Source organism: Sphingobium aromaticiconvertens (assembly GCF_037154075.1).
Taxonomy (GTDB): Bacteria; Pseudomonadota; Alphaproteobacteria; order Sphingomonadales; family Sphingomonadaceae; genus Sphingobium; species Sphingobium aromaticiconvertens.
On sequence record NZ_JBANRJ010000001.1, the window covers coordinates 3,697,866 to 3,807,765 of the forward strand.

Consider the following 109,900-nt stretch of genomic DNA (forward strand, 5'->3'; position numbering starts at 1 on the left):
ACTGGTCACGAGTGATCGTCGGAGAATCATAGTCGAAAAAGTCGTTCGACACATATTTGAACCGCGCCCAGCTATCGCCGCCCAGATCGGCGTGAATCTGCCCTTCCCAATGTTCGCGATCGATCGTGCCGGGACCGCGCCACAGGTCGCTGTTCAGCTTGGTGCGGCTGACATAGGCCTTGAACGGGCCGACCTTGCCGGTGCTGAAACGGATGAAGGTACGCTTCAGGTCATCGCTACCAAAGCTCTGCGAGACGAACAGGCCAAGATCGTCCTGCGGCGCGATGGAATTATACTGGATGAGCGGACCGAGTGTCGAATAGCTGGGCAGGCTGACATCGCCCGCGCCCACCGACGCCTCCACCACGCCCAGATTTTCATTGTCGACATAGCGAAAGACCGGGCTGCCACCAAAAGCATCGCTGCGCCCGGTGGGAATGCCGTCGATCAGGAAGCCGATCTGGTCGAGGTTGAAGGCGCGGGTCTGAACGCTGTTGCCAAATTCATAGAGGCCCAGCGCACCGTCTGTCTGAACGTTGAAACCGGGTAGCTGCTCCAGCATCTTGAGGCCCGAAACGCCCGAGGGCGCGGACAGCAGCGCCTCTCGCGTAATCGCCACCGTATTCGTGATCTTGCCTTCGCCGATCGCTTCGGCCGACTGCGACACGCGGCGACCGGTGACGGTGATGCTTGCCTCTTCATCGTCGGCGACAGGAGCGCTGTCCTGTGCCCAGGCCGGCATGGCGAGCGCGCTGGCGCAGGTCATCAACAAAGCGACGGCATGGGTCATGCCGCGATGGCGGCGCATGGTGACAGGATGCATGGAGTGAGGTTTTCCCTGTTATACCCCCTTCAAGGGGGCTTGATCGGGCCTTTTCAGGATGATCGGAGCCGCACACGCAGCACCCGACCACACCTCTCCATCGTTCGTTTCTCAGTTGTCTTCTGAAACGAACATAACCAGCAACTCCACCATCCCCTTATGACTTCTCATCGTCATAATTGAACCGGACCAATAGGTCCGATCCCATTTCTATACCCTCAGCGGCCCTTCCAGACACCGGGACGCTTTTCGACAAAGGCGGTCATGCCTTCCGTCTTGTCCTCAGTCGCCGTGAGTATCTGGAACAGGCGGCGTTCGGACAATATGCCCTGTGTCAGACCGCTTTCGAACGCCAGATTGACCATCTCCTTGTTGATAACCGCGGCCATCGGCGCCATCGACGCGATCGACGCTGCGGTCTTGAGCGCCTCATCAAGCAGGTCGGCGGCAGGCACGATACGGGAAACGAGACCCGCGCGCTCCGCTTCGGCGGCATCCATCATCCGGCCGGTAAGGCACATGTCCATCGCCTTCGCCTTGCCCACTGCGCGGGTCAGGCGCTGCGATCCGCCCATGCCGGGGGCGACGGCCAGCTTGATTTCCGGCTGGCCAAATTTGGCGGTGTCGGCGGCCAGGATGAAGTCGGCCATCATCGCCAGTTCGCAACCGCCGCCCAGCGCAAAGCCCGCGACCGCAGCGATCCATGGCTTACGGGTGGCGACGACATCACGCTGCCATCCGGCGAAAAAATCCTCGTTAAAGAAATCGGCGCCGGCCTTGTCCACCATCTCCTTGATGTCCGCGCCCGCCGCGAAAGCCTTCTCGCTGCCAGTCAGGACCGCGCATTTCTGCGACGGGTCCGCGTCATAGGCGGCAAAGGCGGCGGTGAGATCAGCCAACACCTGAGTATTGAGCGCGTTCAGTGCCTGCGGACGGTTAAGCGTGAGGAGCGTAACCGCATCGCGCTGTTCCACCAGGATCGTTTCAAAAGCCATCGTCATCTCCCTAATCTGTTGCCCGCCGCTGTAGCCCCCGCACGATAACCGCGCCATTAGGCAAAGCGGCAGCTAGTCCCTGCAAATATGCATGAAATCGCGATCATAGCCCTGCATATGCGCGCCCCCGTCAACATAAAGCGTCTGGCCGGTGACGGCCGTGCCGTTAACGAGATAGAGTACCGCCTCCGCGATCTGCTCGGGTTGCGGCAGGCAGGCGAGCGGCATCATCTGCTCCAGCCGCTCGATCTGCGCCGCGTCATAATCGGCGGTCGCGATGGTGAGCCCCGGCGCGACGGCGTTGACGCGCACCTGCGGCGCCAGTGAGCGGGCGGAGAGTTTCGTCAGCCCGGCCAGCGCCATCTTCGACAGCGTATAGGCTAGCTGATCGGCATGCGGATGGTCGATCCGCTGGTCGAGAATATTGACGATGCAGCGGTCGACAAGGCCCGCGGGCACGGTCGCGAAGGCCTTGGTCAGCAAAGTGGGGGCCGCACAGTTCACCGCATAGTGCCGCATCAGGTCGTCGGCGGTCACGTTGTCCAGCCGGTCCTGCCCGAACATCGCTGCGCTGTTCACCAATATGTCGGGCGCGCGGCCGAACCTCTTGGAAATATCGCCGATCAGCTCCTCCGCCCCTTCCGGATCAGCGAAATCGACGGTGAAGCCTTCCCATTCGGTGCCGTTGCGCTCCAGCGCCAGCGCCAGCGTGGAATCAAGCCGTGTGTCATGGCTGCCGTGAATCGCCAGCGAGCAGCCCGCATCGGCCAACGCCGTCGCAATCACCCCGCCCAGCCGTCGGTGCCCGCCGGTGACGAGCGCCAGACGACGCGAAGTTAGCGGCTGTGCGGAGGCAGGCTCAGCCCCTTCGCCCGCGCGACCGAGCGGGCGGAAGGACGGTTCGCGACCGCCCTGCCCTTCGTTCGGATTGATGTTGTCCTGCGCCATTGCCCGGCTTAAAAGCCCATCAATTGCAGCACTTCCTCGCGACTCTTTTCATCATCGCGAAAGACCCCCAACATCCGGCTGGTCTTCATGATGACGTCGGGCGTCCGCACGCCGCGCCCGGTCATGCAACCGTGCGTCGCCTCTATCACCACGGCCACGCCCTGGGGCTTGAGATGCGTCCAGATACAATCGGCAACCTCCGCCGTCAGACGTTCCTGCACCTGAAGGCGGCGGGCATAAGCGTGGAGCACGCGCGCCAGTTTCGATATGCCGACCACATATTCACCCGGCAGATAGGCGATATGCGCCTTGCCGATGATTGGCGCCATATGATGTTCGCAATGCGACTGGAACGGAATATCCTTGAGCAGCACGATATTGTCGTAGCCGCCAACCTCATGGAAAATGCGCGAGAGATGGTAGGCCGGATCTTCGGCGTAGCCCTGGCAATATTCGCGCCACGCTCGCGCCACGCGGTTGGGTGTGTCGATCAGCCCTTCGCGCGATGTGTCGTCACCCGACCAACGGATCAGCGTGCGGATCGCGTCCGCGACCTCAGCAGGCACGATGATCTTGCCCTGTTCGTCACGTTCTTCGGCCTCATCCATGATACGCGTGCTCAATGGCTGCCCCCTCAATCTACTGTCATTTGCGGTCGATATGGGGCGATGCCTGACCAATTGCCAGCCCTTTCGACTGCTCTGGACAGGCTCGCCTGCTGATGGCACAGGCATGATGTGTGGGACGTGCATTCATCGCCACGGCGGAACAACCCTCCTTCAAGGGGAGGCATGGCCCACGCCTGCCTTCAACATATCTGGCTTCATGCGTACTGAAAAAATCGCCGCTGTGCTGCTCGCAGCCGGAATATCCTCGCGTTTCGGCGAGGAGGACAAGCTGATGGCCGACCTGCGCGGCAAGCCTGTCATCCAGCACACGCTGGAGGCTGTCGCCTCGATGGCCTTCGCCGAACTGGTCGCAGTGGTCCGTCCGATAGAGTTTGCGCCAGTGATTCATCGCAAGCTTGATCGACGCGGCTACAGCATCGTCATCAACGACCGGCCCGAAGAAGGGCTGGCGGGCAGCATTGTGCGCGCGGTCGAACATGTCATGCCGCTCCGCAAGTGCCGGGGCATCCTGATCTGCCTGGCCGACATGCCGGATGTGCCGCAGGTTCATTATAATCGCCTGTGCGTGGCGGCCGAAGATATACGATCGGTGGTGGCGAGTACCGACGGCTTCTCCCCCTCTCCCCCCGCCTTCATCGGCCGCAAGCATTTCCCCGAATTGCTGGCCCTGCGCGGCGATCAGGGCGCACGCGCGCTGCTGAGCCATGGCATCCAGATAGAAACGAGCGGTACGGTGCTGCGTGACATCGACACGCCCGAAGACCTGACGGGCGCGTCGTCAGGGCCAGCTTCGCTAGTTTGAGCGGGTCGGATCGGTCATCGCATCAGCCATTTCGCGCGGATCGGGCGCGCGGGTAATCGGCAGCGAGGCGACCTGCCGTTCGATCATCCGGTGAACGACGGGCGGCTTGCCCCCCTGATGCAGGGCATGGATGGCCTCGCTGTTGGCGAGGTCAGCGTGGGTGCGGCGCTGGTTGTGACGGACATAGTCGAGCCAGGTCGACACATGATAGCGCTCGATCCACAATTCAGGGTCGCCCAGATCGCGCATCAGCGTCCAGCCATGCGCACCGTCGCGCCGACGAATGCGCCGCCTTTCACCTATTGCCGACAGAAAGGGCACGACCGATCCTGCCGCTATCCGATATTCGATGGTGACGACCACCGGACCACTGCGCCCCTCCACCGGGACCGCCGTGTCCGGCTCGGTCCAGCGGCCCAGCAGTTCCAGATCTTCATTCCCGCTTTGGGGGAGTGGCATGATGAAACCGAGCAGCGCCACGAGCGTCAGGCCCGCCGCCGCGAGCATCAACGCGGTCGCCACGCCATGATCCTCCGCCAATGTGCCAAACAGCCAGCTTCCAATCGCCATGCCGCCAAAGGCCGACATCTGGTAGAGTGAGAGCGCGCGCGCCACGACCCAGCGCGGCGCGGCCATCTGAACGGTGACATTGAAGCTGGAGAGGGTAAGCACCCAGCCGGCCCCTGCCAGCATCAACGAGAATATGGCGAGTATGAGCCAGCCGCTGATCCCTGCACCCAGCGTGCCGATCGCCATGACCAGGGTCGCGATGCGCACCAGTTGCTCGGTCGAGAGCTGTTTACGCAACCGACCGCTGACAAGTGCGCCACATACCGCACCGATGCCGAAACCGCCCAGAAGCACACCGTAGGTCAGCGCCCCGCCTGTCACCAGATCACGCGCGATCACCGGCATCAATGCGGGAACGGCGCTGGCGACCATGCCGAACAGCGCAGCCCGCGCCAGCACCGCGCGAATATTGGGTGACATGGCGACATAGCGCACGCCCGCGCGCATCGCCATATCGACCCGTTCGCGTGGCAGCGGGTTGGGCACGCGGGCCGGTCGCCAGCGGGCCAGTACGGCAATCAGGCCGACATAACTGACCGCATTGCTAAGGAAGGCCGCCGCCGCGCCAGCCGCTGCGACGATGACACCGCCCAGCGCCGGGCCAACGCTGCGCGCGATATTGAAGCCCATGCTGTTGAGCGCCACCGCGCTGGGCAGTGCTGCGCGCGGCACCATCTCACCCACCGACGCCTGCCAGGCCGGACCATTGAGCGCCGTGCCGCAGCCGATGAGGAAGGTGAAGGTCAGCAGCGCCCAGGGTGAGAGCAGCCCAGCCCAAGCGGCCAGCGATAGCGCAGCGGAAACCAGCAGCATGAAACTTTGTGCCGCCAGCATCACCAGCCGCCGATCATAATTGTCGGCCAGCGCCCCGGCTGCCAGAGACAGCAGCATGATCGGCAGGGTGGTCGATGCCTGCACCAGCGCAACCATCTGTTCCGAGCTGCTGAGCGAGGTCATCATCCACGACGCACCAACCGACTGAATCAGGCCACCGAAATTGGACGCCATGCTGGCAATCCACACGGACCGGAAAATCGGGACCGAAAGCGGCGAGGATGGCGCTGGATCAGGCGCGCGTGACTCGGTCGAGGGCGATTGGGACACATCCGCCATCAAGCGGAAACCGCCACCCTGGTCAATCGCCCAGCGACCTGTGTTCCTCAACCCGCCGCGCGTGAGCCGCCATTTCGACCTCACCGATCAGTAATTGCGCGTCGCTGGCGGTAAAGCCGCTTTCACTGTCGATTATCGCATCCATCCCCAATCGACCAACAAAGGACTGGAAGCGGTCGAGTGCAGCTTGAACATCTTCAGGCATGACGGCTCCTTTCATGGGCGGTTATTTGGGGGCTTTACCTGTCGCCGCGAAAGTGAAGCGCACAGTCACGCTGGGGTCAAGGCCCGATCCGCTTTCGCCCGTGCCGATATTGAACGATGTCCGCGCGATGCTGGCGCTGCCTTCCACCTGCCGGGTCGCGCCGCTACCGGTCAGCGTGAAACGGATCGACTGGGGTCGGCTCACGCCCTTCAGCATCAGGGTGCCGCGCGCCGTATAGCCCTTGCCCGACCGCTTCGCCCCTTTGGCGATGAATGTGGCGCGGGGGTGCGCGGCGACGGCGAAAAATTCGTCATTGGCCAGCATTTCCGTCTGGGTGGGATCACTCACGCTGGCGCTGGCAACGTCGATTTCGACGCGGATGTCAGCCGTCTCGGGCCGCTCCGGGTCCATGACGATGGTCGCGGTCCAGCGCGAAAAGCCGCCATCAACGGTGTAGCCCGCATTACCGACGGAGAAAGTCAGGCGGCCACCGGATTGCACCGTCCATGCGGACGGCGGCGCGGGGGTGGCTTCCTCAGCTATGTTGGCGACTGTCGCCACGGCGTTGTCGGTCGTTGCGGCATTTGTCGCGGTTTCCGGGGTGGCAGTTTCGGATTCGGAAGACGCCACAGCATTAACTGTCGCACCCTCGCCTGCTTCGGGCATGGCGGACGCGGCGGCGGGCGCGCTCGCAGACCGGACGGCAGCCTGACCGATCAGGAATGCGACAGGAACCGACGCCATCAACGCCAGAATAACCAGCGTCGAACGCCCCGGCACCATGCGCCAGATGAGGCCATCGCCGATCAGCCACTGGTGTCGCACCGCGCCCGCGACATGGAGCAGGAGGAGGGCGATAGCGATCCAGGCGAGCAGGCCGTGTGCGCCCTCAAACAAGGGATGCCCCGCCTGCGGGAGCGGAAGATGCGGCAGCGGCACGACGCCGAACAGCAGCGTTGGCACCTTCACCTTTGCGGTCGACACCAGCGCCCAACCCGTGAGCGGCCCACCCAGCATGAAGAGATAAAGACCGGCATGAACGGCCTTGGCCAGCGCACCGGTCACGCCGTCCTCTGCCGGAGCGGGACGCGGTTTCCAATAGCGCACGGCGATCCGCAGCAGCGTCAGCAGCAGGATCGTGATGCCGACGGACTTGTGCAACTGATAGAGCGCGAAGCCCTTGGCAGACAGATGCTCCAGCCCCCATCCTACGCCGATCTGGAAGGCGAGCGCTATCGCTATCAGCCAATGCAACGTCATGGCCGTTCGGCTGTACCGTGTCGTCATCTATACCCCTTGCCCGTTCACCTGCTGCAACGAGCGAAATGTAACCACTCCGCCATGCGCTGGCGATAGGGTGGCTGCGAAACGATGCGTTGCCGATCAGCCTGCCGCTACGGCAGCCTGCGCCGCGACGCACACGAGGGGCCAGTCGCGGTTTTTCACTTGCACTTTACGTAAACGTAAATACATTTACAGCCATCAATCGCGCCCTAGTCGCGCATCCCCGTTGGAGAGGGTCAAAGACCATGGAAGCCTATATCTACGATGCTGTCCGCACGCCCCGGGGCCGGGGCAAGGCCGACGGATCGCTCCACGAAATCACCCCGATCCAGCTTGCCAGCCAGATGCTTGAGGCGCTGCGCGACCGCACGCAGATCGATACCGGCGACGTCGATGACGTGATTCTGGGCTGTGTTAGCCCGGTGGGCGAACAGGGCGCGGACATTGCCCGCGTCGCCGTGTTGAATGCCGACTACGCCGTCACGACGGCGGGGGTTCAGATCAACCGCTTCTGCGCGTCCGGTCTGGAGGCGGTCAACATGGCCGCCGCCAAGGTAATGTCCGGCGAGGCGGAGTTCGCGATCGGCGGCGGCGTGGAGTCGATGAGCCGTATCCCGATGGCATCGGATGGCGGCGCATGGGCGATGGACCCGGCGGTGGCCTACAAGACCTATTTCGCGCCGCAGGGCATCAGCGCAGACGTGATCGCGACCAAATTCGGCTTTTCGCGTGATGATGTGGACGGCTATGCGATCGAGAGTCAGCGGCGCGCCAAGGCCGCCTGGGACGACAGGCGCTTTGCCCGCTCGATCGTGCCGGTCAAGGATGTGATCGGCGCGGTCGTCCTCGACCATGACGAACATATGCGACCCGATGCGACGATGCAGTCGCTTGGGTCACTAAAGCCCAGCTTTGCCGGAATCGGCGAAGACATGCCGGGCTTCGACGCGGTTGCGCTGCTGCGTTACCCGGAACTGGAGCGGGTCAATCATGTCCATCATGCGGGCAATTCAAGCGGCATCGTCGATGGCGCCGCCGCCGTGCTGGTCGGCAGCAAGGCGATGGGCGAGAAATATGGATTGAAGCCCCGCGCCCGCATTCGCGCCATGGCCTCGATCGGGTCGGAACCGCTGATCATGCTGACCGGGCCGGAAGATGTCGCGCACAAGCTGCTCAAGCGATCGGGCATGAGCAAGAGCGACATCGACCTGTGGGAACTGAACGAAGCCTTCGCCAGCGTCGTGCTGCGCTACATGCAGGCGCTGGACCTCGACCACGCAAAGCTGAACGTCAATGGCGGCGCGATCGCGATGGGCCATCCGCTGGGCGCGACCGGGGCGATGGTGCTGGGCACTGTGCTCGACGAACTGGAGCGGTCGGGCAAGGGTACGGCGCTGGTCGACCTGTGCGTCGGCGCGGGCATGGCCACCGGCACCATCATCGAGCGGATATAAAGAGAAAGTTCAGGAGACGATCATGCAGACCATCCGCTTCGACATCGACGCCGACGGCATCGCCACCCTCATCATCGATGTGCCGGGCCAGTCGATGAATGTCATTGGCCAGGAGTTCCTTGACGACCTGTCAGCCAGCATCGACCGCATCGCGTCAGAGGACTCCATCAAGGGCGCGGTGATCGCGTCCGGCAAGGATAGCGGCTTCATGGCCGGTATGGACCTCAAAGCCCTTGGCGCGATGCTGGCGACCGACGATGGCCACCGCCCTGCCCCCGCCGAGATTTTTGACAAGGTGTTCGTGCTGAACGCCCTGTTCCGCCGTCTGGAAACTTGCGGCAAGCCAATCGCCTGTGCGATCGAGGGAACATGCGTGGGCGGCGGATTCGAACTCGCGCTGGCCTGCCATCGCCGGATCGTCGGGGACAGTCCGAAGACGCGCCTTGGCCTGCCCGAAATCCTGATCGGCCTGTTCCCCGGTGGTGGCGGCTCGCAACGCCTGCCGCGCCTGACCGGCGTGCAGCCCGCCTTGCTCTATATGTTGCAGGGCAAGCTGTTCCGCCCCGCCGAGGGTGCGATGCTGAAGGTGGTGGACGAGGTCGTGCCCGCCGGGACCGCGCTCGACGTGGCGAAGGCATGGGTCAAGGTCAACCCCACGGCCAGCGTGCAACCATGGGACCAGAAAGGCTTCAAATTCCCCGATCGCGCGGGCGGCTTCAACCCCGCATTCATCCAGGCCATGGCAGGCGCTGGCGCGATGACCGTGAAGCAGACCCAGCGCAATATGCACGCCCCCCACGCGCTGCTGTCGGCGGTCTATGAGGGCGTGTTGCTGCCCTTCGATCGGGCGATCCGGGTCGAGAGCAAATATTTCGCCAAGGTCGTAGCCGATCCGCAGGCGGGTAATATGATCCGCACCCTGTTCGTCAACAAGCAGGCCGCCGAACGCGGCGCGCGGCGTCCCAAGGACCAGCCCAAGGCCCCCACCAGGAAGCTGGCCATGCTGGGCGCAGGCATGATGGGTGCAGGCATCGCCACCGTCGCCGCGCAGGCGGGGATCGACGTCCTGCTGTTCGACCGCGATCTGAACTATGCTGAGAAGGGCAAGGCGCATGTCGAGGATGTGCTGAAGAAGCGGCTGGGCAAGGGCATGACCCCCGACAAGATGGCCACGATCCTGGCCCGCGTGACGCCGACCACCGACTATGCGGCGCTGGCCGGGTGCGACTTCGTGATCGAAGCGGTGTTTGAGGATGTCGCGATCAAGGCGGAGGTCACGAAACAGGTCGAGGCGGTGCTGGGGGCCGACACGATTTTTGGCTCCAACACATCCACCCTGCCGATCACCAAACTGGCCAAGGCCTGGAGCAAGCCCGCCAATTTCATCGGCGTCCACTTCTTCTCACCGGTTGAGAAGATGCCGCTGGTGGAGATCATCTTGGGTAAGGAAACCGGCCCCGCCGCAATCGCCAAGGCGCTCGATTTCGTGGCGCAGATCGGCAAGACGCCGATCGTCGTCAACGACAGCCGCGGTTTCTACACCTCGCGCTGCTTCGGTACCTATGTGCAGGAGGGCGTGGAGATGGTGGCGGAGGGGATCAACCCGGCGCTGATCGAAAATGCGGGCAAGCAACTGGGCATGCCCACCGGGCCGCTGGCCGTGGGCGATGAAGTGTCGATCGAACTGGGCCACAAGATCGTCATCGCCGCGCAGAAGGAACTGGGTGACGCCTATGTCCCGCAGCGGTCCGACGCGGTGATGGCGAAAATGGTCGAACTGGGCCGCCTTGGCCGCAAGAGCGCCAAGGGTTGGTACGACTATCCTGAGACGGGTAAGAAGGCGCTGTGGACCGGCCTTGGCGACCTGTTCCCGCGCGCCATCGACCAGCCCGATGTAGAGGGCGTGAAGGAGCGGCTGCTATATCGCCAGTTGATCGAGTGCGCCCGCTGCTTCGAGGAAGGCGTGCTGGAAACGCCCGAGGATGGCGATATCGGCGCGATCTTCGGTTGGGGCTTTGCGCCTTATACCGGCGGGCCATTCAGCCATATGGACACGGTGGGGATCGCCCATGTCGTGACCGTGCTCGACCGGCTGGCGGCTGAATATGGCGACCGTTTTGCGCCCACCGACCAGTTACGCGCGTTGGCGGCGGATGGCGCGACCTTCTATCCCGCGCCCGAAACACAGCGCGCCGCTGCCTGACATCTTGTAAAGCGGGTACGCCCTCGTCTAGTCCTGCCCTTCCAAACGGAAGGGCAGGCATGACGGAGCATCGACGCATGAAGGACGGGGACGCATGAGCCTGGAGTCCGTGCGTGTCTTTCTGGCCGAACATGCGCCAGAGCTTGCCATTATCGATCAGGGTGTGAGCACCGCGACGGTGACGGAAGCCGCCGCCGCGCTGGGCGTAGCGCCTGCCCGCATCGCCAAAACCCTGTCTGTTCGCGCTGGGGATCAGGTCGTTCTGATCGTCGCGCGGGGAGACGCGCGGCTGCATAATGGTCGGGCGAAGGCCGCATTGGGGGCCAAGCCCCGGATGCTGGCGCTGGAGGAGGTAGAGGCGCTGACCGGGCATCCGGTGGGCGGCGTCTGCCCCTTTGGCCTTGCCACCCCCCTGCCCGTTTATTGCGACCAGTCGCTGCGGGATTTCGACACCGTGTTTCCGGCCTCAGGCGCGCGCACCGCCTCGGTCGAACTGACCCCTGACAGACTGGCCGAGATCACCGGCGCCATTTGGGTCGATGTCTGCACCCCGCCAATCGAGGAGGCCTGATCCATGCCCACAGAATATCGTTTCGATAATGCCAACGCCTCCGCGCAGGATCTGGCTCGTCACATCGCCGGCACATTATCGGACGCCATCGTGGCGCGTGGGGTGGCGACGATCGCGCTGTCGGGTGGCCGGTCACCCCGCGCGGTGCTGGAAGCGTTGCGTGAAATGCCGGTCGACTGGGCCAGGGTCATCGTCGCGCAGGTGGATGAGCGTTGGGTCGATCCCAGCCACGACGACAGCAATGAACGGCTGATCCGCGAGGCGCTGCTGACCGGACCAGCCGCCGCCGCGCGGTTGGTACCGATGAAGAACGACGCCGAAGATGCCTATAGGGGCCAAGCGGCGTGCGAGGCAGCGATGGCCGCCCTGCCCTGGCCAATCGACATCATGCTTCTGGGTATGGGCGAGGACGGACATACCGCTTCGCTGTTCCCGGAGGCGGACGAATTGCATGACGGGCTGACCACGCAAGCGCTGACGCTGGCCGTCACCCCGCCCGCCGCGCCGCATCAGCGCATGTCATTGAGCCTGCGCGCGATCCTGAATAGCCGCCTCATCATCCTGCAAATCGGGGGTGCGGCGAAGGAAGCGGTCTATCGCGACGCGCTGGATGGCGGGCCAGTTGAGGCCATGCCGATCCGCGCGGCCTTGTTGCAGGACACGGTGCCGGTGGCGGTCTGGATCAGCGCCTAATCGGGTTTGTGCTTGGAGATCAGATAGCGCCAGACGCCGACGAGGTTGATCGCCAGCATTGCGATATTCTGCCATCCTATGCCTTCGCTGTTCGTCTGGAGGAAGCCCCAGCCGATCAATGCAATAGACGAGGTGACGAAGATCACGAACGCCCAGCCAGTCCAGCGCCGCCCGATATTCAGCGACACGATCAACGCCGCCAGCGTCGCGGCGCCCGCGCCATAATATTGGAGGGCGTCGAGCAGGCTCTGGTTCATATCGCGCGCCTCCGAGTGGTTGGGAGATAAATGAACGCACGAGCGTGAAAAGCGCCCCCTAGACAGAGACGGCGCATGATCCGACATAGAGCCAACCCACTTTGAAGGATAGACTATCGTGCAAACAGCCGTCCCATGGGATCAGCCCGCCACCCTTATCGACCTTGCCGGCAAGGCCCCGCTGATCTCGACGATCGCGACCTGTGTCCGGCATTTTGGCGCTCTAAAGGCAGAGCATCAGGTGCAGGCGCGGATATTGCTGACCGCACCGACCGCGCGCGAAGGACAGCGCACGCGGACATGGCTGCTCGATCCGAAAGAAATCGAGGCACTGTTCATCCAGTTGCGGAACGAGGGCTGGTGATGATCTGCTGATCGGCGGACGCCGACACGGATCACAAAGCATAAAAAAAAAGGGGCGTTTCCGCCCCTTTTTCCATATTCCGGTGAACCGAAAATCAGCGCTTCGAGAACTGGAAGCTCTTGCGCGCCTTGGCCTTGCCGTACTTCTTACGCTCGACGGTGCGGCTGTCGCGGGTCAGGAAGCCTTCAGCCTTGACCGCGCTGCGCAGCGCAGGCTCATACTTGGTCAGCGCCTGGGCGATGCCATGCTTGACCGCGCCAGCCTGGCCCGAAAGGCCACCGCCCTTGACGGTTGCGATCACGTCATACTGACCGTTCCGCTCGGTAACACCGAAGGGCTGGTTGATGACGAGGCGCAGCGTAGGACGTGCGAAATAGGTTTCCTGATCGCGGCCATTGACCGTGATCTTGCCGGTGCCGGGCTTGACCCAGACGCGAGCGACGGCGTCCTTACGACGGCCGGTCGCATAGGCGCGGCCCAGGCTGTCGATTTCCTGCGGGCGCAGGGGCATGGTCGAAACCGGCGGCGCGATCGGTGCGGCAGGCGCTTCAACTTCAGCTTCCGACGCAACAGGTGCAGCAGCAACATCACCCAGCGGTGCGGTGGCCGGAGCAGCGGCTGCTTCGGCAGCGATCTGCGCGAGGTCGGACAGGGACTGGCGGTTATCGGACATTATGCACCCACCTTGTTCTTGCGGTTGCGCGATGCGAAATCGAGCACTTCAGGGTTCTGGGCTTCATGAGCATGCTCGGCACCGGCGAAAACGCGCAGGTTGCGCATCTGCTGGCGGCCCAGCGGACCACGGGGGATCATGCGCTCGATGGCCTTTTCAAGCACGCGCTCAGGGAAACGGCCTTCCAGGATCTTCTGGGGCGTGGTTTCCTTGATGCCGCCGGCATAGCCGGTGTGCTTGTAGTAAACCTTGTCGGTCAGCTTCTTGCCGGTGAACTTCACCTTGCCAGCGTTGATGATGATGACATTGTCACCGCAATCGACGTGGGGCGTGAAGCTGGTCTTGTGCTTGCCGCGCAGGATATTCGCCACGGTCGAAGCCAGACGGCCAACAACAAGGCCCTCCGCGTCGATCAGCAGCCATTTCTTTTCGACCGTCGCCGGGGTCGCCGGCTTGGTGGTCTTCATCAGCGCCTTCATGGTGCCAATACTCCATAATGAAACGGGACCGGACCCCTTATTGGGCACCGGAAGATGGGCGCTAATGACGGGTGAGGTCGCTCAAGTCAAGAGATTCGGCGGCTTTGCTGACGGGTAAAATAATACCCTTCAGTCATTCAACCCTTTTACCGTGCGTGTTTCGGTGAGCGATCGCGTGCCCATAACAAGGGTGCGATGCTGCTCTTCTACCAGACCGCTGGACTGGGACAGGCGGTAGTGGACCTCCACCAGCGCACCCTGCCCGGCCAACTTTTCCGTCAGCTCCAGCACCGCACCTTTGCGTTCGACCAGCGCCACCGTGCCTTCGACGGGCACCGGGCGGCCAAGCGGTGACCCGGCGGTTGTGCGGAGCGTGCGCGGCCGTTGGTCGTTGAGGGCGCTGGAGGCGAACAGCAGCAGCGGCTGGATCTCCCCGGCCAATAGCGCCAGCCTGCCCTCATCCGATTGCGCGCCAAAAAGCGTCAGCACATTGGTAGCCGCACGGTGCCGTGCCGACCCTTCGGCGTTGCTCGCCGTCATGGCGCGCAATCTGGCTTCTACTTTCGCCCAGACATCGGTCATATTATCGAGCGCGATAATCCGTCCCATCGCGTCCAGACGAAAATGCAACCCCACGCCCACCAGCGGCGAGAATGCGGCGCGATAGGGTTCGCCGCCGTCTCCAGCCGCATCTGTATCGATCGCGCGCAGGGTTATGTTGAGGGTGTAGCCGCCCTCTCCCTGCCCATCCTTGGCAAAGCGCAGCGTGCGGTCGGCAGTGAAGCGAGCCATCTGTCCGGCGACGGGCCGCTGCTGCTCGATATGATAGGCAAGGTCACGATCGACCGGCGGGGCAAAACCGATCCGTATCTCTTCGGCTTGCGCCAGTGAGGGCAACAGCAGCGCTAAGGCAGATGCCAGCGCAAGACATGCCCTCACGCTCTGCGTCCCGCCCCGACGGCGTGCGCGCCCCAGGCGGCGCTGGCGACGACCAGCGCGCCCACGGCCTGATGCAACACGGCGAGCGGTAAGGCGATGCCGCTCAACACCGTGGCGATGCCTAGCGCGATCTGCGTGCCGAGCGCGGCGGTTATGGCGATGGACGCGCCGCGGCTTCCCGCCTTCTTTGCCTTGCGCGCGAGCAGGATCAGTAGCAGAGCCGCGACCCACGCCCACCAGCGATGGATGAAATGAACGAGATAGGGGTCGCTGGAAAGGGTTGCCCAGAACGAGCCTTGCCCCATCACGCCTTCCGGGAAAAGATGGTCGTTCATCAACGGCCATGTGTTGGACACATAGCCTGCATTCAGCCCAGCGGTGAAGGCACCGAACATCAACTGGATGAACAGCGCGACCAGCGTCAGCGCGGCAAAGGGCGTCAACCGGGCGGGCGTTGCGCGGGTGTGGCGACCAAGCGCCGTCAGATCGAGCGCAGTCCAGACGAGTCCGGCGATGATGAACAGCGCCGTCAGCAGATGAACGGCCAGGCGATAATGGCTGACGTCGGTGCGAACCGACAGGCCCGACTTCACCATCCACCAGCCGATCGCCCCCTGCAAACCGCCCAGCGCCAGCAGCGCGACGAGGCGCAGGCCATAGCCTGACGGGATGGCACGCTTCCATGCGAACCAAAGGAGGGGAAGCGCAAAGGCCAGGCCGATCACGCGGCCGAGCAGACGATGCATCCATTCCCAGAAGAAGATGAACTGAAAATCGCCCAGACTCATGCCCTGCTTCAATTCCCGATATTCCGGAATCTGCTGATAGGCGTGGAAGGCCGCCATCCACTGGTCATGCGTCAGGGGCGGGATGGCGCCGGTAATCGGCTTCCATTCCGTGATCGACAGGCCCGATTCGGTAAGCCGGGTGATGCCCCCCACCACCACCATCGCGAAGACAAGGGCAGCGACAGCAAGCAGCCAGCGCGCGAGGGCCAAGGGGCGAGAGGGTCCAGCGAAGGCGCGATGCGAAGCTATAGCGATCATGGCCGCGATCCATGCGCCGCTGTGCGGCCGCTTTCAAGGGGACGGTTTGTCTCAGGGTGCTTTCGACAGACCAGGGGCTTTTATCGCTCAGTCGATCAGTGAGGGCGGTTTAATTAATTTCTCGTGTGTTGAGCAGAGGCGTAGGATCGCCCCGTTCAAGCCGAGGAGGATGACTATGGCCGACAAGCCGACAATGACAACCAGTGCAGGCGCACCGATACCCGACAATCAGAACAGCCTGTCCGCCGGACCGCGCGGCCCGTTGCTGCTTCAGGATTATCAGCTGATCGAAAAGCTGGCCCACCAGAATCGCGAGCGCATTCCAGAGCGTGTCGTCCACGCCAAGGGATGGGGCGCGCACGGCACGCTGACGATCACCGGTGACATCAGCAAATATACCAAGGCCAAGGTGTTGCAGCCCGGTACCCAGACGCCGATGATCCTGCGCTTTTCAACCGTCGCTGGCGAAGCGGGCGCAGCGGACGCCGAGCGTGATGTGCGCGGTTTTGCCATGAAATTCTACTCAGCCGAGGGTAATTGGGATCTGGTCGGCAACAATACGCCGGTCTTCTTCGTGCGTGATCCACTAAAATTCCCCGACTTCATCCACACACAAAAACGCCACCCGCGCACCAATTTACGTTCGCCCACCGCGATGTGGGACTTCTGGTCGCTCAGCCCCGAATCGCTGCATCAGGTCACGATCCTGATGTCGGACCGCGGCCTGCCGACCGACGTGCGCCATATCAATGGCTATGGCAGCCACACGTTCAGCTTCATCAATGACGCCGATGAGCGTTTTTGGGTGAAGTTCCACTTCAAGACGATGCAGGGCCACAAGCACTGGACCAATGAAGAGGCAGCCGGCGTCGTGGGGCGGACCCGCGAGTCGACGCAGGAAGATTTGTTCGAGGCGATCGAGACCGGCAACTTCCCCAAATGGAAGGTGCAGGTGCAGATCATGCCGGAACTGGACGCCGACAAGACGCCCTATAATCCGTTCGACCTGACCAAAGTGTGGCCCCATGCCGACTATCCGCCGATCGACATCGGCGTGATGGAATTGAACCGCAACGCCGACAATTATTTCGCGGAGATCGAGCAACTGGCAATGTCGCCGTCCAACATCGTGCCGGGCATCGGCTTTTCGCCCGACAAGATGCTACAGGCGCGCATCTTCAGCTATGCCGACGCGCATCGCCACCGGATCGGCACCCATTATGAAGCGCTGCCGGTCAACGCGCCCAAAGTGCCCGTCCATAATTACCACAAGGACGGGGCGATGCGGTTCACGCCGAACAATCCGAACCCCGCGGCCTATTATGAGCCGAACAGCTTTGGCGGACCGGTCGAGGACAACAAGTATCTTGAGCCGTCATTGAAGATTTCGGGCGACGCGGATCGTTGGAATCACCGCGATGGCAATGACGATTTCGCCCAGCCCCGCGCGCTGTTCGAACTGTTCGACGATGCACAGAAACAGCGGCTGTTCGCCAATATCGCAGCGGCCATGGGCGACATACCTGATGAAATACAGGAGCGGCAGTGCAAGCTGTTCGATCAGGTTCATGCCGATTATGGTGCAGGGGTGCGGCAGGCACGGGCGACGATCAAGGATCGCAACCCATCCATCTCCACCCCGACCGACCAGACATTGGCCGACGCTTCGGCCTGATCGTTCTGGCCTGACACTTTTACCGGCGTGGGGCCTCCCCCCGTCCCACGCCGGGGCTTCGCCCGGAAGGATGTACCCTTCATCCTTCCGGGCGTTTCTTTTTCTACACGACCGTCACCAACCGGTGCAGCCGTGAACATATCTTAACCAACGGACGCTACAGCAGCCCGTTCAAACCCATGTTCATTCCGCGCACCCCTTCCCCGATTCTCCAGCCGGTGATCACCAGCCTGGTCTATTTCGCGACCGCGACGCTGGCGCTGCTGACATCGCGGTTCGAGGGTGCTCTTGCCTTTATCTGGGTGGCCAACGCCTTCCTGATGGCGGAACTGCTGACGACGCCCACCAGCTATTGGTGGCGGCCGATTGCGGCCTGCACAATCACCAGCGCGATCGCCACTACCCTGTTCGGCATGGGACCGCAGGCCGCCATACCGATGGCCGTCATCAATATGGCCGAGGCGCTGATCGTAGCATCGCTGCATCGGCATTTCGTGCCGGGCAATGTCGTCGCCGGATCTTTAAAGCCCCTGCTCGTGTTCGTCGCAGCGCTGTGCTGCGTGGCTAATGTCGTGGGCGCCTTCGGATCGGCCTTCATCGCGTCCGCCGTTACGGGCAAAGATTTTTGGACGAATTGGCTGGCCTGGTATACCGGCCATGTTCTGGGTGCGCTGATCTGCGGGCCAAGTCTGGTGGTGCTGCTCCAGGGCGAAGCCAAGCGATGGCTACGCGAAGCCGCATTACCGATGAAGCTGGAAGCGGTTGGGCTGTTGGCGCTGTTCACCACCATCAGTTGGGTGACGTTCCACCAGACAGCCTATCCCATGCTTTTCCTGCCAATGCTGCCACTGGTCCTGATCGCCTTTCGCATCGGCCATCTGGGCGCGTCGGCGGCCATTCTGGTGCTGGTCGGTATCGGCGGTTTCGCTACCCTGACGGGCGCTGGTCCGATCGACATGATCGACGGGCCGATCGGCGAGCGAACGCAATTTTTCCAATTCTATCTCGCGTTCAGCTTCCTCATATCGGTGCCGGTCGCCGCCGAACTGAACGGCCGCAAGCGCCTGTTCCAGATGCTGCGCGACAGCGAGGCACGCTACCGCATCATTGCCGACCATAGCGGCGACGTGGTGCTGAACATCGATGCGGAAGGGATCATTCAATATGCCTCCCCTTCCGTCACCCAGAGGATTGGGCAGACGCCCGAGGCGATGGTCGGACGATCGGCGACCGACTTCGTGGATGCGGGGGACCGGGCGCTGGTGATCGCCACCCATCACAAGACGCTTTCCGAGCCGGGCGCGATCCACATGGTCGAGTTTCGTCGCCGGGAAAGCAGCGGCAACACCATCTGGTACGAGATGGTCGCGCAGGCGATTCTGGATGAACGTGGCGTGCCCACCGGCATCGTCAGCACCCTGCGCGACATGTCGCGCCACAAGGCGGTCGAGCGTGAATTAAAGGCGGTCGCGAACGTCGATGAACTGACCGGAGCCGCAACCCGTCGCGCCTTTCTGGAACGACTCGACAAGATCGTGGCCAATGGCAGCAAAAGCGAGACATCCTGCCTGGCGCTGATCGACGTGGATCATTTCAAGCGGGTCAACGATCAATATGGCCACGCCGTAGGCGACCGCGTGCTCCGCGCTTTTATCGACGAATTGCGGCCAGAAGTGCGTGACGGCGACATGATCGGGCGACTGGGGGGCGAGGAATTCGCCATTCTGCTGACCAATACGGACCTCGCCCATGCAAGCACCGTCTGTGAACGACTTCGGGCAATGGTGGCTTCGATGATCGTGCCTGTGGATGCGCGCCGCAGTCTGTCGATCACTTTCAGCGCGGGTCTCGTCCAGCTCAATGATATGGAGGACGGAACCACCGCGCTGGAGGCAGCCGACAAGGCGCTGTATCAGGCCAAGCATGGCGGGCGGAACTGTATCCGTCTGGCGGCCTAAATCCCCGACAATCGCGCAGCAAGATTATGTGACGCCCATAGTGCATAAAATTGCAATGATATGTTGTATCTTTACCGGCCCACGCCTATGTAGCGGCCACGATGACAAACAGCCTGCGTAATAGCCTGATGAGCGGACGGTTCGACCGGATCGCTATAGCCCTGTCTGGACTGTGCGTCGCCCATTGCTTCGCAACCGCCGTCATCCTGGGGTTGCTGGCCTCAGCGGGCGGCATTTTCGAAAGCCCGATCTTCCATGAAGCGGGCCTGGTGCTGGCGATCCTGCTGGGTGCAATCTCGCTGGGTCATGGCGCGATGGTGCATAAGTTCATGATGCCCGCGGCGATCGGATCGCTGGGCCTTGGCATCATGGCGGGTGCGCTGACGATGGATCATGGCATGCAGGAAAGCTTCTACACGCTACTGGGCGTGGGCATCCTGGCGCTGGGCCACGACCTCAACCACCGCGCCGGGCGCTAGCCAGCTCGAACGGGCAGGACGCGCCCAGTCCCCGCGCGGTCATTTGACGACGCGAGGACATGGAACGGACTGACGATAGGAAGGGGGTGGTTATTCCGCCTCTTCGACGGGGGCGCCGGGGCCGTTCTTCAGGATCGATTCGATCGCGTTCTTCGCGCTCGCCTTGCTGGTATAGCCTTCGGTCCAGAAGATCACTTCTGCATTATATTTGAACTTGGCGACAAACTCGCCGGCCTTGTTTTTCTCGATCACGAACTTGTGCGCCATGAGATCTCTCCTGGTTCATTGTGTTACCGAAACCTCTTTGGGGAATAGACCTCGGCGTCGATGCTGGCAATGGGGGCCGGACGTGCCGTATCGAGGATCAGGTTGCTGCCCAGCAATGCGGCGGCAGGCGCAGTCTGGATGCCAAAGCCCCCCTGCCCTGCGAACCAGAAGAAGCCGGGGCTGTCGGGATCGAAGCCATAGACCGGCGTCCGGTCAGGCGCGAAGCTGCGAAGGCCCGCCCATTTACGTTCTACACCCGCGATCTGCCAGTCAACCGCGCGACTGAAGCGGTCGATCGCCTGCGCCACCGCCAGTTCCTCTGGCGCGGCATCGCAGGGGGTGGACGGCACTTCATCATGTGGGGTGAGCCAGATGCGATCCGCCCCCTCCGGCTTGAAGTAAAAACGCTGCTCCAGATCCATGACCAGTGGCAGGTCGGGCGACGGCAAGGTCGGCACGCGCAGTTGAACGACGGTGCGGCGCAGCGGTGTGATGCCCAGCGGGCGGACACCGCAGATTTGCGCCACAGTGTCGGCCCAGGCGCCCGCAGCGTTGACCAATATGCCGCAGTGGATGACCTCATCACCCGCCTCTGTCCGCCATCCCGCGCCATCACGCCGAGCCGCGCGAAGGGGTACGCCGGTCATCACCCGTCCGCCGCGACGGCGAAACTGCGCGAGACAAGCCTGATGCAGGCCGGTCACGTCGATGTCGCGGCAGCTGGGTTCATAAAGGCCAATGGTCCAGTCGGGCCGCAGGCCGGGGACAAAAGCGGCGGGATCGACCGCAGTCAGGGCCACGCTCCCTTGCCATGTGCGGAGCATCGCGTCGCGCGCCGCTGCGCTGTCGGCTCGCCCAATGTGCAAGGTGCGGCGCGGGGACAGGAAGGATCGGTCCGACAGATCGGGATCTGGCGTTTCCAGCAATGGGCCGGACGCCGTGGTGAGAGGCTGGATTGAGGGACCACCATAGCTTTCCTGCCAGAAAGCGACCGAACGGCCGGTGGCGTGATAACCCGCAACCGGTTCCATCTCCAATATGAGGGTCCGGGCATGAGCGGCAAGCTGCGCGCCCAGGCTCGCGCCCGCCATACCGCCGCCGACAATGACGATATCGACCGATGTCACGGTGCGGATCGGTCCAGAAAGCTGTCGATGCGCGACAGGGCGTCGAGCCGGACGGCATCGCATTCGCGCAGGATTTCGTGCGCCGCCTCCGGGCCGTAGACATGCATCTGTGCGGTAGACAGGCGGGTGGCGATCCGGCGGATGGCGGGTGTTGAAACCAACTGATCCGCATCAGCCGCAAGGATGAGCAGGGGTAGCGCCAGCCGCGCAAGCGCCGGACTAGCCGCAAGCGAGCGCGTCGATTCGAAGGCCTGCTCCACCCAACGCCAACTGGGCGGGCCAAGCGCGATGCCGCGATTATACTCGCGCCACCACAGTTCATCGGCATAGCGTTCGGGGCTGTGCGTCAGCCGCTTCTGACGCAGACGATCGAGACGCTCCGACCCCTCCTGCTGGGTCCAGGCCATGCGCTTGTCCTGTCCCAGACGACACATGATGCGCGCCAGGCCATAGCCGATGGCATCAGGCAGCGCGCCGGTATGCAACCCCAACATCGGTGCAACCAATATGGCGGCATCGGGCGCGGCCACCCCCTCGGCCAAAGCACGCAGCAATAAATGGCCACCCATCGAGTGACCCAGCATGACATGCGGACCATCCCCCTGCCCCCGCCAGTCCACAGCGAGCGCGCCAAAGTCAGCGATCCATTGACCGAAATCCTCGATATGCCCGGTCAGTGGATTATCGGTCAGGCGGCCCGACCCGCCCTGCCCGCGCCAGTCGAAGGTCGTCACCGCCCACCCCAGCGCGGCCCAATGCGCCATCACTTCAAGATATTTCTCGATCACGTCGCCGCGCCCGCCCAACAGCAGCATCTGCCCCCGTGTCCCCGATCCCAATCGGTAGCGACGGAGCGACCAGCCATCGGGCGCAGTCCAATGGTCGAACAGTCCCCCGTCCGGCCAGGCGCGGCGGTCAAAGGCCGCCGGAACGGAGGCGCGCGGGTCAAATGCGTGTGTTGGCGAATCCATCAGGACATGGTTACGATTTGGTAAGCCATTGGGTCTAGACCTCTGGTCCCATGATGGGGGAATATTTCAAACTGGGACTAACAGTCCTGCTGGCGATGCTGCTGATATGGGCTGCGGTCACGGACCTCAAGTCCCGCATCATTTCCAATCGCCTTAATATCGCCATTGCGCTTCTGGCGCCGATCTACTGGATCGCCTGCGACCTGCCTGTCTGGCCGGGCATGGCCGTTCAGTTGATACTGGCGGTCAGCGTCTTCATGGTGTTCGCCTTCCTGTTCGCCCAGGGGTGGATGGGCGGAGGCGATGTCAAACTGCTCGTCGCACTGGCGCTGTGGTTCCCCCCGATGGCCGTCCTGTCGATGCTGACGCTGATGGCGCTGCTGGGCGGCGGCGTCACGATCGCCACTGTCGTCCATCATCGGATGACCCGGCGGCTTGGCCAACCCGAAATACCCTATGGAGTCGCCATAGCATTGGCCGCCCTTTGGTTGGTTGGCGAACGATATATTAACCAATTTGCCTGATGTCTGCACGGTGAGGGGCTGAATACCCCCGGTTGAGGGAGCAAGTTTCGTCATGGACGCAAAGAAGATCGTGCTGCTGGTGGGGGCGCTAGTCATAGCGGTGACCACCGCGTTGCTGGCGCGGAGCATGTTCAACACCTCCGGGTCGCCCCAGGTCAACGCCGCGGCAATGCCGACCGCCGCAGACCAACCGCATGTGCTGGTCGCGACCAAGGCTCTGCCGGTGGGCACCATCCTCGACGCTGAAAGCTTCCGCTATCAGCCCTGGCCCAAGGATCTGGTCGAACAGGTCTATTACCTGAAGGGTCAGGCCGATCCCGCGCAGCTTGCAGGCGCCGTTGTCCGCAACGCCATTACCGCCGGCCAGCCGCTGACGCAGGGTTCCCTCGTCAAGCCCGGCGACCGTGGCTTCCTGGCCGCCGCTCTGGGGGCGGGCATGCGCGCCGTGACGGTGCCTGTATCCGCGCAAAGCTCCGTGGCGGGCTTCATCTTTCCCGGTGACCGCGTCGATCTGGTCCTGACCCAGTCGGTGTCGGGCGGCGGCGACGGCGATCCGCTCAAAGTATCCGAGACCATCCTGCGCAACCTGCGCGTCCTGGCAACCGATCAGCGCACCGACGCGATGGGTGCCGATGGCAAGCCGGTCGTCCAGACCTATTCCAACGTCACCATCGAAGTGACACCCAAGATCGCCGAGAAAATCGCGGTCGCCCAGACCATCGGTTCACTGTCGCTATCGCTCCGTTCGATGGCCGACACCGCATCGGACCTGGATGCGGCGATTGCTGGCGGTGAGATCGACCTGCCCGATGGCACCAATCCGGCGGCCGAGAAAAAGGCGCTGGCCAAGATCGCCGCCCGCCCCATCGACCGGGGTTCAACCTATTCGACCGGTGCGGACGTGTCGCGTTACCAGCGCAGCTCCGTGCCTGCCAAGGCCGACGCCGGTGCAACAACACCGATGGCACCGGGTGGCGCGGCAACGGCCAGCTACAAGGGACCAGTGATCCGCGTCGCACGCGGCACCAATGTGACCGAAGTTCCGGTCGGGGGGAAGTAAGATGAAGGGGATGCATATTCTGGCCCGCAGCGGGTCGACCCGCGCGGCCATCAAGCCGATCGCCGGTCCCGCCATCGCCATCAGCGTCGCGCTGGCTGCCATCGCCACGCCGACCGCCGCACTGAACGCCCAAGCCGCCGCTCAGGACAATGCGATCCTGTTGTCGGTCGGCAGCAGCCGCGTGGTCAACCTGCCCGCGAAGATGAGCGACATCGTGATCGCCGATCCAGAAGTGGTCGACGTGCATGTCCGGTCCAACAACCAGCTCTATCTGCTGGCCAAAAAGCCGGGTGAAACCACAGTGTTTGCGACCTCCAGCACTGGCAAGGTACTGTTTTCCAGCACGGTCCGCGTCGGCAACAACCTGACCAGCATCGACCAGATGCTGAAAGTCGCGATGCCCGAAGCGAACATCGCCGTGAACAAGATGAACGGCATGGTCCTGCTGACCGGCACGATCAAGGCGCCCGAAGACGCAGCGGAAGCCGAACGGCTGACGCAGGCTTTCGTCGGCAAGGATGTGACCGTGGTCAGCCGCCTGCTGATGGCGACGCCCTTGCAGGTGAACCTTCAGGTCAAGATCGCAGAGGTAAGCCGCGATGTCGGGCACAAGATCGGCATGAACTGGGCTTCCGCCGATCGCAGCGGTGGCAAGGTCATCGGCAACATCGGCGGCGGCAGTCGCAATTTCGTCGACTATAGCCCGCCCCCCGGCGTAACCAACGTGCTGCCAAATGGCACCGGTCCCGCCACATGGACATTCAGCAACCCCATCGATGGCAGCTACAGCATCGGCGGAGTCGCCCGCTTGTTCGGCCTGGACGTCGCCGCAGCGCTGGACCTGGCGGAAACGAGCGGCCTCGCCACCACGCTGGCGCAGCCCAACCTGACGTCGCTGTCCGGTGAAACCGCCAGCTTCCTGGCGGGTGGCGAATATCCCTATACCGTCAGCAACGGCACACAGGGCAACAGCATCGAGTTCAAGCAATATGGCGTGCAGTTGGCCTTCACGCCGACTGTGCTCGCCGATGGCCGCATCTCTCTGCGGGTACGCCCGACGGTGTCCAGCCTCGACTTCTCGATCAATTCCAATGTTCCCGCCCTCAAGAGCCGAACGGCGGAAACCACGGTCGAGCTGGGTTCGGGTCAGGCCTTCATGATCGCCGGACTGCTGAGCAACGAAACCGGCAATACGATCAACAAAGTGCCGGGGCTGGGCAATATCCCGATCCTGGGCAGCCTGTTCAAATCGCGCGCCTTCCAGCGCAACGAGACCGAACTGGTGATCGTCGTCACCCCTTATCTGGTGAAACCGGTCAACGCGTCGGACATTCGCCTGCCCACGGACGGTTTCCGCAACGCCAATATCGGCCAGGGCCTGTTCCTGGAACAGGGCGCAGACGGCGTCAGCGGCAAACGCAGCGAAATGCCGAGCCGCGCGCCTATGGCCCCCATTCCCGGCCCGCAGGCGTCGACCGCCCTGCCCGCCGTCGCCAACCGCGACGACTCCAGGCGCGCCGGCAAGGCCAGCGACGCAGCCCCCGGCTTCAGCTTCTAAGGAAGGACGAGAGACATGATGCGCTTTGCCCCAATGACCATCGTCCCGCTCGCGCTGATCGGCGCGCTCGCCCTGCCGGTCGCCGCCCATGCGCGTGATCGCGACAATCGCAGCGTCGAATCGATCCATCAGCCAGTCGTCAGCTATGCCGCCTATGCCTTTGATGTGCAGGCGGGCGCCGATGGTGGCCTGTCCGACACTGAGGCCCAGCGCATGAACGAATGGCTGGTTTCCATCGGCCTTGGCTATGGCGATCAGGTCGCGATCGTCACCGATGCGGGTTATTCCAGCCCCACTCTGCGCGAGGGCATCGCCAATCTTGTCGCGCGTCATGGCCTGTTGGTCGGCGAGGACAGCAGCGCTGCCGATGGCGCTCCGCCCGAAGGAGCCGTGCGGCTGGTCGTGCGGCGTGCGACCGCCTCCGTCCCCGGTTGCCCGGACTGGACGACCAAGGCGGAAACCAACATGAACCTGTCGACCTCGTCCAATTTCGGGTGCGGCATCAACAGCAATCTGGCGGCGATGGTCGCGAACCCGGAAGACCTGGTGCGCGGACAGACGACCGAAAGCGGCCTGCGGACGGCAACGTCGAACCGCGCCATCTCCACCTATCTCGAAAAGAAGCCCACCGGCTCGGGCGACCTCAAGACCCTGACGGGGGGCAACTGACATGAACGCACCTTGGAAACCGGGGATCGCCGGAACGCGTGATCCCTTCCACGCCTTCGTCTGCGACGATCATAGTTTCGACCTGCTCCGCAGCGTAGCCGCCGAACTGGGCTGGGCGCCCGAAAAGGTCGCGAAGGGCGGCATGCGTAACGCTGTCCAGAGCCTGTCGATCAGCGCGTCCCCGCAAATTCTGTTCATCGACATGTCGGAAAGTGGCGATCCGCTGAACGACATCAACAGCCTTGCCGAAGTGTGCGAGCCGGGCACGGTCGTGATCGCGGCAGGCCAAGTGAATGACGTCCGCCTGTATCGCGACCTCATCTCCAGCGGCATTCAGGACTATCTGCTCAAACCCTTTGGCGCGGACCAGTTGCGCGATGCTCTGGTACAGGCACAGGCCGTTTTCCTGTCGCCGCGCGTCGAAGCGAGCACCGAACATCCGCATATGACCACGGCGGTCATCGGCACACGCGGCGGTGCGGGCGCCTCCTCGCTGGCGACCTCGCTGGCCTGGATGCTGAGCGAAAAGAAGAAGCGACCCACCGCCCTCCTCGATCTGGACATCCATTTCGGCACCAATGCGCTGGCGATGGATCTGGAGCCGGGCCGCGGCCTGACTGACGCGATCGAAAACCCAAGCCGCATCGACGGACTGTTCATCGAGCGCGCGATGGTGCGCGCCAGCGACACGTTGGCGATCCTGTCGGCCGAAGCGCCGATCAGCCAGCCGATGTTGACGGATGGCGGGGCCTTCTATCAACTGCTGGAGGAATTCCGCGCCGCCTTTGAATGCAGCGTCGTCGACCTGCCGCGCGGCATGCTGATCCAGCATCCGCATCTGATGGCCGATGTGAACGTCACAGTGGTCGTCACCGAACTGACGCTGGCGGCCGCGCGCGATTCGATCCGCCTTCTCTCCTGGCTCAAGTCCAACGCACCCCAGTCGCGCGTGATCGTGGTCGCCAATCAGGTCCACAGCAATACGGTCGAAATCACCCGCAAGGATTTTGAACAGTCGATCGAACGCAAGATCGATGTCCTGATCCCTTTCGACCAGCGCATTGCCGCGCAGGCCGCAAAACTGGGCAAGACGCTGGCCGACGCCGCCAAGGGCAGCAAGGTTGCCGCTGCCTGCACCCTGATGATGGAGCAGGTACTGGGCGCCGCGGCCGAGGATAGCGACGAGGCGAACGGCAAGAGTACCGGCAAGCGCGGCGATTCCCTGATGGGCAAGATCGGCGGCCTCAAGGGTCTGGTGGCCTCTCGCCGCAAGGACAAGGCCGGTTCGGTCAACGCCTGATGCAAATGCGGCCGGAATATGGGCCAGAACAAGTGACGGGGTTGGGCTGACATGGACGGCAAGATCATCCTGATGGCAATATTGCTGACCACCCTTTTGGGTATGGCAGTCATGGCCTTTGCCGGTCCCTCACCGGACAAGGCGAGCAAGCGGCGTCTGGCGACCATTCGTGGCCGCCACAGCGATTCAGCCGAATCGATTCTGGAAGCGCGGATGCGCAAGGCGATTTCCAATCGCTCGACCACCGCTGACATGAAAATGCTGACGTCGCTGATCCCGAACCCGGAAATGCTGACCAAGCGCCTGAAGATGACAGGCAAGAAATGGACGCTGAACGGCTATATGATCAGCTGTGCGTGCATCGCGCTGGGCTTGACCGCCCTGCTGATGTTGCGCGGCTTTCCGCCGCTGCTGGCCGCCTTTGTTGGACTGGCCGCCGGCCTTGGCCTGCCGCACTGGTGGGTCGGGCGAACGATAGCCAAGCGCGTGCAGAAGTTCACCGCGAAATTCCCCGATGCGCTGGAATTGCTGACGCGCGGCCTGCGCTCTGGCCTGCCCATTGCTGAGACGCTGGGTATCGTATCCTCAGAAATCCCCGGTCCCGTCGGGGAAGAGTTCAAGCTGATTACCGAGCGCATCAAGATTGGCAGGACGATGGATCAGGCGTTGCAGGAAACCGCAGATCGCCTGGGCACAGCGGAATTTCAGTTCTTCGTCATCACACTGTCGATCCAGCGCGAAACGGGCGGCAACCTGGCCGAGACACTTTCAAACCTTGCCACCGTGCTGCGCCAACGCGCGCAGATGAAGCTCAAGATCCGCGCCATGTCGTCGGAATCCAAGGCGTCGGCCTATATTATTGGCGCTCTGCCGCCGTTGGTGTTCGTGATGATCTGCTACATCAATTTCAACTATATGGCTCCGTTCTTCACCCCCGACCCTGCGGGCCTTTTCGGCCTGTCGCTCATGCAGGTGATTGGCATTGGCGGCATGTGCTGGATGGGCATTGGCGCCTTCATCATGGCGCAAATGGTCAACTTCGAAATCTAAGGGGCAGGACAGGACGATGAACGCAGCACCTCACCCCGGATCGACCCTGTTCGGCCTGTCGGCGACCGATGTCGGTACGCTATTGGCCGCACTCGCCACTTTTGCCGTACTCTTCGCACTCTATGCGATCATGACCGTGCGCGATCCGATGGCCAAGCGGGTCAAGGCACTCAATGAGCGCCGCGAACAGCTCAAGGCGGGCATTACAGCCTCTACCGCCAAGCGCCGCGCCAAGCTGGTCAGGAAGAACCAGACCACCGACCAGATGCGATCCTTCCTGTCCAGCCTCAAAATATTGCAGGACGATCAGTTGAAGGACGCACAGATTCGCCTGTCGCAGGCGGGTATCCGGTCGAAGGACTGGGCCGTGGCTGTCATCTTTGGCCGCATGGTCCTGCCGATTGTGGTCGGCGGATTCGCCGCCATCATGCTCTATGGCGTGGGGGCGTTCCCGGAATGGGGCGGCATGAAGCGTTTCATGGCCTTCACCGTTGCGCTGCTGCTGTCCTATAAAGCGCCCGACATATTCATCAACAACAAGGTGCAGAAGCGGTCCGCCGCAATCCGCAAGGGCCTGCCCGATGCGCTCGATCTGCTGGTCATCTGCGCCGAAGCCGGCCTGACGGTCGATGCCGCCTTCAACCGCGTCGCCCGCGAATTGGGGCGCGCCTATCCTGAGCTGGGCGACGAGTTTCAGTTGACGGCGATTGAACTCAGCTTCCTGACCGAGCGCCGCATGGCGTTCGAAAATCTCGCCTCACGCGTCAAGCTGGACGCGGTCCGGGGCGTGGTCACGACCATGATCCAGACGGAGAAATATGGTACGCCGCTGGCTTCCGCCCTGCGCGTGTTGTCGGCCGAATTCCGCCACGAACGCATGATGCGCGCGGAAGAAAAGGCCGCTCGCCTGCCCGCGATCATGACCGTGCCGCTGATTCTCTTCATCCTGCCGACCCTGTTCGTCGTGATCCTGGGTCCGGCGGCCTGCTCGATCAGCACCGCCTTCTGAAAATTTGCGGTCAGGAGGGCGCGCTGCCGTAGCGGCGCATCCTTCCCACCCTTTTCCGCCGCATTTCGTGCTGGCTGCGGCCCGCCCCCTCTCCTATGCTTATGCTATAACAAGGAGAGGACAGCATCTTGCTCAAGCGCATCGGCACTCGTCTTTTCATGGGTAGCGGCCTTTTCCTGAGCGCCCTGATTGCCGCCACCCCATCACATGCGGCGCAGCCGATCAGCGGGCGCTGGCTCACCGTTGAAGGCAAGGCGATCGTCGAGATCGCATCCTGCGGTAACAGCGTGTGCGGGCGTATCGCCAGGATCGTGAAGCCCACGCCCGGCCGTCCCCACACCGATACCAACAATCCTGATCCCAAACTGCGCAACAAGCCGCTGGAAGGGCTGGCCATCCTCAGCAGCTTCAGCGACGCGGGCGCGCATTGGAAAGGGACGATCTACGATCCCGAAAGTGGCAAAAGCTATAACAGCAAGGTCAGCCGCAATGGCGACGGCACACTGAAGGTACAGGGCTGCATCGCCTTCTTCTGCAAGACCCAGACCTGGACCCCGATGAAATAAGGGCGCTCAGCGAGTGGTTGGGAATTGGGCAAAATCGGGACGCGTCCAGCGCCCAAAAGCACAGTCAGACCGACCGGCAGCCATTCTCAAACACTCTTTCACTCGCTCAGGATGAAGGCAGCCCCTGCCTTGGCATGGATGGACGTGCAATCATAGATCGGCAGCACATTCGCCTTCACGTCCACGATCATCTCCAGTTCGGTGCAGGCAAGGACCACCGCCTGGACATCTTCCTTGGCGATATCGGTCATTTCCGATTTCATGAAGCGTTCGGACTCGCGGCTCACCTTGCCCACAGCCAGTTCATCATAAACAATGCGGTCGATCCGATCGGCCAGATCCATGTCGGCAGGCAACAAAGAGATGCCGTGCCCAACCAGCCGCTGGCGGTAGAATTTTTCCTTCATCACATTACCTGTGCCGATAAGGGCGGCTTTCTCAACACCCTCGGCCTTCATCTTCTGCCCCACCAGGTCGGCAATGTGGAGGATAGGAACCTCAACGGCGGCCTGAACCTGTTCGTAGATGCGGTGCATGCTGTTGGCGCAGATCAGCAGGCATTTCGCTCCCGCCTGCTCCAGCCGCTGGGCCGCGCCGATCAGTTGCCCGGATGCGCAATCCCAGTCGTCCTGCGTGGCGCAGCGCGCAACTTCGGCAAAGTTAAGGCTCTCGATCAGCAAAGGCGCGCTGTTCTGCCCACCTTTGGTGCGGTGCACGGTCTGGTTGATGATCTCATAGTAGCGGGCGGTGGACGTCCAGCTAAGACCGCCGATCAGACCAAGTTTATGCATCGAAACCCCTGAAACCTTCACATATGGAAAGGGACGGTCAGGCAGGATGCCCAACCGTCCCTTAAAGAGTTAGGGGAAGCGGCCCCCAAAGGTCAAAGCCTAATGGGCCAGACCCTTGACGATTTCCTCGACCATCTTCTTTGCGTCGGCCAGAAGCATCATGGTGTTGTCCATGTAGAAGACCTCGTTATCGACGCCGGCATAGCCCGCGCCGCCCATGGAGCGCTTCACGAACAGCACCGATTTGGCGTTGGCGACGTCCAGGATCGGCATGCCATAGATGGGCGAGGTCTTGTCGGTCTTCGCCGCCGGATTGGTCACATCGTTGGCCCCGATGACGAAGGCGACGTCGGCCTGACCGAACTCGCCGTTGATGTCCTCCAGCTCGAACACCTCGTCATAGGAGACATTGGCTTCGGCCAGCAGCACGTTCATGTGACCCGGCATACGGCCTGCGACCGGATGGATCGCGTACTTGACCTTGACGCCTTCCTTCTTGAGCAGGTCGCCCATCTCACGCAGCGCGTGCTGCGCCTGGCTGACGGCCATGCCGTAACCCGGCACGATGATGACGCTGTCGGCCTGCTTCATCAGGAACGCGGCGTCCTCGGCAGAGCCACGCTTGTAGGGACGATCGATGACCGGACCGCCTGCACCGGACGGACCGGATTCCGCGCCGAAGCCGCCTGCGATAACGCTGATGAAACTGCGGTTCATCGCCTTGCACATGATGTAGGACAGGATCGCGCCCGACGAACCGACCAGTGCTCCGGTGATGATCATCGCGCTGTTGCCCAGCGTGAAGCCCATCGCCGCAGCCGCCCAGCCCGAATAGCTGTTCAGCATCGACACGACGACCGGCATGTCCGCGCCGCCGATGGGGATGATCAGCAGGAAGCCGATGGCAAAGGACAGGCCGATGACGGTCCAGAACAGCCAGGGCGCGGCCACAGTCGGCGCGGCCATCACATAGAACCAGCCGATGAGAGCCAGAATCGCGACCAGCGTGCCGAGGTTGATGACATGGCGGCCCGGCAGCATGATCGGCTTGCCCGACATGTTGCCGTTGAGCTTCAGGAAGGCGATGACCGAGCCGGAGAAGGTGATCGCGCCGATCGCCACGCCCAGCCCCAGTTCGATGCGGCTGGCATTGTGGATCTCGCCGGTCACACCATCGAGAATGCCGAACGCGCCGGGATTAAGGTACGCGGCAGCACCCACCAACACTGCGGCCATGCCGACGAGCGAGTGGAAAGCCGCCACCAGTTGCGGCATGTCCGTCATCGCGATCTTGCGCGCGGTGATGAAGCCGATCACGCCACCGATGGCGATGGCTCCGACAATCTCCGGCAGGCTCACCACGTCATGGGTGAAGAGCGTCGTTCCGACCGCGATCGCCATGCCGGCCATGCCGAAGCGATTGCCGGTCCGGCTGGACGCTGGGCTGGAAAGGCCCCGCAACGCGAGGATGAAGAGAATGCCCGCAATCAGATAGGCGAGGGCAACGAAGGGCGGAACACCAGCTACTGCGTCATGCATCACTTGCGTTCCTTCTTCTTGTACATGGCCAGCATGCGCTCGGTCACGGCAAAGCCACCGAAGATGTTGACGCTAGCAAAGACCACGGCCAGCAGGCCCAGATATTTGGCCGCCGCGCTCCCCGCCTCCGCCGAAGCGACCAGCGCGCCGACGATGATGACCGAAGAAATGGCGTTGGTGACGGCCATCAAAGGCGTGTGCAGCGCAGGCGTGACCGACCACACCACATAATAGCCGACGAAACACGCCAGCACGAAAACCGATAGGATGGAAATAAAGTCCATCGTTCCTACTCCCCGTTCATCCCGAATTGGCTGCGGGACGTTGGCCTGCCCGTGCATTGCACGAAGCCAAGCATTCCCCTTAGCCGAGCAGCCGCTCGTTCACGACCTTGCCGTCCTGAGTCAGGCGGATGGCGTTACCGATTTCCTCGTCCAGCACCGGCGCATTCTTCTCCTTGTCCCAGAAGGCGGACAGGAAGTTATAGAGGTTGCGCGAGAACAGCGCCGAGGTATCGGCGGCAAGACGCGACGGCACGTTGCGATGGCCGACGATCTTCACGCCATGGCGTTCGACGATCTCGCCCGCGACTGCGCCCTCGACATTGCCGCCCTGCTCGACCGCAAGGTCGACAATGACGCTGCCGGGCTTCATGGACGCGATCTGCGCGTCGCTGATGAGGCGTGGCGCGGGCCGACCGGGGATCAGCGCCGTGGTGATGACGATATCCTGCTTGGCGATATGACTGGAGACGAGTTCGGCCTGCGCGGCCTTATATTCGTCGGACATTTCGGTGGCATAGCCGCCGGTGCCCTCGCCCTCGATGCCTGCGACCTTCTCAACGAAGATTCCCTTGGCGCCGAGCGATTCGATCTGTTCCTTGGTCGCGGCGCGCACATCGGTGGCGGACACCTGCGCGCCCAGACGGCGCGCGGTGGCGATCGCCTGAAGACCCGCGACGCCCACGCCCATGATGAAGACGCGCGCGGCCGAAACCGTGCCAGCCGCTGTCATCATCATCGGAAAAGCGCGGCCATATTCGGACGCGGCGTCCAGCACCGCCTTGTAGCCCGACAGATTCGATTGCGAAGAGAGGATGTCCATCGATTGCGCGCGGGTGATACGCGGCATGAATTCCATCGCCAGCGCCTCAAGACCCGCCGCCGCATAAGCCTCGACGCGTGCGCGCTCTCCGAAGGGATTGAACCCCGCCGCGACCCACGCGCCGGGCTTGGCGCCGGTCAGGCTGGCCGCATCCGGCCCCTGCACGCCCAGCACGATGCCTGCGCCTGCAACGGTCGCCGCGCGGTCGCCCACGGCAGCACCAGCGGCGGCATAGTCCGCGTCGGCGATCGATGCCGCTTGTCCGGCGCCAGCTTCCACAGCGACCTCAGCCCCCAGCGCAATGAACTTCTTCACCGTTTCCGGCGTACCAGCCACCCGCCGCTCACCTGCGGCCTGCTCTTTCATTACTGCTATTTTCATTATCTTTTGCACCCCCTCCGGATCGTCGGCTCAGTTCAGCTGGAGATCAGCAGAACCACCAGCGCGGCAACCGCTATGGAAGCAATGGTGCCCCATTTCATCACCGACGTGAAACCGGCATAGGTCTGGTTCGCGCTCTTCATATTGCCCTCGGACGCCATATCGTCTGTCCCCTTGCATAAATTTCCGCGCCCCTACTATCGTCAAGCGCCCCCCCCCTCAAGCCCGATGAGTGCAAAGAAAATCTTTTAGATTAAGCGCCTCTTTACCTTGCTTCCCTACACCGGGTGGCCTGTCTGTTTTGAGGGGTGCAAGTGGCGCGGGACGGAATATCCTTGCTGATGTTGATCGATGATGAGCCGGCCCAGCGCCGCCTCGTATCGGCATTGGCGGCACGCGCAGGGTGGCGGACGCTGCTGGCGGGCGATAGTGAAACCGCGATTGCAATGCTCGGCACGCAAGACGGGATGCAACTGGATGCGGTGCTGCTGGACCAATGGAGCCCGGATTATGACCCCACGCCGCTGATCCTTGAGATTCGTGAACGCCGCCCATCCCTGCCGATCCTGGTGCTGACGGCGCATAACAGTGTTGCCGTCGCGGTGGCGGCGATGCGGGCCGGAGCGACCGACTATCTGGCCAAGCCCATCGCTCCTGACCGGTTGCTCGCAGCGCTCGCCGCGACTCAGGCCGATGCCGGCGCGACCGGCGAACTGCGCCCCCTGACCGAGAAGATCAGCGCCCCCCTGTCCTTCGAGGATGTGGTGGGGTCCGCGCCCCAGTTCCGCGCGGCGCTCGCCATCGCGGCCAAGGCAGCCCGCGCCCGTGTCCCCGTGCTGGTCGAAGGCGAAAGCGGCGTCGGCAAGGATGTGATCGCCCGCGCCATCCACGCGGCCTCCCCCCGGCACAAACAGCCGATGGTGACGGTCAATTGCGGGGCCATTCCTACAAATCTGGTCGAATCGGAGCTGTTTGGGCATGAACGCGGCGCTTTCACCGGCGCGTTCGACCGGCATGTCGGCAAGTTTGTGGGCGCGGACATGGGCACGATCTTCCTCGACGAAATCAGCGAAATGCCGCTGGACGCGCAGGTCAAGCTGCTGCGGGTGTTGCAGGATGGCGAAGTCCAGCCGGTCGGCGCGCGCGCGCCGGTCCATGTCGATGTGCGGGTGATCGCTGCCACCAATAAGCGATTGCTGGAAGAGGTAGAGGCCGGGCGGTTTCGCGAGGACCTCTATTATCGCCTCAACGTCGTGCAACTGACCGTGCCGCCCCTGCGTGAGCGGATGGGCGACGTGCCCGCCCTCTCCCGCCATCTGCTGGCGCGGATCGCCGCTCAGCCGGGCTTACGCAGCCTGGGCCTGACCGGCGATGCGCTGGCGCTGTTGATGCAGCATGACTGGCCAGGCAATGTCCGCCAACTCCAGAACGCCCTGTTCCGCGCCGCCGTGCTGTGCGACGGCGACGCCCTCACCCCGCTCGACTTTCCACAAATCGCATCTCAGATCGCGTCCCGGCGCGCCATGGGCGCCGCGCGCGCCGATGCGACGCACCCCAATGAGGACGCCGCAGGCATTACCCTGTTCGAAGGCAATGGGCATGTGCGCCAGTTGGCGGAGATTGAAGCGGATGTGATCCGCCTGGCGATCGGCCACTATCGCGGACGCATGACCGAAGTCGCCCGAAGGCTGGGTATCGGCCGCTCGACTCTCTACCGCAAGCTCGCGGAACTGGGCATCGACAATGCAGCATAAGGGTGTGACCGCCTGATACTAGGGGCGGACTATCGTATGTTCATGTGCCTGCCTTGTTGAATATCCCTGCCGCCTATGCTTTGGAGCGGGAATGAGAAAATTGCTCCCCGTCGCCTTTGCCTCCCTTGCACTGCTTGCCGCCTGCGGCCGACAGGAACCGGTAGACGACCTGCCGAGCCAGGACGAGCTGGCAGCGGTCGCCAATGCCGCCGCCGCAAACGCCGCGGCCGCAACAGACGCGCAGAAGACGGAGGACAATCGCAACTACGTCAATCTGGCGCATGGCTTCTCCATCACCTTCCCCGAAGGCTGGACAAAGGACACCGCCGCCAGCACCGCCGAAGGTGCCGTCTATCAGGACCCAGGCGCAGGCGCGGACGTCCGCGCCATCTGGCAACGCAACGCCAACGACCAGGACTTGCAACAGATCGTTGCAGCCGTGAGCAGCGGATCGGACTCGGTCGATGGCGATTTCGTCGGCGACAATGAATATCGCGGCACGGCCACCGATGGCGAGGGCAATGGCGTCGAAGTCCGCCTGCTCAAGCAACCCGATGGGTCGATCGTGACGGCCACCTTCGTTTATCCCGAAATGCTGGGCGAGCAATATAAGCCGATCGCCAAGACCGTACTCGACAGCCTGCGGACCTTCGCGCCGGAGGCAGAGGCCGGCACCCCGACGGCGGCCGTCGCGAACAGCACCGATTGAACGGGGCTTTCCGATCAGAATGGTAGCCCACTAGTCATTCTATATAGACCCTGCGACTTAGTTCCGATGCCCGGAGCAGGTGCGGGTGATATCCATCCTACCATATCGTTTGCGTCACAATGTCCCGGCGCAGAAGTAGTAGGATATGTCACAGATTTCGAGACTTTTTGCGCGCGCCTACCTGGCTTCATGCCTGGGGCTGGCCACACCCGCCCTGTCGCGGTCAACCGCTGATCGCCCCAAGGGCGACCATCCCGAACGCAATTGCAAACCGGAGCGGGAGATTTGCCCGACCGCATTTTGACCAGATAATGCGCATAGCGGGACAGCACAGGCGGCTGTTCCCGCTAACGCCTCATGCTATTGTCAACGCCGCGTCCTTAAGCCCGCGCCAGACCCGCAGCGCCTGCACGGTTTCGGGCACGTCATGCACCCGAACCATCTGCGCGCCAAGGTCGGCGGCACGAACAGCTAGAGTGATCGAGCCGCCCAAACGCTCTGCCGGGGGCGCTTCGTTGGAGAGAGCGCCGATCATCCGCTTGCGGCTGCCCGCAAACAGAAGGGGGACGCCCAATCCCTGGAATATCGCCAATCGGTTGGTAAGCGCCAAATTGTCGGCAAGCGATTTGCCAAAGCCCAGGCCGGGATCAGCCATGATTCTGTCCCGCGCGATTCCGGCAGACAGGCAGGCGGCGATCCGCCCTTCCAGCGCGTCGAACACGTCAGTCACGGCTTCGACATAGCCTGCATCATTCTCATGCGGATCCTCGCCCGAGGATGGCGCGTGCATCAGGATGACCGGGCATCCCGCCGCCGCAACGACATCCAGACTGCGGGGATCATGCTGGAGCGCGCTCACATCGTTGACGATATGGGCGCCCGCGGCGAGCGCGGCCTCCATCACAGCCGCCCTGCGCGTATCGATGGAAACAGGGATGCCAGCGGCAGCGAGCCGCTCGATCACGGGCACAATGCGAACGATTTCGTCGCCCTCCCACACTTTAGCCGCGCGTGGGCGGGTGGATTCGCCGCCCACGTCGATCAGCGCAGCGCCCGCCGCCGCCATCGCAAAGCCTGCATCGGCAGCGGCCTGCGCGTCGCCAACATGCTTGCCGCCATCGGAAAAGCTGTCGGGCGTCATGTTGAGAATGCCCATGACCTGCGGCCCCTCGAACCGGATCGTGCGTTCGCCCAGTTGGAACGGCGCACGCGGGGCCGAGATGGCGGTCGACAGCGCCTGCGCGCGCGCCGCCAGCGGGTCGGATAGCGCGCCGATCGCGGCATCAAAGTCAGCGACAGGGATCGCCTGCCGGGCCACCCGAACACCACCGCGCATAGCCGTTAGTTCATAACCCTGGAACCACAGCAACCCGTTGCCCAGCCGCGCCACCTGCCCGTCGAGGCCGAAGGGCGAATCCACGAACCATATCGGGCGCAGATAGAGGCGGGCATCGGCGGGGAGGTCGGGAATGATCATCCTGGTGTTCCGTTGGGGTCTGGCCGTTCAGGCTTTGCCTGGCCTTCTTACGGCTCGTTGGCCAGCAAATAGGTCTGGCGCAGCGCGTCGATGGATTTCAGCCCCCCATCCACCTCATAATGCCAGAAGGTCCAGCCATTGCAGGATGGCGCACCCTGAAGCGTGGCGCCCATCTTGTGGATCGACCCTTCGCCGCCCTCGCCCTGCAATGATCCATCGGCGCGCACCACCACCTTCCAGCGGCGTTTCGTGTCCATCAGCGCCGTACCGGGAGCCAGATAACCAGTCTCGACCAGCGTGCCGAATGCAACCTTGGGTTGCTGGCGCGCGGTCTGCATGATGGTGAGCGAGGATTCGTCGAGCGGCAACGCCGCCTCGATCCGCTCCAGTGCGACCTCGATATAGCTTTCCTCGCGCTCGATACCGATCCATTTGCGACCAAGGCGCTTGGCCACCGCACCCGTCGTGCCGGTACCGAAAAAGGGGTCGAGGACAATGTCCCCTGGCTTCGTGCAGGCAAGCAGCACGCGATAAAGCAGCGCTTCGGGCTTTTGCGTCGGGTGCGCCTTGGTCCCGTTGCGCTTTAGCCGCTCCTGCCCGCCGCAGATCGGCAGCACCCAGTCGGAGCGCATCTGCAACTCGTCGTTGAGCGTCTTCATCGCCTTATAGTTGAAGGTGTAGCGCGCATCCTCGCCCTGGCTGGCCCAGATCAGCGTTTCATGCGCGTTGGTGAAGCGGGTGCCCTTGAAATTGGGCATCGGGTTCGACTTGCGCCAGATGACATCGTTGAGAATCCAGAAACCCTCATCCTGCAAGGACGCACCAACACGGAAGATATTATGATAGCTGCCGATCACCCAGATGGTGCCGTCGGGCTTCAGGATGCGGCGCGCCTCCTTGAGCCAGGCGGTGGTGAAGCGGTCATAGGCTGCCAGAGTATCGAACTTGTCCCAGTCATTGTCGACCGCATCGACCCGGCCGCCTTCGGGCCGGAAAAGGTCGCCGCCCAGTTGGAGATTATAGGGCGGATCAGCGAAGATCATGTCGATACAACCGTCCGGCAACTTGGCCATTTCCGAAATACAATCGCCACGCAGCAGCCGATCGGCTTCAATGGCTGGCCGTTCGACCGTCTTTGCCCGGCGCGCCGGTGCTCGTCGCGTAGCGACCCGTTCCATGACACCCATGAACTGCATACCCCCATCTTCTTGTCGAAGATCGGGATGAGTCCTCGGGACTCGCCCGTCAAGATCAGGGGGTTAAGGAACGAGCCTCAAACAAAGGTTAACGCGACAAGGCGTGTGCGGCACAACCACGACATGTTGAGTCGGCTTGACGGGGCGGGACTCAATATCGAGTAGGTGTGACATGCAGGACTCACCTCGAGTCGGTGCCGAGATTTTTTTCGTTAACGCGTCTGATGTCGTTCCAAAGGTCCATGGCTTGACCCATTCATAACCATATGGGTATGTCATTATCATAACCGAATAGGCATGGGAATGCGCGAATGACGAGCGATCTGATTTTCAAGGCATTGGGCGATGGCACCCGGCGGTCGCTGTTCGAACGACTGGCGCGTGAGGGCGAGCATAGCGTCCATGCTCTTACCGCCTTGGCAGGTGTGTCACAGCCGATGGTATCGCGCCATCTGGGACAACTGAAGCGTGCCGGTCTTGTTACCAGTCGCCGTGCAGGCCGCGAGACATTCTACGCAGCACGGACCAAGGGGATTGGGCCGGTGGTCGAGTGGATGGCGCTCTATGGCGCACTCTGGTCTCAGCGGTTTGTCGCCCTGGAGAAGCTGGCGGAACGGCAGCGATAGATCGAGCGAAGAAATACTGCTCTTTTACATCCGTGCAATAGAATGTCGGAATATCTTTTTTCCACGTAGTATTATTACGCTTCCGAATCTATAAACGAAATGTTAATGGCCCGCGGTCCTTAATGCCCGACAGCAATCGAGGATACGCCCCTCATCTCATTCCCTTGCGATGAGGGGCGGCTTTCCACAAAATGATGACATTGTGATGATGGCGCGTTTTCGCGGCGGCTGGAATTACCTGCCCAGTATAAACTGAAGATTAGCCAAGCTTAAGATGGAAGCAGAGGGACACATCCTCCTCTGCATGGTCGCATCAGTCGGCGGGTCGTGATGCTTTTTCCGTGAGGCCCGAAACCCCCTCGCGCCGATCCAGTTCATCCAGCACGTCGTCCAGCGACACGCCGGTATCGGTCAGCAGCAAGATCAGGTGAAAGAGCAGATCGGCGGCCTCGCCCGTCGTCTCGGCAATGTCGCCCGATAGCGCGGCGATAACAGTCTCGACCGCCTCTTCGCCCACCTTCTGCGCGATCTTTCCCCGGCCGCGCGCGCTCAGCTTTGCAACGTAGGATTGCGACGGATCGGCAGCGCGGCGCTGGCGGATCGTCTGTTCGAGCTGGTGAAGGGTGGCGCGCATGGCGCCTTCAAGCGCCACGCGGGCCACCCGTCAACCTAAAAGCACTTATTTCCGCTTGGCGCGCGCACGGAACATCCGCACGCCGATGACCGCAATGCCCATGGCGAACAGGCCCATCTGCTCCGGCTCTGGCACCGGGGTCGCCCCGCCAGTCGAACCCCCGCCGGAACTGCTGGTCGAACCACCCGTGCTGGTGCCACCGCTGCTGGAGCCACCACATTTGCCAAACCAGCACCAGGTCGCCTGCGCCGGCGTAGCCGCGCCGATCAGCGTTGCAGCACCCATTGCCAGAAACAGTTTGTTCACGTTCATTTCCATCACCCCATGTTGGTTGAAACAGACGTAAGCTATGGGTGCAGGGGGCGTGCCAAAGCGCCAAGGGCACGGCAGACAACTGCGCGCGATGGTTAATGCCCGGCGAGCAGATATGGTTACTGTAAGGTAAATCGACGCTTTCGCATCAATCGGCGTTCAGCCCGCGCGCACAGACACGCCGGCGGCCGCCAGCGCCCGATGCGCCTCAGCAATGCTGTGTTGACCAAAATGAAATATGGAGGCTGCCAGCACGGCGCTGGCGTGCCCCTCGATCACGCCTGCCACCAGATGGTCGAGCATGCCCACGCCGCCGCTGGCGATGACTGGCACGGAAACGGCATCGGCGATGGTGCGGGTCAGCGCAAGGTCATAACCTGCGCGCGTACCATCCCCATCCATGGAGGTGACAAGCAGTTCGCCCGCACCCAGCTCCGCCAGCCGCAGCGCATGGGCCAACGCATCGATACCGGTGGGCTTGCGCCCGCCATGGGTGAAGATTTCCCAGCGGCCTTCGCCAACCTTGCGGGCATCGACCGATCCGACGATGCACTGGCTGCCGAAGCGATCGGCGATGTCCGCGACCAGTTCGGGCCGGGCGACGGCGGCGCTGTTGACCGCCACCTTGTCGGCCCCCGCGAGCAGCAGCGCGCGTGCATCTTCCGGGCTGCGGACGCCGCCACCGACTGTCACCGGCATGAAGCAGACCTCCGCCGTGCGGCGCACGACGTCCAGGATCGTGCCGCGCGCCTCATGCGTGGCGGTGATATCAAGGAAGCAGAGTTCGTCCGCTCCAGCCGCGTCATAGAGCTTGGCTTGCTCGACCGGATCACCCGCATCCCGCAGGTCCACGAAATTGACGCCCTTGACCACCCGGCCATTGGCGACATCGAGACAGGGGATGACGCGGGTGCGGACGGTCATGCCGCCGCCTGCGCCACCGCAAGCGCGGTTTTCAGGTCGAGCCGTCCGTCATACAGTGCGCGGCCGGTGATAACGCCTTCAATGCCTTCGTCTGCGTGGAGGCTGAGAATGCGGATGTCCGCGATCCCCGCCACGCCGCCGCTGGCGATCACCGGAATGTCGGTGGCGCGGGCGAGTTCGACGGTTGCGTCGATATTGCAGCCCTTGAGCATGCCGTCGCGCCCGACATCAGTGAACAGCAGGCTGGCGACCCCCGCATCCTCGAACCGGCGGGCGAGGTCGATCACTTCCATGTCGGACTTTTCCGCCCAGCCATCGGTCGCGACGAAGCCGTCCCGCGCATCGACTGCGACGACGATGCCGCCGGGGAAATCACGCGCGGCGGCCTTGACGAAGGCGGGATCTTTCAGCGCCGCCGTACCGATGACGATGCGCGACACGCCCAGATCGAACCAGCGCTCGACAGATTCGCGATTGCGGATGCCACCGCCCAACTGGACATGGCCAGGAAAGCGGCTGACGATCCGCTCGACCGCCTCTGCATTGACGGCATGCCCGGCAAAGCTGCCGTCGAGATCGACGACATGCAGGTGCTGGGCGCCGGCGTCAGCGAACAGCATGGCCTGTGCGGCGGGATCGTCACCATAGACGGTAGCTCGGTCCATATCGCCCTCTGCAAGGCGGACGACCTGTCCCCCTTTAAGGTCGATGGCGGGAAATACGATAAGGCTCATGGCCGCCACTCCAGAAAGCGGGACAGGAAGGAAAGGCCATAGGACTGGCTCTTTTCCGGGTGAAACTGGCAACCGATGATCGTATCGCGCGCGACCGCGGCGACCAGCGGACCGCCATGGTCGGTGACAGCGGCGACATGGGCGGGAGCGGCGACATCGAAATGATAGCTGTGTAGGAAATAAGCCTCGCCTGCCTCCAGCAGCGGCGGCGGCGTGCCGTTGAGGATCACGTCGTTCCAGCCCATATGCGGCACCTTGATGGCGGGATCAGTCCGCTCGATCCGGCGCACAGTGCCCGCTATCCAGCCCAGCCCATCATGCCGCCCAAACTCTTCCCCCGCATCGGCCAGCAATTGCATGCCCACGCACACGCCCAGGAAAGGGACGCCGCGCTTCTGCACGGCCTCGCCCATCGCCTCGACCATGCCGGGGATCGCGACCAGTGCATCGCGACAGGCGCGGAAGGCGCCGACACCGGGCAGGACGATGCGGTCGGCCCGGCGCACCATATCGGCGTCGGCGGTGATCGTCACATCGCTCGTCCCCGCTTTACACAACGCATTATGCACCGAGTGGAGATTGCCCGCGCCATAGTCGATCAGGGCAATCACGGGGCAAGGCTTTCAAGCATGACGTCGGGCGCAGCGCGGCTGGGCACGAATTCGGTGATCTCGAAATCAGCGACGCCGTGGACGACGAACGGATCCGTCGCGGCCTTTTGCGTCACCATGTCCCGCTCACCGCGCGCGATCAGGATACCACCGGTGCGCGGCTCCTTGCGCCCCGCCATCAACAGCCATCCATCGGCCAATCCCTGGTTCAGCCACGCCACATGCGCGTCCAGATGGCAGTCCACCATCTCGATCGGTACTTTGTAGGTCAGCGAAATGATGAACATGATCGTGATTCCCGAAAGCCCGCCGACGAAGCCAAATTACAGGATACCCTTGGTCGAGGGAATGGCGTCGGCCTTGCGCGGGTCGATCTCGATCGCTTCGCGCAGCGCACGAGCCAGACCCTTGAAGCAGCTTTCGACGATATGATGATTATTGCTGCCATAGAGATTTTCGACGTGCAGCGTGATCCCGGCGCTCTGGGCAAAGCTCTGGAACCAGTGCTCGATCATTTCAGTATCCCATTCGCCCAGCCGCTGAACGGTGAAGGGCACCTTGAACACCAGCCAGGGACGGCCGGACATATCGAGCGATACGCGCGTCAGCGTCTCATCCATCGGCGCATGGGCCGTACCAAAACGGCTGATGCCGCGCTTGTCGCCCAGCGCCTTGGCCAGCGCTTCGCCGATCGCGATGGCGGTATCCTCGGTCGTGTGATGCTGGTCGACATGCAGGTCGCCGACGGTCTTGACGGTCATGTCGATCAGCGAATGCCGCGACAGTTGCTCGATCATATGATCGAGGAAGCCGATGCCCGTAGAAACACTATAGATGCCGGTGCCGTCGAGATTGACGGTGACGTCGATCGAGGTTTCCGCCGTGTGGCGGTGGATGTCCGCTGTTCGCATGGCTTGGCCCTATAGCGGCTAATATGGCGCATGCAATGCATCGCAGGGCTTCCATGATAACCGCGCACTCTTGACCCGCCGCATAGCCTCGTTAGGAAGATGCCGGATGAGTGAAGACCTGCCCGATAGCCTGATTCCCTATGACGAGATCGTCCAGGAGGCCCTGCGCGCTGTCGTCGGCCGGGTGTTGGGCGAAGTCGCGACCACCGGCGGACTGCCCGGCGGCCATCATTTCTACATCACTTTCAAGACCCACGCGACCGGCGTTGACATTCCACGCCACCTGTCGGAGCGTTTTCCCGACGAGATGACGATCGTCCTCCAGAACAAATTCTGGGATCTGAAAGTCAACGATACATGGTTCGAGGTCAGCCTGACCTTCAATCAGGTGGGCGCGCATCTGGTGATCCCCTTTGCCGCGATCACTGCCTTTGTCGATCCGGCAGTCAATTTCGCGTTGCAATTCCAGGCACAGGCCGACGACGAATTGCTCGAACCGCATGAGGCGGCCGAAAATGACACGCCGCTGGTCACAAGCGAAGACGGCTCCAATGTCGTCACGGTGGATTTCGGCAAGAAGAAATAAGGGCTGGCAGGACCACCTGCCCCTCCCCACATCTGCGTCATCCTACGTCCAGGAGCGCATATGACCGATACCCGCACAGAAACCGACAGCATTGGCGCCATAGAGGTGCCTGCCGACGCCTATTGGGGAGCGCAAACCCAGCGCAGCATCGAGAATTTTCCCTTCGGTGTCACCGAGCATATGCCGATAGGCATCGTCCATGCGCTCGCCATCGTCAAACAGGCAGCGGCGCGGGTGAATCGCGCGCACGGGCTGGAGGCGGGCCTTGCCGACGCGATCGAAGCGGCGGCGACGGAAATAGTCGCGGGCGACCATGACGACCAATTCCCGCTGGTCATCTGGCAAACGGGCAGCGGCACCCAGTCCAACATGAACGCCAATGAAGTGATTGCAGGACGCGCCAATGAAATGCTGGCAGGTACGCGGGGCGGCAAATCGCCCATCCATCCCAATGATCATGTGAATATGGGTCAGTCGTCCAACGACAGCTTTCCCACCGCCCTGCACATCGCCGCCGCCCGCGCCGCGCACGACGCACTATTTCCGGCACTGGACCGACTGCACGATGCGCTGGACGCCAAGGCGAAGGCGTGGGCGCATATCGTCAAGATCGGCCGCACCCATTTGCAGGACGCGACACCGCTGACGCTGGGGCAGGAATTTTCAGGCTACGCGCATCAAATCTATCGAGCGCGCAAGCGGATCGAGCCTGCCGTCGATCACGGTATGATGGCGCTGGCGCAGGGCGGCACGGCGGTCGGCACCGGCCTTAATGCGCCCGAGGGGTTCGACGTGGCCGTGGCGAAGGCGATAGCGGATCTGACCGCCCTGCCCTTCCGCACCGCCGACAATAAGTTCGAGGCGCTGGCATCGAACGATCCCCTGGTCCACCTGTCGGGCACGCTGAACGCACTTGCCGTCTCGCTGACCAAGATCGCCAATGATATCCGCCTGCTGGGGTCCGGCCCGCGATCGGGCCTGGGCGAACTTGACCTGCCCGCCAACGAACCGGGCAGTTCGATCATGCCGGGCAAGGTCAATCCGACTCAATGCGAAATGCTGACCATGGTTGCGGCCCAGGTAATCGGCAACCATCAGGCCGTGACCGTAGGCGGCTTACAGGGGCATCTGGAACTCAACGTGTTCAAGCCGATGATCGGCGCGGCGGTGCTGCGTTCGCTTCACTTGCTCAGCGTGGGCATGGACAGCTTTACCGAGCGCTGCGTCGAGGGGCTGGAAGCGAATGAAACGCGGATCGCCGACCTGCTTGATCGCTCATTGATGCTGGTGACGGCGCTCGCGCCGGAGATTGGCTATGACAATGCCGCCAAGATCGCAAAACATGCGCATATCAAGGGGCTGACACTACGCGAAGCGGGACTGGAACTGGGGCTGGTGGATGCTGCGACTTTCGACCGGCTGGTGCGTCCGGAAAATATGGTGTGATGCAGATCAGCATGGCGGAACCTGAGGCCTTTCGATACATTCTCACAGGATGAAGAAAAAAGCCCCCTCTGCTCCGCTCGTTACCATCCGGCCGCCGAAAAAAGCGGGGCTGCTGCGAAAGGCTGCCCGTATCGGCGCCACGCTGGTGGCAACGCGCGTCGCGGCCTCCACGGGCAAGAAGGGTGCGATTGGATTGCTGGCTGGTATGGGCGCAAAGCGAATCATCACGCGCTATCCCGTGGGGGCGCTGGTGGTCAGCGGCGCCTATCTCGCCGGAACACTGTTTGAAACCAAGCGCGAGTTGGACCGAAAGAAGGCCGCCAAGCTGTTGCCCGATCGCAGCGCCACAACCGTCCGCATAGAGGATGCACGAGCGCGCAAGGCCAGGATCAAGGGCTGACACCTCCCGACGCTACCCTCTTGGCGATGTCCTGTACTGCGGCTACCCTCGTGCCATGCACTTTTTCTCCGACAATGCGACACCGATCTGCCCGCAGGTGATGGCCGCGATCGCCGCCGCCGATCAGGCCGACCATGGCTATGATGGCGACGCCTGGAGCGCGCGGCTGGACGCGGCCTTTTCGACATTGTTCGAAACGCCCGTCAGCGCGTTGTGGGTCGCGACCGGAACAGCCGCCAATTGCATCGCGCTCGCCACGCTCTGCCCGCCTTATGGTGGCATAATTTGCCATGAGGAAGCGCATGTGGAGGTGGACGAAGGTGGCGCGCCGGGCTTCTTCACCCATGGCGCAAAGCTGATGCCGCTGCCCGGCGATGGGGCGAAACTGACCCCCGCAACGATTGCGGCGAAGCTGGCGACGATCCGCAACGATGTGCATCAGGTGCCAGTCCGCACGCTCACCATCACCAATGCGACCGAATATGGGCTGGTTTACACCCCGGATGAGGTCGCGGCGCTGGGCGCGGTTGCGAAGGCTTATGACCTTGGCTTCCACATGGATGGCGCGCGTTTCGCCAATGCGGTCGCGCATCTGGGCTGCCGTCCGGCCGACCTGACATGGCGCGCAGGCGTGGACGCTCTGTCCTTCGGCTGCGTCAAGAATGGCGGGATGGTGGGCGAGGCACTGTTGTTCTTCGGTCCACAGGCCCCAGCGCGCACGGAGGAGGCACGCCGCTGGCGCAAGCGGTCGGGGCATCTTTTCTCCAAGGGCCGCTATCTCGCCGCTCAGATATTGGCGCTGCTGGACCATGACTTGTGGATCGCCAATGCCGCCGCCGCCAATGCCGCCGCGCAGGCGCTGGCGCAGGCGATTCCCGGCAGGTTGATACACCCCGTACAGGCGAATGAGCTATTCATACGCCTGTCCACCGACGAAGCGGCGACACTGCGCGCGCAAAGCTTCGACTTTTACGACTGGGGCACCGGCGCCGCGCGGCTTGTCACCAACTGGAGCCAGAGGCCAGAGCATGTCGCGCCGCTGGCCGACGCGCTGGTCCCACTCGCCCGTGGATAGTACGGGCGCGGTTCAGGCGTCCGCGCCCCGCTCCTCCGCCACCACGGTCCGGCGCACGCGATGGGGCGCCATGTCGTCGATGCGGCTGCTGATCTGGTTTTCCGCCTTGGCCTGACGGACATTGCTGCCCGCCGGAATGCTGTGGGTCAGCCATACATTGCCGCCGATTACCGACCCCCGACCGATGATGATCCGCCCCAGCACCGTCGCACCGGAATAGATGATGACATCATCCTCCAGCACGGGATGGCGCGGTTCGGCCTTTTCCAGCTTGCCCTGCTCGTCCACCGTGAAGCTGCGCGCGCCCAGCGTGACACCCTGATACAGCCGCACCCGATTGCCGATGATCGCGGTTTCGCCGATGACGACGCCGGTTCCATGATCGATGAAGAAACGCTCGCCAATGATGGCGCCGGGGTGGATGTCGATCCCGGTCTTGGAATGCGCCACTTCGGAGATGATCCGTGCCACCAACGGCGCGCCCAGACCGTGCAACTCATGCGCCAGACGATGGTGGATGATGGCAAGGATGGAGGGATAGCAGATCAACACCTCGTCCACGCTGCGTGCGGCAGGATCGCCCTCGAAGGCAGCCTCCACATCGGTGTCGAGCAGGACGCGCAGATCGGGCAGGCGCGAGGAGAAGGCACCGATGATCCGCGCGGCCTCGGCATCCAGTTCCTCCGCACTATTGTCCGGCCGGGCGTAATAGAGTTCCAGCCGAATCTGACCGTACAGGCGGCTGAGCGACGTCTGGAGCGTTTCAGCGACGAAGGCATCCTCATTGTCGATCCGCACAAAGCTGGGGCCCAGGCGCAACGGGAACAGCGCCCCGCACAGCGACATCATGATCTTCGTAATGTCCCCCCGCGAGGGGAAGCCCGCGCCGCCATATTCGGTATGATGGCTCTGCCCCTGCCGCCAGCGCGTCCGCGCTGCGGCGAGGCCCTGAACGAGCCGGTCGATATCCCAATAATGCCCCTCCGTAAGGGGGTCTGTCCGTTCGTCGCTCATAAGCCTGTCACATACATGGTTGATCCGTGACCCTGGCTTAGCGGGCGAGCGGCTGCGGGCTAAACGAGTTTTCCTTGTCCACCTTGCTGTTTCTCTTTTCCGTCCATCCGATCGCCATGATAGGCACTGGGCCAGACGAAAGACCAAGCCAAGGGGAACACCATGCGCACGACCCTCCATCCCTTCCACGCCATGAAGGCGCTGATGCTCGCTGGCTTTCTGTCAGGCAGCGCGCTGGCGCTGGCCGCACCTGCGCCTAGCTTCGACATTGCGCGTGTGCGCGCCGACATCCAGACACTGTCGAGCGACGCCTTTGAAGGGCGCGGTCCGGCCACGGCGGGCGAGAAGAAGACGATCGATTATATCGCCGCGCAGATGAAGGCGGCCGGTGTAAAGCCTGCGGGCGACAAGAGCAGCTATTTCCAGAACGTCCCCCTGCTGCAATCCGACATCGTTGGCACGCCCCGCCTGTCGATGACCATCGGTGGCAAGGCGATACCGCTGGCGCAGGGCGAACAAATCGCCGTGCGCGCCGCCTCGACCGGGCAAGATGCGGTGAAGATCGCGGAGGCGCCGCTGGTGTTTGTCGGCTATGGCGTCAAGGCGCCAGAGCGGAAGTGGGACGATTTCAAGGGCGTGGACCTGAAGGGCAAGATCATGGTCGTGCTGGTCAACGATCCCGATTTCGAGGGCGGCGAAAGCGATTTCGGCGGCAAGCTGATGACCTATTATGGTCGTTGGACCTATAAATATGAGGAAGCCGCGCAACAGGGCGCGGCGGGCGTGCTGGTGATCCACGAAAACGAGCCAGCCTCCTATGGCTGGGCGACGGTCAAGAACAGCAATACCAACACCATGTTCGACATCGTGCGAAAAGATCCCAAGGCTGCCCATACGCAGATGGAAGCCTGGATTCAGCGCGATCTGGCCGCCGAACTGTTCAAGGCGTCGGGCATCGACATCGAGGCCGCAAAGGCCGCCGCACGCAAGGCGGATTTCAAACCCATGCCGCTCAAAGCCACTATGGACGCCGACTATGCGGTGAAGGCGCAGGTCATCACCTCCTACAATGTCGCGGGCATGGTGCCGGGCAAGGGCCACCCAGACGAAACCGTCATCTACTCCGCCCATTGGGACCATCTGGGCGTCGGCCTGCCGGACGCGAAGGGCGACCGCATCTATAATGGCGCAAAAGACAATGCGTCGGGAATCGCCGCGTTGCTGGAATTGGCGCGTACCTTTGCCAAAGGGCCGCAACCCGATCGCACGGTGCTGTTTCTGGCGGTGACGGCAGAGGAAAAGGGTCTGCTGGGCACGGAATATTATGCCGACAATCCGCTACGCCCGCTGGCAAAGACGGTCGGTGTCCTCAACATGGATGGCCCCTTCGGGATTGAGAAGACGACCGATTTCAGCATTTCGGGTAACGCCAAGCTGGACCTGCTCACCATGCTGACGGAAGAAGGCGCCAGGCAGGGCCGCAGCTATACGCCCGATGCACGGCCGGAAGCGGGCAGCTTCTATCGCTCCGACCATTTCCCCTTCGCCAAGCGCGGCGTCCCCGCCATCTCCTTCTCGGCCGGGCGAACGCTGGTCAATGGCGGACAGGTACGGGGCAAGGAATTACAGAATATCTATACGCGCGATCGTTATCACCAGCCCGCCGACGAATATGATCCGTCCTGGAATATGGACAGCGCGCCAGGCGACCTGACGATGCTCTATAATGTCGGGCGTGAACTGGCTGACGGGCGGAGCTGGCCCAACTGGTCGAGCGACAGCGAGTTCCGTGCCGCCCGCGATCAGAGCATGAGCAGCCGTCCATAAGGATCGACAATCATTGAAGTGAAATGCGCCATAAGGCGGGGCTATTCCATGCCCCGCCCATTTCCATCCATCGCCCGAAATCGCCTCCGCACAGCGGATGCCGACGTCTCAAAACTCGCAGCTCTCCCGCATTTCTCCAGACTAGCTTTACGCCTTGTTAGGTCCGAATCTCTAAATGGCGGAACGCCACAAGGAGATTCCGTATGCCGGCCGTCCAGCCATCGCTCACACCAGCAGCAACTGAACCGTTACACCCTGATGCCACGATTGATGCAAGCCGCAACGTAAGCGCCATGCATATGGCGATCGAACAGGGTATGACGCCCGGCCTCGACATCATTGCTCCGCTATCCGGCCTGGACAGGGCCGTCGAAACGGCATCGCGATGGGCAGCCTATCCGGCGCTAGCCATCGCGGCGATCTTCATCGAGAGGCTCTTGAGGACCGCGTTTGCCTGATCCTGCCGTAGATCATCATAAAATTGGCTCAGGTCGCCGGAATAGTCACCGGTTTTGGTTGCAACGCAACATTGAATAGCGTTAGTCAGCAGCATCAAATGCAACCTGCGATACGGAAACCCTCTCACATCTAGAATTTGAGACGTTGAACAACACGCAGACGCTGCCCGGTGCGAGCGGCTGAATCGGTTGGAAAGATGATAAAGATGGACCAATCGCTCCCACACCATTACGAAACCCGATGCATATATGCCGGTTCCGCACACACGATAACATATTGCAATCAGACGATCATTCACTGCATTGAGGGTATAAGGAGGTTCGCTTGTTCCTAACTTCCGGAATGCCCACGACAGAAACAGCCAAACTGTCAACGGCCACTTCAAAGCGTTTGTTTCGGCTTCACAGCTATGTCGGCCTGATGTTGCTCGACTGCGCCTTGATCGTAATGACCTTCCTTGTTGTTGAAGGTCTTGCGGTCAACAGCCTGACAAGCCTCCACGGCGTTAATGTCGCCGCGATGGTCATACTCATCTATCTTTGCATAGCCATAAATGGGCAGGCCTATTCGCTGGAGGCCTTGCAGTTTCCCAATGTTGCGGGCGGAAAAGCCCTGATTCACATGATACTGACGATGCTGGCGTCGCACAGCTTTCTGTACTTCGCCCATGTCGGCGATCAGATTTCCCGCCTGCCGTTCACGATCAGCATCGTAATCAGCGCTTTTCTGCTGGCCGCCGCGCGACGCCCTTATGCCAGCTATGTTCTCAGGATCGCTCGGGGTGATCTCACCAACGATCTGCTCATCAAGGATGGTGTTGCATTTGAGGCTCAGCCCCATGCTCATGTCGTCGATGCGGTGGAAGCCCACCTTCAGCCCGACCTCAACGATCCTTATATGCTGCATCGCCTGGGCTGCTGGCTTCAATCCTTCGATCGCGTAGTAATAGCCTGCCCGGCCGAAAACGCCGCGCAATGGCGTTTGCTGCTTCAGGGCGCGAACATTCAGGGAGAAATCATCATCCCTGGCATCGACCTGAGCGGCGTGATCGGCGTCGGTTCGTTCGAGAATCGCTCGACACAGATCGTTTCCAAAGGCCCTCTCAGCATGGCGAATCGCGCCCAGAAGCGCATTTTCGATCTCGCCATTACTGCGCCCGCGCTCATCCTGCTGGCGCCCCTTATGTTGATCGTGGCGATCGCAATCAAACTGGAAAGCCCTGGCCCCGTCTTCTTCCTGCAGGACCGCGTTGGACGAGGCAACCGGCTATTCAAGATCATGAAGTTTCGGAGCATGCGTGATGATCTGACTGATCATAGCGGCGCGATTTCGGCAAGTCGTGATGACCTTCGCATTACAAAGGTCGGCGCCATCATCCGGCGTACCAGCATTGACGAACTGCCACAGCTCATCAATGTCCTGCGCGGTGACATGAGCCTTGTTGGCCCTCGTCCTCATGCCCTGGGTTCAACGGCTGGCAACAAACCATTTTGGGAAGTCAGCCAGCTTTACTGGTGCCGTCACTCGCTCAAGCCAGGCATAACGGGTCTGGCCCAAGTCAGAGGTTTCCGGGGCGCGACCGAACAAGCACAGGATCTGGAAAACCGCCTGCGTGCCGACCTTGAGTATATCCAGAACTGGTCGTTCATGCGGGAGGTTCTTATTCTGCTGGGCACACTTAGAGTCCTGGTGCACAAGAATGCATTCTGACCATGCTTGCTCGGCATCAATATGACATGGTGAATGAATGCCTGCTGGTGGGCATCTTCCTTCCATAATACGACCGGAGAGATAGTGAATGGATGGCCCGCCGAGGGTTAACAGGCTTTCACGGTATGCAAGTTGGCACGAGCGATAGATGCCTGCACGCTGCTTCGTCACCTCAAGCGATGGTTACGGGTCATTAGGGGCCAGACCTGATGACACCGAGGCAATCAGCTTGTCGGCATAGGGCAATTGCGATGGACCCGTTTCCCTTCCGCAGAGGATCGGTATTCCAATATGTATCGCACATCGCCGCCGAGGAAAAAAATGCTGCCCCTGGCTTTGGAGACTAGAGCATCGGCAAGAGAAGCGGCTTTCCTGTCGGCTCCCAAAAATGGCTTGAGCAGCAACAGTCCGGTCATATCCTTGTCTTGAGCCTGGCTGACGCCGGATCTGCGCTGTATCAACCCGCCGTCCCCCTTATGGGATGTCACGATTGCCCACGACAGTCTCGCCATCGCCTGGCGCTCGCCTGTCGAAAGAGGCATGGCCGTCAACTCGGCGAGCGAGGCCAGCGCTTCGGCGGCGAAAAGGTGATAATGACGCGCGCGCTCACCACGCCTCAGTTCTTCGGGCAACAGACCATCGACATCGATATCGCCCAGACCGTTCTTTAGCACAGTTCGGGCGTAGGCTATCATCGTACAATCACCCACGGCAAGGCCCGCCGCGCCGACAGACAAGCCGCCCCAATATTGCAGGTTGTTGACCCTGTTCATGTTCCGGGAAACGTAAAATTGTCGCACCAGGTTCGACATCTTGACCAGATAGGCTTTTATTCGATCGACCTCTGAGCCTCCCGGGAAGCTGTCGTCCGCCTTCATAAAGGCAATGCTCAAGGCGGCCGTCATCCATGTCGCGAAATGATGATCACTGTCGCTTTTCGGCTGAAGCAGGGCATTGGTCTGCTGTAACGATAGAAAATGCGCGAGCAGACACCTTGAAATATCGGCCTTTCGCAGGGGGTCGGAAGTCGCGCGATAGGCATCGGCCATGCTCACGATTTTGCTTACCGGATAGGTGACCCTTCGCCTGACCTCTTCCTGGCTGGACACCATCTCTGGATCGAAGCGAGAATGGCTCTTGTCGGAGGCGAGGTAGCGACCCTTCACCCCCATTTCCAAAGGAACGACACGAGGGGTCTCGCAGGCAAAGCCCTGCCTGGCAAAAGCAGGGTGAATTGCCAGTGCGACGCTGGCCGCAATTGAAAAAACGGTCCACCGCATAAGCGTTTGGCCGCTAGTGCAACGCATGAATGCTTCAGTGAAATACAGCTTGAACCGCCTGATCCAGCTTGGCATTCGCATCAAAGCATAGCCTCCTGTTAATATATGCCAGGCGCGGTTTTTTTTCGGGAAGGTCGCCGACATTTACGATGTTCTCGGCCAAACCAATATCTCCGAAGATGCTGATGATTTTTCGATCTTTGTGATTGTCCACGACCGGAACGGGCGCTGCCCCCATATAGGCGCCCATCAACAGGCTGTGAAGGCGATTGGAATATATAGCCGATGCCCGGCCATATTTGTCAAAAGTCTCTTCGATGGACATGGCCTTGAGGAACTGGACATCGGGGCGATGGCCATATTTTTTCGCAAGATGACGCATGAACGCATCATCCCTGCGGACCTGGGATATAAAAAGCAGGGGATGTTCATCAGAGCACTGGGCAACGATGCCATCGACAAAATTCTCCACAGAATTACGCTCCTGCTCGCCTCTGTCGACCCGGAACGAAAAGGCGATGGCATCCTTGTCCATGCTTTTGGGCTCTTTGGCATAGAGGCCGAACGACATGTCGGGTACCAGGCCGTCACAACGCAGGCGGAGTTCCTCCAGATGTAGAACCGTACCGCTATCCCGGACTAAATGCATCTTGGTCAGCCGCAAGCGGCTCTTCAGCAGCGCAGATGCACGTCGGCCCAGTCCGCTGTAGGATGCGCCAAGATGCACAAAATTGACGCCGAAAAGGGCCATGAAACGATAGGCGCAATTAATCATCGTTCCGGTAGCAAAGGATAATCTCGACTTTTCGCCTCCGATCCCGCTCGGGAGGAAGAAATAATATACCCTCTGGCCTTTGAGGGATATGGATATGGACCTGTATATTACCTCAACAAATCCATATTTTATGTGCTTTACCGTGCCATTATATCCAGAAAGATTAATAACATCTTCTGAAAAATGGATTGGAGCCTTTGATGTATCGATATAGATTTCTGAATAGGACGATATTTTCCGCAAAAGTTCTCTGTTGATCAGCGCGTCGCCAACATTCTCAAACTGCGTCTTTAAACGCAGGAAGCTGACATTATCTAATCTTTCGTTAACCATGTATTGGTCCATCCTGCAATATCTGGATGCGCTGAAGCGCTTGCTTCCGGATCTTCGCCCAGATTGCCCGGTCGATCGCATGATGATAGAAAGCTACAAATTTTCTACTAACGGGCGGGAATTTACATAATGAAATCTATGGCGCGGAAGACAATCATAGTTATTGCTTCCCGATATTTGATTAGATTTGTCCAGTTGGCATATTTTATTTTATTAGCCCGCGCCTTATCTCCCGAAGGCTTCGGCAGTTATGGCATAATCACGGCGTCAGTATTTTTGATGGGAGTCATCGGAAATCTGGGATTGCGACAAGCGGCTGTGCAGCTTGTCGGAAAGGGCAGCATTAGCGATGGGCAAGCGGCGCTAACCAGCTTGATGGTCTTGCCACTACTGACAGTGGGATGCTGTTTATCGGTATGGTGGTTCAACGAGGGGCAAATCTCTGCCTTTAGTGCTGCGGAGCGCTGGGCAATCTGGCTGTCGGTTGCATGTGTTCTATGCATATCTTTGATGCAGGGCATATTTCTGGGCAGAGGACAGACGTCGCTGTTCGCCGGCGCCGATGCAGGCCCGCGCCTTTTACAAGCCGCCCTGGTTTTCGCTTTGTGGCTGACCAACAATCTAAATCTGGTGACGGCTCTTGTCACATTTGCGCTTGGCTATGCCGTGTTCATCCCCTGGGTCTTGCTCAAAACTTTTCGCGGCGCCGATATTAGACGACCCAGCCCGACTGAATTCTACCGGATGATACGGATCGGACTCGTCTATGCCATCTCGCTTTTTCTTATCTCGCTCCAGGGCAGGGTCGGACTTTTCTTCCTTGATGGTGCAGGGAAGGACGCGCAGATCGGCAACTTTTTTGCAGCGCAGAGGGCTACCGAGATTTTCCTGGACGTTGCAACGGCCGCCGCCGTCGTTCTCTTTTCAGAGACGGCGCGCGCGGCGGATCCACAGGCCAATTTCCGCGTTGCTGTGCGAACCGCCGTCGGCATATTTGTCATGTTTCTACTTGCCGGAGTGGTGATGGCCGTGGCCGCGCCGCTGATGGTGAACATCGCGCTGGGCGCAGCCTATGTGGATGCCAAGGTGCCACTGATCATTCTTAGTCTGGGGTTAGCCCCCGCTGCCGTTACGCGCGTGATGAACAGCGTGCTTTCAGGCATGGGGAAGCCTTGGCTAAGTGGCGGCATTGCAGGACTGGGCGTTGTGGCGAACATATTGGTCTGCGCATTAGCCGTCCCGCGCTGGGGTGCAGTGGGTGCAAGTATCGGACTGGTGTCCGGGCAGATCATTGCTTGCATCAGCTATGCCGTCATATGTCGCAAGATGTTCGGGATAGGGATGGCCGATGCGGTGCCAGACTTTTCAGGTGCCATCCGAAAGCTCAAAAAGCGCGTTTCAAGTCGGCAAAGGTCGTGATCGCCGCGACCGTCGTAACGTCGAAGCCACCTTGGATGCAGTCAGTGCTTCGGAACGGACAATCAGCATCGTCAAGGCAAAGAGGACTACCGGCTTGCCTGCATAATTGACGCCCGTCAGGCTGGCCAGAAAGGACATGAGCACAAGACATACGGCATAGGAGTTTCGCCCAAGCAATCGCCCGCTGCGAATGCCGGACAGCAATTGGGCGAGCAGAAAAGCGCTGGTCAGAAAGGCGCCGATCATGCCGGTCTCAAACAGAGCATTGATGAAGGAGTTGTGGGGATGGGGCGGCCGATACCTGTTCCACATATGATCGAAAGCCGGCAGATCGAAACTGCCATAGCCTTTTCCCAGCAGATGCGATCCTTCATTATAGGCCTGGAGGGTGACTTCCCAGATTCGCGTGCGCCCCGTCAGCGTTGGATCACCCGTTTCATCGCCGAACCACTGGAAAAGAGCTTCCGAGTTCCAGACTATCGCGACCGTTAATATGATGAGCGCGATTACCGACGCCCAACCCAAGGCACCTCTTTTCGACAGGAAATATCCCAGAGCGGCCGCAAGCAGAGCATAAGCGCTGTAGGACCGCGCCAACGCTGCGGCCGCGCAAGCCGCAAGCACCAGCCCGACGATGACGCAGACATAGTTTCGCTTGCTAACCACTTCACGCAGGTTTCCGTTGAGGAATGCAATGCCCATGAAAACCAGAGCAACCGACATATAGGCGCCCAAGCGGAGCTGATGCTTGAATACACCGCGCAGCTCAGGGAAACCGGTTGATGAAAAAGGCTGGAAAGCCAGCCCAGGCGCGACCACTATCATGGCGAAGGAAACCAGCGCCAGAACGAACGCCGACCAGATTACGATCCGGACGATATAGTCTATCGGCACCCTGCTGATATAAACACAACCCACCCATAGCAAGGCAAGGTAAACACTCTGGACTGCTGTGTTTGTGGGTGAAGCCGACCAGGCCATCGACAGAATACACCAGGCGACATAAACAAAATAGACATAGTCGACGGCTAGAAACCGTGGAAAGTTCCATCTTTCCACGCGCCCACCGTAGAGCATGCATATAATTGCGCAGATCGACGCTGCACACATAACCAAATTGCCAAAGTTAACAGCACCATTCAGAAATTGCAGTTCCAGGGCCAGTACCCCGAAAAGGAAAATCTGCGCGGCGGTCTTTTCATATTTTGGAATGAAGGCCGACATTTTGTTGGAGGCCCACAGCTTGGAATAGTGCGGCAAATCGGCAGACATGTTTTTTTCGCTGATTGCCGTCATGCCTTTACGCCCCCACGTGACCATTCCGAAATCCCGACCCCAAAAATCATCAATTGGTATAGCCAACATAGCAAGGCCATAGAATTCTGATCATAAGAGGTGAAAGCAGGTTTCGGTAACCCATGACGACTGATTACTAACATTCCGTGAAGCAGCACTCCAGCAAAGGCAGGCACTTCTTTGCCCCCCGGCTCCTTTCCTTCGTTCGCATTGGGTTCTTGCAGGGCGGCTGGACCAGCTAGGGTCAGGACCTGTTAAATTGCTTGCGCATTGGGTGATGGGTTGATTCAATAGCAGCGTTAGGAGGCGCTGCCGATGGATGTTCCGTTTCTGCTGAGTGAGGCGCAGATGCGCCGGATCGAGCCGTATTTTCCCTTGTCTCATGGGGTGCCAAGAGTGGATGATCGGCGGATAGTGTCTGGGATCATTTACGTCATCAAGCACGGGCTGATGTGGCGCGACGCGCCCAAGGAGTATGGCCCACACAAGACGATCTACAATCGTTTCATCCGCTGGAGCAGGCTCGGCGTGTTCAACAAAATCTTCGCTGGCTTGGCAGCAAAGGGCGGCAAGCCCGACCAGTTGATGATCGATGCAACCCACCTGAAAGCACACCGGACGGCGGCAAGCCTGCTTAAAAAGGGGATGTTCCCCGACGTATCGGACGCACCAAAGGCGGCCTGAACTCCAAGCTACATGCCGTATGCGATGGCAAAGGCCGACCGCTCATCATGCTGCTCAGTGAAGGGCAGATGAGCGATTATAAGGGCGCTGCACTGATGATCGATGCCTTCCCGAAGGCAAAGGTCCTGCTGGGCGACAAGGGCTATGACGCCGACTGGTTCCGCGCGGCACTGGCCGACCGCAAGATCACGGCCTGCATCCCGTCAAAGGGGAACCGGAAAGTGCCCATTCCACACGACACGGCGCTCTATAGACAGCGGCACAAAGTCGAGAATATGTTCGGCAGGATCAAGGACTGGCGGCGCATCCACACGCGCTACGATCGTTGCGCCCATACCTTCATGTCCGCCATCTGCATCGCCGCGACCGTTATATTCTGGATCAATCAATGAGTCCTGACCCTAGGGCAAGCCCCGCTTTTGCAGCATGGAGCGGTCACGATACGCTCTTAAACATTCCTAAATTTTCAAATTTTGTAGAAGATATTTATCATCCCACCATATCATCATCATACTTTATGAGATATTTTATTAATCTATTTGATATAATATAAAATCATGTCCAGAATTGTACAAAGTTATCTTTTCATCCGCATTTTTCTGTTGGTCGCTTTTTCCAGCACCGCAATGATGTTAATTTTTTCCATATACAGCGACATAAGGATTGTCGATTTTCTATTGCAATCCTTCGAATTTACCTTCGCATCTACCCTCTTTTTTTTAGTAGCAAGCCTCATCCTTCTGGCTGCTCTGATAACGATATTCGCCAGGACTTGGGCTGGAAGCAACGGTATTGCAGAAAGCGAGGACGCTGGCCCTGAAGATTTAAGACGGTTGGGCGCGTCCTATAGCAATTCGGATTTAAGCATATGATGTAGATATAGCGGGAATCATTTCATCTCGGCGCGCGGGAGGAAATGACCGTCACGCTTCACATCTACCGCAGTATGCGCCGCACATGGCGACCGATAAACCGGGCAGCCTCTTCCTGTGATGCGATGCCCGCCTGCAAATAATGCATCTCGCGCGGGGCAGAAGGTCCAGCAGATCGCCTCGTCATACAGAAGGTCGGCGTACTCCCTTCCCTCATTCTACCGTGACGGATTTTGCCAGATTACGAGGCTGATCGACATCCGTACCCTTGGCCACCGCGACATGATAGGCCAGCAACTGCACCGGCACGGCATAGACCAATGGCGCGATCAACGGGTGGACCTTGGGCATCTCGATCGTCGCCATGCAATTCTCGCCCGCCTGGGCGATCCCTTCCGCGTCGGAGATCAGCACGACCTTGCCGCCACGTGCCTGCACCTCCTGCATGTTGCTGACGGTCTTTTCGAACAACGGCCCGCTGGGTGCGATCACGATCACCGGCACTGCATCGTCGATCAGCGCGATAGGACCGTGCTTCATCTCGCCCGCTGCGTAGCCCTCGGCATGGATATAGCTGATTTCCTTGAGCTTCAGCGCGCCTTCCAGCGCCATCGGATAGTCAGGACCACGGCCCAGATACAGCACGTCGCGCGCAGGCGCGATCAGATGGGCCATCGCCTCAATCTCACCATCATGGGACAGTGCCTCGTTCATGGCGGCGGGCGCTTCGGACAGATGCCAGACGATCTGTGCCTCTTCTTCGGGCGTCAGCCGTCCCCCCGCCCGCGCCAGATTGGCCGCCAGCGCCGCCAGCACGGCAAGCTGGCACGTGAACGCCTTGGTCGATGCAACGCCGATCTCCGGCCCGGCATGGGTCGGGAGCAGCAGGTCCGCCTCCCGCGCCATCGAGCTGGTCGGCACGTTGACGACGACCGCGATCACCTGCCCCGCAGCCTTCGCATGACGCAGCGCCGCCAGCGTATCCGCGGTCTCGCCCGACTGGCTGATGAAGAGAGCAAGGCCGCCCTTTTCCAGCACCGGGTCACGATAGCGAAACTCGCTCGCTACATCGATGTCGACGGGGATGCGCGCGAACTTCTCGAACCAGTATTTTGCCACCAGCCCCGCGTAAAAGCTGGTGCCGCAGGCGACGATCGTGATCCGCTTCACGCTGCCAAGATCGAATTCCATGTCGGGCAGCGACACCTGATTTTCCATCCGCCGCAGGTAGGATTTGAGCGTCTGGGCGACCACGACGGGCTGCTCGTAAATCTCTTTCTGCATGAAGTGGCGATGGTTACCCTTGTCGATCAACGCGCCCGACACGCCGGAGAGGGTCACCGGCCGCTCGACTGGGTGATTATCCTTGTCGAATATTTCCGCGCCCGTCCGAGTGATGACGACCCAGTCGCCCTCCTCCAGATAGGCGATCCGTTGAGTCAGCGGCGCCAGCGCCAGAGCATCGGACCCCAGATAAGTTTCACCATCGCCATAGCCGACCACCAGTGGCGATCCCAATCGCGCGCCGATCAGCAGGTCGGGATGGCTGCGGAACAGGATCGCCAGCGCGAAAGCGCCATTCAGGCGCGGCAGCACCTGCGCGACCGCATCCCTGGGTTCAACGCCCTGTTCCACCAGATCGCTGACCAGATGGGCGACCACCTCGGTATCGGTCTGACTGTCGAAGGTGCGGCCTTTCGCGATCAGTTCGTCGCGCAACACCTTGAAATTCTCGATGATCCCATTGTGGACCAGCGCCACCTCCCGCGTCGCATGGGGGTGCGCGTTGCTCGTCGTCGGCGCGCCATGGGTGGCCCAGCGGGTATGCGCTATGCCGATATTCCCCGGCAGGGGCGCATCGCGCAGTTCCTTGACCAGATTGACCAGCTTACCCTCGGCCCGGCGCCGCGCGATCACCCCATCGTCGATGGACGCCACGCCCGCGCTGTCATAACCGCGATATTCCAGCCGCTTGAGGCCATCGACCAGCCGCTCGGCGACGGTTTCCTTGCCCACGATTCCAATGATTCCGCACATGGATGCCTGATGCCCCGAAACGTCTGAAAAAGGATGAACGCGATGCCCGCGTGCCGTTTGCCTATGCCATGGTCGCGGTACGCGCAACAGGGCGATATTGGCTAAAGCGGCGCTATTGCGGGCGAACAGTGATGAGCCAGATGTCAGGCGGCGCAAAGGCCCGCAAAGGCAGTCCGCTGGTGCCGACCCCGGCAGAGACGACCATCGTCGCCGCCCTTTGCCGATACACGCCGCAAGCATAACGCGTGCGATATTTAGATGGAACATAGATGGCGCCGTAAAAGGGCATGGCAATCTGCCCGCAATGGGTATGGCCGACCAGCATCAGGATCGGCGCATCGTCGCCCAGCCGCGGGAAGAGGTCTGGCCCATGCGACAGCAGCAGCGGCGCCCCGCCCAGCGCGTGCATGGCATCCAGCGTGCCCGGCACGTCAGGCTTGCCCGTATAGACATCGCGAAGCCCGCCAACGGCCAACGGCCCACGCCGCACCGCCTGATTATCGAGCAGCGTGATACCCAATGCGGCAAAACCGCGCGCCCATGCGGACCGGTTCGGCAACTGCTTCTTGCGATTGATATCATGGTTGCCCAGCACCGCGACCGTCCCCAACGGCGCGCGCAGCCGTGCGAAAGCCGCGATGGAGCCTCCCGGCGAAAAGGTCGCCCCACCCTTATCATCACCCATGTAATCGCCACCCAACACGATAAGGTCGGGTTTCAATGCATTGATCTCCGCGACGATCCGGGCCATCCGCTTCTGACCATTGTCGGGACCGGACAGATGGGAGTCCGTCAGCAGCGCCACCGTCACGGGCCGACGTGGCGCGTCCACCGGGAAGGGCAGTATGACCTCCGTATGCCGCACGATCGGCATTGCTTGAGCGTTGGCGAACATCCACCAAAGGATGGCGATGCAAAGCCCCCCCAGGATCGCTATCGCCAACCCCAGGCGACGGAGCGCGAGCAGCAATCCGCTCACCCTTTTTTGCGCGCCTGCATCTTCGCGCGGAACCGCGCGGCCCAGCCGGACTTGGCCTCCTGCACGGGTCGCACCAGGCACAATGCATCCGCCTCCACATCGCTGGTCACCACCGATCCCGCCGCGACAATCGCGCCGTCGCCGATCGTGACCGGCGCGACCAGCGCGCTGTTGGAGCCAATGAAGGCCCCCGCGCCAATGTCCGTCTTATATTTGAAGAAGCCGTCATAATTGCAGGTGATCGTCCCCGCGCCGATGTTGGCCTCCGCGCCAACCCGCGCATCGCCGATATAGGACAGATGACTGACCTTCGCCCCCGCTTCCAGCACAGCTTTCTTGATCTCGACGAAATTGCCGACCTTTGCCTTCGTACCGATCTGTGCGCCCGGACGCAGCCGCGCATAGGGACCGATCTGTGCCCCGCTCTCTATGCTTGCCCCCTCCAGATGGGAAAAGGCGTGGATTACCACATCGTCGGCTATGCTGACGCCGGGTCCAAAGACGACATTCGGCTCGATCGTCACGTCGCGGCCCAGTTGCGTGTCATGCGCGAAGAAGACCGTTTCCGGCGCGACCAGCGTCACCCCGTCGCGCATCGCCTCCAAACGCCGCCGTGTCTGCCAATCTGCTTCTACCGCCGCCAGTTCGGCGCGGCTGTTGACGCCCGCCACTTCCCAGGCATCTGTCTCGATCACCGCACTCTGCGCGCCGGGCAGCATGACGATGTCGGGCAGATAATATTCGCCCGCTGCATTGTCGTTGCCGATCGCGTCCAGCAGCACGAACAGGTCCGTCGATCGCACCGCCATCAATCCACTATTACACAGCGTCACCGCGCGTTCCGCGTCGCTCGCATCCTTATATTCGACCATCTTCTGGATAAGGCCCTGCCCGTCGGCGATGATCCGGCCATAAGCGGCGGTATCCTCCGGCCGAAAACCCAGCACGACCGCGCGCGGCTCGTCACCCCTGCTAAGGCGATCCAGCATGGCGCGCATCGTGGCAGCACTGACCAGCGGCACATCTCCATAAAGGATCAGCACATCGCCCGCGAACCCGGCCAGCGCGTCATGCGCCTGCGCGACGGCATGGCCAGTGCCCAGTTGCTTGTCCTGCACCGCGATCACCGCGCCGGTGCCAGCGACCGCCTGTTCCACCTGCTCGCGGCCCGCACCCACGACGACGACCTGCCGCTCGGGCTGCAATTGCGCCACGCTGGCGATCAGGTGCAACAGCATCGGCCGCTCCGCAATCGGGTGCAGCACCTTGTGCCGCGATGACTTCATGCGCGTACCTTGCCCTGCGGCAAGGATGATGACGGCAAGGGGGCGATGGGTCACGATACCGACTCTCTGTTCTTCTCTAACGATCCGATTATCCCCCGACTGCCATGTTTGGCTTGCATATGCCACCGCGTAGGCGGCATGGGATTGCGCGATGACGCAGATTCCTTTCGATATCGTTGGCTTCGACCTCGATGGCACCCTGATCGACACCAGCGGCGACCTTGCCGCTGCCGTAAATTATGCGATCGGCACGATCGGCCGCCCGCCCTATCCGCCTGACGCGATCCGCCCCTTTGTCGGGCGCGGCGCGCGGGTCATGCTGGAACGGGCGCTCGACGCCTCGGGCGGTTATACCGACGAAGTGCTGGCGCAAACCCTGCCGATCCTGCTCGATTATTACAGCCAGAATCTCGCCATTCATTCCATTCCCTATCCGGGCCTGATGGCCGCGATGGACGCGCTCGACGCGGCAGGCGTGAAAATGGCGATCTGCACCAACAAGGCGGAGCGCTTCGCCGTGCCCCTGATGCACCAACTGGGCCTCGCTGACCGCTTTGCCGCCATCATCGGCGGCGACACGGTCGGCATCGCCAAGCCTGACCCCGCCCCGATCCACGCCATGGCGCAGCGCGCGGGCGGCGGGCGAACGATCTTCGTCGGCGATACGATCAACGACATCGCCGGCGCACGCAACGCCGGCATGCCCAGCATCGCCGTCAGCTTCGGCTTTCTGGAAGGGCCGATCGAGAATCTGGAGGCAGACGCCGTCATTCACCATTTCGATGATCTCGTGCCCCTGCTGACGGACTGGAAGGCGTGACCCTGCGGCTGGAACGGGACGGCGCCCTCGCCCGGCTGCTCATCGACCGTCCCGATCGCCGCAACGCCATGAACCAGTCCATGTGGCAGCTTCTGCCCACACTGGTAGCGCAGGCGATGGCGGACGACAGCGTGCGCGTTCTCATCCTTGCCTCCGCTACGCCCGGCCTCTTCTGCGCGGGCGCCGACATTGACGAGTTCGCCAGTCATAGTGGGCAGGAAAGCTGGCGCGTGGCCAATCAGGCCGCGATCCGATCCAGCCAATATGCCCTTGCCCACGCCGAGAAACCGGTGATCGCCGCGATCGATGGCGACTGTATCGGCGGCGGCTGTGGCCTTGCGATGGCCTGCGACATTCGCATTGCCGCCCCCGTCGCGCGTCTTGGCGTCACACCTGCAAAGCTCGGCATCGTCTATTCACTGTTCGACACGAAGCTGCTGGTCGATCTGGTCGGCCCCGCGCGGGCAAAGCGCATCCTTTTCACAGGAGCCTTGATAAACGCGGAACAGGCTCTGTCGATCGGCCTGGTCGATGACCTTTCCACCGACCCGCTCACCGCTGCCGACGCGCTTGCCCACACCATCGCCGCCAACGCCCAGCATAGCGTGCGATCGGCCAAAACCATCATCACCCGCATCCTCGATGGACAGGCCGATGACGACGACGCAACCCTTGCCCTCTTCCGCGACGCCTTCACCCTGCCGGACTTCACCGAAGGGGTCGCCGCCTTCCGCAACAAGCGCAAGCCCGTCTTCTAACCAGATCGTAAGATTGACCGTGTCAGGATCGCCCGATAGCAAGCCTGTGCGCCACAGTCGGGGAAGACCTTTGCAAACATCATCGAACAAGCCGACCGTCCTCGTCACAGGGGGCGCGGGCTATATCGGCAGCCATGCTGTGCTGGCTCTGCGTGACGCGGGCTATGCCGTCGTCGTCGTCGACAATCTGATCACCGGCTTCCGCTTTGCGATCCCCGATGACGTCGCCTTCGTGGAAGGGGATATCGCCGACCAGCCCTTGGTCGAAAAGGCGCTGCGCGACCATCATGTGGCTGCGATCATGCATTTCGCCGGTTCGATCATCGTGCCTGAATCGGTCGAGGATCCGCTCAAATATTACCGTAACAACACCGCCAACAGCCGCAGCCTGATCGAAAGCGCGGTCCGGTGCGGCGTGCGCCATTTCATCTTCTCGTCGACCGCAGCAACTTACGGCATTCCAGAGACAAGCCCCGTCGACGAGGATTGCCCGCAACGCCCGATCAATCCCTATGGCATGTCGAAGCTGATGACGGAGCATATGCTCCACGACATCGCCTTCGCGCATCCGATGAACTATTGTGCTCTGCGCTATTTCAACGTCGCGGGCGCCGATCCGCAAGCGCGCACCGGTCAATCGACCGCTGGCGCCACCCATCTCATCAAGGTCGCGGTGGAAGCCGCGCTGGGCAAGCGCGGTCATGTCGGTGTGTTCGGCACCGATTTCGATACGCCCGATGGTACGGGTGTGCGCGACTATATCCATGTCAGCGATCTGGCGTCCGCCCATGTGCTGGCGCTGGAGGCATTGATCGCCAACCCATCCGAAAATCACCTGCTCAATTGCGGTTATGGCCGGGGCTTTTCAGTGCTTGAGGTGCTGGATGCAGTCGATCGCGTCACCAATCTGACGATCGAGCGGAAGCTGGAGGGCCGCCGCGCCGGCGATCCGCCGTCGCTGATATCCGACAATCGCGCCATCATGGCCCGCTTCCCCTGGCATCCGCGCTATGCCGATCTCGACGCGATCGTGAACCATGCTCTCGCCTGGGAACGCAAGCTGAGCGAGATTCGCGGTAGTTGACGGGTAGATCGCACCGGGCCGCCGGCTTCAGATAGCAAAGGGCCGCCCCTCCCTTGTCGGAGCGGCGGCCCTTTAACAACCCAGTCTTGCAGGACAGACGATCACATATGGATGGGCTTGCCCATCACCGCCATTGCGGCTTCCTTGATCGCTTCGCTGTGCGTGGGATGCGCGTGGCAGGTATAGGCGATGTCCTCGCTCGACGCGCCGAACTCCATGGCCTGCACCGCCTGCGCGATCATCGTGCCCGCCACCGATGCGATGATCCAGACGCCCAGCACCTTGTCGGTGTCGGCGTCGGCAATGATCTTCACAAAGCCGTCCGGCTCATGATTGGTCTTGGCGCGGCTGTTGGCCATCATCGGGAATTTGCCGACCTTGATAGCCCCCTTCTCCTTGGCCGCTTCTTCGGTCAGGCCGACGCCTGCGATTTCGGGCCAGGTATAAACGACGCCGGGGATCAGGTCATGATTCACGATACCAGTCAGGCCCGCGATATTCTCGGCCACGGCAATCCCCTCGTCCTCGGCTTTGTGCGCCAGCATCGGGCCGGGGATCACGTCACCAATCGCCCAGACGCCGGACACCTTGGTCGCGAAATCATGATCGGTTTCGATCTGCCCGCGCTGGTTCAGTTCGATGCCGATCTTGTCGAGGCCAAGGCCTTCGGTGTTCGGACGACGACCGATCGATACCAGCACGACATCGGCCTCGATCGTCTCGGCCTCACCACCGGCGGCGGGTTCGACGGTCAGGACAACGCCCTTGCCCTTCACCTTTGCGCCCGTGACCTTGGTCGACAGCTTATATTCGAAGCCCTGCTTCTTGAAGATCTTGTTGGCTTCCTTGCGGATTTCGCCATCCATTCCGGGCAGGATCTGGTCGAGATATTCCACCACCGTCACCTTGGCGCCAACGCGACGCCACACCGAGCCAAGCTCCAGCCCGATGACGCCGCCGCCGATCACGACCATGTGACCCGGCACCTTGTCCAGTTCCAGTCCGCCGGTGGAATCGACGATCTTGCCGCCCGCATTATCGACTTCGACGCCCGGCAACGGCGTGACGGACGATCCGGTGGCGATGATGATATTTTTGGCCGTCACGGCCTTGCCCGCGACGTCGACCGTGTTGGGACCGGTGAAACTGGCCAGCCCCTTGATCCAGTCGATCTTGTTCTTCTTGAACAAAAACTCGATGCCGCCGGTCAGGCCCTTGACCGCATCCACGCGCTGCGCCTGCATCGCGGGCAGGTCGAGCGACATCTTGTCGATCTTGACACCCAGCTTGGCGAGCTTGCCGCTCACCGCTTCCTCGTAGAGTTCGGACGCATGGAGCAGCGCCTTGGATGGGATGCACCCGACATTCAGGCAGGTGCCGCCCAGCGTCTCCCGGCTTTCAACGCAGGCGGTCTTCAACCCCAGCTGCGCCGCGCGAATCGCCGCCACATAGCCACCGGGACCAGCACCGATCACCAGCACGTCATAGTCGAACTCAGCCATATCAATCTCCGTTCGCCCTGAGCCTGTCGAAGGGTCGTACTTCTTCTTTTGCCCTTAGCAAAGAAGGGCGGGGCTTCGACAGGCTCGGCCCGAACGGTGAAAGGATGATTACAGGTCGATCAGGATACGCGTCGGGTCTTCGATCGCATTCTTCACCGCAACCAGGAAGGTCACGGCCTCACGACCGTCAATCAGGCGATGATCATAGCTCAATGCCAGATACATCATCGGGCGAACCACGACCTGTCCGTCGCGAACGACCGGACGATCCTCAATCCGGTGAAGGCCCAGCACCGCCGACTGGGGCGGGTTGATGATCGGGGTCGACATCAGCGATCCGAACACGCCTCCGTTGGAGATAGTGAAGGTGCCGCCCTTCATATCTTCCATCGTCAACTGGCCTTCCTTGGCCTTCTTGCCATAGGTGCCGATCGTCTTCTCGATCTCGGCAACACTCAGGCTTTCGGCATTGCGGATGACCGGCACTACCAGACCATTGGGCGCGGACACCGCGACCGAGATGTCGGCGAAATCATTATAGACGATCTCGTCGCCCTCGATCTGCGCGTTGACGGCGGGGATGTCCTTCAGGGCCATCGTCACCGCCTTGGTGAAGAAGCCCATGAAGCCCAGGCGCACGCCATGCTTCTTTTCGAACAGGTCTTTATATTTGGCCCGCGCTTCGATGACGGCGGTCATGTCGACATCGTTGAAGGTTGTGAGCAGCGCGGCGGTTTCCTGCGCCGACTTCAGGCGCTTGGCGACCGTCTGGCGCAGGCGGGTCATCTTGACCCGCTCCTGCCCGCGGCTTGGACCCGACGACGCGGCAGGCGCGGCGGCGGTCGAAGCGGCAGATTCGCTCGCCTTGGCGGTGCCGGAGGCCATAGCCGCCGTCACATCATCCTTGGTCAGGCGGCCATCCTTGCCTGTGCCTTTAATCTTGCTCGGGTCCAGACCATGTTCCAGCACCAGACGGCGCACGGCGGGGGAAAGCGTCAGATTGCCACCTTCCTCATCGTCCGACACGGTCGCAGAGGCTGCGGGCGCAGGCGCGGCGGCCTCCGCCTTGGCAGCGGGGACTGCGGCAGGCGCGGCAGCAGCGGCCGCACCCTCGTTGATGGTGGCGAGCAGCGCGCCGACGTTCACCGTATCGCCTTCCTTGGCGATGATGTCGCCCAGCGTACCGGCAACAGGCGCGGGTACGTCGACCGCCACCTTATCGGTTTCCAGGCTGACAATCGGCTCGTCGAGCGCGACGGCCTCACCGGGCTTTTTCAGCCACTGTCCAACGGTTGCTTCGGTAACGGATTCGCCCAGCGTGGGGACTTTGACTTCGGTTGCCATGAGCTGTCTCAGCCTTTCTTCTGGCGGCGGATTTCTTCACGAACGCTGTGACCCAGCGCATCGGCGACGAGGGCGCCCTGTTCGGCGACATGGCGCTTGGCCAGACCCGTTGCAGGGGACGCGGATGCCTTGCGGCCCGCATAGCGCGCGCGCATCGGTGCCCGATCGGCCTCGACGAGCGCTTCCTCGATATAGGGTTCGACATGGAACCAGCCGCCATTGTTGCGGGGCTCCTCCTGACACCAGATCACTTCCTCCAGGTTCGGCATGCGCTTCAGGCGTATGGCGAGGGCCTCGGTCGGGAAGGGATAAAGCTGCTCGATACGGACGATCTGGGTATTCTTGTCCCCCGCCGCATCGCGCGCTTCGATCAGGTCATAGGCGACCTTGCCCGAACACAGCACCAGCCGCTTCGTTTCCTTGTCTGGCGCCGGATTGGTATCCGACAGGATGCGCATGAAATGCGTATCGCCCTGGAAATCCTCGGCCTTGCTCACCGCCAGCTTATGCCGCAGCAGCGACTTGGGCGTCATGATAATCAGCGGCTTGCGGAAGCTCCGCAGCATCTGACGGCGCAGGATGTGGAAGTAATTGGCCGGTGTCGTGCAGTTGGCGACCTGGATATTGCCCTCGGCACAGAGCTGAAGGAAACGTTCCAGACGCGCGGAGCTATGCTCAGGCCCCTGCCCTTCATAGCCGTGCGGCAGCAGGCAGACGAGACCGTTGGCCCGCAACCACTTGCTTTCCGACGAAGCGATATACTGGTCGAAGACGATCTGCGCACCATTGGCGAAGTCGCCGAACTGCGCTTCCCACAGAACCAGGCTCTTGGGGTCCGCCAGCGCATAACCATATTCAAAGCCCAGCACGCCATATTCGGACAGCGGGCTATCCAGCACCTCAAACCGGCCATGCGGCACGGTCGAAAGCGGGATATATTTGGCTTCCGTATTCTGGTCGACCCAGACCGAGTGACGCTGGCTGAAAGTGCCACGCCCCGAATCCTGACCGGACAGACGCACGCCATAGCCTTCGGTCAGTAGCGCGCCGAATGCCAGCGCCTCGCCGGTCGCCCAGTCGAAATTGGCACCCTGCTTGAACATCTCCGCCTTGGCGTCCAGCACGCGCTGCAACGTTTTGTGGACGACATGCCCCTCAGGAACGGTGGTCAGCGTTCGGCCAAGGCTGTCGAACAGCTTGGACGTGATGCCCGACTCCACGCTTTGGCGCGTCGTTTCCGCGTCGGCGGGCTTGTGCAGCCCGGACCAACGGCCCGCGAACCAGTCGGCCTTGTTCGCTTTATAGCTCTTGGCCGCCTCGAACTCTTCTTCCAGATGGTTGACGAAATCGCCCGTCGTCTTGGCGACGAAATCATCGTCGACCACGCCTTCCGCCATCAGCCGCGCAGAATAGACGTCGCTGACCGGCGGATGCTGGCGGATCTTCGCATACATCAGCGGCTGGGTGAACGAAGGCTCGTCGCCCTCATTATGGCCGAAGCGGCGATAGCACCACATGTCGATCACAACGTCGCGGTGAAAGGTCTGGCGATATTCCATCGCCAGCTTGCACGCGAAGGTCACGGCTTCGGGATCGTCGCCATTGACGTGCAGGATCGGCGCCTGAACCCCCTTCGCCACGTCGCTCGGATAGGGCGACGAACGGGCGAACTGGGGCGAGGTGGTGAAGCCGACCTGGTTGTTGACCACGAAATGGATGCAACCGCCGGTATTATAACCGCGAATGCCCGAGAAGCCGAGGCATTCCCAGACGATGCCCTGGCCGGCGAAGGCCGCGTCACCATGGATCAGCACGGGCAAAACCTGCTCATGCTTGATGAGATCGTCGCGGAACACCTGTTGCGCGCGGACCTTGCCCAGAACGACCGGGTCGACCGTTTCCAGATGAGAGGGGTTTGGAACCAGCGACATATGCACCTTGATCCCGTCAAACTCGCGATCGGTGGAGGTGCCCAGATGATATTTCACGTCGCCCGAACCACCCACATCCTCCGGGTTGGCCGTGCCGCCCGAAAATTCGTGGAAAATGACGCGAAAGCCCTTGGCCATCACATTGGCCAGCACGTTCAGGCGGCCACGATGGGCCATGCCGAACACGATTTCCTTCACGCCCGACGCGCCACCATATTTGATGACCGCTTCGAGCGCGGGGATCATGGATTCGCCGCCGTCCAAGCCAAAGCGCTTGGTGCCGACATATTTGCGGCCCAGAAACTTTTCATACTGCTCGCCCTGGATGACCTTGGCCAGGATCGCCTTCTTGCCCTCCGGCGTGAAGATGATTTCCTTGTGCTTGCCTTCCATGCGCTCCTGCAGGAAGCGGCGCTCCTCCACATCGGCGATGTGCATATATTCCAGGCCGACATTGCCACAATAATTCGCGCGCAGAATGTCGACGATCTCAGCGACGGTCGCAAAGTCCAGGCCCAGCGATCCACCCAAAAAGACCTTCTTCTTAAGGTCGGTCAGGCCGTGATATTCCGGCGTCAGGTCGGCGGGAAGCTCGCGCTGTGTCAGCCCCAGGGGGTCGAGGTTCGCGGCCAGATGCCCACGCACGCGATAGGTACGGATCAGGAGTTGTGCGCGGATCGCGTCGCCCGCAGCCTCCGCGATGTCCGCCTCGGAAACGGCCTTGCCGCTTGCCTTGGCCGCGGCCTTGACGGCAACCTGCATCTGCGTGGGGTCAAGCGCCCCGGTCAGATCGTCGGTATCGCTGAGTGGCCAGTTGGGCTTCGCCCAGCTTGGGCCTTCCTCAACCTCAAAATCCTGATTCTCGTAACCCATGTCTCTCATCCCATCCGAGCCGCGTGCAGTCGCGGAGCGGGAAAGGAGCGGCCGGGGTGCAGCCCGACCGCTCTTCGGCCAATTAGCCCTTCAGTACTTCAAGCAACGTGGTGCCCAGCTCCGACGGGCTGGCGGCAACCTTGATACCCGCGGCTTCCATTGCCGCGATCTTGCTTTCCGCATCGCCCTTGCCACCCGATACGATCGCGCCGGCATGGCCCATGCGACGGCCCGGAGGCGCCGTGCGGCCCGCGATGAAGCCAGCCATTGGCTTCTTGCGGCCTTTCTTGGCCTCGTCGATCAGGAACTGTGCAGCCTGCTCCTCGGCGTCGCCGCCGATTTCGCCGATCATGATGATCGATTCGGTTGCGTCGTCGGCCAGAAACAGTTCCAGCACGTCGATGAAGTTGGTGCCGTTGACCGGGTCACCGCCAATGCCAACAGCCGTGGTCTGGCCCAGACCCGCATTGCTGGTCTGGAACACCGCTTCATAAGTCAGCGTACCCGAGCGCGAAACGACGCCCACGGTGCCTGCCTTGAAGATGCTGCCGGGCATGATGCCGATCTTGCACTGGTTGGGAGTCAGGACGCCGGGGCAGTTCGGGCCGATCAGGCGCGACTTGCTGCCCGACAGGGCGCGTTTCACGCGCACCATGTCCAGAACCGGAATACCCTCGGTGATGCAGACGATCAGCGGGATTTCGGCGTCGATCGCTTCCAGGATGGAATCGGCGGCGAATGGCGGCGGAACGTAGATGACTGAGGCGTCAGCGCCGGTCTTCGACTTGGCTTCCGCAACGGTGTCGTACATGGGCAGGCCGATATGGCTCGTGCCGCCCTTGCCGGGGGTCACGCCTGCAACCATCTGCGTGCCGTATGCCAGCGCCTGCTCGGTATGGAAGGTACCGGTGGCACCGGTCATCCCCTGGGTGATGACCTTGGTGTTTTTGTCGATCAGAATGGACATATATGCCCCTCGCTTCGCAGTGACGTGGCAATTAAGTGGTTCGATCCGCCCCAGGCTGCGCACTCACCCGGCGCGGATCGGTGCAAGCTTTTTGGCTTAGGCGAGCGAGGAGTCGATCCCCTTGCAGGCCACCAGCAGTTCCTTGACTGCATCGACCGACACGGTGAGATTGGCCTTGGCCTCCTCGTCCAGCGCGATTTCGACGATCTGCTCGACGCCGCCAGCGCCGATCACAACCGGAACGCCGACATACAGGCCGTCCAGACCATATTTGCCTTCGACATAGGCCGCGCAGGGCAGAACCCGCTTCTTGTCATAAAGATAGGCCTCAGCCATCGCGATGCCGCTGGTGGCGGGCGCGTAAAAGGCCGAACCGGTCTTGAGCAGGCCGACAATCTCGCCCCCGCCCGAACGGGTGCGTGCGACGATGGCGTCGATGCGCTCCTGCGTGGAGCGGCCCTGCTTGATCAAATCGGGAACCGGAATACCCGAAACGGTCGAATAAGCGATGACCGGGACCATCGTGTCGCCATGGCCGCCCAGCACGAAGCTGGTGACGTCCTTGACCGACACCTTGAACTCATCGGCCAGGAAGTGGCTGAAGCGCGCCGAGTCCAGCACGCCTGCCATGCCGACAACCTTGTTGTGTGGCAGGCCCGAAAATTCGCGCAGCGCCCACACCATCGCGTCGAGCGGGTTGGTGATGCAGATGACGAAGGCGTCAGGGGCGTTGCTCTTGATGCCCTCTCCCACGGCCTTCATGACCTTCAGGTTGATGCCCAACAGATCGTCGCGGCTCATACCCGGCTTGCGAGCAACGCCGGCGGTGACGATGATAACGTCCGCACCTGCGATGTCCGCGTAATCGTTGGAACCCGTAATCGTGGAATCAAAGCCTTCGACCGGGCCGCACTGCGACAGGTCCAGTGCCTTACCCTGGGGCACACCTTCTACGACGTCGAACAGGACGATGTCGCCTAGCCCCTTCAGCGCGGCGAGGTGCGCCAGCGTGCCACCGATATTGCCTGCGCCAATGAGCGCGATCTTCTTACGGGCCATATGCAATCATCCTCCAAAGCATGGATATTTGGAATTGCCGCCCGCTTAAGCCCATATTGTAAAGGTTTCAACCGAAGAGACATGTGGACGGTCAATTATCTTTGCAATTCATTCGCAATTGCATTAGAACCTGATTCTGCTGTCCGGCCTGGGGTCCTACCCTGCCCCTTGCCCTTCCCTGCAGCACAGCCTTGCCGACCGTCGCCTTCATAAAGCGACGGTCGGTATTTTCTGTGACAGGTTGCGATGAACCCGGCGTGTATTGAGACGATGCGGGAAAGTGGGGCAATTTCGGAAAGCCCCGGTCGCGGCTGGCCCGGTAAAAACTCGCACCCGATAAGCTATTTCGGGCCGTGGCCCAGCGCCAGATAGTCGTTCGACTGCATTTCCATCAGGCGCGACACGGTCCTCTCGAACTCGAATGCCCCATCGCCCTCGGGATACAGCGCCACAGGTTGCGCATCCGCGGACGCCAGCAGCTTGACCTTATATTCATAAAGCGAGTCAATCAGCGTCACGAACCGCGCCGCCTCGTTCCGCTTCTCCGGTCCCAACACCGGGATACCGACGAGGATCACCGTATGATATTTGCGCGCGATCGCCAGATAGTCCGGCGCGCCCCGCGCCTCGACGCATAGCCGCTTGAAAGAAAATACAGCGACCCCCTTCAGGCTCTTGGGCACATGCAGCATCCGCCCACCCTGCACCATGATGTCCTCGGCAGGTACATTGGCGCGATCGCTCGGCGGGTAATCGGTCAGGCGGAAAAAGGCTTCGCTCAGGGCGGCTGTTGCTTCGGGGCCGTTGGGTGAATGCCACAAGGTCGCATCACCCAGCCGGTCGAGCCGATAATCGGTCGGCCCGTCCAGCGTCATCACATCCAGCCGATCCTTGATCAGCGCGATGAAGGGCAGGAAAAGCTGGCGATTGAGGCCGTTCTTGTACAGTTCATCGGGCGCGCGGTTGGACGTGGTGACGATCGTCACCCGCGCCGCCAGCAATCCGGCGAACAGCCGCGACATGATCGCCGCGTCCGCCATATTGTTGACGACCATTTCGTCAAAGCACAGCAGCCGCGCCTGATCGGCCAGCACGGCCACGACCTGCGGGATCGGATCACCGCTCTCCGACTTGCGCGCTTCCGCCAGCATGGCGTGAACGTCCAGCATGAATTCGTGAAAATGGGCGCGCTTCTTGCGCTGGACGTTCACCGCGTCGAAGAACAGATCCATCAACATCGATTTCCCGCGCCCAACACCCCCGAACATGTAAAGTCCGCGCGGCGGCTCCGGCGCCTTGCGCAACATCTTCCACAGCGTCGATCCGCGTGGCGGTGCCGCTTCCATTTCCTGCTGCAATCGGTCCAGCCGCTCGGCGGCGGCGGCCTGATCAGGATCGGCACGCAATTCGCCTGCCGCCACCAGCGCACGGTATCGGGCAATCACGCTCGTCATCGTGGCGTGGAAGCCTTGCGAATGGTGGCGCTCGACGCCGCGACCGGCTCCCCATCCTGTGTGATCAACATGCGCAGGAACATTAACCGCCCGGTTTCACGAAGCAAGTCCACGTTCGCCAGCAGGATCGATCCTACGCGTCCCGAACCCAGATATTGCATCGAAAGATCGACGGTCACGCCATTGACCTGGGCGACATGACCCATCGCCCACAAGGCACCAAAATACGCATGATCGGCAAAGGCCGCGATGAACCCGCCATGCAGTGCATCGAGCCGGTTGCGATGACTGGGCCGCGTCTCCAGCGCAACCTGCGCCCGTCCGGGCGCGTCGCTGCGCAAATAGCTGCGACCGATCGCCTGCAGAAAGGTGTCGGAATGCGGGTCGGACCATGCGGCCCAGCCTGCCCATTGCCCTTCGGTCAGCGGGACGCCGCCTATAACACCGTCACTCACGCCGATCAGAGCTGACGCTCGACCATCATCTTCTTCGTCTCGGCAATCGCCTTGGCGGGGCTGAGACCCTTGGGGCAGACATTGGCGCAGTTCATGATGGTGTGGCAGCGATAGAGGCGGAAGGGATCTTCCAATTCGTCCAGACGCTCGCCCGTATATTCGTCGCGGCTATCAGCCAGCCAGCGATAGGCCTGAAGCAGGATCGCCGGACCAAGGAACTTGTCCGAATTCCACCAATAGCTGGGGCAACTGGTCGAGCAGCAGGCGCACAGGATGCACTCATACAAGCCGTCCAGCTTCTCGCGCTCGGCGGGCGACTGGAGACGCTCCTTACCCGATGGCGGCGGCGACACGGTCTTCAGCCAGGGCTGGATCGAATTATACTGGGCATAGAAATGCGTGAAGTCAGGGACCAGATCCTTGATCACGTCCATATGCGGCAGCGGCGTGATCCGCACTTCCTTGCCCGAACATTCCTCGATCGAAGTAGTGCAGGCCAGGCCATTGCGCCCGTTCATGTTCATCGAACAGGAACCACAAATGCCTTCGCGGCAGGACCGGCGGAAGGTCAGCGACGGATCATATTCATTCTTGATCTTGATCAGCGCGTCCAGAACCATCGGCCCGCAATTGTCCAGGTCGATGTCGAACGTGTCATAGCGCGGGTTCTGCCCCGAGTCGGGATCGTAGCGATAGACCTTGAAGCTCTTGACATTGGCTGCGCCCGCGGGGGCGGGGTGCTTCACACCCTTGCCGCTGATCTTGCTGTTCTTGGGCAGAGCAAATTCGGCCATCGACCATCAATCCCATCTTGCATTGCTTAACCGCGATCGGCTTTTTCTGCGGCCCGCATACCAAATAATATCGAAAGGTCCAGCGCTGGTGCAGCATAATTGGCGATGCTTGCGCGAAGGGGCCAGCCAGTGCAAGGCCATAGGATAGCCCATGAAGGGGCGTAAAACGGCTTGCCAATGACGGAACGCAGCGCGAATATGCCCCCCATTGCCTTCCTGGCCATTGCAGAGGCGCAGCAGCTTTATCACTGGCTGCCTGCCGCATTGGCACTCGCGCGCGATAGCGGCGCGCGGGTCGATGTCCTGTCCCCCTCCCACGCCATCCTGCATATTGTTGCCGATCACGACCCGGAAGGGCGCATAGGGCGGGTTCTTCTCCGTCGCCCGACCTTCAAGCCCGATTCGCTGTTTACCATGCCCTCGCGGTTCGCGACTCTGGCGCTCAACTATCCAACCATCCGTCGCTACCCAACGATCGTCACCACCGAAACATCCAGCGCCATCCTGCGCCATTTCCCCGGCTTCCGTTCAAAGCTGGTCGAGATCAAACATGGCGCGGGCGACCGGGCGGGCGGCTACAAGAACGCCCATGCCGCCTTCGACCTGGTGCTGGTCGCGGGCGACAAGGACCGGGAGCGGATGATCGCGCTGGGCCTTCAGACGCCCGACCGCGTGACCGCCTGTGGCTATGCGAAGTTCGAGGTGATGGCAGCGCGCCAGACGCTGTTCGACAACGACCTGCCCGTCATCCTCTACAACCCGCATTTCGACGCCGCGCTATCCTCCTGGGTCCGGCATGGCCCAAAGGTGCTGGCGGCACTGGAGTCGCTCAAGGGCTATAATGTCGTGATCGCGCCGCATACAAAGCTGGCGCAGCGCATTCCCCCGATCCGCACGGACGCCCCCCATATCCTCCTCGACATGGGGTCCGTCCGCTCGATCGACATGAGCTACACCAACAGCGCCGACCTCTATCTGGGCGACGTCAGCAGTCAGGTCTATGAGTTCATTCTGCGCCCGCGCCCCTGCCTGTTCCTGAACCTCGACCAGCATGATTGGATGGACGATCCGCACTTCGCCCATTTCACGCTGGGGCAGGTGATCGACACGCTTGCCGACCTGCCAACCGCCCTTTCCCGTGCCGCCGCGATGCAGTCGCAGTTTGAAAGCGTGCAGAAGGCGGCTATGCGCTTTGCGATCAACGATGGGCCAGTGCCCGCCTCCCGACGCCAGGCGGACGCCATCCGCGCGGTGGCGGCGCGCACCGACTGAGCAGGACGACCGGAAACAGCATGACCACCGACAGCAACCCGCAATCGCCGCTCGGACAGATCCGGCTGATCGGACAGAATGACACCCGCATCTGGGGCATGACCAATGCCGAGCGTATCCGCCGCATGGCAAACGAGGCGGCAAAGAGCAGCAAGCAACTGGCCGCGGATCATTGCCTGGCCGTAAATCTTGCCTTCGTGTTCGACCCGCTGTTGCTACGCAAGGTGATCGCCGAGCCGGGTACGGTCTTCACCCGCAACGGCGTGCTGGTGGTCGGCCAGATGCCCGTGGAGATTGCCGTCGAACGCCCAGTCGCGGCGCAGGGCGTGACCATCATCGACCTTGCCGACGGCAAACGCATCTACAACGACCAGCTTCGCAAGCTGGAAGCGCCTTTCGTCACCGAACTGACCCCGCAGACCCGCGCTGCGATCGAACGACAAAGCTATTTCGGCGCGTATAAGGGCGTGACCGACCTGCTCACCAAATATCTGTGGCCCGAACTGGCGTTCATCCTGACGCGGATTGCTGCACGGATCGGCATGACCCCGAATATGGTGTCAGTCATTGGCGTTACCTGCTGCATCGCCGCAACCTTCCTCTTCGCTTATGGCCATTACTGGACCGGGATGCTGATTGGTTTCGTCTTCATGGTGCTGGACACGGTCGACGGAAAGCTGGCGCGCTGCACCATCACCTCTTCCAAATGGGGCCATGTGATCGACCATGGCGTCGACCTCGTCCACCCGCCCTTCTGGTGGTACGCTTGGGGTGTCGGCCTTGCGACATGGGGATTGGCGCTGTCGCCTGCGACCTTCTGGACCGTCATGGGCGTGATCTTCGCGGGCTACGTCCTCCAGCGGTTGATCGAGGGTGCGTTCATCACCGGCTTTGGCATGCATATCCATGTCTGGCGGCCCTTCGACACCTGGTTCCGCCTCATCACCGCACGGCGCAATCCCAACATGGTGATCCTGTTCGCCTCCATGCTGGCGGGACGCCCCGATTGGGGTATCATCGCCGTCGCCTGGTGGACCGGCCTCTCGCTCGCCGTCCACCTCTTCCAACTGCTCCAGGCCTATTGGTTGAAGGCGCGCGGGCAGACGATCACCAGTTGGCTGGAGCAAGGCGCATGAACGAAACAATCGTCAAGTTCGGCTGGCCCGACACGCTGGTCTGCGAATATACGCACTGGCTCATCCTCCTGCGCCCCGCCCAGCCGACGCTGGGATCGCTGGTGCTGGCGGCAAAGTCCGACGCCACCGCCTTCGGTGATTTGCCTCCTGAGGCCCATGCCGAACTGGCGATCGTGACCAACGCCATCGAAACCGCCCTTAAAGCTGCGATCGATTACAGCCGGATCAACTATCTGATGCTGATGATGGTGGACCCCAACGTCCATTTCCACGTCCTGCCCCGTTATGAGGGCACACGCAGCAGCGCAGGACTAACGGTCCCCGACGCCGGATGGCCGGGCCAACCGGATCTCGCCAGCGCGGTCAAGCTGGACGCCGCCCAGCGCGACACCCTGCTGGCATGGTTGAAACCCTACTTCGTGTAACGGCCTTCCTCGACCCATTTCGCCGTCAACGCCGTCGCTGCCTCAACGTCCTGATGGAAGTCGACTTCCTGCCATTCCAGCCCCTCGATCGACACGGTGCCGACACTGTTGCCCTTGGCAATGATGTCGATGGCGCGCAGATACCAGCGCTCGACCCCTTCCGGCGTCCGCATCATCTGGTCGATCTGGTTGCGGAAGATCGCCGGACCTTCGCCACAAAAGGCCAGCATCCCGATCGATTCGGCATTGGTGTCGGGGGGTAGCAGACGTTTGCCGATGGCGTGCAGGCGGCCCTCGGCATCCCGATTCACTTTCATGTCGTCATCATCATAGTCGCTCTTCACATCGACAGTGACGGTGATCGGCCCAGTCGCGCCCACGATCAGCTTCGCAACGATCTCGTCCGACACGATCGTGTCGCCATTCAGGATGATGAAGTCCTGATCCATCTCCTCCCGCGCGATCCAGCAGGTGCCCAAATTATCGGCAACCTGAAAGAAGGGGTTGAACAGCGTCCGTATCCGCGCGCCGGTGTCGCGATAGAGTTGCAGCGCATGATCCTCGACCCGCTCGGTGCGAAAGCCGGTGACGACGACGATATCGGTCACGCCATTGGCGACCAGTGCCGCGACCTGCCAACTGATGAGGCTGCGACCGTTGAAGTCGATCATGCATTTGGGCACGTCGCGCGTCAGCGGCAACAGGCGTGAGCCTTGCCCCGCGGAAAGGATGATGGCTTTGGTGATGCTCATGCGCGCGCTCTACCGCAAACTTGCCTTTGTGGACAATCGCCAACTGCGGACATTTGCCGTTTGGCGACCATCACCCTAGATAGGCCGCGCCGGACCGTCCGGCGCCGGAGCATGAAACAGACGTGAGCAAGCCCGACAGCGTAGCGGCCAAAAACTCCAAAGCTGGCGATTCAGGCGCGAACAGCGGCTTCGCGCGCATTCTTGCCAACACCGGCTGGCTGCTGGGCGGCAAGGGCGTGGGCGCGATCCTCTCCATCGTCTATCTCGCCATCGCCACACGCACCCTGGGCGTGGCCGACTTCGGCCGCTTCGCCCTGGTCCTCTCCGCCGCGCAGGCGATCAAGACGCTGGTATCCTTCGAAAGCTGGCAGATCATCATCCGCTATGGGCAGGAACATCTGAAGGCGGCGGACGCGGCAGAGGGCGGGCACGCACTCAATCGCCTCGCCCGCTTCTGCATTCTGGTCGATCTGGTTTCTGCCATCGTCGGCTGCGCGCTGGCGGCGGCACTGACCCTGATCTTCGGGCCTATGATGGATCTGTCGCGCGACATGGCGATCGACGCGATCCTCTTCTGTGCGGTCATGCTGCTGACGATCCGATCGACACCGATGGGCATATTGCGCCTGTTCGACCGCTTTGACGCGGGGGCGCTCGCTGAAACGATGGTGCCCATCGGCCGGATGATCGGTGCGCTCGCCGTGCTGGCGGCTGGCCCGTCCATCGCAGGCTTTCTGCTCGCCTGGGCTGGCGCGGAACTGCTTTGCGCAATCAGCTACTGGTGGCTGGCATTGCGGGCAGGCAAAGGCCGGATGGGATCATGGCGCGCAGGCCACACGCTGGATGCCCGGACCGAAAATCCTGGCCTCGTCGGCTTTCTCACCGCCACCAACCTGCAAGTGACACTCTCTTCAATGGGCCAGCAAGTCGCTGTACTGTTCATCGGCATATTCGTCGGCCCTACCGGCGCGGGCCTCTATCGCCTCGCCAATCAGCTCTCCGCCTCGCTCACAAAGATTTCGGGCCTCCTCTCCCGCAGCATCTTCGTGGAACTGGCGCGCACCCACAGCCATGAAGGCACCGCAGAACTGCGCACCCTGTTTCGCCGCACCAACCGGCTGGCGCTGATCGCTGGCGCGGTCATCATCCTGCTGATCCTCGCCGTCGGCCACCCGCTGCTGGGCCTGATCGCGGGCAAGGATTTCCTCCCCGCCTATCCGCTATTGCTGGTGCTGGGCGTCGCCGCGTCGATCGACCTTGTGGGCGTCAGCTATCGCCCCCTCCTTATGGCGACCGACGGCGCGCGCCTGTCGCTTCGCATCACCTTCGTTGCAACTTTGCTGATGTTCGTCCTGCTCGCCGTGCTGCTACCGCTTTACGACACGATCGGCGCGGCCTTTGCCAATCTGGCATCCTCGATCGTCGCCTTCTTCATGATGGGCTGGGCCAGCCGCAGGATGATGCGCGGCGGCACATCCTGACTCCCCGCCCCACCGCGCTCCTGCCGCGCGAGAAAGCTTAATCCTTTTGGTCGAGCCAAATCTGCGCCGCATCCATCGATGAAAAAACCTGCACGCGAGGATGCGCCAGGGTCCGCTCGGCCTGCAATTTGTTGAGTTGGCTACCGACGATCACCGCCGCGCGGCCGGACGTCAGGACGATTCCCCTTTGCATGATTCCCGTCAGCAATTCGGCAACATCCGTCGCCTGCACTGGAAATTCCAGCGACTCCACGATCACGTTGAAATCATCGCGGACCGCATGCGCCTCGCGCGCCTTCGCATCGACAACCGCTGCAAGGCGCAAGGCATCTTCGGGTTTCATGAACCCACTCACACTGATCATCAACAGATTGGCGGGAATATCATAATCAACTCGAAACATGCCGGCGCCGAATCCCTTGTCGAACCTTTACTCTACAGCGCTGCGTCCTAGCCCTTTTCCGGCGCGCATGGGAACAACACAAGGAGAAGAAATTCGCCCTAGTCCCCAACAATCCGTAACAGTTTGCGCTCCACCGGCGCCAGCACGCCATGCAGTTCCTGCCCGCGTTTCAGCACGGCCCCGGCCTCGCCGATCAGCGCCCACATGCCCTGCCGCAAGCGTAGTGCAGGGCGCTTCTCGATTCGAAATTCGGGTCGTTCGGTCGCGCGGCGGAAGGCGGAGAAGATCGCCGCATCCTTGCCCAGATCAATCGCATAGTCGCGCCAGTGTCCCGCCGACACCATTCGACCATAGAGATCCATGATCCGTTGCAATTCCAGCCGGTCGAATCCGATCTGCCCTGCGGTTCTATGACCGGATTGGCCACCCTGCGCCGGGAACGGTGTCACATTGGACATCAGGCCCGGTCGCGTTCCTTGAACAACGGCATATCGCCTTCATCCTTCGCCGCGGACGGGGCCTCGCGTTCCACGATCAGTTCGGCCAGCCGCTTGCGAAGTTGCTCGACCTCGCACTGCAACAGTTCCAGCTTCTGCTTTTCAGGGTCGAAACAATCGCTGCAAGGCGTGCCATAGGGCAGGAAATCGCGCTGATAGGCCGTGACATCGACCAGCATCTGCCGTGCCGGGATGCCGACCATCGTCGCCCCCTCCGGCACATCCTTGGTCACGACCGCATTGGCGCCGACGCGGGCGCGTGCGCCGACCGTCACCGGTCCCAGCACCTGCGCACCGGACCCGACAATCACGCCATCCATCAACGTGGGATGCCGCTTGCCCGCTATGCCATTGGCCGGGTCGGTCCCGCCCAGCGTGACATTCTGATACAGCGTTACATCGTCGCCAATTTCCGCCGTCTCACCAATCACGGTAAAGCCATGGTCGATGAAGAAGCGCTTGCCGATCTTCGCGCCCGGATGAATGTCGTTGCCGGTCAGGAAACGAGCGATATGGTTCACCAGTCGCGCCAGAAAATACAGCCGCACCCGATACAGCCTGTGCGCCACCCGGTGGAAAACCAGCGACCAGACGCCCGGATAGAGCAGGATTTCGGCGCGCGATCGCGGCGCGGGATCACGCGACTTGACCGAATCCAGATAGGCAATGAAATTGCGGAGCATACACGCGCCCTTTAAACCCTGAACCTTGTTGCGGATACATAGTCGCAAAGCCGCAATTTTTCCAGATGCCCCCTTAATTCCCCTTGGGTACCTCCAATAGAAACTTGCTTTGCAAAGCCTGAATTTCCTATCTAACAGGTAGACAATTAGTAAAAAGGCCACCGAATGATCGACGCCCTCTCGACGAATGCCAGTGATCTATGGCCTTTCATTCTCGTCGGTTTCGGGGCGCAAATTATCGATGGCGCGCTGGGCATGGCCTATGGCGTGATCTCGTCCACATTATTGCTCGCGCTTGGCCTGCCCCCCAGCCGCGCTTCTGCGAGCGTTCACGCGGCTGAGACATTCACGACCGGCGTTTCGGCCGTCAGCCACATTCTGCACCGCAATGTGGACTGGAACCTGTTTGCCAAGCTGCTGATCCCCGGCATCGTCGGCGGCGTCGCGGGCGCCTATCTCTTGTCCAACATCGATGGAAACGTCATCAAGCCCTTCATCCAGGTCTATCTGCTCGCCATCGGCATATATCTGGTCTGGCGCGGTTTCCGCATCCCTCCCAAGCATAAAAACCCTCGTCTGGTCGCGCCGCTCGGCCTGATCGGCGGTTTCATGGACGCCACCGGCGGCGGTGGTTGGGGACCGGTCGTCACGTCGAACCTGCTGCTTCAGGGGTCCAGCCCCCGGCATACGATCGGCACCGTCAACAGCGTTGAATTTTTTCTGACACTCTCGATCAGCATCACCTTCCTGTTCCATCTGGGATGGGAGACGTTCACGACCTACACGGTCGGCCTGCTGATCGGCGGCGTGGTGGCCGCGCCCTTTGGCGCGATGCTCGCCCGCCATGTCGCACCGCGTATTCTGCTGACGTCGGTCGGCGTGGTCCTGACGCTCACCTCCGCATTCGGCTTCGCCAAATGGCTTGGATATATCGGCTAAGGCACTTATATTCGACTTTCTGATTGAGGAAGTCACTTAAATGTCCAGCTATCTGCCGACCCTCAAGCAACTCCAATATCTGGTCGCGCTGAAGGAACATGGTCATTTCGGCAAGGCGGCCGATAGCTGCTATGTCACGCAATCCACCCTGTCGGCCGGCATTCGCGAACTGGAGTCGCTGGTCGGCATCACCCTGGTAGAGCGCACGCGCCGCGTGGTCCGCTTCACCGCGCTGGGCGACCGTATCGCTGAAAAGGCACACCGCGTCCTGCGCGAAGCGGAAGAATTGTCCGCCATTGCTGAGGCTTCGGGCAAGCCGCTGACCGGCGAACTGCGGATGAGCGTCATCCCCACTATCGCCCCCTTCCTCCTGCCCCGCCTGCTACCGCGCCTGCGGGCAGAGCGTCCCGAGCTTAAACTCTATCTGCGCGAGGAAGTGACGCAGGCCTCGCTCGATTCGCTGCGGCACGGCCATGTCGACTGCGTGTTGATGGCGCTTCCCTATGCGCTGGGCGAGCTGGATCGTGAGATTTTGTTCAGGGACAAGCTCTACGTCGCCTTCCCGCGCGATGATCCACGCGATCCGCCAGAATGGATCACGCCGGAGATGATCGACGAAAGCCGCCTGCTTCTGCTGGAGGACGGCCATTGCCTTAAGGACCATGCGCTCGCCGCCTGCAACCGCCCGGAATTGCGAGCGGAGGCGACGATGATGGGCACCTCTCTCCACACGATGGTGCAGATGGTCGACAATGGCCTGGGGCTGACGATGCTGCCTGAAATGGCGATTGCGGGCGGCATATTGGAGCATACCGGCATCGTCGCCCGGCCGCTTCGCTCAGAAAATGCAGCGCGCGATATTGCGCTGGTCTGGCGCCACAACAGTCCGCGCGAAAAGGAGTTTCGCCTGATGGCCGATCTGCTCCGCGCTGCCGCTGGCCCGGTGGGACAAACGGCGCAAGCCGCGTAATCACCGTCAGGCGACAGGCGGATCCCACCGCGCCTTCTGCACCTCATCCTCTGCCCGCGCCTCGACCCAGCGGGACACCCCATCGGCGAAATGCTCCTTCTTCCAGAAGGGCGCGGCGGATTTCAGCCAGTCGATCAGAAAGGCGCAGCTTTCCAGCGCCGCCGTCCGATGCCGCGATGCTGTCCCGACAAAGACGATTCGCTCCCCCGGTCCCAACCGCCCGACGCGGTGGATCACACGCACCGCCAGCAGCGGCCAGCGCTCCTGCGCCTGTTCCACGATTCGCTCGACCTGCCCCTGGGTCATCGCCGGATAATGATCGAGCTGGAGCGCGGTCAGCCCGCCCTCACCCCGCACGATCCCGGTAAAACTTGCGACACCGCCACCGCCAGAAGCCTCCAGCGCCGCCAGTTCAGCCGCGACGTCGAAATCCTCTTCCTGAATCGAGACCCGGCTCATCCGCCCGTCACCGGTGGAAAGATCGCCAGTTCGCGCGCTTCACCAACGGGCATATCAAGGGACACGAACGTCTGATCCATCGCAACCCGCACCCGCGCCCGGTCAGCCAGCGCCTCGGCATAGCCTCCACCCCGATCAGCCAGCGCGTCGATCAGGTCGGCCACGGTGGTGTCAGGGCTGGGCCGCTCGATTCGCTCTTCGTCGAGGCCAATCATCTCCCGCACCCAAGCGAAATAGAGGATGGTCAGCATCATCGGTCAGTCCATGTGCCGGATGCCGACACGCAGATAGTCCCAGCCGGTAATGGCGGTAAGGATGGCCGCGGCCCACAGCGTCACGATCCCCACCATCTGCACGAACGGATAATGCGGCACCGCGCCCGCCAGGATCAACGCGCCCAGCGACACGATCTGAAACGTCGTCTTCCACTTGGCCAGCTTCGACACCGGTACCGATACCTGCAATCCCGCCAGAAATTCGCGCAGCCCCGACACCGCGATCTCACGCAGCAGGATGATCATCGCAGCAACGATATGGATGCCTGCTATGTCACGGGTCGTGCCCAGCATAAGGATCACCGCACCGATCATGATCTTGTCGGCAATCGGATCCAGAAAAACACCCAGCTTCGACACCGTGCCCTGCGCGCGGGCCAGATAGCCATCGAAATAATCGGTGATGCCCATCAGGCAATAAAGCGCGAACGCCAGCGCATAGCCGGTCGTCCAGCGCGCGCCATTATCGCCCGGCCACAGCAGGGCAACCAGCAGCGGGACTGTGAAGATGCGCGAAAGCGTCAGCAAATTTGGCAGCGTCAGCATGGTCAAGCGCCTGCCACAGTCCGCGCGAACGCACAAGTCGGTGCGCGCGCGCCGGCGACGGAAGGCTCCTCTATCATTGGACAGGCGCGCAGGCAGCGGCTAGACATCCCCTCGCCTTATCACAGAAAAAAGACCCCCTTGCCCATGCAGGCCTCTCTCAGGCTATTGAACAAGCGGCGTTTTCTGCCGATTTTCATCACTCAGCTCCTCGGCGCCTTCAACGACAATCTGTTCAAGAACGCCATGGTGCTGTTCGTCGTGTACAGCGTTTATAATGACGAGCGATCGGAAACCTGGTTCAGCGCGATCGCGACCGGCGTCTTCATCCTGCCCTTCTTCCTGCTATCCGCCCTGTCAGGCCAACTCGCGGATCAGCGGGACAAGGCGAAGATTATTCGTATCGTAAAGGCGGCGGAAATCGGGATCATGATCGTGGGGGCCATCGGCCTTTCGCTGATCTGGACCGGCTTCGCTGTCCATAGCCTCGCCATCCCGCTGCTGCTCGCCGCGCTGTTCGCCATGGGTATCCACTCGACCTTTTTTGGCCCGATCAAATATGCGATTCTGCCCCAGCATCTGCACGATGACGAAGTGCTGGGCGGGACGGGACTGGTCGAGGCGGGCACCTATATTGCCATTCTCGCCGGCACCATATTGGCCGGGATCATCCCGATCGAGGCCGCGGCGATCGGCGTCATCGTCACCGCCTGCATCGGCTATTTCGCCGGGCGCTCGGTGCCCCCCGCCCCGTCGCTGATGGTGCCGCAGCCCATCGACTTCCACATCATCCGGTCGTCCATCACGCTGGTGCGCGGGACCATGCATGTACGGCGACTGTTCCTGGCGATCATGTCGATCAGCTTCTTCTGGACGATCGGCGCAGTGCTGTTCATCCAGTTCCCGCCGCTGGTGAAGAATGTACTGACCGCCGACAAGGCTGTTGCCAGCCTGTTCCTCGCCATTTTCTCGATCGGCATCGCCATCGGCTCGATCGCGATCAACCGGCTTCTGGGGGGCCATGTGTCGGCGAAATACGCGCCCGCATCGGTGATCGGCATGGCCGCCTGCCTCATCGCTTTTCACCTCGTCTGCCGCTTCTGGGTCGCCGCGCCCGACGGGCACCTCCTGTCCTTCCACGATTTCCTCAATCACCCCATGGCGATCCCGCTGTCGGCCTGCCTGCTGGGCGTGGCGACCTTCGGGGGCATGTTCGTGGTACCGCTCTACGCCTTCCTGACCACTACCGTCGAAAAGTGTGAGGCCGCGCGGACGGTCGCCGCCAACAATATCGTTAATTCGGGCGCGATGGTCGTCGGCTCGCTGATCGCCATCGGCCTCAGCATTGCAGGCATGTCGGTCATCGATCAACTCTTGCTGGTCGCGGCCATGTGCCCGCCCTGCGCCTGGCTGGCGTGGCGGCTGCATTGCGCCTGCGACTGACGGGCGCGGATCAGGCGATGAAGCTATAGAAGGCCGTGAAAAAAGCGGAAAAGCTCAACATGAAGAGCTTCCAGTCCTGATCGTCATTCGCCTGACGCCTGGCCTCTTTCCCGTCCGCATCGATGCGAAATACATGGGCGGGCAGCCGCTGGCGAAAGGGATGCCGGGCCGATTCGGTGGTGAGGACCAGAGGACGTGTTCGCATGATAGAGACGTTAACGCTTTCTTTACCTTTTCGGCCACTGGCAAACAGGGTTAACAAAAACCTGTCCCGCGCCGGGACAGGCTTGACTGTATCACCTATATAATACAGCATCGCGGAACGCATGAACGACGCTTTCACTCCACCCCCTCACCCGATCCCCACGCCCGCGCCGGATCAGCCCTTTGGCGCGGGTCCGCCCAGCGCCTTTGCGCCGCCCATGCCGTGGAAGAAGCGGATGCGGATCGTCGGCTGGGTGCTCGCCGGGCTGGTCGCGCTGCTGCTGCTGATCATCGCCTGGCTGGCGGTGACGGCGCCCCTGTCCCGCTCCCTGCAACCCATCGCCCCGCCCAGCATCAGCCTGATGTCGGCGGACGGGCACCTGATCGCCCGGCGCGGCGCGGTGATCGACAAGCCTGTCACCGTCGTCGAACTGCCACCTCATGTACCCCAGGCGTTCATGGCGATCGAGGATCGGCGCTTCCGCACCCATTGGGGCATCGACCCCCGCGGCATCGCGCGCGCGGCCTGGCATAATCTCTGGTCCGATGGCTCGTCTCAGGGCGGCAGCACCATCACCCAGCAACTGGCGAAGGGCGTGTTCCTGTCCAGCGACCGCACCTTCGGCCGCAAGGCGCGCGAGGCGCTGATCGCCTTCTGGCTGGAGGCGTGGCTGACCAAGGACGAGATCATGGAGCGCTATCTCTCCAACGTCTATTTCGGCGATAATGTTTATGGCCTGCGCGCGGCCTCGCTCCATTATTTCAACCGGAAACCGGAACGGCTGACGATCCCCCAGGCGGCGATGATGGCGGGCTTGCTGAAGGCGCCTTCGCGACTCGCTCCCACCTCCAACCTCAAGGGCGCACGGACGCGCGCCAATCTGGTGACGCAGGCGATGGTGGACGCGGGCTATCTGACAACGGCGGACCGCAACGCCCTGCGTCCCGCCCGCCTCGACGTGCGGGAGGAACCGGAATCGACCAGCGGTACTTATTTCGCGGACTGGGTTCTGCCCGAAGCGCGCGACCGCGCAGGCGCCGTCTATGGCGCGCAAAATGTGACGACGACGCTCGACTGGCGCATCCAGCGGCTGGCCGAGGCCGCAATCCGCCGCGCGCCGCTTGGGCAGGCGCAGGCCGCGCTGGTGGCGATGAAGCCCGATGGCAACGTCGTCGCGATGGTCGGCGGCAAAAATTACAAGACCAGCAGCTTCAATCGCGCGGTGCAGGCAAAGCGCCAGCCCGGATCGACCTTCAAACTGTTCGTCTATCTCGCCGCCTTCCGGGAAGGCATGACGCCGGAGGACGAGATTGACGACACGCCGATCACCACCGGCACCTATCGCCCGGCCAATCATGGTGGCAAATATCGCGGTCGCATCACCTTGCGGCAAGCTTTTGCCGTGTCCAGCAACGTCGCCGCCGTTCGCCTGACGCAGAAAGTGGGCGTGGACAAGGTCATCAAGGTCGCCCGTGACCTGGGCGTCACCGCGCCCTTGACCGAGGATTTGAGCCTTGCGCTGGGTACGTCTGAAATTCCGCTGATCGAACTGGCCGAAGCCTATGCGTCAGTCGCGGCGGGGGCTTATCCTGTGATGGCACACGGCCTGCCGCCCGAAGAACGCGGCTGGTTCGAAAAACTGATGGATCGGCAGCGCCGCTTTGGCGAGGATCAACTGGGCATGATCCGCGACCTCCTGTCATCCGCCGCCAATCGCGGCACCGGTAGCGCGGCCGCCTTGCGGACCAGTACATTCGGCAAGACCGGCACAACCCAGGACAGCCGCGACGCGATCTTCGTCGGCTATGCCGGTGGGCTGGTAACGGCGGTCTGGATCGGCAATGATGACAACGCCCCGCTACCCGGTGGCGCGGCGGGAGGCGGCATTCCCGCGCGCATCTGGCGCGATTTCATGGGCCGCGCGATCAATGAGCCGGTCGAGCAGGTCGAACCGGCGGAACAGGACAGCGATCTGGTCAATGCCATCGCCAATGTCACGGTCGAAACGGGCGTAGGCAACATGACGCTGGGGATCGACAGCGAAGGCATGACGGTCCGGCTAGGCCCGAACGGTACGCTGCGCCTGCCGACCGATACCCCCCTTCCCGACACAGCGCCGCCACCGCGCATCGCACCCACTCAGCCTCCGCTGGGCGAGGAGGAGCCAGTGCCGCAATAGGAGTGCGATGCATGAAGCGATGCAAGTCTCCACGTCAGGCGAGAGGGCGGGCTTAGGCGCAGATCAGTCGCGCGTACCCGCATAGCTGGCGCAGTTGAACCAGCCTAAGGACGTCCGGGATAGGTGGAGAGCGGAATGGGCGCGTTATGTGCCTTCATTCTTTAAATTTAATGTCCACTAGTCATCGATAGCCATCCACCTTCGCTCCCTCCCGACCACGCATAGCGCTGATCGAAACCGGGTAGCGCATCGCGATGCTTTACGTCACGCTGCGCCATCTGCGCCGCACAGGAGAGTCCCATGACCGCCAATCTGACCTTCTACACCAACCCCATGTCGCGCGGGCAGATCGCCCGTTGGATGCTGGAGGAGACTGGCGTACCCTATAAAACGGTCGTGCTGTCCTACGAAGGCGACATGCAGGATCCCGATTATCTGGCGATCAACCCGATGGGCAAGGTTCCTGCCATTGTCCATAATGGCGAAGTCGTGACAGAGGCCGCCGCGATCTGCGCCTATCTGGCCGATGCATTCCCCGAATTCGGCCTTGCTCCGCCAACCACGAGCCGCGCCGCCTATTATCGCTGGCTCTTCTTTGCCGCTGGTCCGGTCGAAGCGGCCGTCACAAACCGCGCGCTAGGTTTCGAAGTCAGCGAAGATCGCAGCCGTATGGCCGGCTATGGCAATTTCGATCGTGCGATCGATACGCTGGAAAAGGCGGTATCCTGCAATGCCTGGCTCTGCGGCGACCAGTTCACCGCCGCAGATGTCTATGTCGGTTCACAGGTGGACTGGGGATTGATGTTCAAATCCATTCCAACCCGGCCGGTGTTCGAGGCCTACGCCACCCGCCTGCGGGAGCGCCCCGCCTATCAGCGTGCCAAGGCCATCGATACGGACCTGATCGCGAAGATGCAGGCCAAAACCGACTGACACCCAACCGCTGACAACAAAAAGGCCCGGCGGATCGCTCCGCCGGGCCTTTTTTCTCATATGACTGCCGCGATCAGTCGCGATTGCCCATGAAGTTCAGCAGGAAGGTGAACATATTAATGAAGTCCAGATACAGGCTCAACGCGCCCATCACGACCGTCTTGCCCATCATGTCCGTGCCCGCGACATAGGCGTACATGGACTTGATCTTCTGCGTGTCATAGGCGGTCAGGCCGGCAAACAGCAGCACGCCGATGGCGCTGATCGCAAACTGCATCGCGGTCGACTTCAGGAACATATTGATGAGCATGGCGACCAACAGGCCGACGACACCCATGATCAGGAAGGTGCCCATACCCGACAGATCCTTCTTGGTCGTATAGCCCCACAGGCTCAGACCGACGAAAGCCGCCGCCGTCGCAATGAAGGTCTGGGCGATCGAAACGCCCGTGAACACCAGGAAGATCGACGACATGCTGAGACCCATCAGCACCGTGAAGGCCCAGAACATCCCCTGCACAGCCGCCGTGGAGAAGCGATTAATGCCAAAGCTCATCGCAAACACAATCGCCAGCGGCGACAACATGATCACCCAGCGCAGCGGCGTGTTCAGCACCTGCACCGCCAGGCCGCTGCTGGCGAAGAACATCGCCACCAAGCCGGTGAGCAGCACGCCGCTCGCCATATAATTATAAACCGACAGCATATAGGATCGCAGACCGGCGTCGAACGCCACGTCACGCGCGGCGGTGGCGCCGCCAAATCCCGCTACGCCCGGACGGGGGTCAGACCAGTTGGCCATGTCACATCATCTCCTTTGACGGCACCAATGCCGTTACCTGTCTATTATCGGATGAGCCGGGGCGCTTTTCAAGCAAAACCGGGCCTTTCTCTCGCAACTACAGATATGCGGGCCTATACTCGGTTAATGCATCGCCTATTTGTTGCCATACGCCCGCCTGCAGCAATTATCAGCAATATTTTGGCAATCATGTCGGGTATCGAGGGTGCCCGCTGGCAGAATGATGCCCAACTCCATATCACTCTACGATATATCGGCGAGGTGGATCGCCACAGGGCGCAAGACATCGCCGTAGCCCTGGATCACATCGCATTTGCCCCGTTCGAGATAGCGCTGTCGGGCGTGGGAAATTTCCAGCGGAAGGGGCGACTTGACAGTCTCTGGACAGGGATCACCCCCGTCGACCATCTTGAGCATCTGCATCGCAAGATCGACCGCGCCTGTATCCAGTGCGGCCTCCCGCCGGAGGGCCGCGCCTATCTGCCACATATGACCCTCGCCCGCTTCGGTCGCATCGCAGGTTCGGCCGACCACTTCATGGCTCAGCACGCAGGACTGATCAGTACGCCTTTCATGGTTCGCGACTTTTGCCTGTTCGAAAGCGAACTGGGTCAGGGCGGGTCAACATATCAACTGATTGAGCGTTATCGGGCAAATGAACCAGGGGCGTCCCTCTAAGGAACGCCCCAAAGTCAGTTCAGGACAGCGAAAGCACACCACAGGCCACACGCCCGCCAGCATTCCCTGCCGGATCGCTCACATTGTCATCTGGTGCTGCATGAACGACAATGGCCGCGCCATCTGCATCCAGCAGGGGCGTCGCTCCTGTGGTCAAGAGGCCACCCGCGACGACATATTCCATCTGGCCCGTGCCATCCGCACCGACCGTCATGTTGGGCATGTCACCCATATGCATACCCGCCGGATTATTCATGCCATGCTTGCGTGCAGTGGGATTCCAATGGCCGCCCGCGCTGGTGAAGTCGGGACCTGTGCAGGTGCCCGTCATATGGACGTGGACTGCATGAATTCCAGGCGTCAGCCCCGTGGCTTTGACAAGCACATGCAGGCCATCGCTCCCCTCTGTCACGCTCGCTTCACCGCGCGCCGCGCCATCGCCCGCCATCAACGAGGCTCGCGCCATGGGCGCCGCCTTCCCCACCCCTTCAGCCCCGGCGGTCGCACAAGCGCCCAGCGACAAAGCACATGGCAGACTCAAAAGAAGCGGCGCAATTTTCATGACGATCTCCATGGGCATTTCAAAAGGGAATCTTCCGCGAACGCGGAACAGACAGCTTTGTTGCGCGAAGCCGATCGATTGTCACGCGATAGCTGCGGATCAGCATCCGACCTTCCGATCTTGCTGTCGATGACCGCCCTTTCAGTATCGCCCATCATTCCTCCGGGCATACCGCAAGGCCCTTCATCAACACCAAGCGCCTGCGCGTTTCAGCGTGAAATGACCGAGCGTTGACTGAACAGGGCGCGCGCACCGCGATAAACCAAGCTTCGGCTCACACCCCCTCATTATAAAAACGAGATGGAAACGAAAAAGGGCCGGTCGTAAGACCGGCCCTCTCGTCATCCCAATCCACAAGGGACTGGATATGATCCTTACTGGCCCGAACCCGGACCGTAGGTGATTTCCACGCGACGGTTCTGCAGTTCGCGAACACCGTCGGCAGTTTCGACGCGGGGGTTGGCTTCACCAAACGCCTGGGTCGTCATCACGCCGTCAGGGATACCCTTCGACGCCATGTATGCCTTGACGGCATCGGCACGACGCTGGGAAAGACCAACGTTGTACGAGGCCGAACCCGAACGATCCGCATAACCTGCCAGCATGACCTGGGCGCTACCGCAATTGCTGTAGGCCGAAACCGCGTTGTCCAGGATGGTGCCCGCGTCAGGCGTGATGTCCGACTTGTCGAAGTCGAAGAACACGATGTACGGCCCAGGGCTGCACTCTGCCACTGGCGGAGGCGGCGGCGGGGGAGGCGGCGGGGGAGGCGGCGGCGGCGGGGGCGGCGGAGGAGCAGCCGGCTCACCAAAGTTGTACGCCAGGCCCAACAGCAGGCTGTGCGAACGGATCTTGGTGTCAACCGACGAACCAGCCGGACCGCCCAGGGCAGTGCCGTAAGCCGAAACCAGCTTGATATCGTCCTGGTTAAAGAAGCGATACTTCAGCGAGACATCGACATGGTCGGTCAGCGGGTAGCGAACGCCAGCGATTGCCTGCCAAGCGAAACCGGTGTCGGAATCGTTGACCAGATCGTTGGCGAGCTTGCCGCGCGAAACGCCGACACCGCCGCCGACGAAGCCCTGCAGGCCATCATCGGGACCGAAGTCGAGCAAGCCGTTCAGCATGAACGACAGGGCCGAAGTGGCGCCACCGAAGCCGCTGGCGTCCAGGTCAACTTCAGCGCGCTTGTAGCCCGCTTCTGCTTCCAGACGGAACCCACCGAAATCGTAACCGATCACGGCATCAGCATCCAGACCCTTATGATGGTCAGCGCTGATGGTACGGCTAGTAGTACCGGAATCGAAGGTCAGGTCGGCGTCTTCGACGATGGTTACGCCGGAGTCGATACCGACATACCAGCTATTGTCACGCGCCAAGGCCGGAGTGGCCAGGGCGGAGGTCGCAAGCGCAGCCGCGAGGGCAAGCTTCCGCATAGAAATCCCCTTTCAAAAGTGTCACGAAGGACTACTGAAATCCTTTATCGAGTGGAAAGTTTCATGGCAAGCGTACAATTGCCGAAACTGTTGCAAAAATATCTCAGAAACAGCAACTTCCAAGAGTTCGGCAGCCGTTGGCAGGCACATATCCACGGCGAAAAGCCCATTCTCTCAGGCGTCGATCAGCCCGTGATTTCGCATCGCCGTTAAAATTGCGGCGATAGCATCGCGAGAGGCTTCGTCGATCGTGCTTCCCCCCGCCGGGTCAGCGATGGCAGCAACCCTCTCACCCACGACGCGATTTCCACCCACATGCATGCCGTCCGCGCGCATCGGTCCGTCAATCCAGTCGGCGCCGTCAAAAATCATCGCATGTCCGCGATCGGCAACGCCTATCGCCAATCCCGCACGCGGCATGACGAAGCGCCACCCCCCTTCCGTCCAGCAGGCAATTGCGCTGTCCTGTCCCGTCCAGGCGCCATTCGCGCCGTCCGCCACGATCCAGCAGTTGCCGATCGCGAGCGAAACGGGCGGCTCAGCCAGATCCGCGCTTTCAACAATGCCGTGGAGCAGCATGTCGATCCGCGCCAACGCTTCGTTGTGAAACAATTCCTTCTGCGCTTGGCCTGCATGAAGCAGCGGCAAGTCCCAGCGCGGCGTTGCGTCCTGCGTCATCCTGTTGATCCTTCCTCAAAAATGTCATTCGTTGTTTCAGACAGGCAGCGCGATCCGCAGCGCGCGCCCGGCCCCCAGCGCACCGATCTGCCACAGGGCCAGATGCCTCCCCTCTCCAGGCGCAAAGCCTACATCCGCCGCGATCATCGCTGCATCATAGATCCAGGCCGGACTGGCCGTTTCGACCGTCCGTATCGCCGTATCGCCAGCCATCACCGCACCCCCGTAGCGCTCCACCTCCTCGCCCAGCGGCGTTTCCACACCGTCCCGCCAGGTCCAGCCGATCCGACTGCGCCGAACCCAACTCATCACCAGACCACCTTCACCATCGGACTTCACCCGGCCATGCACCGGCGCGGGTGGCGCCATCGCCTCCCCCCTTACCGTCAGCATCGCCTCGGCCGGTTCAGCATCGCCAATGCCGATCGCCAACACGGTCAACACCCCGCCCGTCCCGGCAAAGGCGCTGGCGGGCATAGCCGCCAACCTTTCCTGCTCCACCAACAGGAAGGGCGTGTCCTCTCCATGTCCCAATGCCATGGCCCACTCACTCCCCCGCAAGCCGCGCCGCAGACCACTTAATCGCCAGGTTCCCGCCCCCGTCTGCACCGCGGCCTCGAACTGAACCAATTCCTGTCCGATCAGACACAGGTTCCGCCCCTGCGCCAATCCGCTCTCGTCGCTGCTGCCCAACGCCATGTCATCGGCCAGCAGCGCCACCTCGCACGTCCGCGCCCGGTCGATCATCGTCGCGCTCCCTGCGGCCAGCGGTGTTGCCAGCCGCCCCAGCGTAGCGCGCAGCGCGCTACGCCCCAGCGGCTCTGCAACACCATTCGCACCGCGCGAAAACAGTGCTGCCCGACGCCATCCAGCGCCCCCACTCGCCACCGCCACGACAACAGGCCCGGTAGCCGCCACATCCTCCAGCGGAGGCAAATCGACCAGCATCAGCGTCGTCGCCCCATGCGGCGCATCCACCTCGCGCACGATCGCACCACCCGACGCTCCCTCGGGCAGCCCGACCGCTCCGCCCGGCACCCGGCGCAGGGTCAATCGTACCGCCATCGCCTCCCACTCGCGCTCCTCGACCCGCCAATGCCCGCCAATGCCCCCCACGCTCACCAGCGACCCCGGCCGGATCGTCAACGCCTCCCATCCGCACTGCACCTCCATGGTCGCGCGTCCAGCCCAGGCCGATCGCAGCCGCACCGCGGCCAGCTCCCGCGCCTCATCCGCCGCCAGCATGGCAGGCATGTCGATCCCCTGTTCCACCCGCCCCGGCCCCGGTCGCGCCACCTTCTGCACACCCGCCTGATAATCGCGCGCCGCGTCATAATGGCGCAGCGACAGTTGCACCGGCACATCCTGCGCCATCCCGCTCCGGCTCGTCACCGGATCGCGCGCCCTGCCATTGACGCGGCTACACAAAGAAGTCGCCGCAACCACCTCGACCTCACCCCCAACAGCGCGCAACCATGTGCCGTCCAGCGCCAGCCCGAACCCCTCAACCAATGGAACCAGCGCCTCACTCACATTGCCGCCACTCGCCGCATAGCCGCCAACGACGCCCAGCCCTTCGCCCTCGATCGCCCCATCACTCAGCATTGCCGCGATGGCGACCACCTTCACCGCCCCCTCATCCGCCTCAATCTCAAAGGTCAGCGACGGGATGCGATTGCCATAATCCGCCAGCGCCAGATCCTCGAACACCACATAAGCGATGCCCCGATGAGCAGGTGCATGGTCAATGCCCTGCGCCGACGCGATCAGCGGATCGACAGGCTGATCTTCGCCGCCCAGATGGACCCGAAACGCCCCCAGTTCGGTCTTGAAATCGCCCGCACTCCCGCGCAGCAAATTACCCTCCGCCCAGATCCGCTTCACCGCCCTGATCGGCCGCGCCGACAACGCCACCGCGAAACTCGCCGCATATTCATAGCTGGTGACGCTGGGCCGCCCCTTGCCGCCGCCGCTCTTGCTTGTCGTCTCCCGCAGGTCGGTCGCCCAGATTACCGTCCCCGCCACCCGCATCGTCCCGAACAGGCGCGGTATCTGGCTGCCATAGCTCGACGTCTGCACCTGCAAATCGTTGATCCGTGGCCCGGTCCGCCCCTTGGGCCGGAACAACACCGCCTGATCGAACGCCCGCCCCGCCATCGCTCCGATCGCGCCACCGATCGGCCCGCCCAGCGCCGTCCCCACCGCAGTCAGCAATAAAGTCGCCATCGGCCTCCCTTTCTTTCTAAATCATCCGCCAATGTCCGATCACTGGCCATGGCGACGCCCCCGGCATTTCGACCACCCGGCGCAGGCCCGCATGGGCATGGACGTGCCCACCCTCGACCTTCACCATCAGATGCAATTGCAGCGGTCCCGGTCGCACCAGAACCAGATCGCCGACCGCGCCCAAGTCGACAGCCCGCAACCCTGCCGCCGCCAGCCAGCGCTCCGCCAGCCCCACATTCCCGCTCCGCAAACCATAATGTGGCGGCAACACAACCGCGCCACCCAGCGCCAGAGCCGCCAGCCCAACACAATCCAGCCCGCTCGCCGCACTGCGCCCCTGCAACCGAAAGCGCACCCCCACCAGGTCGCGCGCCGCCGCCGCGATAGAAACGCCCTTATCCACCGGGATAACGGGTCAGCAGGTCATTCCCCGGCAACCACGGCTCCCCCCGGAAATTGGCGACATTGGCAAAGCGCCCCGCACAGGTCGCCAGCCGCCGGTCACACCCCTGCGTCAACAGCGCCAATGCCCCCGATGGCACCGCCACGACCGGCATATCGCTCAGCCACACCCCGTCCGCGTCATTGTCCACCACCGCCTGCGTCAGCCCGGTCGCCGCACCAGTCATCCAGCGCAAAGTGCCAAAGGCATAGGCCCCCGCCACAAGTCCGCCGCCGACAACGACATACTCACCATCAGCGCTCGCAACCGCCACGATCTTCCGCCGCCCAGCCATATCGACACGGCAATCCCGGTCGCCCAGCCACGCCCGACAATCGGGCGACGTGGCAGGCGCAACCGGCGCATCCAGCACGCTCGCCACCCCCGCCAGTTCCGCCGCAAAGGCCGTGCCTCGCCGCTCGACCCCGCCAATCGTGCCGCGCGAAAGCTCCAGCCACAGTTCACCCGGCGCCTCCCACTGCGTCAGCCACAGCGTCAACGCCGCCCCATCCCATCGCCCCGCCGCCAGATCGGCGGCGGTAATCGCATCGGCGGTCAGCGCGCCCTCAATCTCCAGCGCATCCGCCTCCAGACCAATATCCGTCCGTATCGCCGAAGGCGTCATCCCCGGCGCCGCCCGATAACGCAGCCCGCCTATATAAAGGTCATGGTCATGGCTGGTCAGCCCGATCGTCACCCCGTCCCGCCGCTCCAGCCGCCAGCAAAAGGCCAGCGTCGAGAGCGGCTGCGCCAAACTCGCCACACCACTCATTCGCGTATCTCCACCAGCGGCACCGACGGCGCCTCCCCCGCCGCAAAGGTCGTGCGGTTGATTTCCAGCCGATCCTCGGCAAAGCGCACCGGCACATCGAACCGGAACCCAGCCGTAAGCACCGCCCCCGCCGCCGGAGCCACATCAAAGGCGATGACACCCAACCCCGCATGGCTCCACCCGCCGACCATCTCGACGCCATCCACGGCAACGCGCACGCTCCCCGCCACCGGCCGCGTGATCCGCCGCGCCTGCGCCTGATCCCCGCTGCCATAATGGCGATGCAGCGCAAAACCGCTCGTCACCCCATCCCCAATGCCCAACCGCTGATCGAGCGGCCCCGGCATCTCCCCCATCGCGCAACTGCGATCATCATAGGGATCGGTAAAACGAAACCCCCGCGCCGCCCCCCGCCGCGCCCGGAAAAAGGCGATCAGCGCGGCAATATCCGCCTCCGACCTTATCCCCGGCCCAGCATCGAAAGACAGCCGCGCATCGGCCCAATCGCTACTACGCCGTTCATGCCCCGAAGGGCTTTCGACAATCTGCGTCGAAAAGGCCGGGGCCAGGCTCGCCTCCCGCCCGATGGCCAGCGGAAACAGCATATCATCAAAGGCTTGCACGCCATCCTCCCCATCCATGTTGAAAAGCGTAAAGCCGTCGCGCGCCACCTGCGGGAGCGCCCAGATAAAGGTCGCCGCCGTCCCCCGCGCCACCGCCGCCTTCGCGGCGCCCGCAATGTCACGCCATTGCGCGGCCTGCTCCGGCAACAGCACAAACCCCGCCAGATAATGCTGATCTTCTTGCCGATAGCCCAACCGCGCCGTCGCTTCCGCGATCCCGCGCACGGTCAGGTTCGACCGCCCCTGCGTCACCCAGTCATAATCTTCCAGTTGCAGCACATCGAAGGCCGGAGCCGCCCACCCAACCGGCATATTCGCCCGCTTCGCCTCCGGCGCCAACGGGTCCAATATGGTCGGCAGATACGCCAGCAAATGCGTAACCGCCCCCGGCGCCACTCCCTTCACATGCGCGCACAAAGCCGCCGTAGACGCCGCGAGCACCACCCCCGCCGCATCCAGCAAAGCCGTCTGCGCGCCACTCAACGCCCCCCGCACATCAGCAATCGACACCGGACTCCCGCCCAGCGCCACTCGCGCCGCCTCATCATACAGGCAGATGCGCCCATCGGCGGGCATCACCCACCACCACGGCTCCCCCACCTGAAACTTGACCGCCAGCCCCTCATCCAGCGCCAGCCCAACAAAAGCCCCCGCCACCGCCCGCAAATAGGCCATCGCCCCCTCATGCGCAGGCGACAACAGCGTAGAAGGCGGCTCCCACCCGGTCAGCGCCGGATCGCCATTCTCCGCCCGCTGCTTCCAGTCGCCCCAGCAATGCGCGTCCAGCAATTCATAGGACAGCGACCAGATGACGCCAAAGCCCATCGCCTTCGCCCGCCGCGCCAGATCGCGATGCCACGCGGCGCAGGGCGCATTCAACACCCCGACTGCCAGGCTGACATACAACCCCTCCTCCCCGGCCCGCTCCAGCCGGAAATAATGGCTCATGCCCACATAATGATTGATGTCGCCGCGATAGCCGAGCGCATGGATGGCCGCGACGATCCGCTCGGGCGTCTGATTGAACGCATCGTCATAGCCGGTCGCCATGGACAGCCCATGTTCCGGCACCATCACGTCCCCCACCGCCAGCACCGACCCAACCCCATCGCAACGGATGTCGGTCAGCTCCGCCCACCCCTCCACCGCAGCAACAAAGGGCGTATCACCCGCATCATAATCGGGCGGCACCAGCGAGATAAACATCCGGTCAATGTCTCCCGCCCACACCGGATCGGCCGCCTCCGGCCATTGATAGCCGCCCACAAGATCGCCAAAATCCAGCACGATCTCCGCATCTTCCGGCGCACCTTGAGCATAGTTCCACAAGCGCACATACCAGGCGCGGGGAACGCCCGCCGCATCGCGCCCCTCGATCGTCAGGGTCGGCCCATGCGTTTCATCCAGCGGCCTGATCCCCCCGCTGCGCCAGCGGAACCGCAACACACAGCCACGAAAATCCCGCGCCGTCTCATAGGCCAGCAGTGGATGGCTCCATTTGTCCTCCGCCTCCCAGATCAGCCCCGCCAGATCGCCCGACCCATGAAAGACCGCATCCACGCGCAGGCCTTGTCCAGAGTCCGGGGCATCCGCCCCAATCGTTACCACGCAAGCCATCACCGGCCGGGGGAAATTCACGGTCCAGTGCGTCGCGGCAAACCGCTTCATCACCCCCGTTTCCTGCCCCCCACGCGCCTCGGCCAGCCAATAGTCCATCCCAGCAGCCGTCATCGATCCAACGCTCCCCTCACCGCCCGCGCCACCTGCCGCGCACTCCGCGCCAACAGCCGCGGCCCATCCTCGCCACCAGCGCCACGCACCGCGATGCTCACCCGCACATCGCGCGAACCACCTCCGCCATTCGGCACCACGCGCCCGCTGCTCGTCGGCACAAACACCTCCGGCCCCCGCTCACCGACCAGATAAGCATTGCCCGGTCCCACCGGCCCGCCAGTCGCCCGCCCCGGCAAGCCCAGCACCGATCCCAGCAACGACGCACCAATCCCCAGCAGCCCACCGCCACCACCGCCAACGCTCCCTACTGCCGACCGAACAGCGCCCGCCGCAATCTCGTCCAGCACACCTACGGCCACCCGCCGCAGATCCTCAAAGCCGAACTTGCCGCTCCGCGCCGCCCGCAACAGCCCCTGCTCGATCCGCCGCCCCGCTCGCTCCGCCCCCGAAGCGAGCGGTCCTTCCAGCCCCTCGCGCATCGCCGCCACGTCCCGCGCCAGCCCCTGCGTATCCGCCCGAACCCGCACCACCAGCGTCTCGATTTCCTCGTCCATCCCGCCCTCTCCCATGTCCAAAGACCCGTTCGTTTCGAGCGCAGTCGAGAAATGCTCGCGCTGCCCTATCCGTCAGGAAACGCCGCCCTCAACCGCGCCAGTTCCGCGCCATCCACCCCCTCGACCCCACCAGCCTCCCCACGCGCCGCCGCCATCACCGCCGCCAGTTCATCCGGCGTCGCTCGCCAAAACTCGTCCGGCCGCCAGCCCAGCAGCCAGGCCGCCACCCCCGCCAGCCGCGCCGCGCGTCCTGAAAAATCATCGGCCGAAAAGCTCATCGCCCTGCCAATATCTGCCGCACGATGGTCCGCAGCACCGGCGCCGCCGCCGCCAGCCCCGCCACGACCACCGCCTCGCCCAGCACCTCGCGGGTCAGCCCCGGCGGCGGATCGATCACACAATGCCAGAACAGCGCCGCCATCTCGCCCAGCGTCAGTTCGCCCGACGCCGCCCGCTCGACCAGCGCGAACAGCGACCCCAGCTCGCCCTCCGCCGCCACCAGCGCGCCAAAACTCGGCCGCAACGTCAGGCTCTCGCCCGCCACGGTCAGCGCCGCCTCCCCGCGTTCTGGATTGGCGAGGGTGGAATTGGCCGCGCTCATTCGCTCACCACCGGGCCGGAGCTTTCCAGGCTCAACGCATAATTGCGCTCGCCATTATAATCGCCCGCATAGTCCAGCCGCGACACCAGAAAGCGCCCACGCATCCGTTCCCCGCTTTCGAAAGAGAGTTCATAGTCCCCGATCGTGCCCGACAGCGCATGATTGCGGACGCGGACCTCCGCCACCGACCCGGTAAAGATGCCCGCCGCCGACACGCTGACCGACCGCACCCCCGCCCCCGACAACAGTTCGCGCCAGCCGCCGCTGTCCTTGCTGGTGATGTTCACCGCCTCGCCATTGACGGACAGTTGCGTGGTTCGCATCCCCGCCACCGTGGCGTAGGCGACCGGCGTTTCGCCGTCGCCAATTTTCAATAGAAATGCACTTCCCTTTTCAACGCCCATGTCGCATTCTCCCTTCAGTCAGACAGTGCAAAAAGCACGATAAGGAGAGGTCCGATGATCATATCGATTGCCCTCATGATGATGCTGGCCGCCCCGGCGGGCGACCCGGTGGGCGACGGTCGCAGGGCCTTCAGCGCCTGCCTCACAGCCCAGATGCAGCCATCGCTGGAAGCCAAGCTTTCGCTCGAAGCATTCCGCGCCGACCTGAAAACAAAATGTGCAAAGGAAGAGGACGTCTTCCGCAAGGCCGTCCTCGCCGCCGACAAGGCCGACGGCATGCCCCTCAAGGGCGCACAGGCAGACGCCGACGACCAGGTGCTGGAATATGTGGAGAAGATCAGCGGCGAATATGCCGACTATCAATCCACACCCCGCTAACCCTACTTACTCCCCTCCCTTCCAGGGAGGGTGCCACTATTTAACTCCCCTCCCTTCCAGGGAGGGGTTGGGGGAGGGTAGCGAGCGCAGCGAGCCTACAACATCGCGACCGAGCCTACACCCCCTCAACCACCACCCGCACCCGATAATCCACCACCCCTTGCCAGCCACCCTCGCGCCGCTGCGACGCCACGCTCCGCGCCACCCGCGACCGCACGAAGCGCATCGTAACGATCCGCCACCCGTCCACGACACCCTCCATCCCGCGCATCGCCGCCTCGACCCGCCCCAGCATCGCCGCGATCGTCGCCGACGTATCGCCCTTGTCATGCAGCGAAATCGACAACCGCACCTCGCGCCCATCCAGCCCCTTCGCGCCCCAATCGACGCCCGCACATTCCGCGACCACCACAAAGGGTTCGCTCGCCTGCACCGGCGCGCCATCATAGACACCGTTGACCAACGCCATCAGCGCTGCATCCCCGCCCAGCGCCGCGACGACCGCCGCGCGCATCGCCCCTTCCGCACTCATGGCCCATCCCTCCCGACATCGCGCAACCGCGCCTCATCCATCCAGCGCTGCTGAATATCGCGCCCCGACAGCCGCACAGCATCACCCTCGACCACCGCCGCGACGCCCAGTTCGCGCGCCGCCTCTACGATCCGCGCCCGCCACCGCGCCGCCCGCGCCTCGACCCGATCGCCCAGCCTCATAGGAGCCGCATCCGCCGCCAGGGCCGCCACAGCGCCGTGACGGCAGCGGGCGGCTTTACCTCGCCACCCTCGCGCGTCGCATAATGGTCCGCCGCCAGCCGCACGATCCCCTGCCCCAGCCCCGCCGGAACCATGGTCATATCGCCCGCCAGCCCGGCGCTATAAGTCACGCGCACCCGCGCCACCCCCGGCGCATGGACCCGCACCCAGGCCTCGCCGCTCGCATCGATATCGACCGCATAGCCCTCGACCGGCAGCACGCTCGCCACGCCCGCCTCGGACCAGCCCTCCACCGCACTGACCGCCACCACCGGCCGCGCCGTCAGCCGCTGCCACTCGGCCCGCGCCGCAACCACCTCGCGCGCCTGCCGCACGACCAGCCATTGCCCGGTAAATTGCTCGCAAAGCCCCGTCGCACTCGCCAGCAACCGCGCCAGCAGCCCATCCTCCTGCGTCCCCGTGATCCGCAGATAGGTCTTCAAATCCTCCAGCGGCACGGCTGGTTCGCCGCCCTCTTCGTCCAGCATCATCGTGCACCCTTCCGCCGCCCGCAAAAAAGAAGGGGCGGGCGCCCGACGACGCCCGCCCCCAAAGATCACCGCTCGCGGCTCTTACGAAACAGCGAACTTCATCAGCTTGATCGCTTCGCTGTTCGCCACCGCGCCACCAATCCGCTTGACGGCGTAGAAGTGAACGAACGGCTTGTTGCTGAACGGATCGCGCAGGATGCTCGTCTCGCTCCGTTCGGCGATCACATAGCCCGCCTGGAAGTTACCGAACGCGATCGACAGACTGCCCGCGCTCACATCGGGCATGTCCTCCGCCTCGACCACTGGATAGCCCAGCAACGTAGCGGGCACGCCAGCGGCCAGACCCGGCTGCCAGATAAACGCACCCTCGCTGGTTTTCATCTTGCGGATCGCCGCCATCGTGGCCGAGTTCATGACAAAGCTCGCCCCCTGTCGGTACGGCGCACGCAGGCTCTGCACCAGGTCGATCAGCCTGTCCTGCGGATTGCTGCCAAACGCCCCCGCAGCGCCCGACGCCACATATTGCAGGCTGCCGAACGCCCGCACGCCATCGGCTTCCGCCGTGGTCGTATAGGTCAGGAAGCCCTTGGGTTTGTTCGTGCCATTGCCGCTGACAAAGGCCGCACCCTCCGCCGCCGCAAACTCACGCCCGATCTCACTCGCCAGCCAGCTTTCGACATCGAACTGCGCGTCATCCAGCATCGCCTGACTCGCCGCCGGATTGGCGTACAACTCACCCGAAGGCGGCGCGATCTCGTTGAACACCGGCGTCCCCGTCTCACCCCGCGCCCCCGTCTCGCTCGCCCAGCCCGACACGATCCCGCCCGCCGTCACCAGCTTGCGATAGCCCGCCGTCCCGGTCCGCACCACATTGGCGATGGCGCGAATAGGCGAGATGCTTTTCAGCGTCGCATCGATCAACTGGTCGATCTCCCGCGGCACCGCATAGCCACCCGCGCCGCCACTCGCCCCGGAAAAGCTCTTCAGTTCGACACCCGCCTCAAGCCCCTGCCGCAAATAGCGATCGACAAAAGCCCCCCTTGCCGGATCAATATCGCCTCCCTTCACCCCATCCAGCGCAGGCCGCTGCCTAGCGAGCACCTGCCCCTGCAGCGCCGCAACCTCCCCTTCCAGCACCCCAATCCGCTCATCCGCCAGCACCTTGTCAAAGCTGCCTTCGAGGGTCGCCATCACACCGTCCGTCATACGCTTCTCCCACTTGAAAACGAAAAAAGGCGACCCCGGATGGGACCGCCCGAAGACCAAAACTTCCTGGAGGAAGCGCTAACCCACCACCGCATGCACCCGCGCCAGATCCTGCATCGGATGGCTCACCAGGCTCACCTCCACCAACTCCAGCGCCAGCAACTCCCGCGGCCCAGCACCCCGCGCCGCCTTCACCCGATAACCGAACGACAACCCGTCCAGCCCCCCACCGCGCAAAGCAGCCGCCGCCTCGCGCCCCGCCGCGGTCCGCGCCGACACTCGCCCGATCACACGCAGCCCGCGCCCATCCTCCGCCACCCCCTCGACCATCCCGATCGCGCAGCCGGGGCGATGCTGCCACAGCAACGGCACAGCCCCCGCCACCGCCCCAAAAGCCCCCCGCCGCACCACATCCCCACCCCGGTCCACCCGATCGAATATCGCCGCATAGCCCGCAAACCGAACGTCGCCGCTCATGCCCGCACCAACCCCGGCAAACCAACCTTCACCGCCAGCCCCAGCAGCAACAGCGCCAGCGCCACCCGCACCAGCCAGCCGATCAGCGCCCCGCGCGCCGCCTTCTTCGCGTCCCGCCACGCGCCCAGCAACTGCCGCAATTCGCGCACATCGTCCGCCGCCCCGCGATCGGACAGGCCCAGCCGCTCCAGCGCCCGCCCCGCGCCCATCTCCGCCGCTTCCTCGATCAGCGCACGGATCGTCACCATGTCGACCACGCCGCCCCATCCTCCACCAACCCCACCACTCTCCGCCTGCGCGACCAGCCGCGCCAGCATCTCGCCATCATGTTTCATGTACGCCCTCCCATCTTCCCCTGAAGCCCGCCGCCCGTTAGAACCCGGTCCCATGCAAAAGCACCGCCGCAAGATCCTCATCCTCCTCGCCCTCCTGGCTCTAGGCGGCATCGCCTGGGCGACCGGCCTCAACCGCGCGGGCGATTGTCTGTTGCAGGGTGGCCGCTGGAACTGGGATGGCGGCTTCTGCCGCCTCGACCGCCCCGCGCCTTAACCCGCCGCGCAAATCCCCAGCATCGCCCGCTTCTCCTCCGCACTCAGGAAATCGGCCGCCATCACCCGCTCCCACAATGCCGTGCGCTCGTCCGACAGCGCATGCACCTGGTCCAGATCTGCACACAGCCGCACCTCCGGCAGCCAGCCACTCAAACCCTGCATGATCCCGCCCGCAACCTTGTCGACCAGCGGCAAGATCGTCTGCCGCCACAGCGCCTTGTTCGCCTCTCGATAATTGGCGTAGCTATTGTCGCCCGGCAGGCCGAGCAGCATCGGCGGCACGCCAAAGGCCAGCGCGATCTCCCGCGCCGCCGCCGCCTTCAGCCCCACAAAGTCCATCTCCGCAGGCGTCAGGCTCATCGCCTTCCAGTCCAGCCCGCCCTCCAGCAGCATCGGGCGCCCCGCATTCGCAGCCCCCGCAAAGGCCGCCTCCATCTCGCGCTTCACCCGCTCATACTGCTCCGGCGACATCACCGATCCGTCACCCGGCGCATAGACCATCGCCCCCGAAGGCCGCGCCGCATTGTCCAGCAAAGCCTTGTTCCACACGGTCGCGGCATTGTGAATCGCCACCGCGCCCGCCGCTGCCCCCGCACAGCCCAGCCCATAATGGTCATCCAGCGGATGCAGCGCCTTCAGGTGAATGACGCTGATACGCCCCGCCGCATCCTGCGGCGACAGGCGCGTCACGCTCTCCCCCACTCGATATAGATAGGCCGCAGGCCACCCCCGCGCATCGCCCTCCACGCTCACCCGCTCGGGCCGCAACGCGAACAATTCGGCGGGCGCGCCATCCGCCCCGGTCAATATCTGCACATAGCCATTGCCATGCAGCAGCAGATGGCAGGCCAGCGTCTCCACCAGCGATTGCCCCGCCGAGCGCGCACCCACCAGCGCCAGCACCCGCGCCCGGTCAGCCTCATCGCCGCCATGCGCCTCCAGAGCCGCACCCCCCGCGCCCTCCGTCACCAGCCGCAAAGCCCGCTGCGCCACCGGATTGGTCATCACCCCCGCGCGCAACTGCGCCTCATAGGAAGCCGGCCACTCCCCCAGCGCCACCGCCCCCGTCCCCCAGGCACGCGCCAGCACCGGCCGCCCGCCATCGCGAACCGCCTTCGTTCCAAAGAATTTCATGCCTACCCCGCCACAAAAAAATCCCCGCCCGTCAGGGCGAGGATGTTGAAAACCGGAAGCCGCAGCCACCGCCAGAAAATCAGAGCATCCGGTAAATGCCGCTAAGGATTACGCGCCAGCACCCGGTCGCAGGTCGAATTGGTGCCCTCGCTCTTGCCGATCACCCGGCCCGCCACCGCGCCAGCCGCACCGGCCAGCAACGATTCACCCAGATTGCCACCAGCAATCGCACCAACGCCCGCGCCACCCGCCGCGCCGATCACCGTCCCCTTGTCGCGCCCCTTCTTGGCCTGCAACAGACAGTAGCGCACATCATCCCGATCCCGCGACGAAGCCCGCGCCACCCGCGCCCGCTCCTTGCTGCTCAGCGACGCCGCCAGCACCGGGGTTGCGACCAGCGACACACCGACAAAGGCCGCCAAAAGCTTGACCATTTTCATGACAGAAACTCCACATAGTCCACGCCATCGAAACGACTTGGGCGGGGCCGTTGTTCCGATCAGCCTCTCCCCTAATCCAGCCGTTGCTTCTAGCCCTCTCCCGCCTTCGCGGGAGAGGGTTGGGTGAGGGTCTTTCTTCCTATAGTCTGCCGCCATGTTCCCCGTGCATCGTCAAATCAGCCCTCATGCCAGCCGTCTTCGGCGCAATATGACAGATGTGGAAAGCCGCATGTGGGCAGCATTACGCAATCGACAGCTTGAAGGTTTCAAGTTTCGGCGACAGACGACGATCGGATCGTTCGTCGTAGATTTCCTTTGTGTCGAGGCGAGCCTGGTGATTGAACTCGATGGAGGCCAGCATGACGAAGAGCGGGACAAGGGGCGCACCGCTTTTCTCGAAGCCAGGGGTCTGACAGTGATGCGATTCTGGAATCACGACGCGCAGAGCAATTTCGATGGCGTTGTGGAAGCCATCAGGCTTGCGCTTCTGAATAAGAAGACCCTCACCCAACCCTCTCCCGCAAAGGCGGGAGAGGGCTAAGAAAGCGTCTGCAATTGCTCCCTCCCCACCAAAACACACACCCCCCTCAAAACCCCCGCACCCGAGCCTCACCCCGCACCCCCAGCATCAACTCCGTCAACGCCCACACCAAAGCATCCGCCCGATCCGGCGACCGCCCCGGCCCCACATAGCCGCCGCCCATCACCAACCCACACATCTCATCCTCCAACGCCGGAAAAGCCCCGCGATGCGCCACTCGTCCGGCCTCATAGAGAGCCGCCACCGGCTCGGCCCGCGCCACCTTCCCCCGGCTCGCATGGACCAGCCGCACCGGCAGCCCGGCCTCCGCCGCGCGCAGCACGCTTTCCACCATAGCCCCGCCCTGATTGGCCTCCGCCACCACCCGGTCCGCGCCATGGGTCGCCGCCGCATAGGCCACCGCCCGCGCCCAGCCCTCCGGCCCCAGACCCTCGACGCTTTCATCGGCAATCACATAACCACGCCCGTCCCGGCCCAGCCCGACCACCACGATCCCGCAGGCGTCGCCGCCAATCCCGGCAGGCGGATCGACCGCCACCACCACCCGCACCAGCGCCATATCACCAGCCTCAACACACGGCACATGCCGCACCCGGCACCGCTCGATCAGCGCCCGGCTCCACAGCGCGCCCTCCACCTCCTCGATCAATTCGCCATCCAGTTCCTGCCGCCCCAGCCGCGTGCCGCCATAATCGCGCTGCATCGCCTCGACGAAGCCCACCGCCAGATTGGCCGCATTGTCCGCTGTCCGCCCGCGCGTCACCACTAGTTCGCGCCCCTCGCGCGCCAGCAATCGCCGCACCAGCGGCACCGGGCGCGGCGTCGTCGTCGCCACCACCTGCGGGCGCTTACCCAGCCGCATCCCCATCATCAAATTGTCCCAGGTCGCCTCCCCCGCTGGCCATTTCGCCACTTCGTCGGCCCAGCCATGGCTGAACTGCGGCCCGCGCAGGCTCTCCGGCTCCGCCGCGCCGTGCAAAGTCGCCACCGCCCCGCTCGGCCACATCAATTTGCGCAGCGCAGGGGAAAAGGCCGGGCGGCACCACCAGGGCGCAATCGCCAACAGGCCCGACGCCCCCTCCACCATCACCGACCGCGCCTCCGCCAATGTCGCCGCGACCAGCGCAATCCGCGCTTTCCCATCGCGCTCGGCAATCGCGCGCACCCATTCCGCCCCGGCCCGCGTCTTGCCAAAGCCGCGCCCGGCCATCACCATCCAGGTCGACCATGCCCCCGGCGGCGCCAGTTGCTCGGGCCGCGCCAGCCAGCGCCAGTCCTGCGCCAGCACCGCCGCGCCGCTGGCGTCCAGCCCCGCCAGCACCCGCCCCCGCGACTCCTC

The 109,900-nt window shown here is 62.4% G+C and carries 118 protein-coding genes (2 of these 118 only partly in view); 45 read left to right on the plus strand and 73 right to left on the minus strand.

Annotated features, from left to right (window positions below):
- The 4 genes from WFR25_RS17650 to folE form a co-directional block, all read right to left on the minus strand.
- On the minus strand, positions 1–823 hold the beginning of the coding sequence (locus WFR25_RS17650) for a TonB-dependent receptor (protein WP_419723167.1). Its footprint begins 1,577 nt before the window's first position; 823 of the gene's 2,400 nt are visible here — the first part of the coding sequence; the start codon lies at positions 821–823; its stop codon lies beyond the left edge, outside the window.
- Positions 824–1,041: 218 nt separating this feature from the next.
- Positions 1,042–1,818, minus strand: a complete 777-nt coding sequence (locus WFR25_RS17655; RefSeq protein ID WP_336972668.1) for an enoyl-CoA hydratase-related protein — start codon at positions 1,816–1,818, stop codon at positions 1,042–1,044.
- A 72-nt stretch (positions 1,819–1,890) separates the two neighbouring features.
- The gene (locus WFR25_RS17660) at positions 1,891–2,766 is read right to left on the minus strand and encodes an SDR family oxidoreductase (RefSeq protein ID WP_336972670.1); all 876 of its coding nucleotides are present in this window, start codon (positions 2,764–2,766) and stop codon (positions 1,891–1,893) included.
- Between the two features lie 8 nt (positions 2,767–2,774).
- Entirely contained in the window at positions 2,775–3,374 is a 600-nt protein-coding gene (gene folE / locus WFR25_RS17665) for a GTP cyclohydrolase I FolE (RefSeq protein ID WP_336974953.1), read from the minus strand.
- A gap of 217 nt (positions 3,375–3,591) precedes the next feature.
- Here folE and WFR25_RS17670 point away from each other — a divergent pair, with 217 nt between their 5' ends.
- Positions 3,592–4,197, plus strand: coding sequence for a nucleotidyltransferase family protein (locus WFR25_RS17670; RefSeq protein WP_336972671.1), 606 nt, complete (start codon positions 3,592–3,594; stop codon positions 4,195–4,197).
- Here the strand turns inward: WFR25_RS17670 and WFR25_RS17675 are convergent.
- The 3 genes from WFR25_RS17675 to WFR25_RS17685 are packed head-to-tail and all read right to left on the minus strand — an operon-like array spanning position 4,189 to position 7,372.
- Positions 4,189–5,880 (minus strand): MFS transporter, encoded by a 1,692-nt coding sequence (locus WFR25_RS17675; protein ID WP_336972673.1) that lies wholly within the window; start codon positions 5,878–5,880, stop codon positions 4,189–4,191. The two genes, WFR25_RS17670 and WFR25_RS17675, sit on opposite strands and share 9 nt — an antisense overlap.
- A 22-nt stretch (positions 5,881–5,902) precedes the next feature.
- Positions 5,903–6,085, minus strand: coding sequence for a hypothetical protein (locus WFR25_RS17680; RefSeq protein ID WP_336972674.1), 183 nt, complete (start codon positions 6,083–6,085; stop codon positions 5,903–5,905).
- A 21-nt stretch (positions 6,086–6,106) separates the two neighbouring features.
- A complete protein-coding gene (locus WFR25_RS17685; protein WP_336972677.1) occupies positions 6,107–7,372 on the minus strand; it encodes a cytochrome b/b6 domain-containing protein in 1,266 nt (421 codons plus the stop codon).
- A 242-nt stretch (positions 7,373–7,614) separates the two neighbouring features.
- On the opposite strand from WFR25_RS17685, the gene WFR25_RS17690 reads away from it, so the two are divergent.
- From WFR25_RS17690 to pgl, 4 genes are all read left to right on the plus strand, one after another.
- Entirely contained in the window at positions 7,615–8,823 is a 1,209-nt protein-coding gene (locus WFR25_RS17690) for an acetyl-CoA C-acetyltransferase (RefSeq protein ID WP_336972679.1), read from the plus strand.
- 22 nt (positions 8,824–8,845) lie between these two features.
- A complete protein-coding gene (locus WFR25_RS17695) occupies positions 8,846–11,026 on the plus strand; it encodes a 3-hydroxyacyl-CoA dehydrogenase NAD-binding domain-containing protein (protein WP_336972680.1) in 2,181 nt (726 codons plus the stop codon).
- Positions 11,027–11,120: 94 nt separating this feature from the next.
- Entirely contained in the window at positions 11,121–11,597 is a 477-nt protein-coding gene (locus WFR25_RS17700) for a YbaK/EbsC family protein (RefSeq protein ID WP_336972681.1), read from the plus strand.
- A gap of 3 nt (positions 11,598–11,600) precedes the next feature.
- Positions 11,601–12,290: a 6-phosphogluconolactonase gene (gene pgl, locus WFR25_RS17705; RefSeq protein ID WP_336972682.1), complete on the plus strand. Its 690-nt coding sequence runs from the start codon at positions 11,601–11,603 to the stop codon at positions 12,288–12,290.
- On the opposite strand, the gene WFR25_RS17710 is transcribed toward pgl, so the two are convergent.
- Positions 12,287–12,547: a hypothetical protein gene (locus WFR25_RS17710; RefSeq protein WP_336972683.1), complete on the minus strand. Its 261-nt coding sequence runs from the start codon at positions 12,545–12,547 to the stop codon at positions 12,287–12,289. The two genes, pgl and WFR25_RS17710, sit on opposite strands and share 4 nt — an antisense overlap.
- Positions 12,548–12,665: 118 nt before the next feature.
- On the opposite strand from WFR25_RS17710, the gene WFR25_RS17715 reads away from it, so the two are divergent.
- Positions 12,666–12,911 (plus strand): hypothetical protein, encoded by a 246-nt coding sequence (locus WFR25_RS17715; RefSeq protein WP_419723168.1) that lies wholly within the window; start codon positions 12,666–12,668, stop codon positions 12,909–12,911.
- 94 nt (positions 12,912–13,005) lie between these two features.
- Here the strand turns inward: WFR25_RS17715 and rpsI are convergent, their stop codons facing one another.
- The 4 genes from rpsI to WFR25_RS17735 all read right to left on the minus strand — a co-directional run bounded on the left by rpsI (position 13,006) and on the right by WFR25_RS17735 (position 16,048).
- Positions 13,006–13,584, minus strand: a complete 579-nt coding sequence (gene rpsI, locus WFR25_RS17720) for a 30S ribosomal protein S9 (RefSeq protein WP_336972684.1) — start codon at positions 13,582–13,584, stop codon at positions 13,006–13,008.
- The gene (gene rplM, locus WFR25_RS17725) at positions 13,584–14,063 is read right to left on the minus strand and encodes a 50S ribosomal protein L13 (RefSeq protein ID WP_336972686.1); all 480 of its coding nucleotides are present in this window, start codon (positions 14,061–14,063) and stop codon (positions 13,584–13,586) included. Before rplM ends, rpsI begins: the two co-directional genes overlap by 1 nt.
- A gap of 129 nt (positions 14,064–14,192) precedes the next feature.
- Positions 14,193–15,002, minus strand: coding sequence for a hypothetical protein (locus WFR25_RS17730; RefSeq protein WP_336972687.1), 810 nt, complete (start codon positions 15,000–15,002; stop codon positions 14,193–14,195).
- Positions 14,999–16,048, minus strand: coding sequence for a COX15/CtaA family protein (locus tag WFR25_RS17735; RefSeq protein WP_336972689.1), 1,050 nt, complete (start codon positions 16,046–16,048; stop codon positions 14,999–15,001). The genes WFR25_RS17730 and WFR25_RS17735 overlap by 4 nt, the downstream gene beginning before the upstream one ends.
- A gap of 175 nt (positions 16,049–16,223) precedes the next feature.
- Between WFR25_RS17735 and WFR25_RS17740 the strand changes: the two genes are divergently transcribed.
- The 3 genes from WFR25_RS17740 (at position 16,224) to WFR25_RS17750 (ending at position 20,160) form a co-directional block, all read left to right on the plus strand.
- On the plus strand, positions 16,224–17,723 hold the full coding sequence (locus WFR25_RS17740) for a catalase (protein ID WP_336972691.1): 1,500 nt from the start codon (positions 16,224–16,226) through the stop codon (positions 17,721–17,723).
- A gap of 179 nt (positions 17,724–17,902) precedes the next feature.
- Positions 17,903–19,681 (plus strand): sensor domain-containing diguanylate cyclase, encoded by a 1,779-nt coding sequence (locus WFR25_RS17745; protein ID WP_336972693.1) that lies wholly within the window; start codon positions 17,903–17,905, stop codon positions 19,679–19,681.
- Between the two features lie 101 nt (positions 19,682–19,782).
- Positions 19,783–20,160, plus strand: coding sequence for a MerC domain-containing protein (locus WFR25_RS17750; protein ID WP_336972694.1), 378 nt, complete (start codon positions 19,783–19,785; stop codon positions 20,158–20,160).
- A 90-nt stretch (positions 20,161–20,250) separates the two neighbouring features.
- On the opposite strand, the gene WFR25_RS17755 is transcribed toward WFR25_RS17750, so the two are convergent.
- The 3 genes from WFR25_RS17755 to WFR25_RS17765 are packed head-to-tail and all read right to left on the minus strand — an operon-like array spanning position 20,251 to position 22,525.
- Positions 20,251–20,427 (minus strand): YegP family protein, encoded by a 177-nt coding sequence (locus WFR25_RS17755; protein ID WP_336972697.1) that lies wholly within the window; start codon positions 20,425–20,427, stop codon positions 20,251–20,253.
- 23 nt (positions 20,428–20,450) lie between these two features.
- On the minus strand, positions 20,451–21,554 hold the full coding sequence (locus tag WFR25_RS17760) for an NAD(P)/FAD-dependent oxidoreductase (RefSeq protein WP_336972698.1): 1,104 nt from the start codon (positions 21,552–21,554) through the stop codon (positions 20,451–20,453).
- A complete protein-coding gene (locus WFR25_RS17765) occupies positions 21,551–22,525 on the minus strand; it encodes an alpha/beta hydrolase (protein WP_336972700.1) in 975 nt (324 codons plus the stop codon). Before WFR25_RS17765 ends, WFR25_RS17760 begins: the two co-directional genes overlap by 4 nt.
- 50 nt (positions 22,526–22,575) lie before the next feature.
- Here WFR25_RS17765 and WFR25_RS17770 point away from each other — a divergent pair, with 50 nt between their 5' ends.
- The 8 genes from WFR25_RS17770 (at position 22,576) to WFR25_RS17805 (ending at position 30,261) form a co-directional block, all read left to right on the plus strand.
- Positions 22,576–23,049 (plus strand): A24 family peptidase, encoded by a 474-nt coding sequence (locus tag WFR25_RS17770; protein WP_336972702.1) that lies wholly within the window; start codon positions 22,576–22,578, stop codon positions 23,047–23,049.
- 52 nt (positions 23,050–23,101) lie between these two features.
- Positions 23,102–24,109, plus strand: coding sequence for a Flp pilus assembly protein CpaB (cpaB, locus tag WFR25_RS17775; protein ID WP_336972704.1), 1,008 nt, complete (start codon positions 23,102–23,104; stop codon positions 24,107–24,109).
- Positions 24,110–24,119: 10 nt separating this feature from the next.
- On the plus strand, positions 24,120–25,667 hold the full coding sequence (locus tag WFR25_RS17780) for a type II and III secretion system protein family protein (protein WP_336974957.1): 1,548 nt from the start codon (positions 24,120–24,122) through the stop codon (positions 25,665–25,667).
- Between the two features lie 15 nt (positions 25,668–25,682).
- Positions 25,683–26,336, plus strand: coding sequence for a CpaD family pilus assembly protein (locus WFR25_RS17785; RefSeq protein ID WP_336972705.1), 654 nt, complete (start codon positions 25,683–25,685; stop codon positions 26,334–26,336).
- A gap of 1 nt (position 26,337) precedes the next feature.
- Positions 26,338–27,636, plus strand: a complete 1,299-nt coding sequence (locus WFR25_RS17790; RefSeq protein ID WP_336972707.1) for a pilus assembly protein CpaE — start codon at positions 26,338–26,340, stop codon at positions 27,634–27,636.
- Between the two features lie 51 nt (positions 27,637–27,687).
- The gene (locus WFR25_RS17795) at positions 27,688–28,686 is read left to right on the plus strand and encodes a type II secretion system F family protein (RefSeq protein WP_336972708.1); all 999 of its coding nucleotides are present in this window, start codon (positions 27,688–27,690) and stop codon (positions 28,684–28,686) included.
- Positions 28,687–28,702: 16 nt separating this feature from the next.
- Entirely contained in the window at positions 28,703–29,695 is a 993-nt protein-coding gene (locus WFR25_RS17800; protein ID WP_336972710.1) for a type II secretion system F family protein, read from the plus strand.
- A 158-nt stretch (positions 29,696–29,853) separates the two neighbouring features.
- Positions 29,854–30,261, plus strand: coding sequence for a DUF2147 domain-containing protein (locus tag WFR25_RS17805; protein ID WP_336974959.1), 408 nt, complete (start codon positions 29,854–29,856; stop codon positions 30,259–30,261).
- Between the two features lie 98 nt (positions 30,262–30,359).
- Here the strand turns inward: WFR25_RS17805 and WFR25_RS17810 are convergent, their stop codons facing one another.
- The 5 genes from WFR25_RS17810 to WFR25_RS17830 form a co-directional block, all read right to left on the minus strand.
- A complete protein-coding gene (locus WFR25_RS17810; protein ID WP_336972712.1) occupies positions 30,360–31,052 on the minus strand; it encodes an aspartate/glutamate racemase family protein in 693 nt (230 codons plus the stop codon).
- A 99-nt stretch (positions 31,053–31,151) separates the two neighbouring features.
- The gene (locus WFR25_RS17815; RefSeq protein ID WP_336972713.1) at positions 31,152–32,591 is read right to left on the minus strand and encodes an NAD(P)(+) transhydrogenase (Re/Si-specific) subunit beta; all 1,440 of its coding nucleotides are present in this window, start codon (positions 32,589–32,591) and stop codon (positions 31,152–31,154) included.
- Entirely contained in the window at positions 32,591–32,875 is a 285-nt protein-coding gene (locus WFR25_RS17820) for a proton-translocating transhydrogenase family protein (RefSeq protein WP_006950157.1), read from the minus strand. Before WFR25_RS17820 ends, WFR25_RS17815 begins: the two co-directional genes overlap by 1 nt.
- A 79-nt stretch (positions 32,876–32,954) precedes the next feature.
- Entirely contained in the window at positions 32,955–34,076 is a 1,122-nt protein-coding gene (locus WFR25_RS17825; protein ID WP_336972715.1) for an NAD(P) transhydrogenase subunit alpha, read from the minus strand.
- 35 nt (positions 34,077–34,111) lie between these two features.
- Entirely contained in the window at positions 34,112–34,237 is a 126-nt protein-coding gene (locus WFR25_RS17830) for an aa3-type cytochrome c oxidase subunit IV (RefSeq protein ID WP_336972716.1), read from the minus strand.
- Between the two features lie 153 nt (positions 34,238–34,390).
- On the opposite strand from WFR25_RS17830, the gene WFR25_RS17835 reads away from it, so the two are divergent.
- Together WFR25_RS17835 and WFR25_RS17840 are read left to right on the plus strand one after the other, a co-directional pair.
- A complete protein-coding gene (locus tag WFR25_RS17835; RefSeq protein WP_336972717.1) occupies positions 34,391–35,830 on the plus strand; it encodes a sigma-54-dependent transcriptional regulator in 1,440 nt (479 codons plus the stop codon).
- 91 nt (positions 35,831–35,921) lie between these two features.
- Positions 35,922–36,539: a hypothetical protein gene (locus WFR25_RS17840; protein WP_336972719.1), complete on the plus strand. Its 618-nt coding sequence runs from the start codon at positions 35,922–35,924 to the stop codon at positions 36,537–36,539.
- A gap of 355 nt (positions 36,540–36,894) precedes the next feature.
- Here WFR25_RS17840 and folP read toward each other — a convergent pair whose 3' ends face one another.
- Both folP and WFR25_RS17850 read right to left on the minus strand, forming a co-directional pair.
- Entirely contained in the window at positions 36,895–38,016 is a 1,122-nt protein-coding gene (gene folP / locus WFR25_RS17845; protein ID WP_336972721.1) for a dihydropteroate synthase, read from the minus strand.
- A 47-nt stretch (positions 38,017–38,063) separates the two neighbouring features.
- Positions 38,064–39,203, minus strand: a complete 1,140-nt coding sequence (locus WFR25_RS17850; protein WP_336974960.1) for a site-specific DNA-methyltransferase — start codon at positions 39,201–39,203, stop codon at positions 38,064–38,066.
- 320 nt (positions 39,204–39,523) lie between these two features.
- Between WFR25_RS17850 and WFR25_RS17855 the strand changes: the two genes are divergently transcribed.
- Positions 39,524–39,838, plus strand: coding sequence for an ArsR/SmtB family transcription factor (locus tag WFR25_RS17855; RefSeq protein ID WP_336972723.1), 315 nt, complete (start codon positions 39,524–39,526; stop codon positions 39,836–39,838).
- 313 nt (positions 39,839–40,151) lie between these two features.
- On the opposite strand, the gene WFR25_RS17860 is transcribed toward WFR25_RS17855, so the two are convergent.
- The 7 genes from WFR25_RS17860 to hisB all read right to left on the minus strand — a co-directional run bounded on the left by WFR25_RS17860 (position 40,152) and on the right by hisB (position 43,964).
- On the minus strand, positions 40,152–40,472 hold the full coding sequence (locus WFR25_RS17860) for a phosphoribosyl-ATP diphosphatase (protein WP_336972725.1): 321 nt from the start codon (positions 40,470–40,472) through the stop codon (positions 40,152–40,154).
- Between the two features lie 45 nt (positions 40,473–40,517).
- Positions 40,518–40,784: a PEP-CTERM sorting domain-containing protein gene (locus WFR25_RS17865; RefSeq protein WP_336972727.1), complete on the minus strand. Its 267-nt coding sequence runs from the start codon at positions 40,782–40,784 to the stop codon at positions 40,518–40,520.
- 159 nt (positions 40,785–40,943) lie between these two features.
- A complete protein-coding gene (hisF, locus tag WFR25_RS17870) occupies positions 40,944–41,708 on the minus strand; it encodes an imidazole glycerol phosphate synthase subunit HisF (RefSeq protein WP_336972728.1) in 765 nt (254 codons plus the stop codon).
- The gene (gene hisA, locus WFR25_RS17875) at positions 41,705–42,442 is read right to left on the minus strand and encodes a 1-(5-phosphoribosyl)-5-[(5-phosphoribosylamino)methylideneamino]imidazole-4-carboxamide isomerase (protein ID WP_336972729.1); all 738 of its coding nucleotides are present in this window, start codon (positions 42,440–42,442) and stop codon (positions 41,705–41,707) included. The genes hisF and hisA overlap by 4 nt, the downstream gene beginning before the upstream one ends.
- Positions 42,439–43,053, minus strand: a complete 615-nt coding sequence (gene hisH / locus WFR25_RS17880; RefSeq protein ID WP_336972731.1) for an imidazole glycerol phosphate synthase subunit HisH — start codon at positions 43,051–43,053, stop codon at positions 42,439–42,441. Before hisH ends, hisA begins: the two co-directional genes overlap by 4 nt.
- A complete protein-coding gene (locus WFR25_RS17885) occupies positions 43,050–43,340 on the minus strand; it encodes a YciI family protein (protein ID WP_336972732.1) in 291 nt (96 codons plus the stop codon). The genes hisH and WFR25_RS17885 overlap by 4 nt, the downstream gene beginning before the upstream one ends.
- A 36-nt stretch (positions 43,341–43,376) precedes the next feature.
- Positions 43,377–43,964, minus strand: coding sequence for an imidazoleglycerol-phosphate dehydratase HisB (hisB, locus tag WFR25_RS17890; RefSeq protein ID WP_336972735.1), 588 nt, complete (start codon positions 43,962–43,964; stop codon positions 43,377–43,379).
- A gap of 106 nt (positions 43,965–44,070) precedes the next feature.
- On the opposite strand from hisB, the gene WFR25_RS17895 reads away from it, so the two are divergent.
- From WFR25_RS17895 to WFR25_RS17910, 4 genes are read left to right on the plus strand one after another with little or no spacing between them, the layout of a single operon-like run.
- A complete protein-coding gene (locus tag WFR25_RS17895) occupies positions 44,071–44,550 on the plus strand; it encodes an SspB family protein (RefSeq protein WP_336972736.1) in 480 nt (159 codons plus the stop codon).
- A gap of 60 nt (positions 44,551–44,610) precedes the next feature.
- Complete coding sequence (gene fumC / locus WFR25_RS17900) at positions 44,611–45,996, plus strand: class II fumarate hydratase (RefSeq protein WP_336972737.1); 1,386 nt, start codon at positions 44,611–44,613, stop codon at positions 45,994–45,996.
- A gap of 49 nt (positions 45,997–46,045) precedes the next feature.
- On the plus strand, positions 46,046–46,396 hold the full coding sequence (locus WFR25_RS17905) for a hypothetical protein (RefSeq protein ID WP_336972739.1): 351 nt from the start codon (positions 46,046–46,048) through the stop codon (positions 46,394–46,396).
- A gap of 55 nt (positions 46,397–46,451) precedes the next feature.
- Complete coding sequence (locus WFR25_RS17910; protein WP_336972742.1) at positions 46,452–47,471, plus strand: threonine aldolase family protein; 1,020 nt, start codon at positions 46,452–46,454, stop codon at positions 47,469–47,471.
- A 12-nt stretch (positions 47,472–47,483) separates the two neighbouring features.
- Here the strand turns inward: WFR25_RS17910 and epsC (WFR25_RS17915) are convergent, their stop codons facing one another.
- Positions 47,484–48,485 (minus strand): serine O-acetyltransferase EpsC, encoded by a 1,002-nt coding sequence (gene epsC, locus WFR25_RS17915; protein WP_336972744.1) that lies wholly within the window; start codon positions 48,483–48,485, stop codon positions 47,484–47,486.
- A 162-nt stretch (positions 48,486–48,647) separates the two neighbouring features.
- Between epsC (WFR25_RS17915) and WFR25_RS17920 the strand changes: the two genes are divergently transcribed.
- From WFR25_RS17920 to WFR25_RS17930, 3 genes are all read left to right on the plus strand, one after another.
- Positions 48,648–50,312, plus strand: coding sequence for a M28 family metallopeptidase (locus tag WFR25_RS17920; RefSeq protein ID WP_336972746.1), 1,665 nt, complete (start codon positions 48,648–48,650; stop codon positions 50,310–50,312).
- A gap of 203 nt (positions 50,313–50,515) precedes the next feature.
- Entirely contained in the window at positions 50,516–50,770 is a 255-nt protein-coding gene (locus WFR25_RS17925; RefSeq protein WP_336972747.1) for a hypothetical protein, read from the plus strand.
- Between the two features lie 343 nt (positions 50,771–51,113).
- Complete coding sequence (locus WFR25_RS17930; protein WP_336972748.1) at positions 51,114–52,481, plus strand: sugar transferase; 1,368 nt, start codon at positions 51,114–51,116, stop codon at positions 52,479–52,481.
- A 224-nt stretch (positions 52,482–52,705) separates the two neighbouring features.
- Here the strand turns inward: WFR25_RS17930 and WFR25_RS17935 are convergent, their stop codons facing one another.
- Entirely contained in the window at positions 52,706–53,905 is a 1,200-nt protein-coding gene (locus WFR25_RS17935) for an alginate lyase family protein (protein ID WP_336972750.1), read from the minus strand.
- A complete protein-coding gene (locus WFR25_RS17940; protein ID WP_336972751.1) occupies positions 53,796–54,869 on the minus strand; it encodes a polysaccharide pyruvyl transferase family protein in 1,074 nt (357 codons plus the stop codon). Before WFR25_RS17940 ends, WFR25_RS17935 begins: the two co-directional genes overlap by 110 nt.
- Before the next feature lie 129 nt (positions 54,870–54,998).
- Between WFR25_RS17940 and WFR25_RS17945 the strand changes: the two genes are divergently transcribed.
- On the plus strand, positions 54,999–56,288 hold the full coding sequence (locus WFR25_RS17945; RefSeq protein ID WP_336972752.1) for a lipopolysaccharide biosynthesis protein: 1,290 nt from the start codon (positions 54,999–55,001) through the stop codon (positions 56,286–56,288).
- Here the strand turns inward: WFR25_RS17945 and WFR25_RS17950 are convergent.
- On the minus strand, positions 56,268–57,584 hold the full coding sequence (locus tag WFR25_RS17950; RefSeq protein WP_336972754.1) for an O-antigen ligase family protein: 1,317 nt from the start codon (positions 57,582–57,584) through the stop codon (positions 56,268–56,270). The two genes, WFR25_RS17945 and WFR25_RS17950, sit on opposite strands and share 21 nt — an antisense overlap.
- A 315-nt stretch (positions 57,585–57,899) precedes the next feature.
- Here WFR25_RS17950 and WFR25_RS17955 point away from each other — a divergent pair.
- Positions 57,900–58,660, plus strand: a protein-coding gene (locus WFR25_RS17955) for an IS5 family transposase (RefSeq protein WP_156028742.1) whose coding sequence is annotated in 2 segments (ribosomal slippage) — positions 57,900–58,233 and positions 58,233–58,660 — 762 coding nt in all. Because the reading frame shifts where the segments join, the coding sequence is not laid out codon by codon here.
- Between the two features lie 693 nt (positions 58,661–59,353).
- Here WFR25_RS17955 and glmS read toward each other — a convergent pair.
- The 3 genes from glmS to glmU all read right to left on the minus strand — a co-directional run bounded on the left by glmS (position 59,354) and on the right by glmU (position 63,499).
- Entirely contained in the window at positions 59,354–61,177 is a 1,824-nt protein-coding gene (gene glmS / locus WFR25_RS17960) for a glutamine--fructose-6-phosphate transaminase (isomerizing) (RefSeq protein WP_336972756.1), read from the minus strand.
- A 112-nt stretch (positions 61,178–61,289) separates the two neighbouring features.
- Positions 61,290–62,072 (minus strand): metallophosphoesterase, encoded by a 783-nt coding sequence (locus WFR25_RS17965; RefSeq protein ID WP_336974961.1) that lies wholly within the window; start codon positions 62,070–62,072, stop codon positions 61,290–61,292.
- An 80-nt stretch (positions 62,073–62,152) separates the two neighbouring features.
- Positions 62,153–63,499: a bifunctional UDP-N-acetylglucosamine diphosphorylase/glucosamine-1-phosphate N-acetyltransferase GlmU gene (glmU, locus tag WFR25_RS17970; protein WP_336974962.1), complete on the minus strand. Its 1,347-nt coding sequence runs from the start codon at positions 63,497–63,499 to the stop codon at positions 62,153–62,155.
- Positions 63,500–63,593: 94 nt separating this feature from the next.
- Between glmU and WFR25_RS17975 the strand changes: the two genes are divergently transcribed.
- The 3 genes from WFR25_RS17975 (at position 63,594) to galE (ending at position 66,104) form a co-directional block, all read left to right on the plus strand.
- Positions 63,594–64,262 (plus strand): HAD family hydrolase, encoded by a 669-nt coding sequence (locus WFR25_RS17975; RefSeq protein WP_336972759.1) that lies wholly within the window; start codon positions 63,594–63,596, stop codon positions 64,260–64,262.
- A complete protein-coding gene (locus WFR25_RS17980; RefSeq protein WP_336972760.1) occupies positions 64,259–65,020 on the plus strand; it encodes an enoyl-CoA hydratase/isomerase family protein in 762 nt (253 codons plus the stop codon). Before WFR25_RS17975 ends, WFR25_RS17980 begins: the two co-directional genes overlap by 4 nt.
- A 70-nt stretch (positions 65,021–65,090) precedes the next feature.
- Entirely contained in the window at positions 65,091–66,104 is a 1,014-nt protein-coding gene (gene galE / locus WFR25_RS17985) for a UDP-glucose 4-epimerase GalE (RefSeq protein WP_336972762.1), read from the plus strand.
- Between the two features lie 101 nt (positions 66,105–66,205).
- Here galE and lpdA read toward each other — a convergent pair whose 3' ends face one another.
- From lpdA to WFR25_RS18025, 8 genes are all read right to left on the minus strand, one after another.
- On the minus strand, positions 66,206–67,606 hold the full coding sequence (gene lpdA / locus WFR25_RS17990; protein ID WP_336972763.1) for a dihydrolipoyl dehydrogenase: 1,401 nt from the start codon (positions 67,604–67,606) through the stop codon (positions 66,206–66,208).
- Between the two features lie 108 nt (positions 67,607–67,714).
- A complete protein-coding gene (gene odhB / locus WFR25_RS17995) occupies positions 67,715–68,950 on the minus strand; it encodes a 2-oxoglutarate dehydrogenase complex dihydrolipoyllysine-residue succinyltransferase (RefSeq protein WP_336972764.1) in 1,236 nt (411 codons plus the stop codon).
- A gap of 8 nt (positions 68,951–68,958) precedes the next feature.
- Positions 68,959–71,754: a 2-oxoglutarate dehydrogenase E1 component gene (locus WFR25_RS18000; protein WP_336972765.1), complete on the minus strand. Its 2,796-nt coding sequence runs from the start codon at positions 71,752–71,754 to the stop codon at positions 68,959–68,961.
- Between the two features lie 82 nt (positions 71,755–71,836).
- The gene (sucD, locus tag WFR25_RS18005) at positions 71,837–72,721 is read right to left on the minus strand and encodes a succinate--CoA ligase subunit alpha (RefSeq protein ID WP_336972766.1); all 885 of its coding nucleotides are present in this window, start codon (positions 72,719–72,721) and stop codon (positions 71,837–71,839) included.
- A gap of 96 nt (positions 72,722–72,817) precedes the next feature.
- A complete protein-coding gene (gene mdh, locus WFR25_RS18010) occupies positions 72,818–73,780 on the minus strand; it encodes a malate dehydrogenase (RefSeq protein ID WP_336972768.1) in 963 nt (320 codons plus the stop codon).
- 341 nt (positions 73,781–74,121) lie between these two features.
- Positions 74,122–75,234 (minus strand): cell division protein ZapE, encoded by a 1,113-nt coding sequence (gene zapE / locus WFR25_RS18015; RefSeq protein WP_336972770.1) that lies wholly within the window; start codon positions 75,232–75,234, stop codon positions 74,122–74,124.
- Positions 75,231–75,689: a PaaI family thioesterase gene (locus WFR25_RS18020; RefSeq protein WP_336972772.1), complete on the minus strand. Its 459-nt coding sequence runs from the start codon at positions 75,687–75,689 to the stop codon at positions 75,231–75,233. The genes zapE and WFR25_RS18020 overlap by 4 nt, the downstream gene beginning before the upstream one ends.
- A 5-nt stretch (positions 75,690–75,694) precedes the next feature.
- Positions 75,695–76,483 carry a succinate dehydrogenase iron-sulfur subunit gene (locus WFR25_RS18025; RefSeq protein ID WP_336972774.1) on the minus strand — a complete coding sequence of 263 codons (789 nt, stop codon included), beginning with the start codon at positions 76,481–76,483 and terminating at the stop codon, positions 75,695–75,697.
- A gap of 198 nt (positions 76,484–76,681) precedes the next feature.
- Here WFR25_RS18025 and WFR25_RS18030 point away from each other — a divergent pair, with 198 nt between their 5' ends.
- The 3 genes from WFR25_RS18030 to WFR25_RS18040 are packed head-to-tail and all read left to right on the plus strand — an operon-like array spanning position 76,682 to position 79,316.
- On the plus strand, positions 76,682–77,755 hold the full coding sequence (locus WFR25_RS18030) for a glycosyl transferase (protein ID WP_336972775.1): 1,074 nt from the start codon (positions 76,682–76,684) through the stop codon (positions 77,753–77,755).
- A gap of 20 nt (positions 77,756–77,775) precedes the next feature.
- The gene (locus tag WFR25_RS18035) at positions 77,776–78,891 is read left to right on the plus strand and encodes a CDP-alcohol phosphatidyltransferase family protein (protein ID WP_336972777.1); all 1,116 of its coding nucleotides are present in this window, start codon (positions 77,776–77,778) and stop codon (positions 78,889–78,891) included.
- The gene (locus WFR25_RS18040; protein ID WP_336972778.1) at positions 78,888–79,316 is read left to right on the plus strand and encodes an HIT family protein; all 429 of its coding nucleotides are present in this window, start codon (positions 78,888–78,890) and stop codon (positions 79,314–79,316) included. Before WFR25_RS18035 ends, WFR25_RS18040 begins: the two co-directional genes overlap by 4 nt.
- Here the strand turns inward: WFR25_RS18040 and WFR25_RS18045 are convergent.
- Positions 79,304–80,068 carry a phosphocholine cytidylyltransferase family protein gene (locus tag WFR25_RS18045; protein WP_336972779.1) on the minus strand — a complete coding sequence of 255 codons (765 nt, stop codon included), beginning with the start codon at positions 80,066–80,068 and terminating at the stop codon, positions 79,304–79,306. The genes WFR25_RS18040 and WFR25_RS18045 overlap by 13 nt on opposite strands.
- 122 nt (positions 80,069–80,190) lie before the next feature.
- Between WFR25_RS18045 and WFR25_RS18050 the strand changes: the two genes are divergently transcribed.
- The gene (locus WFR25_RS18050; protein WP_419723169.1) at positions 80,191–81,549 is read left to right on the plus strand and encodes a lipopolysaccharide biosynthesis protein; all 1,359 of its coding nucleotides are present in this window, start codon (positions 80,191–80,193) and stop codon (positions 81,547–81,549) included.
- Positions 81,550–81,586: 37 nt separating this feature from the next.
- Here the strand turns inward: WFR25_RS18050 and WFR25_RS18055 are convergent, their stop codons facing one another.
- The 3 genes from WFR25_RS18055 to epsC (WFR25_RS18065) form a co-directional block, all read right to left on the minus strand.
- Positions 81,587–81,952 (minus strand): hypothetical protein, encoded by a 366-nt coding sequence (locus WFR25_RS18055; protein ID WP_336972780.1) that lies wholly within the window; start codon positions 81,950–81,952, stop codon positions 81,587–81,589.
- Positions 81,953–82,050: 98 nt separating this feature from the next.
- The gene (locus WFR25_RS18060; RefSeq protein WP_336972782.1) at positions 82,051–82,410 is read right to left on the minus strand and encodes a DUF2794 domain-containing protein; all 360 of its coding nucleotides are present in this window, start codon (positions 82,408–82,410) and stop codon (positions 82,051–82,053) included.
- Positions 82,410–83,132, minus strand: a complete 723-nt coding sequence (epsC, locus tag WFR25_RS18065; RefSeq protein WP_336972784.1) for a serine O-acetyltransferase EpsC — start codon at positions 83,130–83,132, stop codon at positions 82,410–82,412. Before epsC (WFR25_RS18065) ends, WFR25_RS18060 begins: the two co-directional genes overlap by 1 nt.
- A 165-nt stretch (positions 83,133–83,297) precedes the next feature.
- Here epsC (WFR25_RS18065) and WFR25_RS18070 point away from each other — a divergent pair, with 165 nt between their 5' ends.
- Together WFR25_RS18070 and WFR25_RS18075 are read left to right on the plus strand one after the other, a co-directional pair.
- Entirely contained in the window at positions 83,298–84,071 is a 774-nt protein-coding gene (locus WFR25_RS18070) for a sulfite exporter TauE/SafE family protein (RefSeq protein WP_336972787.1), read from the plus strand.
- A gap of 40 nt (positions 84,072–84,111) precedes the next feature.
- Positions 84,112–85,041, plus strand: coding sequence for a hydrogen peroxide-inducible genes activator (locus WFR25_RS18075; protein ID WP_336972788.1), 930 nt, complete (start codon positions 84,112–84,114; stop codon positions 85,039–85,041).
- Between the two features lie 6 nt (positions 85,042–85,047).
- On the opposite strand, the gene WFR25_RS18080 is transcribed toward WFR25_RS18075, so the two are convergent.
- Genes WFR25_RS18080 through pgsA form a run of 3 tightly spaced genes read right to left on the minus strand, consistent with a single transcriptional unit; the run spans position 85,048 to position 86,321 of the window.
- On the minus strand, positions 85,048–85,500 hold the full coding sequence (locus WFR25_RS18080) for a molybdenum cofactor biosynthesis protein MoaE (protein ID WP_336972789.1): 453 nt from the start codon (positions 85,498–85,500) through the stop codon (positions 85,048–85,050).
- Complete coding sequence (moaD, locus tag WFR25_RS18085; protein WP_336974965.1) at positions 85,497–85,751, minus strand: molybdopterin converting factor subunit 1; 255 nt, start codon at positions 85,749–85,751, stop codon at positions 85,497–85,499. Before moaD ends, WFR25_RS18080 begins: the two co-directional genes overlap by 4 nt.
- 6 nt (positions 85,752–85,757) lie before the next feature.
- The gene (pgsA, locus tag WFR25_RS18090; protein ID WP_336972790.1) at positions 85,758–86,321 is read right to left on the minus strand and encodes a CDP-diacylglycerol--glycerol-3-phosphate 3-phosphatidyltransferase; all 564 of its coding nucleotides are present in this window, start codon (positions 86,319–86,321) and stop codon (positions 85,758–85,760) included.
- 144 nt (positions 86,322–86,465) lie between these two features.
- Here pgsA and WFR25_RS18095 point away from each other — a divergent pair, with 144 nt between their 5' ends.
- On the plus strand, positions 86,466–87,761 hold the full coding sequence (locus tag WFR25_RS18095; protein ID WP_336972791.1) for an MFS transporter: 1,296 nt from the start codon (positions 86,466–86,468) through the stop codon (positions 87,759–87,761).
- A gap of 10 nt (positions 87,762–87,771) precedes the next feature.
- Here WFR25_RS18095 and WFR25_RS18100 read toward each other — a convergent pair whose 3' ends face one another.
- On the minus strand, positions 87,772–87,966 hold the full coding sequence (locus WFR25_RS18100) for a hypothetical protein (protein ID WP_336974967.1): 195 nt from the start codon (positions 87,964–87,966) through the stop codon (positions 87,772–87,774).
- Between the two features lie 121 nt (positions 87,967–88,087).
- On the opposite strand from WFR25_RS18100, the gene WFR25_RS18105 reads away from it, so the two are divergent.
- Together WFR25_RS18105 and WFR25_RS18110 are read left to right on the plus strand one after the other, a co-directional pair.
- A complete protein-coding gene (locus WFR25_RS18105) occupies positions 88,088–90,145 on the plus strand; it encodes a transglycosylase domain-containing protein (RefSeq protein WP_336972792.1) in 2,058 nt (685 codons plus the stop codon).
- A 300-nt stretch (positions 90,146–90,445) separates the two neighbouring features.
- A complete protein-coding gene (locus WFR25_RS18110; RefSeq protein ID WP_336972793.1) occupies positions 90,446–91,078 on the plus strand; it encodes a glutathione S-transferase family protein in 633 nt (210 codons plus the stop codon).
- Between the two features lie 73 nt (positions 91,079–91,151).
- Here the strand turns inward: WFR25_RS18110 and WFR25_RS18115 are convergent, their stop codons facing one another.
- Positions 91,152–91,880 carry a Bax inhibitor-1/YccA family protein gene (locus WFR25_RS18115; RefSeq protein ID WP_336972794.1) on the minus strand — a complete coding sequence of 243 codons (729 nt, stop codon included), beginning with the start codon at positions 91,878–91,880 and terminating at the stop codon, positions 91,152–91,154.
- A 126-nt stretch (positions 91,881–92,006) separates the two neighbouring features.
- Between WFR25_RS18115 and thpR the strand changes: the two genes are divergently transcribed.
- Positions 92,007–92,558: an RNA 2',3'-cyclic phosphodiesterase gene (thpR, locus tag WFR25_RS18120; RefSeq protein WP_336974968.1), complete on the plus strand. Its 552-nt coding sequence runs from the start codon at positions 92,007–92,009 to the stop codon at positions 92,556–92,558.
- 19 nt (positions 92,559–92,577) lie between these two features.
- Here thpR and WFR25_RS18125 read toward each other — a convergent pair whose 3' ends face one another.
- From WFR25_RS18125 to WFR25_RS18175, 11 genes are all read right to left on the minus strand, one after another.
- On the minus strand, positions 92,578–93,120 hold the full coding sequence (locus WFR25_RS18125) for a superoxide dismutase family protein (protein ID WP_336972795.1): 543 nt from the start codon (positions 93,118–93,120) through the stop codon (positions 92,578–92,580).
- Between the two features lie 374 nt (positions 93,121–93,494).
- Positions 93,495–94,556, minus strand: a complete 1,062-nt coding sequence (locus WFR25_RS18130; RefSeq protein ID WP_336972797.1) for an OmpA family protein — start codon at positions 94,554–94,556, stop codon at positions 93,495–93,497.
- Positions 94,557–94,730: 174 nt separating this feature from the next.
- The gene (locus tag WFR25_RS18135) at positions 94,731–95,234 is read right to left on the minus strand and encodes a DUF2793 domain-containing protein (RefSeq protein ID WP_336972799.1); all 504 of its coding nucleotides are present in this window, start codon (positions 95,232–95,234) and stop codon (positions 94,731–94,733) included.
- 36 nt (positions 95,235–95,270) lie between these two features.
- On the minus strand, positions 95,271–97,460 hold the full coding sequence (locus WFR25_RS18140) for a phage tail protein (protein ID WP_336972801.1): 2,190 nt from the start codon (positions 97,458–97,460) through the stop codon (positions 95,271–95,273).
- Between the two features lie 16 nt (positions 97,461–97,476).
- On the minus strand, positions 97,477–97,863 hold the full coding sequence (locus WFR25_RS18145; RefSeq protein WP_336972803.1) for a peptidoglycan endopeptidase: 387 nt from the start codon (positions 97,861–97,863) through the stop codon (positions 97,477–97,479).
- A complete protein-coding gene (locus WFR25_RS18150) occupies positions 97,856–98,674 on the minus strand; it encodes a DUF2163 domain-containing protein (RefSeq protein WP_336972806.1) in 819 nt (272 codons plus the stop codon). The genes WFR25_RS18145 and WFR25_RS18150 overlap by 8 nt, the downstream gene beginning before the upstream one ends.
- Entirely contained in the window at positions 98,671–101,013 is a 2,343-nt protein-coding gene (locus WFR25_RS18155; RefSeq protein WP_419723213.1) for a phage distal tail protein, Rcc01695 family, read from the minus strand. The genes WFR25_RS18150 and WFR25_RS18155 overlap by 4 nt, the downstream gene beginning before the upstream one ends.
- A gap of 11 nt (positions 101,014–101,024) precedes the next feature.
- The gene (locus tag WFR25_RS18160) at positions 101,025–101,585 is read right to left on the minus strand and encodes a tail tape measure protein (protein WP_336972810.1); all 561 of its coding nucleotides are present in this window, start codon (positions 101,583–101,585) and stop codon (positions 101,025–101,027) included.
- Between the two features lie 65 nt (positions 101,586–101,650).
- Positions 101,651–101,863, minus strand: coding sequence for a phage tail assembly chaperone (locus WFR25_RS18165; RefSeq protein ID WP_336972813.1), 213 nt, complete (start codon positions 101,861–101,863; stop codon positions 101,651–101,653).
- Complete coding sequence (locus tag WFR25_RS18170; RefSeq protein WP_336972816.1) at positions 101,860–102,186, minus strand: gene transfer agent family protein; 327 nt, start codon at positions 102,184–102,186, stop codon at positions 101,860–101,862. Before WFR25_RS18170 ends, WFR25_RS18165 begins: the two co-directional genes overlap by 4 nt.
- On the minus strand, positions 102,183–102,590 hold the full coding sequence (locus WFR25_RS18175) for a phage major tail protein, TP901-1 family (protein WP_336972817.1): 408 nt from the start codon (positions 102,588–102,590) through the stop codon (positions 102,183–102,185). The genes WFR25_RS18170 and WFR25_RS18175 overlap by 4 nt, the downstream gene beginning before the upstream one ends.
- Before the next feature lie 54 nt (positions 102,591–102,644).
- Here WFR25_RS18175 and WFR25_RS18180 point away from each other — a divergent pair, with 54 nt between their 5' ends.
- A complete protein-coding gene (locus tag WFR25_RS18180) occupies positions 102,645–102,968 on the plus strand; it encodes a hypothetical protein (RefSeq protein WP_336972818.1) in 324 nt (107 codons plus the stop codon).
- Positions 102,969–103,083: 115 nt separating this feature from the next.
- Here WFR25_RS18180 and WFR25_RS18185 read toward each other — a convergent pair whose 3' ends face one another.
- The 6 genes from WFR25_RS18185 to WFR25_RS18210 form a co-directional block, all read right to left on the minus strand.
- The gene (locus tag WFR25_RS18185; RefSeq protein ID WP_336972820.1) at positions 103,084–103,500 is read right to left on the minus strand and encodes a DUF3168 domain-containing protein; all 417 of its coding nucleotides are present in this window, start codon (positions 103,498–103,500) and stop codon (positions 103,084–103,086) included.
- Positions 103,497–103,682: a hypothetical protein gene (locus WFR25_RS18190; protein ID WP_336972823.1), complete on the minus strand. Its 186-nt coding sequence runs from the start codon at positions 103,680–103,682 to the stop codon at positions 103,497–103,499. Before WFR25_RS18190 ends, WFR25_RS18185 begins: the two co-directional genes overlap by 4 nt.
- Positions 103,679–104,212 carry a head-tail connector protein gene (locus WFR25_RS18195; protein WP_336972824.1) on the minus strand — a complete coding sequence of 178 codons (534 nt, stop codon included), beginning with the start codon at positions 104,210–104,212 and terminating at the stop codon, positions 103,679–103,681. The genes WFR25_RS18190 and WFR25_RS18195 overlap by 4 nt, the downstream gene beginning before the upstream one ends.
- An 81-nt stretch (positions 104,213–104,293) precedes the next feature.
- A complete protein-coding gene (locus tag WFR25_RS18200; protein WP_336972825.1) occupies positions 104,294–105,418 on the minus strand; it encodes a phage major capsid protein in 1,125 nt (374 codons plus the stop codon).
- Between the two features lie 78 nt (positions 105,419–105,496).
- Complete coding sequence (locus WFR25_RS18205) at positions 105,497–105,895, minus strand: HK97 family phage prohead protease (protein ID WP_336972827.1); 399 nt, start codon at positions 105,893–105,895, stop codon at positions 105,497–105,499.
- Positions 105,892–106,230: a DUF6127 family protein gene (locus WFR25_RS18210; RefSeq protein ID WP_336972828.1), complete on the minus strand. Its 339-nt coding sequence runs from the start codon at positions 106,228–106,230 to the stop codon at positions 105,892–105,894. Before WFR25_RS18210 ends, WFR25_RS18205 begins: the two co-directional genes overlap by 4 nt.
- Before the next feature lie 52 nt (positions 106,231–106,282).
- Here WFR25_RS18210 and WFR25_RS18215 point away from each other — a divergent pair, with 52 nt between their 5' ends.
- Entirely contained in the window at positions 106,283–106,444 is a 162-nt protein-coding gene (locus WFR25_RS18215) for a hypothetical protein (RefSeq protein WP_336972830.1), read from the plus strand.
- On the opposite strand, the gene WFR25_RS18220 is transcribed toward WFR25_RS18215, so the two are convergent.
- Together WFR25_RS18220 and WFR25_RS18225 are read right to left on the minus strand one after the other, a co-directional pair.
- Entirely contained in the window at positions 106,441–107,580 is a 1,140-nt protein-coding gene (locus WFR25_RS18220) for a phage portal protein (RefSeq protein WP_336972831.1), read from the minus strand. The two genes, WFR25_RS18215 and WFR25_RS18220, sit on opposite strands and share 4 nt — an antisense overlap.
- Positions 107,581–107,681: 101 nt before the next feature.
- Positions 107,682–108,020: a hypothetical protein gene (locus WFR25_RS18225; protein ID WP_336972834.1), complete on the minus strand. Its 339-nt coding sequence runs from the start codon at positions 108,018–108,020 to the stop codon at positions 107,682–107,684.
- Positions 108,021–108,249: 229 nt separating this feature from the next.
- Here WFR25_RS18225 and WFR25_RS18230 point away from each other — a divergent pair, with 229 nt between their 5' ends.
- Complete coding sequence (locus WFR25_RS18230; protein ID WP_336974970.1) at positions 108,250–108,561, plus strand: endonuclease domain-containing protein; 312 nt, start codon at positions 108,250–108,252, stop codon at positions 108,559–108,561.
- Positions 108,562–108,607: 46 nt separating this feature from the next.
- Here WFR25_RS18230 and WFR25_RS18235 read toward each other — a convergent pair whose 3' ends face one another.
- A protein-coding gene (locus WFR25_RS18235; RefSeq protein WP_336972835.1) for a DNA-packaging protein crosses the window boundary here: on the minus strand, positions 108,608–109,900 show its 3' portion. Its footprint extends 39 nt past the window's final position; only the last 1,293 of its 1,332 coding nucleotides appear in the window; its start codon lies beyond the right edge, outside the window; its stop codon occupies positions 108,608–108,610.

What these genes read in the sequence shown, in the direction of transcription:
- WFR25_RS17865 (WP_336972727.1), bottom strand. Translation starts at nt 40,784, where the DNA reads ATGAACGTGAACAAACTGTTTCTGGCAATGGGTGCTGCAACGCTGATC.
- WFR25_RS17745 (WP_336972693.1), top strand. Translation starts at nt 17,903, where the DNA reads ATGTTCATTCCGCGCACCCCTTCCCCGATTCTCCAGCCGGTGATCACC.
- WFR25_RS17780 (WP_336974957.1), top strand. Translation starts at nt 24,120, where the DNA reads ATGCATATTCTGGCCCGCAGCGGGTCGACCCGCGCGGCCATCAAGCCG.
- WFR25_RS17765 (WP_336972700.1), bottom strand. Translation starts at nt 22,525, where the DNA reads ATGGATTCGCCAACACACGCATTTGACCCGCGCGCCTCCGTTCCGGCG.
- WFR25_RS17750 (WP_336972694.1), top strand. Translation starts at nt 19,783, where the DNA reads ATGACAAACAGCCTGCGTAATAGCCTGATGAGCGGACGGTTCGACCGG.
- rpsI (WP_336972684.1), bottom strand. Translation starts at nt 13,584, where the DNA reads ATGTCCGATAACCGCCAGTCCCTGTCCGACCTCGCGCAGATCGCTGCC.
- WFR25_RS17805 (WP_336974959.1), top strand. Translation starts at nt 29,854, where the DNA reads ATGGGTAGCGGCCTTTTCCTGAGCGCCCTGATTGCCGCCACCCCATCA.
- fumC (WP_336972737.1), top strand. Translation starts at nt 44,611, where the DNA reads ATGACCGATACCCGCACAGAAACCGACAGCATTGGCGCCATAGAGGTG.
- WFR25_RS18095 (WP_336972791.1), top strand. Translation starts at nt 86,466, where the DNA reads ATGCAGGCCTCTCTCAGGCTATTGAACAAGCGGCGTTTTCTGCCGATT.
- WFR25_RS17965 (WP_336974961.1), bottom strand. Translation starts at nt 62,072, where the DNA reads ATGTTCGCCAACGCTCAAGCAATGCCGATCGTGCGGCATACGGAGGTC.
- thpR (WP_336974968.1), top strand. Translation starts at nt 92,007, where the DNA reads ATGCATCGCCTATTTGTTGCCATACGCCCGCCTGCAGCAATTATCAGC.
- pgsA (WP_336972790.1), bottom strand. Translation starts at nt 86,321, where the DNA reads ATGCTGACGCTGCCAAATTTGCTGACGCTTTCGCGCATCTTCACAGTC.
- odhB (WP_336972764.1), bottom strand. Translation starts at nt 68,950, where the DNA reads ATGGCAACCGAAGTCAAAGTCCCCACGCTGGGCGAATCCGTTACCGAA.
- WFR25_RS17755 (WP_336972697.1), bottom strand. Translation starts at nt 20,427, where the DNA reads ATGGCGCACAAGTTCGTGATCGAGAAAAACAAGGCCGGCGAGTTTGTC.
- WFR25_RS17815 (WP_336972713.1), bottom strand. Translation starts at nt 32,591, where the DNA reads ATGCATGACGCAGTAGCTGGTGTTCCGCCCTTCGTTGCCCTCGCCTAT.
- WFR25_RS18170 (WP_336972816.1), bottom strand. Translation starts at nt 102,186, where the DNA reads ATGAGCGCGGCCAATTCCACCCTCGCCAATCCAGAACGCGGGGAGGCG.
- WFR25_RS17825 (WP_336972715.1), bottom strand. Translation starts at nt 34,076, where the DNA reads ATGAAAATAGCAGTAATGAAAGAGCAGGCCGCAGGTGAGCGGCGGGTG.
- WFR25_RS17685 (WP_336972677.1), bottom strand. Translation starts at nt 7,372, where the DNA reads ATGACGACACGGTACAGCCGAACGGCCATGACGTTGCATTGGCTGATA.
- WFR25_RS18210 (WP_336972828.1), bottom strand. Translation starts at nt 106,230, where the DNA reads ATGAAACATGATGGCGAGATGCTGGCGCGGCTGGTCGCGCAGGCGGAG.
- WFR25_RS18150 (WP_336972806.1), bottom strand. Translation starts at nt 98,674, where the DNA reads ATGAGTGGTGTGGCGAGTTTGGCGCAGCCGCTCTCGACGCTGGCCTTT.
- rplM (WP_336972686.1), bottom strand. Translation starts at nt 14,063, where the DNA reads ATGAAGGCGCTGATGAAGACCACCAAGCCGGCGACCCCGGCGACGGTC.
- WFR25_RS18225 (WP_336972834.1), bottom strand. Translation starts at nt 108,020, where the DNA reads ATGAAAATGGTCAAGCTTTTGGCGGCCTTTGTCGGTGTGTCGCTGGTC.
- WFR25_RS18100 (WP_336974967.1), bottom strand. Translation starts at nt 87,966, where the DNA reads ATGCGAACACGTCCTCTGGTCCTCACCACCGAATCGGCCCGGCATCCC.
- WFR25_RS18045 (WP_336972779.1), bottom strand. Translation starts at nt 80,068, where the DNA reads ATGAGCATCACCAAAGCCATCATCCTTTCCGCGGGGCAAGGCTCACGC.
- WFR25_RS17810 (WP_336972712.1), bottom strand. Translation starts at nt 31,052, where the DNA reads ATGCATAAACTTGGTCTGATCGGCGGTCTTAGCTGGACGTCCACCGCC.
- WFR25_RS17770 (WP_336972702.1), top strand. Translation starts at nt 22,576, where the DNA reads ATGATGGGGGAATATTTCAAACTGGGACTAACAGTCCTGCTGGCGATG.
- WFR25_RS17840 (WP_336972719.1), top strand. Translation starts at nt 35,922, where the DNA reads ATGAGAAAATTGCTCCCCGTCGCCTTTGCCTCCCTTGCACTGCTTGCC.
- WFR25_RS18110 (WP_336972793.1), top strand. Translation starts at nt 90,446, where the DNA reads ATGACCGCCAATCTGACCTTCTACACCAACCCCATGTCGCGCGGGCAG.
- WFR25_RS17655 (WP_336972668.1), bottom strand. Translation starts at nt 1,818, where the DNA reads ATGGCTTTTGAAACGATCCTGGTGGAACAGCGCGATGCGGTTACGCTC.
- WFR25_RS18080 (WP_336972789.1), bottom strand. Translation starts at nt 85,500, where the DNA reads ATGAGCCGGGTCTCGATTCAGGAAGAGGATTTCGACGTCGCGGCTGAA.
- WFR25_RS18160 (WP_336972810.1), bottom strand. Translation starts at nt 101,585, where the DNA reads ATGGACGAGGAAATCGAGACGCTGGTGGTGCGGGTTCGGGCGGATACG.
- sucD (WP_336972766.1), bottom strand. Translation starts at nt 72,721, where the DNA reads ATGTCCATTCTGATCGACAAAAACACCAAGGTCATCACCCAGGGGATG.
- epsC (WP_336972744.1), bottom strand. Translation starts at nt 48,485, where the DNA reads ATGAGCGACGAACGGACAGACCCCCTTACGGAGGGGCATTATTGGGAT.
- zapE (WP_336972770.1), bottom strand. Translation starts at nt 75,234, where the DNA reads ATGACGAGCGTGATTGCCCGATACCGTGCGCTGGTGGCGGCAGGCGAA.
- WFR25_RS17910 (WP_336972742.1), top strand. Translation starts at nt 46,452, where the DNA reads ATGCACTTTTTCTCCGACAATGCGACACCGATCTGCCCGCAGGTGATG.
- WFR25_RS17795 (WP_336972708.1), top strand. Translation starts at nt 27,688, where the DNA reads ATGGACGGCAAGATCATCCTGATGGCAATATTGCTGACCACCCTTTTG.
- WFR25_RS17920 (WP_336972746.1), top strand. Translation starts at nt 48,648, where the DNA reads ATGCGCACGACCCTCCATCCCTTCCACGCCATGAAGGCGCTGATGCTC.
- WFR25_RS18035 (WP_336972777.1), top strand. Translation starts at nt 77,776, where the DNA reads ATGACCACCGACAGCAACCCGCAATCGCCGCTCGGACAGATCCGGCTG.
- WFR25_RS17680 (WP_336972674.1), bottom strand. Translation starts at nt 6,085, where the DNA reads ATGCCTGAAGATGTTCAAGCTGCACTCGACCGCTTCCAGTCCTTTGTT.
- WFR25_RS17660 (WP_336972670.1), bottom strand. Translation starts at nt 2,766, where the DNA reads ATGGCGCAGGACAACATCAATCCGAACGAAGGGCAGGGCGGTCGCGAA.
- WFR25_RS17695 (WP_336972680.1), top strand. Translation starts at nt 8,846, where the DNA reads ATGCAGACCATCCGCTTCGACATCGACGCCGACGGCATCGCCACCCTC.
- WFR25_RS17790 (WP_336972707.1), top strand. Translation starts at nt 26,338, where the DNA reads ATGAACGCACCTTGGAAACCGGGGATCGCCGGAACGCGTGATCCCTTC.
- WFR25_RS17675 (WP_336972673.1), bottom strand. Translation starts at nt 5,880, where the DNA reads ATGGCGGATGTGTCCCAATCGCCCTCGACCGAGTCACGCGCGCCTGAT.
- WFR25_RS18200 (WP_336972825.1), bottom strand. Translation starts at nt 105,418, where the DNA reads ATGACGGACGGTGTGATGGCGACCCTCGAAGGCAGCTTTGACAAGGTG.
- mdh (WP_336972768.1), bottom strand. Translation starts at nt 73,780, where the DNA reads ATGGCCCGTAAGAAGATCGCGCTCATTGGCGCAGGCAATATCGGTGGC.
- WFR25_RS18130 (WP_336972797.1), bottom strand. Translation starts at nt 94,556, where the DNA reads ATGCGGAAGCTTGCCCTCGCGGCTGCGCTTGCGACCTCCGCCCTGGCC.
- WFR25_RS18165 (WP_336972813.1), bottom strand. Translation starts at nt 101,863, where the DNA reads ATGAGCTTTTCGGCCGATGATTTTTCAGGACGCGCGGCGCGGCTGGCG.
- WFR25_RS17690 (WP_336972679.1), top strand. Translation starts at nt 7,615, where the DNA reads ATGGAAGCCTATATCTACGATGCTGTCCGCACGCCCCGGGGCCGGGGC.
- WFR25_RS18030 (WP_336972775.1), top strand. Translation starts at nt 76,682, where the DNA reads ATGCCCCCCATTGCCTTCCTGGCCATTGCAGAGGCGCAGCAGCTTTAT.
- WFR25_RS18205 (WP_336972827.1), bottom strand. Translation starts at nt 105,895, where the DNA reads ATGAGCGGCGACGTTCGGTTTGCGGGCTATGCGGCGATATTCGATCGG.
- WFR25_RS17785 (WP_336972705.1), top strand. Translation starts at nt 25,683, where the DNA reads ATGATGCGCTTTGCCCCAATGACCATCGTCCCGCTCGCGCTGATCGGC.
- hisA (WP_336972729.1), bottom strand. Translation starts at nt 42,442, where the DNA reads ATGAGCCTTATCGTATTTCCCGCCATCGACCTTAAAGGGGGACAGGTC.
- WFR25_RS18135 (WP_336972799.1), bottom strand. Translation starts at nt 95,234, where the DNA reads ATGACGCAGGACGCAACGCCGCGCTGGGACTTGCCGCTGCTTCATGCA.
- hisB (WP_336972735.1), bottom strand. Translation starts at nt 43,964, where the DNA reads ATGCGAACAGCGGACATCCACCGCCACACGGCGGAAACCTCGATCGAC.
- pgl (WP_336972682.1), top strand. Translation starts at nt 11,601, where the DNA reads ATGCCCACAGAATATCGTTTCGATAATGCCAACGCCTCCGCGCAGGAT.
- WFR25_RS18190 (WP_336972823.1), bottom strand. Translation starts at nt 103,682, where the DNA reads ATGAGGCTGGGCGATCGGGTCGAGGCGCGGGCGGCGCGGTGGCGGGCG.
- WFR25_RS17800 (WP_336972710.1), top strand. Translation starts at nt 28,703, where the DNA reads ATGAACGCAGCACCTCACCCCGGATCGACCCTGTTCGGCCTGTCGGCG.
- WFR25_RS17895 (WP_336972736.1), top strand. Translation starts at nt 44,071, where the DNA reads ATGAGTGAAGACCTGCCCGATAGCCTGATTCCCTATGACGAGATCGTC.
- WFR25_RS17935 (WP_336972750.1), bottom strand. Translation starts at nt 53,905, where the DNA reads ATGTCGGCGACCTTCCCGAAAAAAAACCGCGCCTGGCATATATTAACA.
- WFR25_RS18060 (WP_336972782.1), bottom strand. Translation starts at nt 82,410, where the DNA reads ATGTCCAATGTGACACCGTTCCCGGCGCAGGGTGGCCAATCCGGTCAT.
- WFR25_RS17820 (WP_006950157.1), bottom strand. Translation starts at nt 32,875, where the DNA reads ATGGACTTTATTTCCATCCTATCGGTTTTCGTGCTGGCGTGTTTCGTC.
- WFR25_RS18220 (WP_336972831.1), bottom strand. Translation starts at nt 107,580, where the DNA reads ATGAAATTCTTTGGAACGAAGGCGGTTCGCGATGGCGGGCGGCCGGTG.
- hisF (WP_336972728.1), bottom strand. Translation starts at nt 41,708, where the DNA reads ATGACCGTCCGCACCCGCGTCATCCCCTGTCTCGATGTCGCCAATGGC.
- WFR25_RS17850 (WP_336974960.1), bottom strand. Translation starts at nt 39,203, where the DNA reads ATGGGTGTCATGGAACGGGTCGCTACGCGACGAGCACCGGCGCGCCGG.
- WFR25_RS18140 (WP_336972801.1), bottom strand. Translation starts at nt 97,460, where the DNA reads ATGGCGACTTTATTGCTGACTGCGGTGGGGACGGCGCTGGGCGGGCCG.
- WFR25_RS18040 (WP_336972778.1), top strand. Translation starts at nt 78,888, where the DNA reads ATGAACGAAACAATCGTCAAGTTCGGCTGGCCCGACACGCTGGTCTGC.
- WFR25_RS18070 (WP_336972787.1), top strand. Translation starts at nt 83,298, where the DNA reads ATGATCGACGCCCTCTCGACGAATGCCAGTGATCTATGGCCTTTCATT.
- WFR25_RS18155 (WP_419723213.1), bottom strand. Translation starts at nt 101,013, where the DNA reads ATGGACTATTGGCTGGCCGAGGCGCGTGGGGGGCAGGAAACGGGGGTG.
- WFR25_RS18230 (WP_336974970.1), top strand. Translation starts at nt 108,250, where the DNA reads ATGTGGGCAGCATTACGCAATCGACAGCTTGAAGGTTTCAAGTTTCGG.
- WFR25_RS17735 (WP_336972689.1), bottom strand. Translation starts at nt 16,048, where the DNA reads ATGATCGCTATAGCTTCGCATCGCGCCTTCGCTGGACCCTCTCGCCCC.
- WFR25_RS17830 (WP_336972716.1), bottom strand. Translation starts at nt 34,237, where the DNA reads ATGGCGTCCGAGGGCAATATGAAGAGCGCGAACCAGACCTATGCCGGT.
- moaD (WP_336974965.1), bottom strand. Translation starts at nt 85,751, where the DNA reads ATGCTGACCATCCTCTATTTCGCTTGGGTGCGGGAGATGATTGGCCTC.
- WFR25_RS17945 (WP_336972752.1), top strand. Translation starts at nt 54,999, where the DNA reads ATGAAATCTATGGCGCGGAAGACAATCATAGTTATTGCTTCCCGATAT.
- WFR25_RS18125 (WP_336972795.1), bottom strand. Translation starts at nt 93,120, where the DNA reads ATGAAAATTGCGCCGCTTCTTTTGAGTCTGCCATGTGCTTTGTCGCTG.
- WFR25_RS17885 (WP_336972732.1), bottom strand. Translation starts at nt 43,340, where the DNA reads ATGTTCATCATTTCGCTGACCTACAAAGTACCGATCGAGATGGTGGAC.
- WFR25_RS17975 (WP_336972759.1), top strand. Translation starts at nt 63,594, where the DNA reads ATGACGCAGATTCCTTTCGATATCGTTGGCTTCGACCTCGATGGCACC.
- WFR25_RS18115 (WP_336972794.1), bottom strand. Translation starts at nt 91,880, where the DNA reads ATGGCCAACTGGTCTGACCCCCGTCCGGGCGTAGCGGGATTTGGCGGC.
- lpdA (WP_336972763.1), bottom strand. Translation starts at nt 67,606, where the DNA reads ATGGCTGAGTTCGACTATGACGTGCTGGTGATCGGTGCTGGTCCCGGT.
- WFR25_RS18000 (WP_336972765.1), bottom strand. Translation starts at nt 71,754, where the DNA reads ATGGGTTACGAGAATCAGGATTTTGAGGTTGAGGAAGGCCCAAGCTGG.
- WFR25_RS17930 (WP_336972748.1), top strand. Translation starts at nt 51,114, where the DNA reads ATGCCCACGACAGAAACAGCCAAACTGTCAACGGCCACTTCAAAGCGT.
- folP (WP_336972721.1), bottom strand. Translation starts at nt 38,016, where the DNA reads ATGATCATTCCCGACCTCCCCGCCGATGCCCGCCTCTATCTGCGCCCG.
- WFR25_RS18180 (WP_336972818.1), top strand. Translation starts at nt 102,645, where the DNA reads ATGATCATATCGATTGCCCTCATGATGATGCTGGCCGCCCCGGCGGGC.
- WFR25_RS18105 (WP_336972792.1), top strand. Translation starts at nt 88,088, where the DNA reads ATGAACGACGCTTTCACTCCACCCCCTCACCCGATCCCCACGCCCGCG.
- WFR25_RS17700 (WP_336972681.1), top strand. Translation starts at nt 11,121, where the DNA reads ATGAGCCTGGAGTCCGTGCGTGTCTTTCTGGCCGAACATGCGCCAGAG.
- WFR25_RS17860 (WP_336972725.1), bottom strand. Translation starts at nt 40,472, where the DNA reads ATGCGCGCCACCCTTCACCAGCTCGAACAGACGATCCGCCAGCGCCGC.
- WFR25_RS18185 (WP_336972820.1), bottom strand. Translation starts at nt 103,500, where the DNA reads ATGAGTGCGGAAGGGGCGATGCGCGCGGCGGTCGTCGCGGCGCTGGGC.
- WFR25_RS18075 (WP_336972788.1), top strand. Translation starts at nt 84,112, where the DNA reads ATGTCCAGCTATCTGCCGACCCTCAAGCAACTCCAATATCTGGTCGCG.
- WFR25_RS18195 (WP_336972824.1), bottom strand. Translation starts at nt 104,212, where the DNA reads ATGATGCTGGACGAAGAGGGCGGCGAACCAGCCGTGCCGCTGGAGGAT.
- WFR25_RS18175 (WP_336972817.1), bottom strand. Translation starts at nt 102,590, where the DNA reads ATGGGCGTTGAAAAGGGAAGTGCATTTCTATTGAAAATTGGCGACGGC.
- WFR25_RS17670 (WP_336972671.1), top strand. Translation starts at nt 3,592, where the DNA reads ATGCGTACTGAAAAAATCGCCGCTGTGCTGCTCGCAGCCGGAATATCC.
- WFR25_RS17855 (WP_336972723.1), top strand. Translation starts at nt 39,524, where the DNA reads ATGACGAGCGATCTGATTTTCAAGGCATTGGGCGATGGCACCCGGCGG.
- WFR25_RS17950 (WP_336972754.1), bottom strand. Translation starts at nt 57,584, where the DNA reads ATGACGGCAATCAGCGAAAAAAACATGTCTGCCGATTTGCCGCACTAT.
- WFR25_RS17740 (WP_336972691.1), top strand. Translation starts at nt 16,224, where the DNA reads ATGGCCGACAAGCCGACAATGACAACCAGTGCAGGCGCACCGATACCC.
- cpaB (WP_336972704.1), top strand. Translation starts at nt 23,102, where the DNA reads ATGGACGCAAAGAAGATCGTGCTGCTGGTGGGGGCGCTAGTCATAGCG.
- WFR25_RS17925 (WP_336972747.1), top strand. Translation starts at nt 50,516, where the DNA reads ATGCCGGCCGTCCAGCCATCGCTCACACCAGCAGCAACTGAACCGTTA.
- WFR25_RS18215 (WP_336972830.1), top strand. Translation starts at nt 106,283, where the DNA reads ATGCAAAAGCACCGCCGCAAGATCCTCATCCTCCTCGCCCTCCTGGCT.
- WFR25_RS17940 (WP_336972751.1), bottom strand. Translation starts at nt 54,869, where the DNA reads ATGGTTAACGAAAGATTAGATAATGTCAGCTTCCTGCGTTTAAAGACG.
- WFR25_RS17905 (WP_336972739.1), top strand. Translation starts at nt 46,046, where the DNA reads ATGAAGAAAAAAGCCCCCTCTGCTCCGCTCGTTACCATCCGGCCGCCG.
- glmS (WP_336972756.1), bottom strand. Translation starts at nt 61,177, where the DNA reads ATGTGCGGAATCATTGGAATCGTGGGCAAGGAAACCGTCGCCGAGCGG.
- epsC (WP_336972784.1), bottom strand. Translation starts at nt 83,132, where the DNA reads ATGCTCCGCAATTTCATTGCCTATCTGGATTCGGTCAAGTCGCGTGAT.
- folE (WP_336974953.1), bottom strand. Translation starts at nt 3,374, where the DNA reads ATGGATGAGGCCGAAGAACGTGACGAACAGGGCAAGATCATCGTGCCT.
- WFR25_RS18055 (WP_336972780.1), bottom strand. Translation starts at nt 81,952, where the DNA reads ATGTTTCGAGTTGATTATGATATTCCCGCCAATCTGTTGATGATCAGT.
- WFR25_RS17710 (WP_336972683.1), bottom strand. Translation starts at nt 12,547, where the DNA reads ATGAACCAGAGCCTGCTCGACGCCCTCCAATATTATGGCGCGGGCGCC.
- WFR25_RS18025 (WP_336972774.1), bottom strand. Translation starts at nt 76,483, where the DNA reads ATGGCCGAATTTGCTCTGCCCAAGAACAGCAAGATCAGCGGCAAGGGT.